Origin of the sequence: Collinsella phocaeensis (genome assembly GCF_900119895.1) — a bacterium.
Lineage (GTDB): Bacteria > Actinomycetota > Coriobacteriia > Coriobacteriales > Coriobacteriaceae > Collinsella > Collinsella phocaeensis.
Map to the genome: position 1 here is coordinate 459,385 of NZ_FQLR01000004.1, position 115,343 is coordinate 574,727.

Genomic DNA, 115,343 nt, shown 5'->3' on the forward strand with positions numbered 1-115,343 from the left:
CCCGGGATGGACACGAGCTTGATTCCCTTGCAGTCCACGAGCTCGGCGAGCTCCGGCGCGATGGCGTCGCCCAGGCGCCGGCGGTAGTCGAACTCCATGGGACGCAGCCGACACGTGCCGCGAACGGCGCGCAAGTCGAGTTTAAGCAGCGGCGTCAGCACGTAGAGCGGCTTGTTCAGATGGCGGCAGAGCACCGCGAGGATGTCTGAGCCGATGGTGTTGAACGTGGTCCCGTCCGCATAGACCGTCTCGGCGCCGATGAACGCGGCGTCGCAGGTCCTCAGTTCGTCGAGCATGCAGGTATCGGGGATGAAGCGGACGTGCCTGCCTTGGGCGGTTGCGCCCTTCAGGAACGGCACCCCGCCGTTGAGGGCGCGGCTCTCGGGGATGCTCACTTCCACTTCGGGCGGCAGCGCCCGTATGAATGCGTCCACGGTCGACGAGTAGTCGAAGCACATGACGCGGGAGAACGTCGCACATGTATTCACGGCGAATCCTACGAGCCGGCGTACCGCCGCGGCGTTGCTTCCCTGGAAGGCGTCGATGTCTTCCAGCAGGATGCGCTCGAATTCTCCGGCGTCGGTCACGTCGTCGGTAAACGCCCGAACCGTCATGAGGCCAAGGGCGTTGTAGATGGCGCGCGAATTCTGCCCGCGCGTTCCTCTGTAGTACTCAACGAGCGCGCCCACGCGTTCACGGAGGACTTCCAGGTCCTCCCGCCCGTCGTGCTCGACGAGGCTCTTCATCATGCGCTGCATGAGGCCGATCTGGGCGTTGGCGCCCAGCACGCGGCTTTGGTCGATATCGTCGAAGAGCTCCGCGGCGTCCTCTGCGAGCAGCGCGCGGATCTCGGTCTTGTCTCTCATAGTCCCAACAGCTCCTTCGCGTTGAGGTGGCGATGGCGCTCCACGAACCCCTCGTCAAGGTCCAGCAGGTCGAATGCGTGCAGCGAGCAGTGCGTGGACTTGTGGGGGTAGTGCGTGCCAAAGAGGATTTTGCGGTGGTCGATGGCCGCGAGCGCGCGCCGGATGATCGGGAACTCGTAGAGGCAGCTCGTCTCCACGTAGATGTTGTCGTGCTCCGGAACCATCTTGATGCAGCCGTACCCGAAGTCCGTGGTGCCCATGTGCAGCATCACGAAAGGCAGTCGCGGGAAGCGCTGCGCGAAGAGGGCCCATTGGGCGGGCATGGAGCGCGGGCCCCAGCCGGTGAAGCAGTTGACGACGAGGCCGTGCTCCTGCGCGAGCTCGAGGATGGGGTCGAGCCAGGGGCGCTGCGTTTCCGGGTAGTAGCTATGCTCCGCGCCGTCGAGTTCGATGGCGCGGAATGCCCCCGAGGCGACGACGCGCTCCATCTCCTCATAGCAGTCTCGCGCACGGGGGTTGATGACCGCCGCGCCGATCAGGCGGTCCGGATGCGCTTCGACCGCGCGCTGGACGGCTTCGTTTTGCTCGCGGATCGAGTAGCCGTCCAGCGCGGAGATCATGCGCACGTCGATGCCGTTGGCGTCCATGTCCTCCAGGCAGTCCCCAACCAGATAGCGGTCCTTCCCCCGGTCCCAGGGGAGGTGCGCATGATAGTCGATGACCATGTTCGCTCCTTATGCGTTAAGCCAGGATACCGGCCATGCTGCCCAGCACGCCCACGATCATGACGGCGAACATGAGTGGCACGGGGTTGACCTTCTTCTTGTCGATGAGCCAGAAGCACAGCAGCGTGAGCGCGAGCGGAAGCATGCTCGGCATCATGCCGTCGAGCGTCTCCTGCAGCGAGACCACGGTCTCGCCGGCGGAGTAGGACAGGGCGAGGTTCATGGCCACGAGGTTGGAGACGAAGCCGCCGATGACCACGCACGCCGCGATGGAAGCGTACTTGGTGAGCTTTTGGAGTAGTCCGCTGCTCTGGATCTTGGCCACGAGACTCACGCCCTGCTTGTAGCCGTACATGATGCCCAGGTAGCGCAGCGCCTGGCCCACGCCGGCCATGACGAGTACGAAGAGGATGGCGCCCATCGGGCTCGTGTAGCCGCTCGCCGTGATGAGCGAGACGGCGAGGCCCGCCATGATCGGGCGAAGGGTGCCGTGGTAGAGCGAGTCGCCGATGCCCGCGAAGGGTCCCATGAGCGCCGACTTGATGGCGCCGATGGAGGCAGGGTCGATGTCGTGCTTCAGGGCGTGCTCCTCTTCCATGGCGGCAGTGATACCGAGGATGAGGTGCGAGAGGCGCGCCTCGGTGAGGAAGAGCTCGGTGTGGCGGCGGTAGGCCTCGACCTTCTCCTCCTCGTTGTCGTAGACCTTCTCGATGACGGGGATCAGGGAGAAGACGGTGCCCGGGGCCTCCTGTTTCTCGTAGTTGAAGCCGGAGACGAAGGCCTGCGAGTAAATGTAGAGCTTCAAAAGGTCGCGCTTGCTCAGCCGATGCAGGGTGTCGGGGGATTGAGCGGCGTTAGCGGTCTCAGACATGGGTATGCCCTTCTTTCGGAGATTCCTTTGGAGTGCGTGCTATGGGTCAGCTCAGGGCCGCCTGCTCCTCGCGATCACGGTCGGCGTAGAAGGCGGCGGCAACGCAGATGACGGCGAGCATGGTGATGCCGATGTTGCCGATACCCAGGTAGCTGGCGAAGAAGAAGCCGATCAGGAAGAAGTACCACATCTTGGAGAAGTTGATCGATTTCATCAGCAAGGAAAGACCCACGGCGCCAATCATGTTACCGCCGACGGCGAGGCCCGTTATAATCGATTGGGGGATCGCGTTGATAATGCCCTGCACCAGATCCGCTCCGAAGTAGACTGCCAAGAACACCGGGAGAGCGAAGAGGACAAGGTTGAACACGTTCGGGAGCACGAGGCAGTTCATCGTGATCCCCTTGAGGTCATGACGTTCGACGGCGGCTTCGAGGCGGTGCCCCGTCCAGACGCATAAAACCATATTGCGGAAGTACATGCCCATCTGGGCGATGACGGCGAGCGGGAGCGCCGTGGCGAGTGCGACCTCGGTGGAGTTCGCGATGCAGGCGAAGGCCGTCGCGATGATGGTGGAGAAGGTCTCCTCGGGAGGCAGCGCGGTGCCCACGAAGACCTGTCCCAGGAACATGAGCTCGACGATGCAGCCCACCTGCAGGCCGATTTCAAAGTTGCCCATGATGAGGCCCACGATCGGGCCGATCACCACGGGGCGGTAGGTGAAGAGCTGGGTGCAGTACTTGTCGAAGAACATAAGCCAGGTGACGAGTGTCAGCACCAGCGACTGAACGAGCAGTCCGGAATCCATGATTTCCCCTTCCTAGAGCGAGTTTTTCTTCAGCAACTCATCGACGTCGATGGGCTTGTCTGCCGGAACGGCGCGGATCTCGAGTTCGATTCCCCCTTCCATCAGCTTTCGCAGATACGACACGTCGTCCGGTTCCACGTAGACGAAGGCCAGCAGGCGCTTGCGTCCTACTTCGGAACGAGAGTTGGAGATGTTGCCCACGTTGATGCTCTTCGGGCAGAAGCCGTGCTGGACGAGCTCGTAGGCTGATTTGGGATTGCGAACGATGAGCAGCGCGTTTTGGTCGCTTTCGTCCGTGGAGAGCAGCTTGGCGGCGTCTGCAATCGTGAGGATATCGAGGGTGATGCCGCCCGGAACGGTGAGCTTGAGCAGCATCTGCTGCGTGGGATCGGCGGCCGCGCGGTCGTCGGCGACGATGATCTTCTTGGCCGCGGAGTCCGCGATCCACTGAGTGACGATCTGGCCGTGAATGAGGCGGTCATCGATGCGGAAGTTGGTGACGTTCATGGGTTTCTCCTTTCCTATGCGGCGGCGCCGTTCCAGATGCGCTCCGCGTTGCTGTGCAGGACATCTTCGAGCTGCCGGTCGGATAGGCCCAGCTCGAAGATCTTGTCCACCTCGATATTGGTGGGCTTGTAGGGCCAGTCGGTGCCGAAGAGCACGCGTTCGCTGCCGAGGGTTCGGACCGCCTCGCGCAGGATGTCCATCTCCTCGTTGGCGCTCGTCTCGACTGAGAAATTGGGGATGTCGCGAATGAGCTCGATGCAGGTGGTGCCGAACTCGCGTCCGCATGCGTGCGTGAATACGAAGTCGGTTTCGGGGTGCTTTCGGGCGAAGCGGGTCCAGATATACGGGGTGCAGAGCGGTGACGCGCCGCCGTGTATCTGTATGTGGACGCCGTAGTGCGCAATCGCGTCGACGACGCTTTCGAGCTGCGGGCAGTTCTCGACGCTGTAGCCGTGCTTCCAGCTCATGAACTTGACGCCCCGCATGCCCAGGTCGCCGAGCGTGCGGTCGATCTCGTCGAATGCGCCGGGGTCTTTGGGGTCGATGTCGGCGTAGCCCACGACGAAATCGGGGAATTCGCGCATGGCCGCTGCGACGACGTCGTTGTTCTCGCGCATGCTGTTCTGCGAGAGCGAAACGATGCCCACGCGTTCGATGCCGTAGGCACCGAGTTGCTCGACCATCTGCGCGGCGCTGTTGTCGTCACCGCTGCGCGTCTTGCCGAGGTGGGAATGGAAGTCGTATTTCTTCACCTATTTACCTCCCGTTACGTTCACGATGTGGACGGAGTACTTGTACTGGTCGCCGCGGTAGGAGTTCTCGGAGAACTCTACGGGCCTCATGCGCGCATCGTAGGTGACGCGCTCTTTGTAGACCACGGCGCACGACTGCTCGTCGATGAAGAGGTAGCGACGCAGCTCGCTTGACGCCAGGCGTGCCTCCACGGTCTCGTCGGCGCTGCCGAGCACGATCCCCTTTTCTTCGAGGAAGGAATAGAGGCTCGTGTCCTCTCCGAAATCTTCCTGCGTCACTTCAAAGCCCAGGTCGGCACGGATATATGATTTGTGCAGGGCAACGATGCGGCCGTTGAGGAGGCGCAAGCGAATGAGGGCGAAGACCTCGTCGCTCGCGAGGATGTCGAGCTTCTCGGCGACGTGCACGCCGGCGAGGACGCGCTCAAGGCCAGGATGATGGAACTCGGGCGGTCGCCGCGCGACAGGGTGTCACCCGAGAAGGAGTTGAATACCGTGAGCGGACGCTCGAGCCGCATGCGGAGCACGAGGCTGCCCTTACCCTTGCGCTTCTCGATATAGCCGTCGTTCTCCAGATCCGCCAGGGCGCGGCGGATGGTGATGCGGGAGACGCCGAACTCCTGGATCATGTCGCTCTCGCTAGGCAGAATGCTGCCCACTGCATAGACGCCATCTATGATGCGCTCCTTGAGGACGCTGTAGAGCTGGTAGTAAAGCGGTGCTTCGGATGCCTTGGTGATGGGGCTGCCCTCCATGCCTGTCCTCCTTGTTCTTCTCGTCTCAGCTTGTTATGACATATTTATAAATCTTACTCCACCTATTATAATATCATTCAGTCGGCGAAAGGATGATATGAGCCAGTCAGCGTTTCTTGTGGCGGTCGTGAGCCTTCAGAACCTCGGGTTCAACCTCGTGCATCCCGTCACCCCCGCATTTATCGCCGCGACGGGTATGCAGGATTGGATTTTCGGCGTCTCGTACGCGGCGATGGCACTCACGAGCTTCCTCTTCTCGAAGGGGGCGGGGGAGCTCTGCATGCGCTTCGAGAGCCGCTACGTCTTTGCCGTGGGGTGTATGGGCTATGCCGCCGCGCAGCTCATGTTCCTTGCTTCCACGAGCGAGGTCCAGGTTATTGCCTGGAGGCTGTTCAGCGGGTTTTTCGTTGCCATGATCAACGTATCTTCGCTGGTTTATCTTGTACGCATGTCTGCCGGCGACAAGCGGGCGCGTAGCCTGATTCATCTTGCGACCGCCACGGCGGTGACCACGGCCCTCGGTTATACGGTTGGCGGCATCGTCGGCAACGAGAGCTATGCGCGCGCGTTTCTCGCTCAGTTCGCAGCGCTCGCCGTGGCGGGCCTGTTGTTGGCTCTGTTGGGGGGAGACTGCGGGACGGAGCGCGTGGGTATACGGAGACTTTTGCGCGACGGCAATCCGCTGCGCTTGGGTTCGGCGGATTTCCGGGTGCGGCGGCGCATTGTCGCGTATCTCGCCGTGGTGCTGATTTCCATGAGCGCGCTGACTGTCTACGAGCAATCGCTTAACTACTACCTCAAGGACATCCTTGATTTCTCGCCGGCGGATATCGGTTGCCTTAAAGGCGCGATCGGCGCGGTGACGCTCGTCTCCAACCAGGTGTTCGCGCTTCGGCTCATGCGCCGAGCTCGGTTGCTTCGCCACATCGGCGTGGTGTTCGCCCTGGCTTCCTTCGTGAACCTGCTGTTCGCGGCAGTCGGGGGCGGCCCTGCGTTCACGGCGCTCAATCTTGTGTTCACCGTGTTCAACGCTATGCATCTGCCCATGGTCCAAGAGCTCGTGACGTCTGCCGATGAGGCTCATCAGGATGAGCTGGTTAGTCTTTATAACGAGATGCGCTCGGTGGGTTGGGTCGTGGGCGGCCTCGTCGCAGGCCTTGCGTACGCAGTGTGGCCGCCGTTGCCCTTTGCGATTACGGTCGTGCTGTTCGCAGGCCTTGCGGGGCTTTGCCTCTATGGGGACCGGCTACAGCGAGTGTACCAATAGGGGGTGGGGCGCACCGTAACCGGAAGCCCGGCCGCCCCGTCCCTTCACCCATCGTCCGCTCCGCTAAGATTGAAGGCATATCGCGCCCGTCGCGGCTGTCGGCCCCCGGCGGCATTTCGGCTTCGGGCGCACGCCGACCGAAAGGACCCCTCATGCCGCGCATCGCACAGAAGGTCCTCGCCACAGCCGTTCTCGTTGCCGCATGTATGCTGGCAGGATGCTCGGGCGGCATGCCCGAGCTCGACCATGCCGCCAAGGTGGGAAGCATGACGGCCATGGTTCCGAGCTCCTATGCGGAGGACGCCATCGAGGACGACGCCACCTACACCGACCCGCACGACCCGGAACGCTATATCTCGATCGTCTTCGACGGCGACTCCGACGAGTCCGTCGAGCAGATCGAGGAGCGCGAGCTGTTCCTGTGGTCCTTCGAGTTTGATGGGGGCGACGGTGAGCTCGAGCCGGACGTGATCGATTTCGGCGAGCTCGACGGCCGCGAGTACGAGGCGGTCCGGGCCACGTGCGACGACGAGCCCGCGGCGATCGGCGACGAGACCCTGCGCTTCGTCTTCATCTCCGCCCCTGAGGGGGTCTACACGGTGACGATCGTGGACGACGACGTGGACATCGCCGATTTCATTGGGGCGCTTTCCTTCGAGTAGATACGTGCACGGGGTCGCTTCGGCGCGCGGGCGAATGCTCTCTCGCCGCCGTGCTCGCTGACGGCGCCTACCGCGTGAGGTAGCGTTCGACCGTCTCGCGCCCGAAGCCGCTGATGCGGTAGGAGGTCTCCAGTTCACCGCGCTCGCCGATGCGGTGTCCCGCCTCATCGAGCAGGCCGTTTTCCCGGGCCGTGGCGAGTGCCTCCTCCATGCCGCGTGGGGCCAGCTGCCTGCGGCCCGCGTACACGTTCGAGAGAGCCGCCGCCACGTCGCGCGCGGCGTGGTCCGCGCCGTCCATGAAGTGCAGCATGATCGCGTAGTACAGGGGGATGCGCCGCGCGCCCGACCGCCCGTCGGGCTCGGGGTGCGCGGGCATCGCGCCCGGGTGCTCGCCGTGCTGTTCTTTCTTGCCGCGCGATGCGTGTCTGCTCAGCGATGGGCCCTTGGCGCGCGTGTATCCTGCGCCGTCCGGCGCTCCGTCGTCCCCGGGTTGCGTACCGGTGTCCGCTTGTTCTGCCGTACGTGCGAATCTCTCGTCTGCGTCCGATTCCGGACGGGCTTTTGCCCCGTCTTCCGCCGCATCGGCCCGCTCGCGGGGCTTCGCGGCGATAACGAAGATCCCGGCGACCATGACGGCGGCTCCCGCCCATTGCGCGGCGGACAGCGGGGGATAGCTCGCGCTCATGCCGCCGATCCCCAGCACTCTCATGATGATCCAGATGAAGATCGGTCCCCAGAAGGCATACGTGCTGTTGCACGCCATGCCGAGTGCCGTGCCGCACATCGAGTTGCCCTTGTACCACAGCGCGTAGGCCGGCATCGCGAACAGGCCGGAGAGCGCGAAGATCCCGAGCACCGGACTGGCGAGCGCCGCCCCGAGCAGCTGCGGCGCCCCCGCGGGGTCCTGCGAGAGCGCCATGAGCGCGGGGAACACCACGGCGAGTCCGAGGGTCCCGGCGGCGACCTGTCGGATGACGATGCCGACGCGGTGGTCGATGAGCGTGGTGCCGAACCCGGCGACGCAGCCCTCGAACCCCCATCCGAAGGCCGCGAGCAGCGCGAACACGCAGGCGGTGAGGGCGTCTGGCCCCATGGAGGCAAAGCTCGCCCCGCCGATGATCGCGCCGGCCGCCAGACACACGGCGATGCCCGCCAGCGCATGGACCTCAAGGCGTTGGCGGAAGAGGATGCGTCCCAGGACTGTCCTGATCGTGCAGTTGAGGGCCGCGATAGGGATGATGACGCCGGGATTTCCGGCGGCCGCCGCGCCGTTGAGCGCGATGACGTAGCAGATGGTGGCAAAGGGGCCGCCGATGACGGCGCAAAGCGCCATCACGAGGCCGGGTCTGCTGCGCAAGGTCGCCCAGAGGTCGCCGAGCTGCCCCTCGCGGGCGCAGACCAGAAGCGCCCAGGCGCCGCTGAGCAGGTCGTTGAGCCCGGCGGCGAGCGCGGGGAGGGCGAACGTGACGGCGAAGGCGCCGAGCGCTGCCCGCCCGTCGCCCTATGGCACCCCGGAGAGCTATGCGCCCCATACCCCCTGCGTCTGCGCGAGGGAGAGCAGCGCGGTGTACAGCCCGTAGCAGGCGCCCGACATCAGGGCGAAGGCGATGCCGCGCGCGGCGAAGCGTCGGCGGCGTCGGGAGATCGATGTTGCGAGGGCGGGATCCATGGCCGGCCTTTCTGATCTGCGCGGAATGCGCCCACTGCCATGCGGGTGCCGCGGGATAACCATACCTCAGGCCGATGCGGGTCGGGACCTGCTGCAAAATACCGGATTTATGGGCCTCGATTTGGTCATCTAAATAACAGACCCCTATTTTGGAGAGACGGTCCTGGGTAAATGGCCGCGAATCGGATCGCAGAATTTCTTGGGCCAAGAAATCCGTCATATTGCAGCAACGGGATGACGGCGAGTGCGTGGAGTGACCGCGGTCGAGCGGGGGATGCCGGCGAGCGCGGCCTGCGCTCACCCAAGCCAGCGCGCGGGGCCGTGCCGCCTCGCTGGGCGCCGGAGCGTGGGCGCAGTCGACGGCAGGCGGGGTGCAATGTGTTTGAGATTCCGCTAAGGTCTGCTGCCTTCCGACTGGCACGGGTCTGCGTCCGTCGTGTGGAGGGTCCGTGCTCCCGGTGTGCGCCCGCGCCGCCATGGGTACCCTGACGACTTACCGAAAGGGGTCAGTATGAAATCAGGAGCCGTCGCGCGCCGCATCGTGTTCGCCGTCGCCGTCTCGGCCGCCGTCGTGGGGGCAGTGGCGATCTTTCGCCTCACCGAGCAGGTCCCCGGCGCCACCTCGCACCTGTCCGCTCGCGCGCAGAGCATCATGACGGACCCGGCCGGCAATCTCGTTCTGGGTGGGACGAAGACGAGCGTCGCGGCGAACCTCGTCCTCGCCCTGCCCGAGGGCCTGCGCGGTCTTGCCGTGCAGGCGCTTGAGTTCGCCTCGATCCGAAAATGGGCGCATACGGTGCAGTTCTTCGCCTTGGGCGGAGTGGTGTGCGCGGCGCTCGCCGCCTGGTGGGGGCGTCCCCGCTCTCTGGCGGCGCGCTCGGCTATCGCGCTCGCCGTGTGCGCCTCCTGCTCGCTGTTCGACCAGACGCATAAGCTGTTCGTTCCCGGGCGCGAGTTCGATGCCGGCGACCTGCTGTTCGATGCCGCGGGCTACCTGACGGCATGGCTGCTGGTGTTCGGCGTCGCGGCCCTGGCGGGGCGCTTTTGCTCGATGTCCGCGGCGCGTCGCGCGGGCTCGGGGCCGATCGGCGCGCACGCGGCGTAGCTTCGGAGGGCAGGCGGATGCCCGGCAGTCGTTCGGGCACCGCGTCGCCGCGCGTGCGCCCTGCCGGCGGTCCCACCGCGTCGCGCGGGGCCGCCTTGCGCCTACAGCACGAAGGCGGCGGCGACCGCGACGATCAGGGCGGGGAGCATGTTGGCGACGCGGAACTTCGTCCCCCAGATGAGGTTGACGCCCACGCAGAAGATCAGGATCGACCCAACGGCGGAGAGGTTGGCGACGGCGCCCGCCGTCATGATGGGCTGAAGCAGGCGCGCGAGCAGGGTGATGGCGCCCTGGAACACGAGGACGGGGATGGCGGAGAAGATGCACCCGCGGCCCATGGAGGCCGTCATCGTGCAGGTGAGCAGCGCGTCGATGGCGCCCTTGAGCGCAAGCGTGCTCCAGTCGCCGGCGATGCCGTCCTGGATCGCGCCCACGATGGACATGGCGCCTATGGCGACGGTGAGCGAGGCGGTCACGAAGGCGTCGACGAACTTGGGGTCTTCGCTGCTGCTCGTGGCGTACTTGAGCCATTCGCCGAAGCGGCCGATCTGGCGGTCCGGGTCGAGGGCCTCACCGATGAGTGACCCGATGGCGAGCGAGAGCACCACGAGGGCCGTGCCGCCGCCGACGAGCTTACCGCCGTCGATGGAGAGCATGCCGCCCATGGCGCCCGAGATGCCCGCGAACAGGATGCCCGCGGCGGTCGCCTTGAGCAGCGAGTCTTGGATGCGCGGGGTGAAGAACCGACCGAACGCGGTGCCGATGAGCCCTCCGGCGAGGATGAGCGCGACGTTGACGACGGTTCCGAGTCCAACCATGGACAGGTCCTCCTCATGCAGAGAACGATACCCCATCCATCGTGGCGCGCTTGCGCAGGCGGCGCAAGGCCGCTCCGGCGGGCGCGGCGCATCTGAACGGGGGACGCCTGCGGGCTGCATCCCGGCCGCGCCTAGTCGAGCGAGCCCAGCAGGCCTTCGCAGCCGGCGACCACGTCGCGGTAGGTGGCGTCGAAGTCCCCGGTGTACCACGGGTCGGCCACGTCGCGCGGGCTGTCGGTGAAGTCGAGCAGGCGGACGCACTTGCCGTCTGGGTCATCGCCCAAGATGCGGCGCAGCCCGCGGGCGTTCTCGGCGTCCATGTAGACGATCAGGTCCCAGGCGCCGTACTCGTCCCGCTCGATCTGGCGCGCGCGGTGCGGCAGCACGGGCACGCCCGCCTCGCGCAGCTTGTTCACGGTGCCTCGGTGCGGCGGGTTGCCGATCTCCTCGCGCGAGGTCGCGGCGGAGTCGATGACGAACTCGTCGGCGCGCCCCGCGCGGTCGACCATGTCCTGGAACACGAACTGGGCCATGGTCGAGCGACAGATGTTGCCGTGGCAGACGAAGAGGACGCGGTGCATGGGCGGCTCCTTTCGGTTGGGGCTCCGCGGGCGCGCGCCGGCGCCGACGCGGGGACGGGTGCTGGCAACAGGATTGCACAAGAAAGCGCCCTGCGCGATAGGGCAGGGCGCTTAGGCGAACGCGTAAACCCGCGTCGAGGACCCGATCTGGCGCAAAGCGGCGGGTCCGACCGCATCCGGTTCGGGCCCGTCCGCTTTCGGCTCGGGGCGGGCGCGGCCCGGGGAGGCGCGCCGGGCTGGGGGAGGCGCGCCGGGACGCGGCCGGGAGCGCCCCCGGTGCGTGCGGTCCCTAGCCCGCGAGGCCCATCGCCACGGAGGCGAGCGCGATGATCACGCCCACGATGGACTCGCCGCCGAGCACGCCGGACGCGACGATGATGCCGCGCTCCTCGTGCGTGGTCTCCGCTTCGGTGCCGTGCGGCGCGTCTGAAGCGGTCGAGCCCAGCTTCTGCGCCTTCGCCGCGCCGACCCGGTCGTACACCGCTTTGGCGAGCGCGCCGAGCGCTGCGGTGAGGGACATGTAGAAGGGCAGGTAGACGCCGAGTCCGAGCATCATGGACGGCAGCCCGGCGCAATGCAGGAGGATGCCGGCGGCGAGGCCCGCCAGGAAGGCGGGGACGCTGGGGATGCCCGAGACCATGGTGGCGACCACGCTGGCCTGCGCGGCCACGAAGGTCTGCCCGGGGCCGAAGGCGCCGGTGCCGTACGCCTGCACGAGCACGAGCATCACCGCGACGGACACGAGGCAGCCGAGCAGCGCGCCCGCGGCCTGCCCGCGCCAGAGCGCGCGCGGGTCGGTGCCGATGATGGCGCCGGTCTTGAAGTCGCTCATCACGTCGCCGGCGAGGCCGCACGCGATGGCGATGACGCATGCCACGAAGAACAGCTTGACCTGGTCGGATTCGCCGAGGGCCGCCACGACGAGCAGCACGATGAGGCCGAAGATCTCCATGGGGTCGATGCCGGTCTGGCCCACGGACTGCGCGCTCATGATGGTCGTCACGAAGGAGAGCGCCACCACGACGGCGCACACGGCGGGGGAGAGTCCGATGCCGAAGCAAGCGAGCAGCGCCGCGGCGGCGGTGAGCAGGCCGAGAGCGCCCGCGTCGACGCGGCCCATGCGCGCGCCGCCCTCGGCCACGCCGCCCTCGCGCCCGGCGCGCGCCCGGCGCAGCATGCCGGCGGCCTTGGGCGGGATGTCGCGCACGATGACGCCCAGCCCCGAGCCCATCATGAGGCCCATGCCCAGGCTCGAGACGATGCCCTGGGCGCCCGCGACGTCCCATAGGCCCGCGGCGGTGCCGCCCACGATGATGCCGAAGTTGCCCAGCACGGCGCCCGCGAACCAGAAGGCCACGGCCGCCCCGCCCACCAGAAAGCCCACGGAGAGCAGCATGGGCGAGTTGTAGACGGCGAAGCTCACGCCCGGGATGGGCAGGGCGGCGAGCATGGTGGGCACGACGCCCAGCACGTCGCGCGCCACGCACCAGGCGCCGGCGAGGCCCATCGAGCCGAACAGCGCGCGGCCGGTCGCCCCGCCCGCGCGGCTCGCCTGCAGCGTCTTGGCCGCGGCGGTGCCGATGGGGTACTCCAGGTCGGACTCCTCCACGAAGCGCCGGCGGATGAGGGCCGTGCACACGAGGCCGAGCAGCGTGCCGGCGAGCGCGGCGGCGAGCAGCTCGGCCGGGCTCACCTCGTCGGCGAGCCCGAGCATCCAGATGCCGGGCACGGTGAACGCGATGCCGCCGGCGACCATGGAGCCCGCAGACATGATGACCTGGGTGATATTTGCTTCGTTGAGGCTCGTGCGGCCGAGCGCGCGCAGCAGCACGAGGGCCGTGATGGAGGTGAAGATGGTGGGCCACGGCAGGGCTCCCATCTTGAGGGCCGTGTACATGGACGAGGCCGTGATGACGACGCAGCCGAGGCAGCCGATGACGATGCCGGCGCAGCTCAGCTGCCCGCGCTCCTCGGCGCGGAAGGGTGCATGCTTCATGCGGTTCTCCTTCGTATATCCGCTCCCCCTCGATGGGGAGTCGGGTTACGACAACAGGACCGGTATAGTATAGGCGCACAAGGCCTTCGGCGGATGCTCGAGGAAAGGAAGAACATGGGCGAAGCAGCAGCGGCGGCGATCACGGCACCGCGCGGCCCCGGGGAGCCCGGGGCGGACGGCGCGGCGCGCACCCCGGACCTTCTGGCGGTCGACCTCGGTAACACCGCGACGCGCCTCGGGGCGTTCGCGGGCGAGGAGCTGCTGGGCACCTGGGACCTCACCACGCCGGACCGCATCACGGCCGACGAGGCGTGCGCCCAGATCTCCGGCGCGCTGGCGATGATGGACGTGGGCACCCCGTCGTCGTCCATCCTCGCCAGCGTGGTGCCCCAGCTCACCGATGCGTGGCGTTCCGCCCTGGCGCGAGCGTGCCCGTCCCGGCCGCTCGTGGTGGGGCCTGGCCTCAAGACCGGCCTGCGCATGCGCTACGACGACCCGGCCGAGGTCGGGGCGGACCGCGTGGCCGATGCGCTTGCTGCCCGCATCTCGTATGGGGCCCCCGTCGTGGTGGTGGACCTGGGCACGACGACCAACATCGAGGTCGTGGACGCGTCGGGCTCCTTCGCCGGCGGCGTGATCGCGCCAGGCGTCGCCCTCGGGGCGCGCTCGCTCGCCCAGGCGGCCGCGCGCCTGCCCGTCATCGAGCTCGCCGCCCCGCCGTGCGTGATCGGGCGCAGCACGCGCGCGGCGATGCAGTCCGGTGTGGTGCTGGGCGAGGTGGCCCGGATCGACGGGCTGCTCGACGCGGTGATGGGGGAGCTCGGGGCGCAGGCACCCATCGTGGTCACGGGCGACGGCGCGTCCGAGATGGCGGCGCTCATCTCCCACGAGGCGGCGGTGGACGAGACGCTCACCCTGCGCGGGCTCATGCGCATCTGGAGGACGAACCGCCGCTAGGGCCCGGGACTGCGGCTGCGGACGGATGCCCGTCGGAACCGCCGCCGGCTGCGGGAGGCCGCCGGGCCGGAGCGCACCCCGCCTCGCGCGCCGACCGCCCCGGCTCCCGCCGTGCGCCGGGCGGACGCGCGCTGTGCTTGCGCTGTCTTTCCGGGCCGCCGGCGCGACGCGCGCCCGTCGGGCTGCGTATACTGGCGGCAACGGATACCCGCGTATCAGGAGGAACCCATGGATGCCCGTCAGATCTCCCGAATCGGCCTCGTCGTCGCCCTGCTCGCCGTCTCGGCGTGGGTGACCGTCCCGTTCGGCCCCGTTCCCTTCACGCTGCAGACGATGGCGCTCGCGCTCGTGCCCGCGGTGCTCGACCGCAAGGGCGCTCTCGCCGCCGTCGCGGCCTACCTGCTGCTCGGCGGCATCGGCCTGCCCGTCTTCTCCGGCTTCGGTGGCGGCGTGGGCGTGCTCGCCGGCCCGACCGGCGGGTTCCTGTGGGGCTTCCTGGCCGGTATGGCGGCGGCCTGCACGCTGCTGCGCGTCCTGCCCGAGACGATGCCGCGCCCCGCGCGCGTGCTCGTCGCCGACGTGGTGATGCTGCTCATCGCGTATGCGTGCGGCACCGTGCAGCTCATGGCCGTCGCGTCTCTCGAGCTCATCCCGGCGCTCGCCATGGCGGTCTTCCCGTTCATCGTCCCCGACGCCGTCAAGCTCGCGGTCGGGTCGCGCGCGGGCTGCGTCGTCGCCCGCGCCGAGGAGCGCCGCGCGGGAGGGGCTGCGGCCTAAGGGGGCGTGCGACGTCTGCCGCGGTCACCGAGGGGAATCGCGCGATATCCCGGCCTGACAGGTGAACGTTATATGCGAACGGGCCCGGCTTCGAGAGGAAGCCGGGCCCGTTCGCATGGTTCTCGATGCTCGCCGTCTGGAGGCATCGCGGCCATGGGGCCGGGGAGCGATCGGCGTGCGTGCGGCCATGGGGGCGGGGACGGCTGCCCGGCCCCGGGGGTCGCGCGGGTCGCGTCGGATGGCCCCGAAGCCTCGCTCTAGAAGCCGTAGCGCGCGGCAAAGCGCTCCGAGGCGTCCGCGACGCCCTCGACCGAGGCGGCCCAGTCCGCGAAGTCCGGCGTGTCGGCCAGGATGCCGTCGGCCTCCCAAACCGCCTGGTGGGTGAGCTCCCAGGCCTCGCGCACCGGCGGGCGCACGGGGAGGTAGGGCTCGAGGAACGTGGGGTTGAGCAGGAAGAACGCGGCGCCCTCGCAGCGGGCGACCAGGTCGCGCAGCGCGCGCCGGGCGTTCTTGCGCCGCCCGAGCTTGTACAGCAGGATGGTGCGTCCGAGCAGGTACCAGGGGGAGTCCTCGAGGGGCGCCGGGCGCCCTTCGGCCGTCTCCGCCGGCCGGTCGTCGCCGGTCGCCCCGCCCGCGTCCGCGTCCGCCGGCGCGGCGCTCCGCCGCTCGTCGTCGTTCGCCAGCTCGAAGAAGCCGCGCTCGTCCTCGAGGCGCGCGAGCGCGAGCAGCAGGATGCCGCGCCCGCGCTCCCAGAAGCCGTCGGCGCGCATGAGGCGCTGGGCGTAGGCGGCCGCGGCGCGGTAGCGCGCGCTCGCCAGGCAGAGCTGCGCGATGGCCTCGACCGTGTGCAGCCAGCCCACGGCGACGGGGTTCGCCCGGATCTTCTCGGCCGCGCTCCCGGCGCCGTCGTCGGGCCAGATGCGCGGCGCGTCGGCGTCGAAGCCGTCGACGGTCGCGGCGAGGTGCTCGCGGGCCTCGCGCTCGAGCGCCATGAGGTCGGCGAGGCAGGCGTCCACGGGCACGTCGGCGAGCAGGATGTCGGTCAGGCGCGCGTCGATGCACATGCGGTCGTGCGCCCCGATGCGGGCCAGCTCCGCGCGCGCGGCGTCGAACAGCTCGTTGCGCTGCCGGTCGAACTCGTCGTCCGGCAGGTCCTGCATGCGCCAGAGCGCGTCGAGCAGCTGGTCGCGCACCTCCCAGTAGGAGAGCAGCGCGCGGGCGTGGTCGTCCGTCGCGTACTTGGCGGGGTCGCGGCGGATCTCCTCGCGCAGCAGCCTGAGGCCGCCGGGCGTGAGCTGCTCGTGCGAGGCGAGGTAGGCGTGCTCGAGGTATGCGGGAACGTAGACGGAGGGCTCCATCAGGCACCACCTTCCTCGCCGCCGGCGATCGGCGGCATCGGGGTCTGGGCGAGCTCGGCGGGCAGCGCGCCGCGTACCAGCTCGTGCGTGGCGACCCATACGGCGAAGCCGGCGTTGTCCGGCGTCCCGAGACCCTCCTGGAGCAACGGGGTGCACTCGCTCACGGCGAGCACGAGCTCGTCGAGGCTGCCGGGCTCCACGCGGGGGCGGCAGAAGAGCGCCTCGGGGAACTCGGCCTGGAAGTGCAGGGCGGCCGCGCCCTCGCGGTAGACGGAGAGCAGCTGGCGGAGCCAGTCGGTGGCGACCTCGTAGTCGCAGGAGCGGTAGGCGCCGCTCATGAGGGCGAGGATGCTCCAGGCGTCGTCGGGGTGCTCGGCGTCGCAGCCGACGGACAGCTTCCGACCCTGCATCCAGGCGGGAAGGAACCGGTAAGCGGCCTCGTGGCGCCGGCGCCAGGCGAAGATCTCGGCGGGGCCGGCCTCGAGCTTGCCGAGCGCCAGCATGCCGCTGTGGCGGACGCCCACGGCGTCGGTGGGCGCGAGGGCGAGGCAGGTCTCGGCGGTCTCGAGGGCGAGGCGGTATCGGCCGGCGATGACGGCCTGGGCGGCGGTGGCGGCGAGCCAGCGCAGGTAGGGGCGCTGCGCGAGGTCGTCGCAGAACTCGCGGTCGTATTCGTCGCGCTCGGCCTCGACGGTCGCGGCGAGCGCGGCCTCGACGCGCGGGGCGTGCTCGAGCAGGTACTCGACGTAGGCGTCGTTGCTCGCGGCCTGCAGCGCGACGAGCATGCGCCGCGCGTCCCAGTTCGCCTCGTCCAGCGATGCCGCCTCGGACAGGAGTCCCTCGGCGCGCGCCTCGAGCTCCTGGATGTGGGCCTCGTCCTGCATGAAGGGGACCTGGTAGTCGAGCAGCTCGGCGGCCTGCGCCGTGAGGTGGAAGGAGCGGTCGCGGTCCGTGCGGACGAGCTGCGAGGCGTCCGTGCGGTACGCCTCGGCGCACGACCGGATGAAGTCGACGTCGCGCACGGGGTCCTTGCCCTCGCGGCGCAGCGCCTCCAGGATCAGGCGCAGACTGTCTTCCTCGACGGGGTCGAAGGCCACGGCGGGTTCCTCTTTTCTGTAGGTGCGGGCGGCGGGGCCGCGCGTGCGCGCGCCATCGCTGCCAGCGGGTCGTTATCGGTAAACCCACAGTGTAGCAGGCGGGGCGCGGGGTCGATGGCTGCCGAGCCGTTTGGAAGGATATGACCACGATTGCCGGAGGCGCGCGCCGGTCGCTCGCCGCGCGCCGCGCGCGCCTGGTCGCGATCGGGCTTCGCCGAGTGCACAGCGCCGGGCGAGGGGCCCGCGCCGAGTCTCGGCTCGCGGCGCCCGGTTGCCGCGTCGTCGCGCCGCCGTGCCGCCTGGTTGCGTCGACGTCCCGCCAACGCGATGCATCGCCGTGCCGCCTGGTTGCCGTGTTGCCGGCGCACCTTGCCGCCGCGCCGCGCCCTGCGCCCGGGCGCGTGCTGCCCCGCTGGTCGCGGCAAAGCGCCCGCGGGGTGCGGTTTCGGCCAGGTGGTCCTCTGGTACATACCACATTCGAGGTGTGCCGGCTTCGACTTTCCGCTCACCGCCCGAAGTCAAACGTCCGCAGGGTAACTGTGACTAAAACGTTTTAGGTGGGTAAAATGATGTCGGTTCGTGCCTAGGCGCGGACAACCGCCGCTGAGAAGACCAGTGACGGCCGCTTCGGTCCAAACGGGGCCGCTCGTGTGCCCCGTGCGTCAGAGCAAGTCAGAGAGAGGCTTGCCGATTGGGAGGCAACATATGGGACGTTTTACCAACCCGCGCGACCTGTACTTCGGTGAGGGTGCCCGTCACGAGGTCAAGAACCTCAAGGGCTCCAAGGCGATGATCGTCACCGGCGGCGGCTCCATGCGCCGCGGCGGCTTCCTGCAGGACGTCGAGGCCGACCTCAAGGAGGCGGGTTTCGAGGTCGAGATCTTCGAGGGCGTCGAGTCCGACCCGTCCGTCGAGACGGTCATGAAGGGCGCCAAGGCCATGGAGGCCTTCCAGCCCGATTGGATCATCGGCATCGGCGGCGGCTCGCCCATCGACGCTGCCAAGGCCATGTGGCTGTTCTACGAGTATCCCGAGGAGACCTTCGAGCAGGCCGTCGTGCCCTTCTCCTTCCCGGAGCTCCGCACCAAGGCCCACTTCTGCGCCATCGCCTCGACCTCCGGCACCGCGACCGAGGTCACCGCGTTCTCCGTCATCACGGATTACGAGAAGGGCATCAAGTACCCGCTGGCCGACTTCAACATCACCCCTGACGTCGCCATCGTCGACCCCGAGCTCACCTACACCATGCCGGCCAAGCTCTGCGCCCACACCGGTATGGACGCGCTGACCCACGCCATCGAGGCCTACGTCTCCACCGCCGGCTCCATGTACACCGACGGCAACGCGCTGCACGCCATCCGCGAGATCGTCGAGTGGCTGCCCAAGTCCTATCAGGGCGACCATGAGGCCCGCGCCCACATGCACGACGCCCAGTGCATCGCCGGCATCGCCTTCTCGAGCGGCCTGCTCGGCATCGTCCACTCCATGGCCCACAAGACCGGTGCCGCCTTCTCCGGCGACCACATCATCCACGGTTGCGCCAACGCCATGTACCTCGGCAAGGTCATCCAGTTCAACGCCAAGGACGAGCGCGCCCGCAGCCGCTACGCCTTCATCGCCAAGGACGTCCTGCACCTCGAGGGCGAGACCGAGGACGAGCTCGTGGCCGCGCTCGTGCAGAAGATCCGCGACCTCAACGACGCGCTCGACATCCCGCAGGGCATCAAGAACTACGGCAAGGGCGGCGTGAAGGCCGACGAGTCCATCATCGACGCCGACGAGTTCCAGGCCAAGAAGGCCGATGTTGCCGCTAACGCCATCCTCGACGCCTGCACGGGCTCCAACCCGCGCCAGCCGTCCCAGGAGGAGATGGAGAAGCTGCTCGACTGCGTCTACAACGACACCCCGGTCACGTTCTAAGATTCGGACAGCATGCGCGCGATCGCCTCGCGCGCCGCACGGCCCGGCAACCCCAGCGGTTGCCGGGCCGTTTTTGTGCGCCATTGCAAGGTCGGTGCCCCTCGGAGCGCTGTTTTCGGATCCGGAGCGGGCCTGCCGGGGCTCTCACCCCCGAAGTGAGTGGAATTTCTCCGACCGCTGATATACACTCCACCTTAGTAAAGTGCTCAACAGGCGATATAGGGTCGAGAACGGGTCATTAGGGGAGAGCTCGGAACGTGGTCGGGAAAAATCCACTCACTTCGGGGGTGAGAGGGTGGAGCAACCCCTCTCCAAGGAACGGCATCCATCCCAGAGGCGGCGCTCCATCCTCATGCCTGCCGTTCGCAGGGAAACCGCTACCGTTCAGCTATATGAAACAAAACAGATAGCAATTAGAGCGGTAGAGTGCCTTGCAGAATAGAGCCCCGCTGCGCCGCGGCGACGGGCGATCGCCTTCGAACAGGGGAGACCTTCATGAGGACCGTCATCATCGGAGCCAACCACGCCGGCATCGCCGTCGCCAACACGCTGCTGGACAACTACACCGACCAGCAGGTCGTCATGATCGACCGCAACAGCAACCTGAGCTACCTCGGTTGCGGCACCGCGCTGTGGGTCGGCCGCCAGATCGATTCGTACGAGAACCTGTTCTACACCTCCGCCGAGGCGTTCGAGGCCAAGGGCGCCGAGGTGCACATGGAGACTTCTGTCGACCGCGTCGACTACGAGGGCAAGCGCGTCTTCTGCACCACGCTTTCGGGCGAGTCTTTCGAGGTTGCCTACGACAAGCTCGTGCTCGCGTGCGGCTCGCTGCCCATCTCGCCCAAGATCCCTGGTGCCGACCTGGACAACATCAGCTTCCTTAAGCTCTTCCAGCAGGGCCAGGACGTCGATCGCATGCTCGGCGACGATTCGTGCCGCCGCGTCGTCGTCGTGGGCGCGGGCTACATCGGCGTCGAGATCGCCGAGGCTGCACGCCGCCGCGGCAAGGAGGTCCTGCTCTTCGACGTCGCGCCCAGCTCGCTGTCGAGCTACTACGACGACTGGTTCTGCGCCGATATGGACGAGCGCCTGCGCGAGGGCGGCATCGAGCTGCACTTCGGCGAGCGCGCCGTCGCGTACCTGGGCGAGGGCAAGGTCGAGGCCATCCAGACCGATGCGGGCGAGTACCCGGTCGACGTCGTGGTCAACGCGATCGGCTTCGTTCCCAACACCGCGCTCGGCGAGGGGCATCTCGAGCTCGGCGCCGGCCGCGCCTTCCGCGTGGACGAGCACCAGCGCACGAGCGATCCGGACGTGTACGCCGTGGGCGACTGCGCGACCATCTACTCCAACGCGCTGCGCGCGGAGACCTACATCGCGCTGGCCACCAACGCCGTGCGCTCCGGTATCGTGGCGGGCCACAACATCGCCGGCGCCGAGCTGGCCGCGATCGGCGTGCAGGGCGCCAACGGCATCTCCGTCTTCGGCCTCAACATGGTGAGCTGCGGCCTTTCGGTGAAGGCGGCGGGGCGCGCCGGCATCGAGGTCGAGTGGACCGACTTCGAGGACCTGCAGCGCCCCGGCTTCATGCGCGAGAACGCCACCGTCAAGATCCGCATCGTCTACGAGCGCGACAGCCGCCGCATCGTGGGCGCCCAGCTCGCCTCCACCGAGGATATCTCCATGGGTATCCACATGTTCTCGCTGGCCGTGCAGGAGGGCGTGACGATCGACAAGCTCAAGCTGCTCGACGTCTTCTTCCTGCCGCACTTCAATCAGCCCTACAACTACATCACCATGGCGGCGCTCGGCGCCAAGTAGTCCGGCGGCGCGCTGCGCGCCGGTTTGAACGCGTGATCGAGGCGGGGTCGGCTGCATGCCGGCCCCGCTTTCATTTGAGCGGACGTGCGGCGCCCTCGCCAAAAGGGACGTACCCTAATGGCACGGCTAAACGTTCAGCGCGCCGTTAGGGCCTGTCCCTTTTGGCACGCCGCGGCATGGGCCGCGTCTGTGTTTCCAATGCATAAATAGACCATCAGATACTGACGAATCCTAATATACGAGTGCTATTGTTCAACCCGTTATGAAAGAACAGGGAGAGAGCATGCATGCCATCGTCGTGCATGCCGGTCGGGAGATGGTCGAATATGGCGTACAGGGTCGGCGTCGTCGGGGCCGCGGGCTATGCGGGCGCGGAGCTGGTGCGCCTGCTTCTCGCGCATCCGGACTTCGAGCTGGTCGCGGTGACCTCCAACGCCGATGCGGGCCAGCCGCTCTCGGCGGTGTACCCGGCGTTCGCCGGCGTGACCGGCCTGGCGTTCACCGCGCACGACGATCCCGCGCTCGCGACCTGCGACGCGGTGTTCCTCGCCGTTCCGCATACCGCCGCGCTCGCCGTCGTGCCCGGCCTGCTCGCCGCGGGCGTCACGGTGATCGACCTGTCCGCCGATTACCGTCTGTCGGACCCCGCGGTCTACGAGGCGTGGTACAACGCGCCGCACACCTCGCCCGAGCTTTTGAGGACCCGCGCATTCGGTCTGCCCGAGCTGTTCTCCGAGGGCATCGCCGCTGCCGCCGCACGCCGTCGTGCCGGCGAGGCGGTCCTGGTGGCGTGCGCCGGCTGCTATCCCACGGCGACCTCCCTCGGTGCCGCCCCCGCCTTGCGGATGGGATGGTGCCGCGACGACGCCCCGATCGTCGTCGACGCGGTCTCCGGCGTCACCGGCGCGGGCAAGGGCGCCAACGCGCGCACGCATTTCTGCTCGGCCGATGAGAACCTGGAGGCCTACGGCGTGTGCCGCCACCGCCATACGCCCGAGATCGAGCAGATCCTCGATGCCGAAGGCCGGGTGGTGTTCACCCCGCACCTCGCCCCGCTCAAGCGCGGCCTGCTCTCGACCGTCACGCTTCAGCTTGCAGACGATGCCCGCTCGCTCTCGGATGCCGAGGCGGTCGAGGCGTATCGTGCCTTCTTCGCGGGCCGCGACTTCGTGCGCGTGCTCGATGCCGGCCAGATGCCCCGCACGGCGTCGGTGGTGGGGACGTGCGCCTGCCAGCTGGGGCTTGCCGTCGACGCGCGCGTCGGCGTGCTGGTGGTGACATCCGCGATCGACAACCTGTGCAAGGGCGCCGCCGGCCAGGCGGTCCAGTGCGCGAACATCGTGTTCGGCCTGGAGGAGCGACGAGGTCTTCCGCTCGTCGCCATGCCGGTCTAGGGTGCGCCCGCCCGAACGTCTGGGCGCTCAATCGGATGGTTGATGGGCCTGCCCCGTCGCTGCGCACGCGGCGGCGGGGCGCCTCATATCGCGGACGCCGCGTATCGCGCGAGCCGAACCAGCTCGCCTGCGCCGGGCGCCGTGCTCAGGCATCCGCCGCATTCCATGCACACACTTTACGCAGAGAGGGAGATTCCCATGGATAGCAACGAGTTCGATTCGAAACTGCGCGCCGTTCCCGACGGAGGCGTCACGAGTGCGGCCGGGTTCATCGCGGCGGGCGTCCATGCGGGTTTCCGCAAGAATCCCGAGCGCGGCGACTTCGCCCTCGTCTTGGCCGAGCGTCCCGTTGCGGCGGCGGGGACCTTCACCACCAACCGGTTCTGTGCCGCGCCGGTGACGGTCTCGCACGCGCACCTCGGCGGCACGGGCTTCGGCCGCGTGCAGGCGGTCGCGATCAACTCGGGCAACGCCAACGCGGCGACGGGGGAGCCGGGACTGGCGGTCGCGCACGAGACCTGCGAGATCGTGTCGCAGGTGCTGGGCTGTACGGCCGAAGAGGTGCTCGTGGCGTCCACGGGCGTCATCGGCGTGCCGCTCGGCATCGAGTGCTTCGAGGCGGGCGTGTCCGCAGCTGTCGAGACGGCCAGTGCCGCCGGCGCCCACGACGCCGCCCGCGCGATCATGACCACCGACACCCGGCCCAAGGAGTGCGCGGTCCGCTACGAGAGCTCCGCCGCCGCATATGCGGGGCGCACGTTCACCGTGGGCGGCATGTGCAAGGGGTCGGGCATGATCATGCCCAACATGGCCACGATGATCGCGGTCGTGACCACCGACGCGCCCGTCGCGCCCGCGGCGCTGCACGCCGCGCTCTCCGACGCGGTCGCGCACACGTTCAACAAGGTCACGGTGGACTCGGACACCTCGACCAACGACACCTGCGTGTTGCTCGCCTCGGGCGACGCCGCGCCCGGCGCCGAACCCATCGAGCAGGGGAGCGCGGCGTTCCACGAGCTTTCCGCCGCGGTGCGCGCGGTGTGCGAGACGCTCGCCCGCGGGATCGCCGCCGACGGCGAGGGGGCCTCGCGCCTGATCACGGTGCGGGTCGCAGGTGCCGCGACGGATGCGGACGCCGACGCCGCCGCTCGCGCCGTGGCGAACTCCCCGCTGGTGAAGACGGCGGTCGCGGGACGTGACTGCAACTGGGGCCGCGTCGCCGCGGCGCTGGGCAAGTGCGGCGTGCCGTTCGACCAGGAGCGCGTGTCCATCGACATCATGGGCATGCCGGTGTGCCGCGACGGCCTCGCCGTCGCCTTCGACGAGGCCGAGGCCCTGCGGCGCTTCGAGGCGCCCGAGATCGCGATCGATGTCGACCTGGGTGCCGGCGAGGCCTCCACGACGGTTTGGACCTGCGATTTCACGCACGACTACATCTCGATCAACGCGGACTACCGCTCGTAGGCACGCCCGCATCCATCTTCCGCATCCGTATACGAAGGAGCCGCTACCCATGAAGTACGCACGCGACTGCAAACCGTCGCTCTCCAACGAGCAGACCGCCCAGCTTCTGTTCGAGGCGCTGCCGTGGATCAAGAACCTCACCGGCAAGACCGTCGTCATCAAGTACGGCGGCGCGGCGATGGTGGACGAGCGCCTGCGCGCCGACGTCATGGGCGATATCGTGCTGCTCAAGATCATGGGCATGAAGCCGGTCATCGTGCACGGCGGCGGCAAGGACATCAACGCCGCGCTCAAGCGGTACGACATCCCCGTGGAATTTCGCCGCGGCCAGCGCGTGACGTCCGAGGACGCGATGGAGGTCGTGCGCCAGGTGCTCGTGGGCAAGGTCAACGAGCAGCTCGTCTCCGCCGTCAACCGTCACGGCAACCTCGCCGTGGGCGTCTCGGGCGCCGATGCGGGCACCATCGTCGCGCGCCAGATGGCGCCCGAGCTCGGCCGCGTGGGCAGCATCGAGCGCATCAACGCCGACTTCCTCATCAGCCTGATCGACAACGACTACATCCCCGTGGTCGCGACGGTGGGCGTGGGCGAGGACGGCGGGTTCTACAACATCAACGCCGACGTGGCCGCCGGGCACATCGCCGCCGCGCTCGGTGCCCACAAGGTGATCTTCCTCACCGACGTCGACGGCCTGTACGAGGACTTCTCCGATAAGGACTCGCTCATCTCCAACCTCACGATGGAGGAGGTGCAGGGCATGCTCGACGGCGGCGCGATCGATTCCGGCATGATCCCCAAGCTGCAGAGCTGCATCACGGCGCTCGCCGGCGGCGTGTTCCGCGCGCACATCATCAACGGCACGACGCCGCACTCGATGCTGCTCGAGCTTTTGACCGATACCGGCGTGGGCACCGTGATCCACTCGTCTCAGACCTCCTACGACCTCGACCGCCATCCCCATCCGCTCGATGCGTTCGCCGCGCGCCTCGCGGAGAACATCTAGCGCCGCAGCCTTACGACCCCTATCGACCGAAAGGACCTCCCATGTCCCTTGACCAGCAGAAGCACCTCGAGTCAACCTACGTCATGCACACCTTCGGGCGCTCGGGCGTCGAGTTCGTCGGCGGGCGCGGCATGACGCTCGCGGGCGACGACGGCCGCGAGTACCTCGACTTCCTTGCAGGCATCGGCGTGTGCTGCCTGGGCCACGGGCACCCGGCGGTCGTGGGCGCGGTGCGCGATCAGGCCGAGCGCCTGATGCACGTGTCCAACTACTTCTACATCGAGCATCGCGGCCAGGTCGCGGCGCTGCTCTCCAAGCTCGCCAACGGCGACATGGCGGGTGCGGCAGCGATCGTGTCGGCGCTGGACGCCGGCGACGCGGACGCGTTGGCGGCGGCCACGGCGCCCGTCGAGGGCGAGCAGGTGTGGGAGACGTTCTTCGCGAATTCCGGCGCCGAGGCGAACGAGGGCTCGATGAAGCTCGCGCGCCTGTACGCCAAGCGCGCCGGCAACGGGGGCAACACCATCGTCTGCCTGCGTGGCGGCTTCCACGGCCGCACGCTCGAGACGATCGCCGCCACCATGCAGGACTGGCTGCAGGACAGCTTCCGGCCCCTGCCCGGCGGCTTCGTCGCCTGCGCGCCCAACGACGTGGACGAGCTGCGCTCGATCTTCGACACCTTGGGAGGCGAGGTCTGCGCCGTGATGCTCGAGCCCATTCAGGGCGAAAGCGGCGTGCATCCGTTGACGCGGGAGTTCATGGAGGCCGCGCGCGACCTCGCGCACGCGCACGGGGCGCTGCTCATCGCCGACGAGGTGCAGACGGGCGTCTTCCGCAGCGGCATGCCGTTCGCGTTCCAGACGTACGGCGTGGAGCCGGACATCATGAGCTTGGCGAAGGGCATCGCGGGCGGCGTGCCGGCGGGCGCCTGCGTGGCGAAGCGGGAGGTCGCCGACGTGTTTCGCCCGGGCGACCACGGCTCGACCTTCGGTGGGAGCTGCCTGGCCGTCGCGGCGGCGGAGGCGGTGCTCGCCGAGCTCGTGCGCGGGCGCTACGACGAGCGCGCGGCGGAGGTCGGCGCGTATCTCTCGGGGCGCCTGGCGGGCATCGGGGCGGTGACGGAGGTGCGCGGAAGCGGACTCATGGTGGGGTGCGACATCGCCGAGGACGCGGGAGACGCGCACGACGTGGTCGCCGCCATGCTCGACGCGGGCTTCGTGATCAACGCGACCGGCGCTCGCACGCTGCGGTTCCTGCCTCCGCTGATCTGCGGCAAGGACGACGTCGACGCGTTGGTCGAGGCCCTGGGGCGCGTGCTCGCGTAGCGCGGCGCGCTCGGCGGCGTGCCGCCCGAGGCGCCCGGGGCGGACGCGGCGTCACGGGAATTTCCTGTAGCGCAGGAGGGCGGTTTTGGGTATCCTAGATACCTACGGGCGATTGGCGCAACGGTTAGCGCAGGTGCTTTACACGCACAAGGCTGGGGGTTCGAATCCCTCATCGCCCACCATAGGTCGCGAACGGCTCCGGGAACGGGGCCGTTTTCGTTGAGGGGCGCGGACGGGGATTCGAACCCGGAAGGGCGCGGAGCCGAGCCGGGCGGCGTGAGCCGCCCGCCGGCGCAGCGCGCGAGGGCCCGGCAGGGCCCGAAGCGGGACGGGGCGGCGCGAGCCGCCCCGCGAATCCCTCATCGCCCACCATAGGTCGCGAACGGCTCCGGGAACGGGGCCGTTTTCGTTGAGGGGCGCGGACGGGGATTCGAACCCGGAAGGGCGCGGAGCCGAGCCGGGCGGCGCGAGCCGCCCCGCGAATCCCTCATCGCCCACCATAGGTCGCGAACGGCTCCGGGAACGGGGCCGTTTTCGTTGAGAGCGCCGGGCCCCAAGGAGCTCGACCCTTTGGGGCACGGCTGATATCACGCCAAGGGATGCGTCGCTTTTGCGGGAGCGGGCGCCGTCCGTCTTTGGTGGCATTCCGACACATCGGTTGTCTTGGACGTGGCACAGGATGACGTCTAGTCGGTATCGATGCGCGCGCACGCGACCATGCATGCGCGCGGAGGGCTCTGTATTTTGCCGAACGGGCGTCGTCTGCGCCGAATAACGTCCGCGAATCGGGCTCATAGGGCTCCGTAAGGCCCTTTTGCGACATAAAACAAACCCACTTAGATGCCGACTCGGCGGCGTTTGGTGTCACCCTCGTGCGTTCGTATAAAATAGAAACACCCTGTTTGAGTGCCGAGGCTGACTGGCGTGCATAGAATCGGCTGTGTTAACCCTTTTTGGAGGTCCTGGCCACCCTGACGGCGACCCTCGCCTCGACGGCGTACTCCTCGCGGAACAGCGCGCGCCGCGTCGTCCGGTACCTGCCGACGGCGAGGATGGAGAGCAGCGCCGACGTCGCCGCGCGGCTGCCGCCGGCCCCGCGGTAGCTCGCCTGCCGGCAGAACCACCACATGTACCTCTGCATGCGCCTCGACGCGACGCCCCGGAACCTCGCGATGAAGTGCTTGAGCGCGGAGTGCACCGCGTTCAGGGCGTTGAGGGCGTGTTCGCCGGAGTAGGAGCGCGCCACCTCGAGACCGAGCGCCCCCGCCGCCGTGCCGAGGCTCGAGGACATCTCGCACGCCACCCTCGTCCCGCGGTGCGCGAGCCGCGCCAGCCGGCCGCGCGCGTCGGCGGCGACGGTCGCGGACGAGGATACCAGCACGTCGGCGCTCCCGTCCGACCCGACCACCGTGAGCAGCGTGTCGCGCTCGCGGGCGCCGCCCCCGCGGCGGCGCGGCGCCCTCCAGGGCTCGAAGCCGGGGTTGCGCGAATGGTTCCCGGAGAAGCTCTCGGGCGGGAACGCCTCGTCGGCCTCGACGGCGTCCTCGGGGCCGGTCGTGAACACGGTGACCTCCCCCCTGAGCGCCTCGCACGCCCTCACGCGCATGAACCACGCGGTCTTGGGGCTGACCCCGCACTCCTCGGCGCACTCGCGCAGCGTGAGGCGGGCGCAGAAGCACCTCGCGAAGGCCGCCCAGGCCTCCGCGGGCAGGTGGGAGCGCGAGAGCACCCCGCCCGTGTCGAGCGTGAAGCTGCGCGCGCAGCCGCGGCGCAGCCAGCGCTGCCTGGCCGCGGCGGGCGATCCGCTCGCACCCGCGGCGCGGGCAGCGCCGGGGGCCGCCGAGGCGCGAGCGCTCGCGCAGGAACGCGCCCTCGGCCTCCCTGACCTCGACTTTGTATAAAAGCTCGGCCCTCTCGGCCGGTTTGAGCGCGAGGACCTCCCCGATCAGCGCGTCGAGCCCGCCCCTCATGGCCGCACCCCCTCCTGTCAAGGACTTCTACCTGCGGGTCCATCCTCGCGCCCCGCGCGGACAGAAGCACCTCCAAAAAGGGTTAACACAGCCATAGAATCGTGGATTCTGGTCTCAAATCTGAATATGGGAGTTGTCTCGCGCTTCGCCTCACCCGACGAGGCGGAAAGTGTGCGCCGGCACGCCGTCGACGGCCTGCGAGTGACGAGGCGCGGTCGTTTTCGATGCCGGCGCGAGGGTGCCGGCATCGCCGATGCATGCCGAAAGGCGCGCGCTCTTTCGACGCGCGTGTCCGCTACCGTGCCGGCGATCCGCCGGCCTTGCGAAAGTGACGTATTCGCCCCGACCTGAGATACTAGAAGGATGGTTGTTCGTACGCGAAGAGGAGCGCGCATGGCGCAGCAAGAGTTCATCGAGGCGTTGCAGGCAGAGGCGGCGCTGGCGAGCACGTTTTCGCGCGCCCGCCAGATCGCCCGCACCGGCGGCGTGCTGTCCTGCGAGGCGGACACGGGCGCGACGGGCGGCGTGGCGTGCGTGAGCGGGCTCGTGAAGGGATCCCAGGGGGCCCGCTACCGTGCGCGCGTCGAGCTCGACCTGGCCGACCCCGAGGTGATCGACTACTCCTGCAGCTGCCCGGCGGCGCAGCGCTACGACGGGATGTGCAAGCACGCCGTCGCGCTCGCGCTGCGCTACCTGGCGGGGGAGGGGCTCGCCGACCCCGATATGCCCGTCGCGGGGCGCGATGCCGATCGCATCGATTCCCGCCCGGGCGCCCCTGGCCCTCGCCGTGCGGCGACCCGGCCCACGAGCGCCCCCGTCGTGCAGCTTCTCGACACCATGAAGCGCAGGCGCGTGAACGGCGTCGCGGCGTCGCGGCGCGTCGCGCTGCCCGGTCGCTCCGCGTCCGTCCCCGTCGGCCCGATCTCGTTCGAGGTTACGGTGGGGCGCCGCCCGGGGTTCGGCTCCTCGGCGCCCGAACCCTGGGGCATCCGGTTGCGCGCTGTGAGCGGGAAGGCGTCCTACCTCGTCCGCGACCTCGGCGCCGTGCTCGAGGCGTGGCGCGTCGGCGCGCCGTTCGGGTACGGGGCCAAGCTCTCGGCCGTGCACGTCCCCGCGTCGTTCGAGCCGCACGCCGCCGCGCTGCTCGAGGTCCTTTCCGCCCTCAAGCGCCCCGCGCCCGGCGCGCCCCGTCAGGCGTCCGCGTCTCCGCACGGACCCGTCGGCACGGTTCCGCTCTCGTCTGCCGAGCTCTGCGCCGTGCTCGACGCCCTCCAGGGCTCGTGCATCCGCTACGAGGCGCTGGGCCCCGGAGCCGGCCGCGTGGAGACGGAACTCGAGGTCGTCGAGGGCGCGCCCGCCCCGACCGCACGCATCTCCGCCGTACAGGACGGTTACGACCTGGAGTTCGGCCCCTTCGACATGGTCTGGGCCGCCTCGACCGCATATGTGCTGGGCGCGCGGCTCGCCGGCCGCATCGATGCCGGGCGTGCCCGGGCGCTCGAGGGCTTCCGCGCGCTGTGGGAGCCGGGCGCCCCGCTGCATATCGCCGCGGCTAGCTCTGCGGATCTCGCCCGCATCCTCGTGCCCGAGCTGCGCGGCGCCTTCGAGCTCGAGGTGCCCGCGGAGCTCGAGCGCGAGGTCCCGAGCGCACGGTTCACCTTCACCGTGGCGGAAGACGACGGGGACGTCGTGTGCCGCGCGCAGGTCGCCTACGGCGAGCACGTCTACGACCTCTTCGCCGACGCCGACGCGCGCCCCCTGCCCGCCACCCCCGCTTGGGCAGCGGCGTTTCCCGCGGGCCGCGCGCCCGCCCCGCGCTCGGTGCTGGCGCCGGAGCGCCAGGAGCGCGACGACGTCGCCGAGTGCCGCGCGGCGCAGGTGGTCGAGGAGTTCTTCCCCGACGGCTACCCGCAGCCGAAGTTCTCCTGGGACGACGACGAGCGCCTCTACCGCCTGCTCACGGAGGGGCTGCGCGAGCTGCGCGCCCTGGGCGAGGTGCTGCTGAGCGAGCGGCTGCGCGGCGCGGTCGCCCGTCCGGCACCGAAGCTTTCCGTCCGCGCGACCGTGCGCAGCGGCCTGCTCGACGTCGAGCTCGGGGCGAGCGGGATGAAGCCGGACGAGCTCGTCGCGTACCTGGCGTCGTATCGCCGCCGCCAGCGCTTCGTCCGGCTCACCGACGGCGAGATCGTGCGCATCGACGACTCCGCGCGCGAGGCGGAGGCCCTGGGCGAGGCGCTCGGCGTGCGCGCCGCCGACCTGGTCGAGGGCGTGCACGGCCTGCCGCTGTCGCGCGCGGTGCTCGTCGACGCCCTCCTCGACCGGATGGAGATGGCCTCCGACCGGCGCGACGAGGGCTTCCGCGACCTCGTCGCCTCGTTCGACGCCCTGTCCGAGGCCGATTTCTCCGCGCCCGCGTCGCTCAGGGCAGACCTGCGCGCCTACCAGCTCGACGGCTTCCGCTGGCTCGGCGCGCTCGAGCGCATGGGGTGCGGCGGCATCCTCGCCGACGACATGGGCCTGGGCAAGACGCTGCAGATGATCGCGCATATCCTCGCGTGCCGCGAGGCGGGGGAGGAGGGGCCCACGCTGGTGGTGTGCCCCGCGTCGCTCGTGTACAACTGGATGGCCGAGCTCGGGCGCTTCGCCCCGTCGCTGCGCGCTGTCGCGCTCACGGGCGCGGCGCCCGCGCGCGCCGCCGCCATAGCGCGCAGCGCGGAGGCCGACGTGCTCGTCACCTCCTACGACCTCATGAAGCGCGACATCGAGGAGCTCTGCCGCCAGGACCTGCGGCGCGTGGTGCTCGACGAGGCGCAGTACATCAAGAACCCCGGTACGCAGGCGGCCCGCGCGGCGAAGCTGCTGCCGGCGCCCGCCCGCTTCGCGCTCACGGGCACGCCCGTGGAGAACCGCCTCTCGGACCTGTGGAGCATCTTCGATTTCCTGATGCCCGGCCTGCTGGGCGGCCGGGACGCCTTCGCCAAGCGCTATCAGGGCCCGGTGGAGGCGGGGGAGGAGGGCGCCGCCGCGCGCCTGCGGCGCATCACGGGGCCGTTCATCCTGCGGCGCCTGAAGGCGGACGTGCTGGCGGACCTGCCCGAGAAGAGCGAGAGCGTCGTCATGGCGCACATGTCCGGCGAGCAGGAGCGGCTGTACCGCGCATGCGAGGAGCGGCTCGCGCTCCAAGTCGCGCACGAGGCGCCCGCGGAGTTCGGGCGCAAGAAACTGCAGGTGCTGGCCGAGCTCACCAAGCTGCGCCAGATCTGCTGCGATCCGCGCCTCGCCTACGAGGACTACGATGGGGGCAGCGCGAAGCTCGAGACGTGCCTCGAGCTCGTGCGCACCGCGCTCGACGGCGGCCACCAGGTCCTCGTGTTCTCCCAGTTCGTGAGCATGCTGCAGATCGTCGGCGACCGGCTGGCCGCGGAGCGCGTCGGATTCGAGCGGCTCGACGGCTCCTGCTCGAAGGAGGCCCGGGCCGCCCTCGTCGAGCGGTTCCAGGCGGGGCGCACGCGCGTGCTGCTCGTGTCGCTCAAGGCCGGCGGCGTGGGCCTCAACCTCACGGCGGCCGACGTGGTGATCCACTACGACCCCTGGTGGAACGTCGCGGCGCAGGACCAGGCGACGGACCGCGCCCACCGTATCGGCCAGACGCGCGCGGTCAACGTGTTCAAGCTCATCGCCCAGGGTACGGTCGAGGAGCGCATCCTGGCGATGCAGGAGGGCAAGCGGGAGCTCGTCGAGAGCGTGATCGGGGGGTCCTCGCCCTCCGGCCTGCTCACCCGCGAGGACTTCCTGGCCCTGTTGGGCGAGGCGCGCGCATAGCGTCCGGGCCTACACGCGGCCGGGCGGCAGGGGAGAGCGCCTCCCGCGCCGCCCCGCGCCGGCGCCGGGCCGTCGCATCGGCGCCGGCGCCCTGACTTGTTCGCTATTCCACGGCGAGCAGGTCCTCGATGAAGCCCACGCGGTAGTTCTTGAACACGGCCTCGGCGCCGTCCTGCGTCGCGTCCAGGTCGAGGTCGGCCATGATGCCGAAGTCGTGGTCGCCGTCCTCGTCCGCGAAGATCTGGTGCACGTGCCACACGTGCGCCGCCTTCTCGTCCGCCATATCGACGGTAAACATCGCCGCGGAGCGCGCGTCGGCGTCGAGCAGGATCTCCTCGTGCGCCTCGAGGTAGGCGTCGAGCGCCCGGCGCCAGCGCATCTCGTTCATGCCCCAATCGCCGTCGAGCTCGCCGAGCGCCTCGGCGTTCTCGGCGGCCGCGAGGCGCACGCGGCGCATGAGGGCGTTGCGCACGAGCAGCGTGAGGCCGCGGCGGTCGGCCACCACGGCGTCGGTCGCGGCGGGCGGCGCCGCGTCGAGCGCGGCCGGATCGCCCGCGGCTGCCCACTCGTCCACGAGGCTGGAGTCGACGGAGCGCACCACGAAGCCGAGCCACGAGATGATCTCGGCCAGCTGCTCGTTGCGCTTGTCCATGGGCACGGTGCGGTCGAGCGAGCGGTACGCCTCGGCGAGGTAGCGCAGCAGGATACCCTCCGAGCGCGCGATGCCCAGGCGCTGGATGTAGCCCTTGAAATCCGATGCGGTCTCGAGCATGTCCCGCAGCACCGACTTCGGGCTCAGCTCGAAGTCCGAGGCCCAGGGGACCTTCTCGCAGTAGGCGGCGAACGCGCCGGCGAGCAGCTCCTCGAGCGGCTTGGGGTAGGTGATCTCCCCGAGGCGCTCCATCCGCTCCTCGTAGTCCACGCCGTCGGCCTTCATCTCGGCGAGCGCGCGGTTGCGCTCGGCGCGCTCCTGGGCGCGCAGCACCTGCTTGGGGTCCTCGAGCGTCGCCTCCACCATGGAGATGAGGTCCCAGGTGTAGGTCTCGCTCTCCGGGTCGAGCAGCTCGAGCGCCGCGAGCAGGAAGGGCGAGAGCGGCTGGTCGAGCGCGAAGTCCTCGGGCAGGTCCACGGTGAGCGCGTACGCGGGCGCGCCGTCCTCGCCGTCCTTGCATACGACGACCCCGGTGTCGATGAGGGTCGCGAAGATCTCGTCGGCACGCGCCGAGAGGGCGAGCTTCTCCTCTGGCGTCTGGAGGCTGCGCTCGATGAGCTCCTCGACATGCCCGCGCGCGTCCCCGCCCTGCTCCACGATGGAGAGCACCATGGAGTGGGTGATGCGCAGACGCGGCCGCAGGGTCTCGGGCGCGGCGGCGATCAGGCGCTCGAAGGTGCCCTCGTTCCAGGTCACGAAGCCCTCGGGCGGCTTTTTCTTCTTGAGCTTGCGCAGCTTCTTGGGGTCGTCGCCCGCCTTGGCGACCAGCTTGGCGTTCTCGATCTCGTACTCGGGCGCCTCGGCGATCACCATGCCCTCGGTGTCGAAGCCCGCGCGCCCGGCGCGCCCGGCGATCTGGTGGAACTCGCGTGCGCGGAGGCGGCGCATCTTGTAGCCGTCGTACTTGGTGAGCGCCGTGAGCACGACGGTGTGGATGGGCACGTTGATCCCGACGCCGAGCGTGTCGGTGCCGCAGATGACGGGCAGGAGGCCCTGCTGGGCGAGGCGCTCGACGAGCAGGCGGTAGCGCGGCAGCATGCCGGCGTGGTGCACGCCGACACCGCAGGCGAGCAGGCGCTTCAAGATCTTGCCGAACGCCGTGGTGAAGCGGGTCCCGCTCGACGCCTCCTTGATTCTCTCGCGTTGCTCCTTGTCGGCGATGCCGAAGTTGGCGAGCGACTGCGCCGTCGCCAGGGCGGCGTCCTGCGAGAAGTGGACGATGTAGAGCGGGGCCTCGCCGCGCCGCAGGGCGAGCTCGACGGTGCCCTCGAGCGAGGTGGTGACGTAGTCGTAGGCCAGGGGCACCGGGCGCGGGGCGTCGGCGACCACGTCGACGGCCGCGCCGGAGCGGGCGGTGAGCGCGTCGGCGATCTGGGTCACGTCTCCGAGCGTCGCGCTCATCAGCATGAACTGGGCATGGGGGAGCGTGAGCAGCGGCACCTGCCACGCCCATCCGCGGTCGGGGTCGGCGAAGTAGTGGAACTCGTCCATCGCCACGCTGCCCACGTCGGAGTCCTCGCCCTCGCGCAGCGCCTGGTTGGCGAGGATCTCGGCGGTGCAGCAGATGACGGGCGCGGCGGTGTTGATATGGGTGTCGCCGGTGATCATCCCGACGTTGTCGCGGCCGAAGACCTCCACGAGGTCGAAGAACTTCTCGGAGACGAGCGCCTTGATGGGCGCGGTGTAGTAGGCGCGCTTCCCCTGGGCCATCGCCATGAACAGCATGCCGAGGGCGACGAGCGACTTGCCCGACCCGGTGGGCGTTCCCAGGATGACGTGATCGCCGGCGGCAAGGTCCATGAGGGCCTCTTCCTGGTGGTCCCACAGCTCGATGCCGCGCGCCTCGCACCAGCCGAGGAAGCGCTCGAACGCCTCGTCGGGCGAGAGCCAGGGCTCGGGCGCCGAGCCGTCCTCCGGTTCCCACCAGCAGGGGGAGAGCGCGCCGAGCGAGCCGAACTCGATGGAGCCCGTGCCCGCGGCAAACGAGCTGGACGATGGGGAGGCGGTCTGCGGTGCGCGTTCGGTCACGGGGCGTCCATTCTGCCGGGGTCTGTGCATACGCCCACCAATGTAGCACGCCCGTGCGGACGCCGCGCGCTCGGGACCGATCCGCCGCGCGCGGCGCGGGGGCTATCCGGTCCGGGGACCTCCCCGGCGGTCGCGGGCGCGGGAGGGGGGTCAGCGCCCGGCGCGCTTCGCGCGCATCTCGGCGTTGCGGGCGCGGTTGCGGAAGTTGCGGATGGCGAAGTCCATGCCGTGCGGGATGTAGGTCCCCTCGTAGAGGTCCTCGGGGATGTAGTCGTACAGGCTGTCGAGCATGCGCTCGCGCCCCGCCTCGACCTGCTCGTCATAGGGCGCGCCCCCGAGCTCCGCACAGATGCCGTGGACGCGCGCGCCCTGCTCGGCGAGGCGCTCCTCGTACTCGCTCCAGGGGATGTCCGGGTGCTCGGCGCGCGTGTCGTTCGAGGTCCAGCGGGCGCGGTAGCCGGCGGCCTCGAACTGAGGGCGCGAGTAGTCGTAGAGCGGCTCGCTGTCGGTGCGCAGCGTGAGCGTACCGTCCGCCGCGAGCAGCGGGCGGAAGGAGAGCAGGTTGTCGACCGTGGTCAGCCGCTCGTGCGCCTCCCGCTTGCGGGGGTGCGGCGTGGGGAAGTTGAGCGTGATGGCGGAAAGCTCGCCCGCGGCGAACATGTGCGCCAGGCGCTCGCCGTTGCCGGGGACCACGAGCGCGTTGCGCACGCCGGACTCTACGATGCGCTGGGCGGCGTAGGCGATGCAGACCGGCTGCACGTCGACGCCGATGAACAGCACGTCGGGCTCGGCGAGCGCCGCCGCGACGAGGAAAGATCCCTTGCCGCATCCGAGGTCGAGGCGGACCTCCCGGAAGCGGTCGCCGCCGTCCGCCCCGAGCGGCCAGCAGGCCTCGGCCCAGCGCCCCGCGAAGGAGGCGGGCAGGTACTCGATGGCGTCGCGGTAGCGCTCGAGGCGCTCGTCGAGCACGAAGTTCTTGGGCGTGCGTGCGCGGGTGGATCCCATGGCGTCCTTCTCATCGGTCGTTCGCGGTCGTGCGGGGACGGCGTCGCATCCGGGGCCTCCGGCGGATTCGTCCGAGAGGGGATTGTAGGCGAAGGCGGCGCCTGCGGGGCGATATGCGCAGGAAGTGCATGGGTGCGCCGCTGGGAACGGAGGGCCGCAACGCCGCGCACCGCGGTCGCGCCGGCGTCACGAGGGGTGCGGGACCGCGCCCGCATCGCGGCGGCGCGTCTTCCGCCCTTGACTCAGCTCGCGTGCCGCCGGAGCACGAGGTAGCGGTTGAGGTCGCCCGCGGGGCCGTCCGCGGACCAGCGCCCCGCCTCCTCGAACCCGAGGCCCGCCGCGAGCGCGGCGAGCCCGTCGACCTCCTCTTCGGTGAAGCTGTGGCAGTAGCGCAGGGGCGAGGGGTCGTCCTGCCAGCCCAAAAAGCCGTCCCCCGCCTCGAGCCGCAGCGCGGCGAGGGCGGGATCTTCCTCCCGCAGCGCCCCGGCCGCCGCGGCGCGCCGCGCGAGCCGCGGGTCGCGGAGGTACTGCCAGAAGGAGAGGGCGACGATGCCGCCGGGCGCTACGCGCCCGCAGAGCGCGGCCACGAGCGCGCGCCTGAGCGCGGATCCGGGGACGTGGTGCATGAAGCCGAAGCAGACGGCGAGGTCGCAGGGCGGGGCGCCTTCGAGCCCGGCTCCGCCTTCCGGGTCGGCGAGCAGCGCGTCCAGGACGTCGACGCAGCAGTAGTCGAGCTCGAGGCTGCCGGCGAGCCCGTCCAGGGCGCCCTGCGCGAGCGCGGGGCAGGAGTCGACGGCGTGCGCCGCGATGCGCTCGCCCGCGAAGGCCTGGGCGAGGAAGGCCTCGAACCGCAGGTTGCCGCAGGCGAGGTCCAGGATGTCGCGATGGGCGCCCGTCGCGTCCGGGCGCCCCGTCGCACGGCCGTCGGCGCTGTCCTCGCCTGCCGCCCCGCCGCGCCCGGCGCCGCCGTCGCCCTTCCTCCATCCCGCGTCCTCGAGCAGGTCGGCGAGGCGGCACCAGCCGTCCCACCTCCGGGTGCGCGTCGCCGAGAACGAGGCGGCGTGCTTCGCGTAGAACCTGTTGTTGAGCTCGATGAGCGCTCGGATGTCGGCTGCGTCCACAAGGCCCCTTTCGTATCTGTCCCGGTATCGATTGTAGGGGCGCACCCCGCCGCGCGCGCCGTGCGATACAATCACGGGCATGGAAGACATCATCTTGCACATACTCGACGAGCTGCGCCGCGGCCGCGCGGTGGACGACCGCGCGCTCGTCCGGATCGTCAATACCCAGGCCAAGCGCGACGGCGCCGAGAAGCGCGCGTACGCGAAACGCCGGCTGCTGCCCTTCTACCAGCGCGTCCGCGCCGAGGAGCCCGAGCGCTGGGCGTCGTGGGGCGTCACGCCCGAGCTCGAGCGCCAGCTGGTCGCGGCGCTGCGCATGAAGCCGCGCCGCAGCGCCTCGGGCGTCGCCACCATCACCGTCATCACCAAGCCCTGGCCGTGCGGCAGCGACTGCCTGTACTGCCCCAACGACGTGCGCATGCCCAAGAGCTACCTGCACGACGAGCCTGCGTGCGCCCGGGCCGAGCAGAACCGCTTCGACCCCTACCTGCAGGTGTCCGCTCGCCTCACCGCGCTCGCGCAGATGGGGCATGCCACGGACAAGATCGAGCTCATCGTGCTGGGCGGCACCTGGAGCGACTACCCGCGCGCCTACCAGGTCTGGTTCGTGTCCGAGCTGTTCCGCGCCCTCAACGACGGGGCGGTCTGCGGGGCGTCCGCGAACCCGCGCCTGTCCGCAGGGCCCGTCTCGGCGCCGGACCTCACGGCTGCCGCCGCGGGCCTGCCCGAGGCCGTCGCGCGCCGTCGGGCGCGCTACGAGGCGTGCGGCATCTTCGCGGACGCCGCCGAGCTCGAGCGCACCGCCGCGCCCGTGCAGGCCGCCGTGGACGCCGGCGAGCTCAGCTACAACCGCGCCCACGCCCGCCTGTACGGCGCGTCGAGCGCATGGCGCGCGGCGTCCGCTTGGCAGGAGGCCGACCTGGCCGAGCTCGAGCGCCTCCAGCGCGAGAACGAACGCGCCCGACACCGCGTCGTGGGCCTCGTGATCGAGACGCGCCCCGACGCCATCGACCCGTCATCCCTCGAGCTCATCCGCCGCCTCGGCTGCACCAAGGTGCAGATGGGCGTCCAGAGTACCGACCAGCGGATCCTCGACACCAACGGCCGCGGCATCGACACGGCCCGCATCGCGCGCGCCTTCGACCTGCTGCGCATCTTCGGCTTCAAGATCCACGCGCACGCGATGGCGAACCTCGTCGGCGCGACGCCCGAGGCGGACCGGCGCGACTACCTCCGCCTCGTCACCGACCGCGCCTATCAGCCGGACGAGGTGAAGCTCTATCCATGCGCCCTCATCGCCAGCGCGCGGCTCGACGCCTACTTCGAGCGCGGGGAGTGGAGGCCCTACACCGAGGAGGAGCTGCTGGGGGTCCTCGTGGACGACGTGCTCGCCACGCCTGCGTTCTGCCGCATCTCGCGCATGATCCGCGACTTCTCCTCCGACGACATCAAGGCCGGCAACAAGAAGCCCAACCTGCGGCAGCTCGTGGAGCGGCGCGCCGCCGCGTGCGGCCGCCCCGTCCGCGAGATCCGCTACCGCGAGATCGGATCGGCCGACGCCGACCCCGCCGAGCTTTCCCTCGAAGAGGTCGCCTACGAGACGAGCAACACTCGGGAGCGCTTCCTGCAGTGGGTGACTCCCTCCGGCAAGATCGCCGGGTTCCTGCGCCTGTCGCTGCCCGACCCCGCATACGTGGAGCGGCATGCCGCCGAGTTTCCGGTCGCTGCGGGCGAGGCGATGATTCGCGAGGTGCACGTGTACGGGACGGCTGCGCGCCTGCACGAGGCGGACGGCTCCGCGCAGCACCTTGGGCTCGGCCGCGCACTCGTGGAGCGCGCCTGCGAGATCGCGTGCGCCGAGGGCTACCGAAAGATCAACGTCATCAGCGCGGTGGGCACGCGGGGCTACTATCGCGCGCTCGGCTTTCACGATAACGGTCTGTACCAGCGAAGGGACCTTTCGTGAGGGCGCGTGTGGCCGGTCTCGCCGCGCTCGGGTCCCTTGCCGCGCTCGGCGCCGCCGCCTGCGTCCGCCTGGTCCGCCGCCCGCGGGTGCGCACGCTTGCCGGCCCCGACGGCGAGGCGGTCCGCGCCCTCGCCGCCGGAGGTGTGTTCCAGTCCGCGACCTATGTGGGGGCGCGGAGGTTCGAGCCGGTGTTCGCCTACATCCGCGCCTTCGACGCCGCCTTCCTGCCCCGCGGCGCGCGGCAGGGCGACGCGGCGGATGCGCCGGTGCGCCTGCTGATGCTCGGCGGCGGCGGGTTCTCCTGGCCCAAGCACGTGCTCACGGCGCGCCCCGCGGCCCGCATGGACGTGGTCGAGATCGACGTCTCCGTCATCGACCTCGCGCGCCGCAGCTTCTACCTGGGAGAGCTCGAGGAGCGTGCCGGTGCGCGCCTCCGTATCTTCACGGAGGACGGCAGGTCGTTCCTGGAGCGCGCCGCGGCGGAAGGCGAGCGCTATGACGCCATCGTGAACGACGCTTTCTCCGGCAGCGAGCCCGTTCGCGCGCTGGCCTCCACGGGCGCCGTCCGCGCGGTCCGGGCGGCGCTGGCGCCGGACGGGGTCTATCTCGTGAACGTCGTGTCTCGCGGTGGGGGTGGCGACCTCTCCTTCCTGCGCGACGAGGCGGCAACGCTCGTGGGCGTCTTCGCGCACGTCGCCGTCGCGCCCTGCTCGGACGATTGGTGGGGCGGGGAGGACAACTACCTGGTCGCGGCATCCGACGTGCCGTTCGACCTCCCCGGTTCCATACCGTTCGACGAGGAGTTCCTGGGCGCCCCGATCGAGGACGGCTCCTAGTCGCCGCCGGCCCCTCCGCCCGCTTCGCATCCGCTCGCTCGCGCCGGCTCGGTCGCCGTTCAGGGTGCCCGCTCCGTGCGGCGCGCTGCGGCGTTGCCGTCGTCCGGAGGTGCCCGCGCTTCGCGATGCGTTGCCGTATCGACCGCGCGGCCAGCGTACGCGTGCCGCCCGCTGGCCGCGCGGGGCGGTGCTGCCGGATGCGACGCCCCGGGGGCATCGGATCCTGGGCTACAATAGGGTGTTGTGTATTGATTGCGCCGCGCCTGCGGCGAAAGACCCGGGAGCCCGAGATGTCTGATCAGCGGATGGACCCCCTTATGCGCGGTGCGCGATCCGTTGCGCTGTCGCGCCGAGTCGCCCTCGCCGCCACCCTCGTCGGCGCGTCGTCCCTGCTCGCAGGCTGCAAGCGGCCGCATCTCGAGACTGGGGGCCCGATGGGCCTCGCCGACCTCGCGACGGTCCTCGACGGCCCCGCCACCGCACCGGTCTCCGCCACCCTCATGATGGTCGGCGACATGCTGATCCATCAGGGCGTCTGGGTGAGCGGGCAGCGCTCCGACGGCACCTACAACTTCGACCACTTCTTCGCGCAGCTCGCCGACGAGTTCTCGCAGGCGGATATCGCCGTCGTCAACCAGGAGACCATCCTGGGCGGTACCGAGCGCGGTCTCGAGTCCTTCCCGTACTTCAACAGCCCGCAGGAGCTCGGCGACGCCGAGGCGAAGGCGGGGGTCGACGTCGCGGTCTCCGCGACCAACCATGCGCTGGACCACGGATTCGACGGCATCTGCTGGACGCTCGACTACTGGCGCTCCAGGCATCCCGAGATGGCGGTTCCGGGCATCGCCGACAGCCAGGAGGTCGCCGACGCCCCGCACGTCATCGAGCGCAACGGCATCAAGTTCGGCCTGCTCAGCTATGCGGAGCACACCAACTCTATCCCCATTCCCGACAACGCGCCGTTCTGCGTCAAGACCCTCAAGCGCTCGGACTTCGGCGCCGACGTCGCCGCGGCGCGCGAGGCGGGCGCCGATATCGTGATCGCCTTCCCGCATTGGGGCACGGAATACGTCTATGCGCCCGATAGCGACCAGCTGCGCTGGGCGCCGATGCTCGCCGAGGCGGGCGTGGACGCCATCATCGGCACCCATCCGCACGTCATCGAGCCGCTCGAGCTCATCGATGGCCTGGAGGGGCGCCGCGTTCCCGTCTTCTGGTCCCTCGGCAACTTCGTCTCCTGGCAGATCGAGAAGCCGCGCATGCTGGGCGGCATGGCCAAGATGCAGTTTGGGACCGTCGACGGAGAGGTCCGCGTGACGTCCTGCTCGCTCGAGCCGGTCGTCACGCACAAAGCGCTCGATCCCTCCATGACGGTGTACCGCCTGGCCGATTACACCGAGGAGCTCGCCGCCGCCAACTACGTTCGGCAGCATGCGGGTTGCGGTGACTTCTCCGCGCAGTACTGCCGCGACCTCGCCGCACGGGTCCTCGGCCCCGATTACGATCCCGACGCCTGCATCGTGTCCTACGAGCTGTAGCGCTCCTCCCATTCCGCGACCCGCGCGCGCATGCCGGCGATGTCGAGCACGCCCCCAGCGAACCCCTTGCGCACAAGCTCGGCGGCGAGCATCTCGTCGTACTTGTCGAAGTAGGGCACCTCGGCGGGATAGACGAGCTCGATGGGGTCGAAGTCCTCGCGGGCGGCATCGCCCACCACGGAGAAGAACGTCTCCGCGTCCGCCTTCATGCGAAACTGCATGAAGTAGGGGCGCGCCGGGTCGAGCCCCTTGAGGCCGAGCTCATCGGCGCACTTGATCTTGAGCAGGCGCTCGAGGGCAAGAAACGCATAGCTGCCGAGCCAGGGGAAGAGTGCCCAGGTGTCTCCGCCCAGGTTGACGAGCGGGCATGCCTCGGCGCCGACGATTCGCGCGGCGCGCGCGGAGCGCCGTGCCTGCGCAAGGCGCGCCCGTGCGTGGCCGAGCAGGTACGGATAGGCCTCCTGCTCGTCGAGTACGCGCCGCATGCGCTCGAGCACGTGCGTGTCGATATCGCCCGCGCAGTCGCCGAAATACGCCGGTACGTGTCCCTTCACCTGCGTGCAGTACACCAGGTGGCGCTTCCAGTCGACTTCCTCGACCACCCAGCAGCATCCGGCGATCGCGATGCGCTCACCGGGCGGCGGCGGGTTCACGATGGTGCCCAGCTCGGCGGACTCGCACCTCACGGTGAACTCCTCGTTTTCCTGAAACACGGCGTAGAACTTGAACGAGTTGGTGACGCGCTCGCCGGCGAGCCCCACGATAAGCCCGCCGCCCTCCGTCAGCTGCACCTGCTCCGTCTCGATGAGATGGCGCAGCAGGCAGCGGAGGTCGTCGGCGCTCACGCGGTGGAAGTAGGAGAGGGTGAGGACCCGTCCCGCCAGCTCGGCGGGGGAGAGCTCGCCGCAGGAGGCGAGGGTGGCCATCACCTGGTGGTAGAGCAAGCTGTAGGGCAGACGGTCCAGGCGCGGGGGCTCCACCCAGCGATCCTCGCGGTAGAGCTGGACGAGCGCGATGCCCTGGAGCAGCTTCCAGGGAACCGTCTCCGGCATGAGCGAACGCGGCTCGGGCTGCTCCTCGCGCATCACGAAGTGCATCTCGGGCGGCTCGCCGCGTCGGCCGGTGCGGCCCATGCGCTGCAGGAAGCTCGAGACGGTGAAGGGTGCGTCGATCTGGAAGGCGCGCTCGAGCCGGCCGATGTCGATCCCGAGCTCGAGCGTGGCGGTGGCGACGGTGGTCTGCGCCAGCTCGTCGTCGCGCATGAGCTCCTCGGCTCCCTGGCGAAGCGACGAGGAGAGGTTGCCGTGATGGATGAGGAAGCGGTCCGGCTCGTGCCGCGCCTCGCAGTAGCCGCGCAGCGTCGAGCAGACGGCTTCCGCCTCCTCGCGCGAGTTGGAGAACACGAGGCACTTCCTGCCGCGCGTGCGCTCGAAGATGTAGCCGATCCCGGGGTCCGCATCGCGCGGGGCGGTGTCGGTCGGCAGCATGAGCTCGGCCTCGCCGACGAAGGGGACCTCGACGCCGTCGTCTTTCGCGCGCCGCTGCTCCCCGCGACCCGGGGCGCGCACGATCCCGGATGCGCCGACATCCCCGTAGGCGCGGTCGAGCAGGTCCTCCAGGGAGCCGGTCGTGCCGTTCGGGCCGTCGCCGACGCGCACGCAGGAGACCACGTCCGCCTCGATGGGCGCGCCGTCCTGCCGCGCGCGCTCGTCCGCCTGGGGGCCCGTCACGTAGAAGTGCTCCATGGAGAGGCGCCAGGTGCGCCGAGGCTCCTCGAAGCGGGGGATGACGCACCCGCGGCCCGTGCCGGACGAGAGGAAGTCCCCGCAGCGCTGCGGCTCGCCGATGGTCGCGGACAACCCGATGCGCCGGGGGTTCGCGCCCGCCATGCGCGCGAGGCGCTCGATGAGGCAGAGCGTCTGGCCGCCGCGGTCGCCGCGCAGCAGCGAATGGACCTCGTCGATCACCACGTAGCGCAGGTCGCAGAACAGGCGCGGCACCGCGGTATGGCGGTGCATGAGCAGCGCCTCGAGGGATTCGGGGGTGATCTGCAGCACGCCCGAGGGATGCGCGAGCATCTTGCGCTTATGGCTCGCCGCCACGTCGCCGTGCCAGTGCCAGACGGGTATGCCCGCCTGGTCGCACAGGTCGTTCAGGCGGATGAACTGGTCGTTGATGAGGGCCTTCAGCGGGGCGACGTAGATGGCGCCGATGCTCGCCGGCGGGTCTTCCCAGAGCTCGGTGAGGATGGGGAAGAAGGCGGCCTCGGTCTTGCCGGACGCGGTGCTCGCGGTAAGCAGGACGTTCTCGTCCGTGTTGAAGATGGCGTCCGCGGCGGCGACCTGGATCGACCGCAGGTCTTCCCAGCCGTTGCTGTAGATGAAGTCCTGCACGAACGGCGCATAGCGCTCGAATGCTCCCATAGCTCACCTCCGGCCCTCGTGGGACCTCGATTGTACCCTGCTTTCCCGATATAAGCAAACACCTGTTCGTATATTTGCATCGAAAGAGGCTCGGCGACCGTGCCGTGCGCAACGACCCGCGTCCCGTCGTCGCATCCTGTCCGGGGCTGCAGCGGGGCCGGTGCCGCACCCCCTCTCTCATCACTGCTTCGATGGCGCCGCGCTGACGGCCGCCTCGAGGGCAAAAGGTTAAATCTCGTGGCGCCTCGCCCCCGTGTCGATGAAGCCTCGCGCCCGTTGCGGGATAATCTCCTGTCACCCCGTGCCGCGCGGCACGGGGCACCGCACGCACGACCCGCCGGCAAGGAGCACGCCATGTCCATGCACTTCAAGCGCCTGTTGCCCATCCCCAAGGAGATCCGCGAGGAGATGCCCCTGCGCGCCGACCTCGTCGAGGCCAAGCGCGCCTTCGATGCCGAGGTCGAAGCCATCTTCCGTGGCGACGACGACCGCCGCGCGCTCGTTATCGGTCCCTGCTCGGCTGATCGCGAGGACTCCGTGCTTGAGTACATGGTCCGCCTCGCCGGCCTTCAGGATCGCGTGCGCGACCGCCTGCTCATCATCCCGCGCGTCTATACCAACAAGCCGCGCACCAAGGGCACCGGCTACAAGGGCCTGCTGCACAACCCCGATCCGGAGGCCGGCGACGACCTCCTCGAGGGCGTCAAGGCCATCCGCCGCATGCACCTGCGCGTCATCGAGGGGACGGGGATGTTCACCGCCGACGAGATGCTCTACCCCAGCAACTACCAGTACCTCGTCGACCTGCTGTCCTACGTCGCGGTGGGCGCGCGCTCCGTGGAGAACCAGGAGCACCGCCTGGTGGCGTCCGGCGTGCCCGTCCCGGTGGGCATGAAGAACCCCACCGCCGGCTCCACGTCCGTGATGCTCAACTCCATCTACGCCGCCCAGGCGGAGCAGGGCTTCATCTTCCGCAACTGGGAGGTGTCCACCGAGGGCAACCCGCTCGCCCACGCCGTGCTGCGCGGCTACATCGGCCTCGACGGGCGCACCTACCCCAACTACCACTACGAACACCTCGAGCGCCTCGCGGAGCGCTACACCGAGGAGGCGGGCTACGCCAACCCCGCCGTCGTGGTGGACTGCAACCACGACAACTCCGGCAAGCGCCCCTTCGAGCAGCTGCGCATCTGCAAGGAGGTGCTCGATTCCTGCCGCCGCAACGCGTCGATCGACCGCCTGGTCCGCGGCTTCATGGTGGAGAGCTACCTGGAGGACGGCAACCAGCCCGTGGACGGCGGCGTCTACGGCAAGTCCATCACCGACCCGTGCATCGGGTGGGAGAAGACCGAGCGCCTCGTGCTGGAGATCGCCGACCGCGCCTAGCCCAGCGGCCCTCAAAAAGGGGACATGCACCAAATTGAGAGGTGCGGCCCTCAAAAAGGGGGCAGGCACGTTTTTGAGGCGTGTGCGGCGGGGGTCTCGCGGCTCCGCGGTCTAGATGGCCCTGGCGATCGATATCGACCCGCGTCGGCGGTCCGGCCTCGGAGGGCCTCAAACCGGCGCCGGTCCCCAGGTGGGGCTCTATGCCCGCGGGGCGCCGCCGCCCCGGTTCCGAAGGGAGGCGAGGCGGCTGCTAGAATGTCGGGAGACAATCGACGCGTGGATGCGAGGCGCCATCATGAACGAATCATGGCCCCAGGAGCGGGGAGCCCTGGCTGAGCCTGGGAAGCGGATCGAGGTCCTGTGCGCGGACGGGGCGTCCGCCGGGCGGGCGGAAGAGCTCGCGCGGCGCCTTTCGGCTCCGCTGTGCCCCTGGGCGCCGGCGCGGCCCGGCGAGGCCGACGGCCTTCCGATCGAGCCGGGCACGCTTTACCTCAAGGTCGCGCGCGACGGCCTCTCGCTGGCCCGCGACGGCCTTGAGCTCAGGCCCGACTTCACCGAGCTGCTGCCGCGCATCAAGCTGGGGGCGCTTCAGCGCGAGCTGCTCGTCAAGGCGGCGCGCGTGAAGGGGGCCGAGCGGCCGCGCGCGGTGGACGCTACGGCGGGCCTGGGCGAGGACTCCCTGCTGCTCGCGGCGGCGGGGTTCGAGGTGACGCTCTGCGAGGCGGACCCGGTGATCGCGGCGCTCCTGGAAGACGCGCTCGCCCGCGCGGCGGCGCACGAGGCGCTGGGTCCCGTCGTCGCGCGCATGCATCTCGCGGCGGGCGACAGCGTCGCCCATCTCGCGGCGCTGCGGGAGTCCCCCGACGTGGTCTACCTCGACCCGATGTTCCCGGGGCGCACCAAAAGCGCCAAGGTGAAGAAGAAATTCCAGCTCATCCACGGCCTTGAATGCCCGACCGACCCCATGGACGAGGAGGCCCTTCTGCAGGCTGCGCTCGCGGCGCGTCCGCGGAAGGTCGTCATCAAGCGCCCCGTCAAGGGCCCGTATCTCGCCGGCGCCAAGCCGAGCCACAGCATCGCCGGCAAGGCCGTGCGCTACGACTGCCTGGTGCCGCCCCGAGCTTAACCGGGCTGTCCGACGGACCGGCCGACGCCGCCCGCGACGCTGCGGCCGGCCCGGGCGCCCTGCGACATCGCCCCGGCGCGCGCCGGCGGCAAGGCGGCCGTGCGCGCCTTTTCCGGATGGCCGCCCCCGGTCGGCCCCGCGCATTCCCAGCGGCCCTACAGCTCCCCGGAGAACCCGTCGGTCGTCTGGCGCAGGGCCTCGTAGAGCACGATCGCGGCGGCGTTGGAGAGGTTGAGCGCGCAGATGCGGTAGTCGTCCGGATCGATGAAGTTGCCGCAGATGTCCTGGCTCGCGATGGGGGAAGGGCTCGCGCCGTCCGTCTCGGGCCGCAGGGCGTCCGCGCTCGCCCTCCAGGCGTCGCGGTTCGCGAGCGCGCGCTCGTCGGTGAGCATGGGGATCCGCTCGCAGCGCTCGGCGTAGGCGGCGAGCAGGGTTTCGTCGAGCCCCGCGCTCTCCTTGCCGAAGACGAGGTAGTCTCCGTCGCGATAGCCGCCCTGGACATAGGTGCGCCGCGCCTTCTTGGTGAGGAAGTGCAGCCGGCGCGCCCCGTCCTCACCGCTCAGGCCGCAGGCCTCGATGAATGCCTCCCAGCTCGGGTGGACGCGCACGTCGAGGTTCTCCCAATAGCCGAGTCCCGCGCGGCGCAGCGAGCGCTCGTCGAGCGAGAAGCCGAGCGGCTCGATCAGATGCAGGCGGGCGCCGGTGAGCACGCAGGTGCGACCGATGTTGCCGGTGTTGGCGGGGATCTCGGGCTCGACGAGCACGATGTTCAGCATGCGATTCCTTTCGCGAGGTTGCGGGTAGAGGCCGATTCCGAGGCTCGCGTCCGCGCGCGAGCGGCGCGCATGGGCGCGTGCGGCGGCCGTACGGGGTGCGGCGGGCGCCCGGCCGGGCGAGCCGGCGGGTCCCGCCGCAGCGTCGGTGCCCGGCATGCCGGCAGCGGCCGGGGCGGCTCCGTGGCCCGCCGCGGCGTGGGTTCAGCGGGGCGCGGCGGTCCCTAGGCGCGATCGCCCAGCGCCTCGACCGGCTGGTCCATGATCCAGTCGAGTTCGGCGTCCAGGGCGGCGTTGCGCTTGACGCGCGGATGGGCGTTCAGCCTGCCGCGCGCCATCACGTGCGTGACGCGCGCGAGTGCCGAAAGACTGTCGAGCGGGTTGTCGCGCGTGACGATGAGGTCGGCGTCGTAGCCCGCCGCGACGGTGCCGGTGACGTCGCCGAGGCCGAGCAGCTCCGCGTTGCGCTGCGTCGCCGTGTGCAGCGCGAAGGCGTTGCCCACGCCGACGTACTTGGCGAAGTACGCCACCTCGCGCCACATGTCGTACTGCGTGACGTACGGGCAGCTGGAGTCGGTGCCCAGACCGACCGGGATCCCGGTGTCGAGCGCCTCGCGGGCGCCCCGGATGATGCCCTCGCATACGATGTCCCCGTTGACCTTCTGGGTCTCGGTGGAGTGGGTCTTCTCGGGATCGAGCAGGGCGAACGGCAGGGCGGGGGAGATGGTGCAGGTGAGGCTCGGCGCGCGGCCGGGCAGCTGCGCGGTGCCCTCGAGGTAGAGCTCGATTATCTCGGGCGTCAGCGGCGCCCCGTGCTCGATGGTGTCCACGCCCGCCTCGAGCGCGACGCGGACGCCCTCGGTGCTCTCGACGTGCGCCATGACCGGAAGCTGGAGCCGATGCGCCTCGCGGCAGGCGGCCTCGGCGATGAGCGGGGGCATGCGCAGCACGCCGGGCTCGCCGACCTCGGTGGCGTCGAACACGCCCCCGGTGACGAACAGCTTGATGACGTCGGCGCCCTGGGCCATGAGCTCGCGGACGAGCAGCGCGGCCTCCTGCGGCGTGTCGACGGCCTGGGCGAACAGGCCGGCGCCGTGTCCGCCCGGCACGGTGACGCCGGTGCCGGGGGCGATGATGCGCGGCCCGTCCGCGCGGCCGGCGTTGACGGCGTCGCGCACGGCGATGTCGGCGAGCAGGGGGTCGCCGGCCCCGCGCAGCGTCGTCACGCCGCTCATGAGCTGCGTCTGGGCGCTCTTGAGCAGCACGCGCCGCACGACGGCGCGCCCGGGGCCGTTGTCGAGGCGGCGCATGAGCGCCCCGGCGTCGCCCGCGGACACGGGCTTGCCCGAGCCGCAGAGGTGGACGTGCATGTTGATGAGGCCCGGCATGAGGTAGGCGCCGTCCAGGTCGACGACGCGTGCACCCGAGGGGACCTGCGCGATCGCCGCGGGCTCGATGCGGGCGATCTTCGTCCCCTCGACGATGACGGCCATGTTGGGCTGCGGGCGCATGTCGGGGCTGCCGTCGAGGACGGTGGCGTTGACGAAGGCGGTGACGGTGTTTCGAGCGGCCATGGCGGGCTCCAATCTCTCACGGATGCACACAGTGTAGTGTGTCTCCCTCAGGGAGGGGCGCGAGAGGGGGCGCGGGCACGGCGCGGGCGGCGCCGTGTGCCGCACGGGGGCGATGGGGTCCCGCTCACCGTGAGACGATATGAGTTGAACATTGGGAGCCCCTCCCCTTGTAGCTCTATCGTGGGTCGGGCGACAATGGTCGTAACGCCAACCGTGGCCGCGCGCCACATGCGACGGAGAGGGGCCCGCCATGTCCAATTATGTCACAGCCATCGGTCTCGACGTCCACGCGAGGAGCATCTCCGCATGCGCCTTCGACCCCATGACCGGCGAGGTGGTCCGGGCCAGGTTCGGCTACGACCCGGCGTCGGTCGCCGAGTGGGTCCTGGGGTTCGAGTCGCCCAAGGCGGTGTACGAGAGCGGCCCGACCGGCTTCCACCTGTGCCGCGCCCTGCGCGCCCTCGGCGTCGACTGCGCCGTGGGCGCCGTCTCCAAGATGCACCGGCCCGCGGCCGACCGGGGCCGCAAGAACGACCGGCGCGACGCCGAGTGGCTGGCCAGGCTCCTCGCCTGCCGCAACGTCGTCGAGGTGTGGGTGCCCGATGACCGCACCGAGGCCGCCCGGGACCTCTCCCGCGCGCTCGAGGACGCCCGCGACGACCTGCAGCGCGCCAGGCAGCGCATGTCCAAGTTCCTGCTCAGGCACGGCCTGGTGTTCGACGAGACGACGCCGGCCGGGCGCCGCAGGTCGAACTGGACCGAGGCGTACTGGAGGTGGGCGAGGTCGATCGAGTTCGGCGAGGCCGACGACGCGGCCGCCTACGAGCACTACATGGACGCCGTGGAGCGCTGCGCCGAGGCCAAGAGGGAGCTCGAGCGCAAGGTGGAGGAGGCCGCCGCGCGCCCCGGGTGGGCGCCTGTCGTCGACGCGCTCTGCCTGGTGAAGGGCATCGACGTCGCGAGTGCCTTCCTGCTCGCCGCCGAGGCCGGCGACTTCTCGAGGTTCCCGACCGCGCCGTCGTTCGCCTCGTGGTGCGGCCTGGCCCCCTCGGAGCGCTCGAGCGGCGAGACGGAGTCGCGCGGCGGGATCACCCGCGCCGGTAACGGCCACGTCCGGCGCGCGCTGGTCGAGGCGTCCTGGCACGTCCCGATGTCGACGAGGCACCCCAAGAAGCCGAGGCCGGGCCACGGGGTCGCGCCGGCCGTGTCGAGGCACGCCGCGAAGTGCAACCGCCGCCTGCAGGACAGGCGGGACGCCATGTCCCAGGCGGGGAAGAGGCCGTGCGTGGCGAACTGCGCGACGGCCCGCGAGATGGCCTGCTGGGTCTGGGCGATAGCGCTCATGGCCCGGTAGCGCCCGCGGCCCCATAGGAGTCCGACCCCGGGGGCTCGCCGCGCTCGAGGCCGTTGGGAGGCCGTTCCAGTCCTTTTTCTGGGCGGCGGGAGACCGCCACGCCCGCCACGAGACTGCGACCGAGCGGAGGCCCCCAGCCGTAGCAACGAGATGCGGTTCCGACCCGCGGATATTAGAGTGCCGAACGTGCGTCGAGCAGACACGCCCTCAAGCGGCGCGGCCACCGGGTGAAGATAGATGGACCCTGCCCTCCGCGGTAGCTCCGCGGAGGGCAGGGCCTTTTTGCCACTTGACAATGTTCAACTCATATTAAAAAGGATGGAGTCCAGAGCAGCAAGAAGGCCTTCGGGCCGGCTTCTCGCCGTGCCGGGGCCATGGCTGCGGGGCGATTCCCTTGCCCGTGCGCGACGCGCCCGTTGGATGATCGGGCGCCTCGCGGGAGGGCGCCCCGTGGCGCATCATGATGATCTGCCGGAAGCGGCCGTGCCCCTGCCGTCCGGCAGCAGCGCGCCGGCACATGATGGTGCGCCGACAGGAGGGCCCCTGTGCCGCCGCGATCCGGGACGGCACGTCGGCACATCATGATTCGCTGTCAGGCGCGCCTTCCGGCAGCGACGTCGACCGGTACCCGGACCCTGCCGACTCCGGGAGGTTCGTTTCCCGTTTCGGCGATTTCGTCCCTTCGCATCTCCGTCGGCCCGCAGCAGAAAGCGGCCCGGACGCAACCTCGATCGGTGCGTCCGGGCCGCTTGTCGTTGCGGGGCGGATGTGGGGTGCCGGGTGCCTTGGGGCTAGGAGTTCTTCTCGACCTTGGTGCCGCATTTGGGGCACGTCACGCGGATCTTGCCCTTGCCGCGCGGGACGGAGAGCATCTGGCCGCAGTTCTTGCACTTGAAGTACAGCGTGGTCTTGCGGTTGTCCCACATCTTCTGGGCCGTGCGCTTCTTGCGGTCGAACGCCGCCTCGGCGTTGGCCGCGGCTCGGCCGGCCGCCCCGGCGCGGGGTCCGCGGGTGGCGAAGGGGATCTTGGAGACGAGCTCGAGGTACATGTCGTTCTCGTGCGCGCGGGCAGGGCTATCCGGTGAGAACGCGCGGAACAGCGCGACCAGCACGACGATGAGCGCGATGATGCCCAGCCACTGGATGGTGAACAGCGATCCGATAAGGGCGAGCAGCAGGGACAGGCCGCCGAGCGCGTAGGTGAGCTCGTCGGCGCCGCGGCGCCCGTTCATGAAGTCGTTCATGGTGCCTCGATTCTCGATTCGTTTTCGAATAGGCTCGATTCTACCCGTTTTTCGCCCTCGATGTGCCGGCATGGCGTCGGAGGCGGCGGTCGTGCCGCGCCGCATCGCCCCTGCGCCCGGGCGCCCTACTTGGCCAGCTTGTCGATCACGCGGGCGATCTCGGCGATCTTCTCGTCCTTCTCCTCGGGTGTCCCCGCGTCGGCGGCGGTGCGGACGCACCCCTCGATGTGGGCCTTGAGGACGTCCGCGTTGATGCGGGCGATGAGTGACTCGGTCGCCATGAGCTGCGTGGATATGTCGATGCAGTAGCGGTCGTCCTCGACCATGCGCAAGATGCCGTCGATCTGTCCGCGGGCGGTCTTGAGCAGGCGGACGGTGCGGTCCCGGTCGGCCATCATGGGCGGGCCTCCTTCTTGAGGGTCGGCGAGCGCCTGCGACCGGCCGCTCCGCCAGGGGCGGGGGCGGGCCGGATGCGCGGGCGCTCGGGGTTCGGACGGGTCGCGGGCGTTACGCCGCCTCGACCGACAGCGCGCGGAACGTCTCGCCCGCGGACGCGACCGCATCGGCGAGCTGCTGCGGGGCGATCGTGTCGTCGCAGCTCACCTCGACGCGCTGCGCCTCGTGGTCGGCGTCGGCGTACGAGACGCCGGGGACGGCGAGCAGCGCGGTCTCGACTTTCGCATCGCAGTGGCCGCACATGAGGCCCGAGGTCTTGATGATGTACTCCATGGTTGGTTCCTCCCTGTAGTTGGGTTTGCGTATCAGAATACCGGTTATCGGCCGCGATGGCCGCCGTTCTCGGCAAGGCGGGCGATCCCGCGTGGATGCCGCGGCGCTATCGCGCGTCGGCGCCTTGTCGACCGGCGCGGCGCCGCTAGGCCTTCGGCTTGAAGCCCCTCAGGCGCAGTGCGTTGGCGACGACGCAGACGCTCGATGCGCTCATGGCGGCGGCGCCGAACATCGGCGAGAGCTGCCAGCCGAGCAGCGGGTAGAAGAGCCCGGCTGCCAGCGGGATGCCGCAGGCGTTGTAGACGAGCGCCCAGAACAGGTCCTGCTTGATGTTGCGGATCGTCGCGCGCGAGAGCTCGACCGCGCGCGCGACGTCCATGAGATCGCTGTGCATGAGCACCACGTCGGCGCCCTCCTTCGCGACATCCGCCCCGGCGCCGATCGCCAGCCCGACGTCGGCGCGGGCGAGGGCGGGGGAGTCGTTGATGCCGTCGCCCACCATGGCGACGCGCCCGCCGCGCTCCTGGAGCTCTCGGACGTGCCGCTCCTTGTCCTCGGGCATGACGTCTGCGATGACGGCGTCCGCCGGCAGGCCGACGCGCCGGGCGACCGCCTCGGCGGTGGCGCGGTTGTCGCCCGTGAGCATGACCGCGCGGATGCCGAGCCGGCCCAGCTCGGCGATGGCCGCCGCGCTCGTCGGCTTCACCTCGTCCGCGACGGCTATGACGCCCGCGAGCTCCCCGTTTTGCGCGAAGAAGAGCGGGGTCTTGCCCTCCCGGGCGAGCGACTCGGCGAGATCTCCGTCGACTGCCACGCCGAGCTCGCCCATGAGCGCGGCGTTGCCGGCGGCGACCTGGTTGCCCCCCTCGCGTGCGGTCACGCCGTGTCCCGGTATGGCGCGGAAGTCCTGCACCTGGCGGGCGACGATGCCCATCTCCTCGGCGCGCTCCATGATGGCGGCGGCCAGCGGGTGCTCGCTGCCGTGCTCGAGGGCGCAGGCGAGCTTCATGAGGGCGCGCTCGGAGAGGACGGGCGAGCCGTCCGCGCGCGCGGCGGGCAGGATGTCGGTCACGGACGGGGCGCCGTACGTGACCGTGCCCGTCTTGTCGAGCACGACCGTGTCGACGGCGTGTAGGTTCTCGAGCGCCTCGGCGTTCTTGAACAGGACCCCCATCTCGGCCCCGCGCCCCGTGCCGACCATGATCGCAACGGGCGTGGCGAGCCCGAGGGCGCACGGGCAGCTGATTACCACGACCGCGACGGCGGCGGTGAGCGCCTGGTTGATGCTGCCTCCCGCGACGATCCACGCGGCGAAGGTGACCGCCGCGATGCCGAGCACGACGGGGACGAACACGCCGGCCACCTTGTCCGCGAGCCGCGCGATCGGCGCCTTGGTGGCGTTCGCCTCCTCGACGAGACGCACGATGCGCGCGAGCGCGGTGTCGGCGCCCACGCGGGTGGCGCGGAAGGTGAACGAGCCGGTTCGGTTGACCGTGGCCGCCGACACCGTGTCTCCGGGCCCCTTTTCGACGGGGATCGACTCGCCCGTCAGGGCGCTTTCGTCCACGGCGGACGCCCCCGAAAGCACGACGCCGTCGACCGGGATGGACTCGCCGGGCCGCACGAGCACGGTCTGCCCGACCGCGATGCGCTCGACGGCGACGGTCGTCTCGCCGCCCTGGTCATCGAGGACGGCCGCCGTCTTGGGGGCGAGGTCGATGAGCGCCTCGATGGCGCTGCCCGTCTTGGACTTGCTGCGGGTTTCCAGGTACTTGCCCACGGTGACGAGCGTGAGGATCGTGCCCGCGCTCTCGAAGTAGAGGTTGTCCATGGCCGTCATGTGCGCGGCGTGGATGTCGCCCGCGGCGAGCTGGTCGGCCATGACGAACATCGCGAACGCCGACCAGCCGGCGCTCGCGCCGGCGCCGATCGCGATCAGGGCGTCCATGGTGGGCGCGCCGTGCGCGAGCGAGGTGAGGCCGCCTTTGAAGTAGGCGCGGTTGACGTAGAGGATGGGGACGGTGAGGACGAGCTCGGTGAGGGCGAGCGTCATGGCGTGCGCTGGGTCGGTGAAGACGGACGGGACGGGCCAGCCGAGCATGTGCCCCATGCCTATATAGAAGAGCGGGATCCAGAACGCGAACGAGGCGGCGAGCCGACCGCGCATCGCGCGCGCGGTCTCTGCCAGCTTCTTGGTGGGTGACTCCATGCGCGCCGGAACGGCGGATGCCTGGTTGCCTGCCGACTGCGCGGCGCCGCCGCCGACGGGTTTCGCGGTGTAGCCCGCGCGGTCGACGGCCTGCGCGATCGCGTCGGCGTCGAGGCGGTTCTCGTCGAAGTCGACGGCCATCGAGCCGGCGAGCAGGTTGACCGAAACGTCGCTCACGCCGTCCAGCTTGGCGACGGCGCGCTCCACATGGGCCTGGCAGGCCGTGCAGGTCATGCCGCCGACGTCGAAGTTCTCGTGTGCCATGGATGCTCCTCCGGTATCGATATCGCCGCTTCTCCCGCGACGCGCTCTTTCGCAAAACTGGGCCGTCTTGGCTATCATACCCCCACACCCCCAGGGGGTATTCGAGAAAGCGATAAAAGTTTGACTTGGGTTACATAGGCGTTCGCATGCGCGTCGGGCCGTATGCCGGCTTTATCGCAGGGAATGGCCTTTATCACCTTTGCCGTCCGGCCGGACAGTGCGGATCCGAGGGGCTTGGGGGTGCGGAGGGCGGGCGTGGGGGACGGTTCGGCGATTTCGCGTGGCGCGCAGGAAGTGCGCCGAGGTAGGCTGGAGCATAGCGCGGGCTTTCGATGCCCGTCTGCGCGCATCGAGGGGTTAAGCAGGACGAAGCCGACGCGAGTCCAGGGCGGTGACGTGCGATCGCGCTCGCGGTGCAGGGCCGAGAAGCCGGCTAAGGGGCGGCGCCCTGGGTTGCCTGCGTGCCCGAAAGGAGACGTATCATGGGGTTCTTTTCCGAATTCGCAAAGGCGGCGAGGGGCGGGGAAGCTGGCGATCGCTATCTCGTGGCGGGTCGCGAGGTCACCTGCCCGCATTGCGGCGGCACGCGGTTCTTCGAGGGCGACGCGCTGCTCGATTCGCGCGGCGCGTCGTTCGTGGGTCTCGACTGGGCGAGCAAAGGCGCGGTGACCCTTACGTGTTGCGCCTGCGGCCACGTCGACTGGTTCGCGGACGGCGGGTTGGTCGAAAAGGCATAAATCGTCCGCGTGGTGCGGTCCGAAGAAGGGTTGCTGGGTGTCGGTATATCCATATTAAACAATAACCCTCTCATTTTTTGGACAAATCCGCCAGATAATGACGATGACAGGGGGTTTTAGATTTCCGGTTTTGCCCGAATTGGCCTTCAGGGGCATCCGGATGCTTCCAAAGCAAGCGTTTTTGAATAAGTCGACCCACTCATTGTGAGTCTGCGTGCGTCACCATCGTCATTATCTGGCGAATTTGTCCAGAAAAGCAGGGGGTTATTAGTTGTTTTAGATTGAAAGACCCCCTAAAGCCGTTTCCGCTGTCTTTGCTCGAGTGAACGCGCGCGTGTCGGCGATGGTTGGCCGTGCGGTGCCCGGAGGTGATGGCGCGTCGCCGAGAATCGCCCCGGAACGGTGGGACGGGCGGGCCGGTGCTTTCGGGTGCCGGCACGGCGCGTGCCCTGCATGCCCCATCGGCGCGGTGCTTACCCTGTATATATACGCCACGCGCACGCGTCGCGGTGCCTGCTGCCGTAGACGCCCCACATGCCCCGTGCGCAGCGCGGGGCATGTGGGGTTCTGCTGTGGAAGGGCGCCGCTGACGGGGGAGGGACGCCCCCAGCGCCTATACTTGCCGGCGGTGGAACCTGCTCCACGCGATTGCGGATGTACCCTCGGCGCGACTTGTTGCCGGCGGCGTACCTGCCGGTGCGATCGCGCTCCACCGCGCGGACCGGCCCGCGCCCTCGTGCAGACATCCTATGCGCGGACGGTGCGACGAGCACGCCCTCGGGGCGTGCCGTGCCTGCTGCCGTGCGGAAACGGACTACTTTGACTTCCACCGATACCCAAGATATGAATCGCCCCGCAGACCTTGATAAAGCCGCCGTGACCTTTGCCGACCTCGGTCTTTCCGAGACGGTGCTCTCTGCCGTGAAGGACATGGGCTACGAGACCCCGACACCCGTCCAGGCCGCCTCGATCCCCGAGGTCCTTGCCGGCCGCGACCTGCTCGCCGCCGCCCAGACCGGCACGGGCAAGACCGCGGCGTTCCTGCTGCCCACCATGAACGACCTCGGCCATGTCGTCCCGCCTGCCAAGAAGGGCGAGCGCGGCCGCCGTCGTGCCAAGGCCGCCCGCGGGCGCGGACCGCTGATGCTCGTCATCACCCCCACGCGCGAGCTTGCCCAGCAGATCGACGGCGTGTGCTCCGCCATCGCGCGCCGGACCGGGCATGTCGCCGTCACCGTGGTGGGCGGCGTGAGCTACGGTCCCCAGAAGCAGAAGCTCGCCGCGGGCTGCGACGTGCTCGTCGCCACCCCCGGCCGCCTCGTCGACCTCATCGAGCAGGGCGCCGCCAACCTCGACGAGGTGGGCGTGCTCGTCCTCGACGAGGCCGACCGCATGCTCGACATGGGCTTTTTGCCTCAGGTGCGCCGCATCGTCGAGCGCTGCCGCGACGAGCGCCAGACCCTCCTGTTCTCGGCGACCCTGGACGAGGAGGCCGTGGGCTCCATCACCGACCTCGTGCGCGACCCCGCCCGCGTCGAGATCGCGCCGGTGACCTCAACCGCCGACACCGTCGACCAGTACGTGCTGCCCGTCTCGGGCGACTGCAAGAACGGCCTGCTCACTCAGGTGCTCAAGCGCGAGGGCGCCGAGCGCGCGATCGTGTTCGTGCGTACCAAGCGCCGCGCCGACACCGTCGCCCGCCGTCTCGAGCGCTCCGGCATCAAGTGCGGCGCCATCCACGGTGACCGCAGCCAGGCCCAGCGCGAGCGCGCGCTGCGCGACTTCCGCGAGGGGAGGGTCCAGGTGCTCGTGGCCACCGACGTCCTCGCCCGCGGCATCGACATCTCCGACGTCCGCTACGTCATCAACTTCGACGTGCCCGAGGAGCCGACCGACTACATCCACCGCATCGGCCGCACGGGCCGCGCCGGCGAGCTGGGCTTCTCCATCACGTTCGTCACGCGCGACGACGCGGACGAGTTCTTCGACATCGAGGCGCTGATGGGCAAGACCGCCGACCTCTACGACGCCGAGGGCCTGGTGCTCGGCGCCAACGCCCCGAAGATCGACCCCGATCGCGTCCCCGCGGAGCACGTGCCCAGCAAGAAGGAGAAGAAGCGCCGCCGCCAGCGCGCCAAGAAGCGCGAGGACAAGCGCGAGAAGGCCGCCCGCGCGCCGCGCCAGCGCGACATCGAGCGCCGTCGTGACCGCGAGCTGCTGGATTCGTTCGGAGGCGCCTCGGGCGACCGCTCGGGCGAGGAGGGCGGCGCGCGGCGCCGTCCGGGCGGCGAGCGCCCCGGCTCGGCGGAGCAGGCCGCCCGCCCGAGCCGCCGCAAGCGCAGCGGCCGCACGCGTGTCCATGCCGAGGAGCCCGTACGCGAGCAGGCCGCGCCGGAGGGCAACCGCGCCGAGCGTCGTGCCGCGAAGTTCGGCGATGCGTCCAAGTACGAGCGCTCCGGCCGCGGCGAGGGCCGTTCCGGCGACCGCTCCGACCGCCGTTCCTCTCGGTCCCGCGACGAGCGTGCGGGAGGTCGTCCCGATCGCGACGGGCGCGGCGGGTCTGAGCGCGCGCCGCGCGGCGGCCGCGACGCCTGGCGCAACTACGACGAGGCAGGAGACGGTCGCCGTCGTGGCGGCAACGGAGGCCGCGGAACCCGTGGCGGCCGCGGCGGTGGGCGCGACAACCGCTCGAGCTACGGTTCCGCTCCGCGCGGCGGCCGCGGCTCGGGCCGCCGACCCGGTGACGGCGGCGGCCGCCGCTAGCCGGTAGCTCGTCGGCGAGCCCGGGGCGTTTCGCTCCGTCCGGCTGCGGGCTCTTTCCATATCCGGTGCCGTTGGCCCCCGACCCGCTCCATCGTAGCGGGTCGGGGGCCATTCCTATGCGCTTTATGGGTATCATGGGTCCATACGAGGTTACGGAGGTGCCCTATGAGCCTGACATGCGAGAACGACGAGCGCGCAGCCGATGGCGCGGCGCCTGCAACCGAGTGCTCGACCCGACTCGCGGCAGGGCCCGCGTCCGCTGCCGCAGCTGAGCCCGCGGTCGAGTCTTCGGATGGGCCTGCGGTGAAGCTCGCGGTCCCGCCCGCGAGCCCCGCCCCGCCCGAATCTCCCGTCCCGGCGGCCCCCGTGCCCAAGCGCCAGCATCGCTGGCTCGCCGCCGCGGCAGGCGTCGCGGCGGCGTTTTCGGCGATCCAAGTCATAAGCATGGTGATCGGCGTGCTGCTGGTCCTCGTCACCCAGGCGGGGGCCGTCGTCGATCAGGCCGTTGCGAGCGGCGCCGCGATCTCCGAGGCGGATGTCGATATGGCCCTCGAACGCGTGCTGGAGGTGCTCGACGATCCGTCCTCCATCCAGATGGCGTTGATAGCCGTCGGGGGCCAGCTGCTCGCGCTTGCGGTCATGTACCCCTGGTGGCGCCACGTTGCACGCCGGTCGCTCATGCCGCGCATCGATGCGGCCCGCATGCCCGTGGGCCCCGTGCGCGCCGGGGCGGGATTGGTCCTGCTCGGGTTCGCGGTCCAGATCGTCCTCGGCGTCGTGCTGACGCTCGTGCTGCCCCTCTTCCCCGAGACCTCGGCCGAGTACGACCAGCTCATGGCGCCGGCGACAGGGGACGCGGTGCTCATCGAGATGGTGTCGGTGGCGATACTCGCTCCGCTGCTGGAGGAGGTCGCGTGTCGCGGCATCATGCTCGAGTACGCGCTGCGCTGGGCGCATCCCGCCTGGCGGGGTGCGAAAGGCGCCTCGTGCGTCGCCGCGCCGCCTCCGGCCGCCACCGCGTCTGCGTGCGGCGAGGGGAGCCTGACGGCCCCCGTTCCTGCCGCGGCGTGCCCCGGCGCCGCGCCGGTTCCTGCCGTTGCGACCGTCTCCGTGCCTGCGCCCGCGGTGGGGATGAGGGCGTTCTGGATCGCCAACGTCGTGCAGGCGCTGCTGTTCGGCCTGATGCACGGCAACATCGTCCAGGGCCTGTACACGTTTGCGACCGGGCTCGTGCTCGGCTTCCTGTACTGGCGCCTTGGGGACCTGAGATACCCTATCCTGCTGCACTTCGGGCTCAACGCGAGCTCGTACCTCGTCGATCCGCTGTCCGAGCTGCTGTACGCATGCGTGCCCGAGTCGCTTCAGTTCGGTGCCTATGCGCTGGTCGGCATCGTCGCGCTGGCCGTCGCGCTGCAGATGCTCGCGCCGGTCTTCCGCCCTGCCGGGCAAGGCGGCGAGGCCGCAGCCTCGGCATGACGCCGTGCGGCGCGCGCCGCGATCGCGCTGCCTTCAGCGTGCGTTCATTCGAGGGCGGTGGCCCATCGGATCCGTCGACGCGCGCCCTCGCCGCATCGCGTGCGGCTCCATATGCTCCCCCGGCGCCGCAGGCATCGTCGCGCTGCTGCGGGCTGGCGCCCTTTGAGCGAGCAACGCTGCCCGAATGCGTCGTTCGGCCCTTGCTTATTATGGCGCTTAACGGTACAAAGGGAAGAGGCTGTTTGGGTCGAGGAGAATCGAGCGCTCAATGGATGATTTGAAGCAGGGGGGGGGTCGTCACGAGCTGACGATCTGACATCCGGCGCTGCCGGTCGCGATTCGGGGCCAGACGGGCCGCGCCGGTCGAGGCGCTTTCTTGCGCTGGTCGCCGCCGTTGCCGCCTGCCTTGCTGCGCTCTTCCTCGTCGTGGCGGTGCTTCCCGGCGTCTTGCGCTGGGGCGCTCCCGTGATACGCCCCAACGTGATCATCTACGATGAGGAATCCTCGCCGTTCACGATTATCGAAAGCAATTCCAGCAACATCATCGTCTCGTCGACGGAGGGGATCGAGGAGGGCTCGATCGTCAACTCCGGTGTGATCGACGCCGCTCCCCAGGGGCTGTTGCGCAAGGTCACCGCGATTCGGGCCATCGAGGATGGGTATCTGCTGGAAACCGACCCTGCGGCGCTCACCGAGGCGATCGAGTGCTGCGATATCCACGCGACCGTCTCCATGGGCGAGGACGGCACTTACATCGTGTCAGAGCAGACCGGTCAAGGTGCCGAAAACTCGCTCGTGCAGCAGGCGTTTGCCGAAGGCGGCGCGCTGGACAACCTGTTTGTGTATCCGGAGCAAGGGACCGATGCCGAGAAGGTGTCCCCGGTGACCGCGACCGCGGGGATGAAGTTGGAGGTATCGCTCAAAATCGACCGCGGCAAGGTTGACATGTCCGTCATCGGGCGCGTCGGCGCGGAGCTTGCCATGAAGGAGCTCTCCGCGAGCTTCGAGCGCAATCTGTTCGACCGGGACCTCTTGCCGTTCACGATTCCCGTCGGGCCCCTGATGATCCCCATCGACACGAATCTCGCCTTCGATATGGCGCTCGATGTATCGAGCCAGGCCCTCGACATGGACGTCGCCGCCTCGCTGGGATGCGAGGTGGGCTTCGAGTACACCACCGACGACGGTTTCAAGGCCATCTGCGAGAACACGTCCAAGAAGCCATCGGTGCGCTTCAATCCCGGTGACGACCTGTTCAGCGTCTCTGCGGAGGGTGGGTTTACCGGAACACTCGGCCTGCGCATCTTTGGCATCGCGGGCCCCGACCTCTCCATAGGGCTCGCGACGGATGCGGGTGCGCGCCTGCAGACGGTGCCCGAGGGGGAGAAGACCAAGGGAGCGATCGAGCTCCCGGGATGCGACGCGAAGCTCCGCGGCATGATCGAGGGCAAGGTGTACGTGCCCCTGTCCGGAACGTTCCGTTGCTCCACGCCCAAGTTCAACCCGTTCGACACCTTGGGGTCGATTGTCGATTTCGAGGGCATCGAGCTGTTCGACACGGGCGACTCCCTCGTCCTGCTCTCCATTGACGAGACCTTCGGCGAGATCGAGGAGGCCTTCCCGAACGCATACACCACCAAGCTCTACACCGAGCTCGACGAGCCCGGCCCGGCTCTGACCTTCGGGTACCCCGATTCGTGGAGAATCGTGGACCGCGAGGTGGACGAGGAGCTTGGACGCGAATACGTGCGCCTAAAAAACGATCGCGATGCGGTCGTGTCGCTTGAGTGGTGGCTGGCCAAGCCGGTGCCCATGCCCTCCATGCGCGCCACGATGATGGGCCGGTCCGGCGATGCCGAGGTGCTGCAGGATGTCTCCTTCACGGGGAGGGCGTATCCGGGTGTCGACGACGATTTGTTCGCCAAATTGGGACGCAATGTCCTGCAGGGAGGCGCCGAGCGGCTGCTGCCCTGGCCCGAATCTATGGACGAGTCGGCGAAGTCCGTAGAGCTTTCTCTGGTTCGGCAGGACTACCGGAACGCGATGTCCAGCGTGCCCGGTATGGCTGAGGATGGCTACGCCCTGTGGAGGGTCGTCCCGGCTGTCTCTTCGCCCCAGGAAGCAGCCGCCCTGCTCGATAACGAGTACCTGAGCGACCCCGATGCCGGCTACCCCGCCCCGTTCTTCTACGGGTGGATTGATTTCCACGGTACGAGCGGATTCGAAGGTGAGTCCTCTTCCGAGGATGCCGCCGAGATCGTCGCGATCCTCGCGAGCCTGAGGCAAATCCCCGCGTCCGATTGACGGGACGCTCCCATGCTTAGATAGGGATTCCGTGCGCGGAATCGAGAAAAAGGAGGCGTACGCCATGTTGTGTCCCCAGTGCGGTGCGGAAAGCGCATCCGGAACCGCGTTCTGCAGGCAGTGCGGAACGAAGTTGAATCAAGATCAGGCAACGGCCGAGACGGTGCCGCCCGCGCCGTCGGAGCCGACGGTGGAGCCCGCCGTCGAGCACGATGTCGAGTCGTCTGGCGGGGCTGCCGCCGAAGTCGAGCCCGCCGTCGCGTTCGAGCCCGCGGCCGAATCCAAGTCCGAGCCCGCCTCGCAGCCGGTCCCGCAGTCCGGATTCAAGAAGCCTGTTTTCAACAAGCCCGTTCCCAAAAAGGCTGTGATCGCGGCCATCGCCATCGCGGCCGTCACGCTCATCGCGTTCACGGCATGGAGTCTCCTCGGCAGCTCACCGAAGATCTCGGCCGAGCAGGTCGAGAGCGACCTCATTAAGGAATGCGGTCTCACAACCGGTTTCCTCTCATCCTCGTATGTCGAGGACACCCCGTATGAGGTCACCTCGTTCGAGGTGGTGAGCACGGAGAAGCTTCCCAAGGGTGGTGACCTCACGAACATGGAGACGTACGACGTCGAGGTGAAGGGCACCGTGGCGAACGAGAGCTTTGAGTCGACCTTCGCCGGCTCCGTGCAGTACATCTGGTATCCCGAAGAGCTCCGAGTCGATGACGAGGAGTTTGTCTTGATGACCGATCTCGAGGTCGCGGACGTTTCGACCAAGCCGCTCAAGGGCATCGACTACGTGAGCGATACGGATGAGGACTGCGAATACGAGAACGAGGAGATCTCGTTCGACGAGAAAGACGGGACGTACACCTCGGTCCTGACGCGTACGGAGGTCATGGGGACCTGGTTCGTGAAGGAGAGCGTCGACCAGAAGTACGTTTTCGAGTTCGATGAGGAGCACGGTTGGCAGGCTGAAGGCGAGCCGGAGCTCAGCAATCAGAAGACGGAGTGGCTGATCGCCGGGAAGACCTTCGAGCTGACGGAGTATCCGCAGTCCGGAAACTATGACGGCAGCGTGGTGAGCTCCATCTCGCTCGGCCCGATTGACGAGAACGGTGCCCAGGTGAGCGCGACGTACACCTACGATTACACGACCACGCAGGTCTCCGCCATCAGCTCCAGCTGGACCTATCAGAACGTGAACCTGTCCGGCGACCTCACGGGTACCGTGAGCAGGGAGCCCGGGAGCGGCTATGCCGAACTTATGCTCAAGGACGAGGCAAACGGGGTCTCCTTTACGTTCAGGCTCTCGGATGACGAGGAGGACGCGAAGGCGAAGTGCATGCGCGGGTCCATCGAAACCGAGTCGGTCGTCCTCGTGCGCGACGCAACCTCGACGAACGATATGTACGATGCTTCGGATCTGGTCTACACGATGAAGGATGCGTCGGAGTAGACGGTCCTAAGCTCTATAGCTGCTGAGGCATGCCGTGTGCGCAGATAGGGCGCGGCGGCTCCGGATAGTGCGAACGGGATGTCGCGTGAGGCGGCATCCCGTTTTCGCTTCACGTCCTATCGGGGTTCTTGTTGCTGCGGCGTCGGCGCGCGCTGCGTCCGGAAAGGTCGCACCGCGTCCGCGGGCGCCCTCAGTGCCGGTTGGCTCCTTGGCGTCCCTGGGCGGCGCGGTTGCGCGCGTGCGGGTTGGTGCCCGCGGCGCCCTTGCCCGTGCGCCCGAAGGCGCCGCCGCGACCGCCGTTGCCCTTGCCGCCGTTCCCGCCGAAGCCCGATGCGCCGCTGCCCCCGCGCTTGCCGCCGCTCCGCTTCTTGCTCGAGCCGCCCTTGGCGCCCGATCCCGCCGGCGGGACGGGCCCGATGAGGCACTTGGGCCCGTAGCCGATGAGGTCCTCGCGGCCGGCGCGCAGCAGCGCCTCGCGGACGAGCCTGTAGTTCTCGGGCTTGCGGTACTGGATGAGCGCGCGCTGCATGGCCTTCTCGTGCGGGTCGCGCGGGATGTAGACCGGCTCCATGGTGCGCGGGTCCACGCCGGTGTAGAACATGCAGGTGCTCATGGTCGAGGGCGTAGGGTAGAAGTCCTGCACCTGCTCGGGCATGTAGCCCATGTCGCGCACGGCCTCTGCCAGCTCGACGGCCTCCTTCATGGTGGAGCCCGGATGGCTCGAGATGAGGTAGGGAACCACGTACTGCTTGAGGCCGTACTCGGCCGAGAGGCGCTCGAAGCGCTCGACGAAGGCGTCGTAGACCTCGCGGCGCGGCTTGCCCATGACGGACAGGACGGCGTCGCTCACGTGCTCGGGCGCCAGGCGCAGCTGGCCGCTCACGTGGTGCTGGAGCAGCTCGACCAGGAACTTGTCGCTCGCGTCGGCCATGGTGTAGTCGAAACGGATGCCGCTGCGCACGAAGACCTTCTTGACGCCGGGGAGCTGCCTCAGGTCGCGCAGCAGGTCGGCGTAGGCGTCCTCGTTGGTGTCCATGTTGCGGCAGACGCTCGGCCATAGGCAGCGGCGGTTCTTGCACACGCCGTGCGTGAACTGCTTTGTGCACGCGGGCTTGAAGAAGTTCGCTGTGGGGCCGCCCACGTCGTTGATGTAGCCCTTGAACTCGGGGTCGCGCGTGAGGGCTTCCGCCTCGCGGATGATGCTCTCGCGGCTGCGGACCTGCAGCATGCGGCCCTGGTGGAAGGTGAGCGCGCAAAACGAGCACTCGCCGAAGCAGCCACGGTTGCTGGAGATGGAGAAGCGGATCTCGTCGAAGGCGGGGATGCCGCCGGCCTCGTCGTAGTCGGGGTGCCAGTGGCGCGCGTAGGGCAGCTCGGCGACCTCGTCCATCTCGGCGGTGGTGAGGGGCGCCGACGGCGGGTTCTGCACCACGTAGACGCCGTTGGGGTAGGGCTCGACCAGGCGCCCGCCGGTGATGGGGTCCATGTTCTGCTGCTGGATGTTGAAACCGCGCGCGTAGGCGAGGCGGTCGGCTTCGAGCTCGTCCCAGGAGGGGAGCAGATCGTAGTCGTAGACCTCGTCGAGCGCGCCCGCGCCGCTCGTGCGGTAGACGGTGCCGTTCACGTAGGTGATCTGGTCGACGGACAGCCCGCCCGCCAGCGCGTCGGCGATCTCGACGATTGCGTGCTCACCCATGCCGTAGATCAGCAGGTCGGCGCTGGAGTCGAGCAGCACGGAGCGCTTGAGCTTGTCCTGCCAGTAGTCGTAGTGCGCCAGGCGGCGCAGGCTCGCCTCGATGCCGCCGATGATGATGGGCTTGTCCTTGTACGTGCGGCGGATGAGGTTGCCGTAGACCGTGACGGCGCGGTTGGGGCGGCGCCCCGCCTTGCCGCCGGGGGTGTAGGCGTCCTCGTGGCGCGGCTTCTTGTTGACGGTGTAGCGGTTGACCATCGAGTCCATGTTGCCGGCGGACACGAGGAAGCCCAGGCGCGGCTCGCCCAGCGCGGCGATGCTTTCGGGGTCGGTCCAATCGGGCTGGCAGATGATGCCGACGCGGTAGCCCGCGTGCTCGAGTACGCGGGTGATGATCGCCATGCCGAAGCTCGGGTGGTCGACGTAGGCGTCGCCGCAGACGTAGACGAAGTCGCAGGCGTCCCAGCCGCGGGCGTCCATGTCGGCGCGGGAGACGGGCAGGAAGGCCTCGCGGGAGGGACGGCCCTTGGGGTGGACGGCACGGACGGTGGAGTGCTTGGCTGCATGTTCGCCGGCGGGTTTGGATGGTGCGCCGCCGTCGGCCTTGCCGTGTGCGGCGGCCTTGCGGTTCTTGGCGGGGCGGGTGCCGCTCGCGGCGGGCTTGCGGTTGGTCGGGGATTTTTCCGCTCTCGCCGGCTTGTCCTCTCCAGGTTCCCGGCTGGTTTTCCTCTTGGCGGCCTCGGGTCGAGAGGGCGAGGGCTCACGGTGTCCCCCACGGGCAGGGGCAGGGTTCTTGGCGGGACGTTTGGACATGTTGCTCGCTTTCGTCGGATTCGATCGCGTTCCAGCATACGACAAGCGTGCAGCCCATCGCCGAGGCATCAGATGGGTAATCCATAAAACAGAAGCTCGCGCCGCGGCGAGCGGCTCGAAGCCGTCGGTGCATCCCCGCGCGGCGGTCCGTGTCCGGGTGCAGATGCGGGGCGCCCGCGCTGTTGCGGTGCTAGATGTCCGCGGATCCCATACGCTCGAGGGTCGCGGGCAGCTCGTGGAGCGTGGGCAGGATCTCGTGGCACAGGGCGCGGATCTCGGGCGTGGGCTCGTTGTAATCGGGGACCATGATCACGCGCATGCCCGCCGCGGCGCCGGAGCGCACGCCGTTGAAGGAGTCCTCCACCGCGACGCACCGCGCGGGCTCGACGCCGAGGCGCCCGGCGGCGACGAGGTAGACGTCCGGCGCGGGCTTGTGGTGCTGGATGTCTTCGTCGAAAACGGCGGCATCGAAGAGCGCCATGAGGCCGAAGCGCTCCATGCTGGCGACGGCGCGCTCGCGGACGCTCGAGGTTGCGAGCGCCACGGCCGCTCCGGTTGCGCGGGCGGCCGCGACGGCCTCCGCTGCGCCCGGCTTGAGCTCGAGCTCGTCCTCCCAGGTGGCGTCGAAGATCTCGTGGCGGCGATCGAAGAGGCGGGCCGTGAAATCGGGGTCGCCGAACTCCGCGTCGATCATCTTCATGGCGTCGGGGATGCTGCAGCCCACGAAGGCGTGCAGGATGTTCTCGGGGATCGCGATGCCGAAGTCGCGCCCCGCCGCGCGCCATGCCGCCTGGCTCACGCGCTCGGTGTCGACGAGGGTCCCGTCCATATCGAAGATGACTGCCTGCATGCCGGCTCCTTGGTCGCAATGGTCCACAGCATGGTAGCAGTTCGGCGGCGTGCGCACGACGGCGCCCTGCGGCATGCCGGCGGCCGCGTTGCGGTGCGCCGCGCGCTGCGAGCGGGAATCTGGGCCGCGCGAGGCGATCGGAAGTGGGTCTGCGTGCGCATGGGGTACGTTTTTCGTACTCGTTTTGGTTTTCGCCAAGTAGACCGCTGCATCCTGCGATAAAACCCCAGCTCGCTGAAGAGCGAATTCGGGGTGTACTTGGCCATGCGCTCAATCGGTACGAAAAACGTGCCCGATATGACGATCGTCGGTGCAGGCCGCACGGAAACCGTGCCGCATCGGCCTCGGATCACGGGCCAAGCGCTCCGGTTCTCGCGCGCAGGGCGACCGGGTTCGCCTGATCGCCGTTGCCGGGCGCCCCGCGCGTCCGCGGCCGCCGCGCTAGAGCAGGCTGCCGTGCCGGTGCACGTACGCTGCCTTGACGGCCCCGCAGAGCAGCAGGTAGAGGGTCATGCATGCGAGGAGCAGCGCAAAAAACGGCAGCGGGAGCGGGTGCAGCCCGAGTGCCGGCCCCACGACGGGCAGATAGGGCAGCGCCGTCACCGCGGCGACCCCGCCCACCGTGAGGACGGTGAGGGAGGCAGCCGGCCTGCTTCCCGCGAAGGGCAGGTGCTCGGTGCGCAGCATGTGCAGCACGAAGGTCTGCGTCCACATCGACTCGACGAACCAGCCGGTCTGGAACACGGCGGCGAACAGGGCGGCCTGCGCGGGGCTCGTGAGCCCGGAGAACGGGGCGCCCACCACGAGCGGGCAGACGAAGAAGAACATCCCGAGGTAGGTGAGGATGTCGAACACGGAGCTCGTCGGCCCGAGCCACAGCATGAACGACACGATGGACTGGGCGTCCCAGGTCTTGGGCTCGCGCAGGAACTCGTCGTCCACGTTGTCCCAGGGAATCGCCGCGCAGCTCACGGTGTACGCCACGCCCAGCAGCAGGAGCTGCAGCGCCGTCATGGGCAAAAACGGCAGGAACGCGCTGGCCACGAGCACCGAGAACACGTTGCCGAAGTTGGAGCTCGCGGTGGTCTTGATGTACTTGATGGTGTTGCCGTAGGTGCGGCGGCCCTCCATGATGCCGCGCCCGAGCACCATCAGGTCCTTCTTGAGCAGGATGATGTCGGCGCTCTCCTTGGCGATGTCGACGGCGGTGTCCACCGAGATGCCGCAGTCGCTCGCGCGCATGGCGGCGGCATCGTTGATGCCGTCGCCCATGAAGCCCACGGTGCGGCCGCCGCGCTCGCGCAGGACGCTCACCACGCGCTGCTTCTGCAGCGGCGAGAGCTTGGCGAAGAGCTGGCACTCATCGGCGCGGCGCGCGAGCTCGGCGTCGTCGAGTGCGTCGACCTCGCTGCCCAGCAGCATGCCGGAGGGGTCGATGCCCACCTTGCGGCACACGGCCGCGGCGACGCCCTCGTTGTCACCGGTGAGCACCTTCACGCCCACGCCGTACTCGGCGAGCTTGGCCACGGCGGCAGCGGCGCTCTCCTTCGGCGGATCGAGGAAGGCCAGGTACCCTATGAGCACCATGTCGGACTCGTCGGCGCGGGAGAAGGCACCCGCGGGGCGCGGGTCGGTCTTCTGGGCAACCGCGACCACGCGCATGCCCTCGTCGTTGAACCCGCGCACGCGATCCAGCACGCGCTCGCGCAATCCGTCGGTGAGCGGCTGGACGCGGCCGTCGTATTCCACGCACGTGCACGCGCCGAGCACCTCTTCCACCGCGCCCTTGGTGATGAGCTGGGTCTTGCCGCCGGCGTCCTCCACGACCACGCTCATGAGGCGGCGCTCGAAGTCGAAGGGGATCTCGTCCACCTTGGTGTAGCGGCTCTCGAGCTCGCGCACGGCGGCGTCGGTCTCCGCGAGCTCGCGCGTCTTCTCGATCACCGCGACATCGATGAGGTTCTTGAGCCCGGTCTGGAAATAGCTGTTGAGGAAGGCGTGGCGCAGGACGCGGTCGTCGTCGCGGCCCATCACGTCCATATGGCGCTCGAGCACGACCTTGTCCTGGGTGAGCGTCCCGGTCTTGTCGCAGCACAGCACGTCCATTGCGCCGAGGTTCTGGATGGCGCTGATGTTCTTCACGATGACGTCGTGGCGGGACATCTCGGTGGCGCCGCGCGCCAGGCAGGTGGTCACGATGACGGGCAGCATCTGCGGGGTGATGCCCACGGCGATGGAGATCGAGAACAGCAGCGCGTCGAGCCAGTCGCCCTTGGTGAGGCCGTTCACGACGAACACGATCGGGCACATCACGAGCATGAACGCCACCAGCACGCGGGAGACCGCGGCGACGCCGACGTCGAAGCTCGTGCGCACGGGCTTGGCCTCCAGGGCACGGGCGACCCTGCCCAGGTAGGTGCTCCGTCCGGTGCAGAGCACGACCGCGGTGGCCGAGCCGCTCTGCACGGTGGTTCCGGCGAAGGCGATGTTCGTGCAATCGGAGATGGACAGCGCGCGGGGCGCATCCTGATCCCCAAAGACCGCATCGGAGCACTTCTCGACCGGCTCGCTCTCGCCGGTGAGCGCCGACTGGGTGACGAACAGGTCCTTGGCGGTGACGATGCGCACGTCCGCGGGGACCATGTCTCCGACGGAGAGGCGGACGATGTCCCCGGGGACGATCTCGTCCATGGGGATCTCGGTGCCCGCGCCGTCGCGACCCGTCGCCCCGTCGCGCCCGGCCTCGCCCTCGCGCACGACGCAGCAGGTGGTCGTTACCATGTCCTTCAGCGCGGCGGCGGCGCTCTCGCTCTTGGACTCCTGGGAGAGGCGCAGCGTTCCGGAGGTGAGCACCATGATGCCGATGATGACGGCGGTCGAAGGGTCGGCCTCGCCCGGGGCGGCGAGGATCACGTTGGTGTAGACCGAGATGGCCGCGAGCGCGGCGAGGATGAGGATGAAGGGGCTGACGAAGGCGGCCGCGAGGCGGCGGAGGGGAGAGTCGCGCCGCTCCTCCTCGACGACGTTTTTGCCGTAGGTCTCGATGAGCTCGCGGACGGAGGCCTCGTCGAGGCCGTGCGCGTCGCTGCCGAGCTCGTCGAGCACCGCGGAGGCGTCGTGGGTCGCGGCATAGGTCACCAGGCGATCGAGTTCGCTGGTCTGAACGGTCCGCTTCTGGGAGCGGAAGCGGTGGAGCTGCTGAATCGTGCACGTCATCTTGGACATATCGCACCTCCTGATCCTTGCTGTACGGGGCGCCGAATGCGGCGCCGACTCTGGGGAAGGGCACAGGATCGCCGTGGATGGCCAGGGGAGCTCCGCTCCCGACGCGGCGGTGCCGCACGGGAGGGGCGCTCGCTGGAGGCGGGCGGTGCATGCTGGTATCGATTGTGGTGGGGTGGCGGGCCGTTCGGGATGCGCGGCCGGGGCGCTCGGCTTCTAGCGGAGCGTGCGAGTGGTGCGGAGGGCCTGCCACGGACGCAATCGAACGTGCGCCGCATTGGGCGATCCGCTGCCGGGGACACCGTCCATGGCTGCACCTCCTTGCGGTCTGGCCGAGGCCTCGTATAAACCTAGCGAAAGTATAGGTAATGGAAGACGCCTGTCAACGGGGTTCGAGGGCATATTCCAAAACCTTACGCGGAGCTTGCGGAAGACCGGCTCCGAAAACGGCGCTAACGATACACCTGTTGTAAATCAATCATATGTACACCATATGGCGATTGCCTGAAGAAACGGGACGCGGTGTGCGGGAGGGCGGCGCCTCGTCAAGGGCATGCCCCGATGGCGCGACGGGGCGCGCTTCGGCCTTAGCCCCGGCATCGATCGAGGGGCCTCGGATGGGGGACGGGCACGTTTCTGAGGCTTGGGCGCGCCGATGCGAGCAGCCGGCCCCGTCTTGCGCGGAGGTCGTCCCCCTGCGTCGAGGATCCCCCTGCGCCGAGGACCTCAATGTGGTCCGCAGTCCCGACCTCAAGTTAGGGACTGTCCCTGATCTGAGGTCGGTCGCCTGTTCCCGGGCACCCGCCCCCGCCTCGCCTCTCCCGGCGTCGACCTCGATCGAGGGGCCTCGCTCACGCTCGCGACCTCAATTTTGGGGCCGCCCCTGATCTGAGGTGCCGTCGAGCGCCGGCCTCCCGACGCCTGCCCTGGCGTCCGCCCCTCCCTGGCGCTCGCCGCGACGCCCGGGCCCTGCGCCTGGGATGGGGCTGGGGACCTCATATGAGGGGCTGCTCCTGATCCGAGGCGGGTGCGGAAGCCGAGGGCGCTGGGCGCTATGTTGCGGTTTTCGGTCGTATTCGCGTTGGCGGGAAACGCGGCGCGCGCGGTGTCGTACCCTAGAGGCGGAAGGCCCCGCCGTGCCGGTGGGGATGTGGGAAGGAGGGCGCATGGAGCGCGCGAAGCAGGTCTCGGAGTCGATCGAGCTCGGCATCATCCTCGCCCTCGTGGGCGGCTTCATGGACGTCTACTCCTACATGGGTCGCGACGGCGTGTTCGCCAACGCGCAGACGGGCAACATCCTGCTCGTGGGGGTGCACCTTTCCGAGGGCGACCTGCAGCTCGCGCTTCGCTACTTCCTTCCGGTTCTCTGCTTCGCCGTCGGCATCATGGCGAGCGACCTTGTCCATGAGCGCATGTCGAGCGCGATGCACTGGCGGCAGGTGACGGTGCTCGTCGAGGCCGCCATCCTCGTCGCGGTCGGCCTGCTCTCCGCCGACTGCAACATACTCGCCAACTGCCTCACCTCGCTCGCCTGCGGCATGCAGGTCGAGAGCTTCCGCAAGATCCACGGGCGCGGCATCGCCACCACCATGTGCATCGGCAACCTGCGCAGCGCCCTGCAGAGCGTGGATGACTACATCATCACGCACAACCGCGGGTTCCTTGCGAACGGCGCGCTCTATTTCGGCGTCATCGCCGTTTTCGTGCTCGGTGCGGTGCTGGGCAACTGGTGCCTCGAGCGCTTCGGGCTCTCGTCGATCGCCCTTTGCTCGCTGCTGCTGTTCGCGGCGTTCCTGCTCATGTTCTCCGACCGCGAGGCCCGCGCGGACCAGGGCGCCCGCGAGGTCTCGGACGAGTTGGAGTAGCCGGTCGCGTCGGTCGCCCGCCGCCTTGCTAGCGGAGCGCCCGCACCACGGTGCCGCCGCCGAGCACGACGTCCCCGGCGTATGCCACGACTGCCTGACCGGGCGCGATCCCGCGCTCGTCCTCGTCGAACGCGAGCTCTACGGAGCCGTCTGCGCCGCGGCGCATACGGCATGCGCGCGTGGGGTGGTGGTAGCGGATCTTCGCGCCCGCGGGCACCCCGGCCGCGCCCGCTTCGTCGAGGAGCTCCTCCATGGCGTCCGCCGGGGCGCTCCAGACCCAGTCGTCGGCGATGAGCCCTGAGGCCAGCAGGTCGTCGGCCTCACCGAGCGTCACGGTGTTCGCGGCGGCATCGATGGCCGTCACGTACACGGGGTGCGCGCAGGCGACGCCCAGCCCCTTGCGCTGGCCTATGGTGTAGCGGATCGCGCCGCGATGGCGGCCCAGCACGTTCCCCGCGGCGTCGACGATGTCGCCCTCGGGAAGGGCCCGTCCGCGCCGCCGCTCGATGTAGCTCGCGAAATCGTCGTCCGGAACGAAGCAGATGCCCTGGCTGTCGCGCTTGCCGGCGTTCTCGAAGCCCTGCTCGCGCGCGATGCGGCGCACGTCGGCCTCCTTGCGCAGCTCGCCCAAGGGCAGCAGGACGCGGGCGAGACGCTCCTGGGTGAGGGAGTAGAGCACGTAGCTCTGGTCCTTCGTCGGGTCGATGCCCGTGCGCAGCGCATGCACGCGCTCGGGTCCGCCGCAGCGCGCGCCGATCTCGTCGAGCAGGCCGGCCGCGGGGCCGTCGGGGGCCGGCATGTCGGCGAGCAGCCCGGTGCGGCCGTAATGCCCGGTCGCGATGAAGTCGCAGCCTTCCGCGCGTGCGTGGTCGAGCAGCGCGCCGAACTTGAGGTGCCGGTTGCAGTCGATGCAGGGGTTCGGGGTGCGCCCCGCCTCGTAGGTTCGCACGAACTTGTCGACGACGGCGTCCGCGAAGGTCGCGCGCATGTCGAGGGCGCTCCAGGGCATGCCGAGGCGTCGGCAGACCGCCGCCGCGTCGTCGGCCTCCGAGGCCGCGCCGCACGACGACGGCCCCGCGCAGCCGCCCGAGAGCAGCATCGTGGCGCCGATGCAGTCGTATCCCGCCGCCTTGAGCAGGTACGCGGTCACGCTGGAATCGACGCCGCCGCTCATGGCCACGAGCACGCGCTGCATGGGGGTCCGCCTTTCGCTCGGATGATGCGCGGCACGGAAGCCCGGGTGGGCCCGCGGCGCCGCGCGGACAGGTCTAGGTAGTGTAGGGGATGCGCCCGGAGGCGTTCAAGAAGTCCGTGCGCCGAGGCGCGTGCCAAAGGGGACGTACCCTAACGGCACGCCGAACGTTCAGCCGTGCCGTTAGGGTACGTCCCTCTTGGCGAGGGCCTGTCCCCTTTGGCACGCGGCGGCGCTGCCGCGCTATTCGGCGAACAGGGGGCCGGAGAGGTAGCGCTCGCCGGTGTCGGGGCAGAGGGCGACGATCGTCTTGCCCTCCCACTCGGGGCGCCGCGCGAGCTCGATGGCGGCCCAGAGCGCGGCGCCGGAGGAGACGCCCACGAGCACGCCTTCGCGGCTTGCCATCAGGCGCGCCCCGGCGAAGGCGTCCTCGTCGCGCACGGGCGCGATCTCGTCGTATACGGAGCGGTCGAGCACCGCGGGCACGAAGCCCGCGCCGATGCCCTGGATCTTGTGGGGTCCCGCTGCGCCACCGGAGAGCACGGGGGAGCCCGCGGGCTCGACGGCGACCACGCGCACGTCCGGATTGCGCTCCTTGAGGTAGCCGCCCACGCCCGTCACCGTGCCGCCGGTGCCGGCGCCGGCCACGAAGACGTCGATCTTCCCGTCCGTGTCCTCCCAGATCTCCGGACCGGTGCCGGCGACGTGCGCCGCGGGGTTGGCGGGGTTGGAGAACTGGCCGGCGATCCAGCTCTTGGGGGTCTCGCGGGCGAGCTCCTCGGCGCGCGCGATGGCGCCCTTCATGCCCTCGGCGCCCGGGGTGAGGACGAGCTCGGCGCCGTAGGCGCTCATGAGCAGGCGGCGCTCGACGCTCATGGTGTCGGGCATCACGATGACGGCGCGGTACCCGCGCGCGGCGGCGAGCGCGGAAAGGCCGACGCCGGTGTTGCCGCTCGTGGGCTCGATGATGGTGTATCCGTCGCGGGGACGGATCTCTCCGGCCGCCTCGGCGGCGTCGAGCATGCTTTTCGCCACGCGGTCCTTCACCGAGCCGGCGGGGTTGAAGTACTCGAGCTTGGCGAGCACGTGCGCCCGTAGGCCCTCGGTGCGCTCGATGCTTGCGAGCTCAAGCAACGGGGTGCGTCCGATGAGCTCGTCGACGGAACGGTAGATCTTCTTCATGCTTCCTCCTTGGATGCTCGGCTTCCGGTGGGTCGTATTCAACGTCTAAAAACCTATCGAGTCAATAGGAATATCAAAACGGAAATAAACACGCGCACGCACTGCCCCGCGCGTGCGCACCGCTGGGAGCGGGCGGCCGAACGGCCCCGGCGGCGCGCGGTTCCCAGCTGCTTTAATAATGCCCTCTTCACTAAAGGAGAATCATATCGTTTCGGGCGATAGAGGCGTAAGAGCGCTGCCGTCTGTTCGGCGAATGTTCATGCGGAATCAACACCTGCGTTCTGTGGTATGTTTGTCTCGTATGTATGAACGGGAGGAAACATGCTGGTTTCGACTAAGGGACGGTATGCGCTGCGCGTCATGGTGGACCTCGCTCGCCACCAGGGTGCGGGCCGCGTTCCGCTGAAGGAGATCGCCGAGCGTCAGTGCGTCTCCGGTAAATATCTCGAGAACATCCTGTCCGTGCTCGTGCGCAACGACATGCTGTCCGGCGCGCGCGGCAAAGGCGGCGGCTACCGTCTGACGCGCAAGCCCGAGAGCTATACGATCGGCGAGATCCTGCGCCTTACGGAGGGCTCCCTCGCGCCGGTGGCCTGCATCGATCGCGGGCGCGACGGCTGCGAGCACGCGGAGACGTGCCCCACGATCGGCGTGTGGCGCGTTCTGGACCGCCGGATCTCGGAGACGCTCGACAGCGTGACCCTCGCCGACCTGGTCGAGGGGACGCCGCTCGAGGGGGACATGGGGCCCTGCGCGCGCTAGCGCGGCATGGCGGCGCGCCGCATCGGCACAACGGGGCGGCGACTATGGGGGCTGCGGCCCCCATAGTCATATCGAGGATGCGTCTCGGCGCGCGCGGTGCCGGGCGCGGCCGGTCGGTGGGGTGGCGAGGTCCGTCCGACCCGCCCGCCCCGAGGCCCTGCGCGCCGCCGCGCAGGGCGGCCCATCCTAGTCTTTGAGGACGCCGAGGATCGAGCCGACGATGCTCACGATGATCGCGCCCACGAAGGCCGACCAGAACCCGGCGATGGAGATGCCCGCGCCGAACAGGTTGACGGACAGCCAGCTGGCGAGCTCGAGCATGAAGCCGTTCACCACGAGCTGGAAGATGCCGAGCGAGACGATGGTGACCGGCAGCGAGATGACGGTCACGAACGGCTTCACGAGCGAGTCGACCACGGAGAGGGCGAGCCCGACGAGCAGGAAGCAGATCCAGGGGTCGGCTCCGCCGAAGGGCGCGATGCCGGGCACGATGGCGGCCGAGACGGCGACCGCGACCGAGGTGAGCAGCCAGTTGAGGATAAAGCGCATGGGAGCCCCGCTTTCTGTCGTATGCTGGTCGCGCGGTGCCGGCGGGCGCCGCGCATATCGTTGATTGTTCCCAAAGGAGGCGCGGCGTTGCAGCAGGGGCCGAGTCATGTTGAGCCGAGCGCGGCGCGCCCCCCTTCGGACGGGAGCGGGCACCGCGAGATCGCCTTCGAGGTCTTCGACACGCGGGTGCGCCTCGCGATTCACGCGGACGACGGGGTCGATGCGGACGACGCCTGGGCGGCGCGCGCGGACGCGGCCCTGCTCGAGGCGCGGGACCGCTGCACCTTCTTCGAGCGCGCCCTTTCGCGCATGCTCCCCGATTCCGACATCTCCCGCGCGCTCGCCGCCGCGCCGGCGCCCGTGCCCGTCGAACCGGAGACCGCGGAGCTCGTCGAGGCGGCGCACGCCTACTGCGAGGCGAGCGGCGGCCGGTTCGACATCACGATGGGCTCCGTGACGCGCCTGTGGGACTTCAGGCGGGGCGCGGTGCCCGCGCGCCTCGCGCTGTCCCGGGCGCTGGCGCACGTGGACCACCGCGCGGTGAGCGCATGGACCGGTGCGGACGGCGCGTCCATGCTCGCCCTGGAGGACCCCCAGGCTGCCCTCGACCTCGGGGGCATCGCGAAGGGGTATGTGGCCGACGACCTCGCCGCCCGCATCGAGGCGGCGGGCTTTGACCGCTATGCGCTCAACTTGGGCGGCAACGTGCTCGTGCACGGGGGCCGCGCGACGGGGGAGCCCTGGCGCATCGGCATCGTCGACCCCTGTGCGCCCGACCGATGCATCGCGACGGTCGCGGTCGTGGACGGGTCGGTCGTGACGAGCGGGGCCCATGAGCGGCGCTTCGCCCGCGGCGGCCGCGTGTATCACCATATCCTCGACCCGTCGACCGGCATGCCCGCCGAGACGGACCTGGCGTGCGCCACGGTGGTCTCGCCGCGCTCGATCGACGGGGACGGCTACTCGACGACCCTGTTCATGATGGGCTCGCGCGAGGCGCCGGCGTTCGTGGAGGGCGTCGCGGGCATCGAGGCGGTCTTCGTGGACGTGCGGGGCGGTGTCCGCTGGACGAGCGGGCTGTCCGGCTTGGTCGAGGTGGCATGAGGGCACGGTTTCGTGTCGAGCCCGTGGAGCCGACGCCGCTCGCGGGTCGTGCGCGCTTTAGCCAAGTGGTGTGATACACTGCATCAGGCCGACGTGGACGCTTGGGCTCCGCGCGCCGTCACGCAACGCAACGTGCCCCGTCCGCGGCGGGGCGATGGGATACGGTGATGTGCTATGAATATTGAGCAGATGTTTGAGCGGGCAGATGTCGAGCAGCTCGTTCGCGCAGTCCTCTTGCTCGAGGGAGAGGAGGAGGCCCGCGCGTTCCTCACCGACCTCTGCACCCCGCGCGAGATCTGCGATTTCGCCCAGCGCCTGCAGGTCGCGCGCTATCTGGACGAAGGCGAGCCCTATGTCGAGGTGCAGGCCCGCACCGGCGCCTCCTCGACCACGGTGAGCCGTGTCTCCAAGGCCCTCAACGGCGAGCACGGCGGCTACCGCCGCATCCTCATCAAGCTGGAGGACGGGGAGTAGCGCCTTCCCGTGCACGCCAGGACATCGAGCGCACCGCCGCCCCCGCCGCGCGACCTGCGGCGGGGGCGGTCTTGTTTGCCCCCGTGTCCGCGCGGGCGTGTAGGATAGGGTCGGACACAAGACTACCGAGGATGGGACGCATGGCGCTGACGGTCTATTCAACTCAATCCGGCTCGCGGCTCTCCGCCGCCGAGGTCGCGCTGCTCGCGGCGGGCGCGCGCGAGCACGGTCGCGCGACGCTTCTGGTGCCGACGTTTGCCGAGCGCGACCTCTGCCGGCGCGCGCTCGCCGATGCCGGTGCCGGCGCGGCGATCGATGTCGCGACGCCCGCGTCGTGGGTCGAGGGGCTCTGGGAGCTGTTCGGCGACGGGCGCCGCACCATCGGGCCGCTCGAGCGCCGCATGCTCGTCGCCTCCCTGATGGCGGATTGCGACCCCTGCGCGCTCGCGCCGCTGCGCGACAACCCCGGCACGGTCCGCCTCGTCGCGCGGATCGCGGAGGCGCTGCTGCCCGCCATCGTCGCGCCGGCGCCCGCCGCGGATCCGGCTGAGCCCGAGGGCGATGCCGAGCGGGTCGTCTTCTCGCTGGTCGCGGACTATGCCGAGATGCTTCGCGCGCGCGGCCGCATCGAGGCGTCCGAGGCGGCCTGCATCCTGGCGCGTCTCGTCGCGGCGGAAGCCCCGGCCTGCGCGCGCTTCGTCGCCGTGCGCGACGTCGGCCGCATGTCCGGCTCCCTCATGCGGCTGCTGCGCGCCGTCGCCGAGGCGGGCCAGGTCGCCTGGCTGCTCAATCCCGACCAGCGCTCGCTCGCCGCCGAGCTGGGCGCGCCCGCGCGCGCCCTCGATCCCGGCGCGCCCGCCGCGTCCATATCGGCCCCCTCCAGCGCCCCCGAGTTCCTCGAGGCGGCGGGGCCGCATGCCCGTGCCGCCGCCTATGCCGACGCGATCTTGGAGCTCGTGGGCGACGGGCGCGAGGTCGTCGTCGCCGCCGCGCATCCCGTTGAGGTCTTCGACGAGGTCGCGCCTCGCCTTGCCGCCCGCGGCGTCTGCTCGGAATGCGACGTCGTCGCGCGTTTCGGCGACACCTCGGTCGGGCGCCAGTTCGTCGCGCTGTCCGATTTGGTCGCGCGCATGAAGGAGGCGGGCGACGACCCCGGCCGCGCGGCGACGTGGTGGCCTGCGCCGGAGCTTGCCGATTGGCTGTACTCGCCGCTGTCCGGCATGGATTCCAACTCGGCGCGCAAGCTTGACAAGAAGATCCGCTCCGACCGCTCCATCACGCCCGAGGCGATCCTTCGCACGCTCCAGAGCTACCAGACCCAGACCGAGACCGTGCGCCGGCGCTCCGATCGGTCGAAGCGCTACGCGCGCGTCCCCGCGGTCTGCGGCGGCGTCGTGTCCTGCCTGTGGCAAGGCCGGCCGGTCTCGGCGCTCAAGGCCATGTGCGCGGTCGCGACGGCGCTGCCGTCGAGCGCTTTCGGCTGGAGGGACGGCGCGGTGCGCGGCGCCATCGAGACCTCCATGGCGACGAAGGCCATCGAGGCCCTGGTGGACACCGCGCGCGAGCTCGACGTCCGGCAGTCCGTGGCGGCTTCGGTGCTCGACGGCCTGGCCGTCTCCGCGCGCCGCCGCGCCGAGCCGGGCGATTCCGCCCACGACGGCCCGGACGGCGGCGCGAAGCCGCCCTGCGTGCGCTTCATGACCGTCGCCGAGGCCGCGCTGCTGCCCGTGGGTTCCGCCGACGCGGTCTTCGTCGCGGACGTCGATGTCGACAGCTTCCCGCTCTCGCACGAGGAGGGGGCGCTCGCGACGCTCGCCGCGAAGCTCGGCCTCGCGCCCGTCGAGCTCGAGCCCGCCGCGCGCCTGCGCGACCTCTTCCACCGTGCGCTCGCCTCCGCCCGCTCGGGCGCGGTGCTCGCGCGCGTGGCGCACGACGGGCAGGCGAAGGACCGCTATCCGGCGGCGATGTGGACGGAGCTCGCGGCTGCCGCCCGCGCCGCCGGACGACGCCCGCGCACCGTCTCGGTGGGCGAGGGCGACATCGTGGGGAACCTCGATACCGCCGGCGGGACGGGCCTGTCCCGCAGGCAGGTCGCATGCCTGCCCCCGCAGGGGCTCGGCGGCGACGCCGTCCGGCACCTGGTCCTGTACCAGCGCGACGCGAACGACCCCGGCCGCCTGGTGCCGCGTCAGCTCTCGGCATCGCAGATCGAGAGCTACGCCACCTGCCCCCTGTGCTGGTTCATGTCCTCGCGCATCCGCACGCAGTCGCTCGATGCGGGCTTCGGCAACATGGAGAAGGGCAACTTCGTACACGACGTCATGTACCGCCTGCACGCCGCGCTCATCGAGGAGGGCGTCGCCCGCGTCACGCCGGAAAACCTCGTTCGCTGCCTGGAGCGCCTGAAAGACGCGTTCGACGAGGTCCGCGCCGAGCACGCCCGCAACAAGACCTCGAGCTCAGCCGCTCTGGTGGCGCACTCGGCCCTCGAGCGCGCGCAGGTGGACGAGATCCTGCCGCAGCTCGAGGCGGTCGTCCGCTACGAGGCCGAGGCGCTTTCGCCCTTCGCGCCGAAGTACCTCGAGTACTCCTTCAACGGGCTCGGCGTCGAATACGCCGGCAGGCCCCTCGGCGGGCGCATCGACCGCGTGGACGTGGACGCCGAGGGCCGCGCGGTGGTCATCGACTACAAGCACCGGTCGGACGTCGACGCCTTCAAGCTGACCGACCCTACGGTGGCGAAGGACGACGGCACCGTCCCGGCGGACGATCCGGATTGGCTGCCCAAGCATGCGCAGGCGCTCGTCTACGCCCAGGCCCTGCGCCACTCCGAGCTCGCCCTCGATACCCGCGGCGCCCTCTACTTCTCGACCAAGGGCGGCGCCCCCGCCCTGCGCGGTGCCGTCTCCGAGGAGCTCGCCGAGGTCGAGCGCGGCGACGGGCGCGTGCCGGGCCTGCGCGCGGGCTTCCCGGACGTCGACCACGGCGGCTCCATGGGCTTCGACGAGCTGCTCGACCGCGTCGAGCGGGCCGTCGCGCGCAAGCTGGATGCCCTCGAGGCGGGCTGCGTCGCGGCGCCCGGGAAGCCGGGCCCGCGGTGCGCATTCAACCACGACCTCGGATTCAAGCGGAGGAACGCATAACGATGGACCTCTCCACCCTCATGCCGCAGCAGCGCGATATCGTGACGACCCTCGACCGGCCGCTCTTCGTCTCGGCGGGCGCCGGCTCCGGCAAGACCTTCACCCTCACGCGCAGGATCCTGTGGGCGCTCTCGCCCGAGTCCGGGCCCTTCATCCAGAGCCTCGACCAGGTCCTCGCCATCACGTTCACCAAGGACGCCGCCGCCGAGATCCGCGAGCGCGTCCGCGGCGCCCTCATCGAGGCGGGCATGGACGACGCGGCGCTGCAGGTCGACGACGCCTGGATCTCGACCATCCACGGGATGTGCTCGCGCATCCTGCGCGCCCATGCGTTGGAGCTCGGGCTCGACCCCGAGTTCACGGTGATCGAGGAGTCGGTCTCCGGCCCGCTCATGGACCGCGCGGTCGACATCGTGGTCTCCCGCGAGCAGGGCGGCTTGCGCGAGCTGCAGCAGTGGTACCCGCTTTCCGGCGAGAAGGACCCCAAGGGCTTCGAGGCCGGCACGAGCGTCAAGCGCCTGGTGCGCGTCCTGCTCGAGCGCGCGAGCTCCTCTGCCCGCGGCTTCGACGACATCCGTCTCGCCCGCGGCGCCGTCGACTTCTCGGGGCTCATGGACGCCTACCGCCCGTGCCTCGGGGCGAGCCCCAAGGCGACCGAGATCGCCCACACCGCCCTCGATGCCCTGGAGGCCTTCCTCGAGGGCCCTCAAACGCGCGGCGACCTCGCCGCGTGCATGCTCGCCTGCGGGGTGCCGCGCGCGAGCAAGGCCTTTCCCAAGGAGCAGGTGGCGTGGCTCAAGGCGGAGGCGGCCGACGCCTTCGTCAACGCCTATCTGGCCCTCGGCGGGCCCGCCCTCGACGAGCTGCTCGCGCTCGCCCGCGCCGTCGGGCGCGAGTACGACGCGCTCAAGGCGGAGCGCTCGGCGCTCGACAACAACGACCTACTCCGCCTCACCTACGAGGCGCTGCGCGACCATCCCGGCGTCCGGGACGCGTATGCCGGCAAGTTCGCCATGGTCATGATCGACGAGTTCCAGGACACCGACCAGCAGCAGGTCGATCTCATCAACTTCCTGACGGGCGCGGGCGGGCGCGCCCTGTGCACCGTGGGCGACGCGCAGCAGTCGATCTACCGGTTCCGCGGCGCCGAGGTCGAGGTGTTCCGTCGCGCCCAGCGGCGCATCGAGGCGGGGGCGGCTGCGGGCGCCGAGGGATCGGTGGTCAAGCTCGTCGAGAACTTCCGCAGCCATGCCGAGGTGCTCGAGTACGTCGCCCGCATCTTCGACGACGAGCAGGGCGGCATCATGCCGGGCTTCCTCAACCTGCTCGCCCACGAGGGGCGCAAGGACGGCTTGATCGCCGAGGGCGCCTCGCGCAGGCAGGCGCTGCTCGTCGCAGGCGGGGGCACCGACGAGCGGACGGCGGCGAAGGCCGCCGCGATCGCCCGCAGGTTCCGCGAGCTCGCCGACGCTGGGCAGCCCGTGGGCGGCATGGTGCTGCTGCTGGGCGGCATGCCCCGGGCGGGCGTGTACGCGGAGGCCATCCGCGCGGAGGGCCTCGATTGCGTGATCAGCGGCGGCTCGGTGTTCGCGGGTACGGAGGAGGCCAAGACCGTCCGTGCGCTCGTGCACATGCTCGGCAATCTCGCCGACACCGCGCAGGGGCTGGCACCCGTGCTCGCTTCGCCGCTGTTCGCCCTGGGCGTCCAGGAGTTCCTGGCGCTGGCGACGGCGCTGGACGCGCAGACCGGGGAGACGCGCCGCCGCAACATCGAGCTCGGCATCCTGCTCGACGACGACGCGCCGGGCTTCGGTGAGCTCCCGCTGCTCGAGCGGGCGCGCGCCGTGCTGCGCCGCGCGCTGTCCCGGCTGGGGAAGGACCCGGTCGCCTCGATCGTGCGCGACGTGGTCAACGACTCCGGTTGGATGGTCCGCCTCGCCGCGCGCGGGGCGGAGGGCCGCGCGCAGGCCGCCAACGTCCTGAAGGCCATCGACGCCGTCGCGGAGGCCGAGGCCGAGGTGGGGTGCGCGCCGCGCCAGATAGCACTCGCGTACGACCGCTTCCTCGCCGGCAAGCAGGCCCCCGGCGCGCTCAACGAGGAGGGCGGCAACGCGGTGCGCATCATGACGGTGCACGCGTCCAAGGGGCTCGAGTTCCCCGTGGTGGCGGTGTCCGAGTGCTTCTCGATCCGGTCCAACTCCGAGCGCATGCAGTCCGCGCGCCGCGACGACGGCTCGCTCGACGTCGTCGCCCTGCCGGCGCGCTTCCCGAGCTGCCGCGACTCCTTTGGTGCCTACGTGGACGGCTCCGAGGTGGAGAAGCTCTTCAAGAAGTTCCTGAGCGGCGCGGGCGCCTCCGGTTCCTGGCTCGATTCCAGCCTGGTCGACGACGTGTGCGCGACCGGCTCCGCTGCCGAGGCGTGGCTCTCCATGCGCGACGAGGAGGACCGCCTCGCGCTCGAGGAGCGCGCCCGCCTGCTGTACGTCGCGATGACGCGCGCCCGCGAGGTGTGCCTGCTCGCGATGGACGCCCCGGTCGGCCGAGGCAAGGGAGCGGAGCTCTCCCTCAAGCCCGAGCTCGACCTCACGCCCGCGGTGCTGGAGCGCATCCTGCCCGACCACGGCGCCTCGCTCGCATGCGACCGCCTCGCCTTCGACAACGCCCGGGCGGGCGATTTCGAGCTGATCGCCCTTTCGGACTTCACGTACGGCGGGGTCGCGTACGAGGCGAACGTCCAGGTCGATTGCGATGACGTCGCCTCCACCCGTGAGGATGCGGTCGAGGGCCTGGACTCGTTCACGCTCGTGGAGCCCCAACGCGTCAACATGCGTGTCGTGCCTGCCGCTCCGCCGGCGCGCGATTCGTACAGCTACTCCTCGATTTCGGCGGAGCTCCACGAGGAGGGGGAGGACCGCTCCGTTCGCCATCCGGCATCGGCCGGGGAGGACCGGGAGGACGACGCGCTCTCCCCGGACGAGGTGCACGCTCTGCGCGAGGGGCGCGCCACCCGCGCGTCCCAGCCGAGTGCGGGCGACCCCACCGCGCTCGGCAGCGCCTTCCATGCGGCATGCCAGTGGCTGGTCGAGCTCGACCGCGACGAGCTGCCCGCCGAGCGCGCCGACACGCTCTGCCGCTACTGGGGCTGCACGCCCGCCCAGAGGGAGCGCTTCGATGCGGCGATGGCGCGCTGGCTCTCCTCCGGGGTGCGCGCCGAGGCGCTCGCGTGGCCCTGCCGCCGCGCCGAGGTCCCGTTCTACACGCTGGGCATGGACGGGCTCGCCGAGCGCTTCGGCGCCTACGCGGAGGGCGCGATCGACCTGCTGTGCACCGATCCCGCGCACCCGACGCGCGCGCTGCTGATCGACTACAAGACCGGCGGCAGCGCGGACGAGGCGCCCGAGCGGCTGACGCAGAAGCACCGCCTTCAGGCCGAGGTGTACGCCGACGTCCTCCACAAGGCCGGCTACGAGCAGGTGACGCTCAAGTTCGTGCGCGTCGAGGTCCCCGACCCGTTCGACCCCGCCCAGCCGCAGGTGGTGGAGTACCGGCTGTAGTCCTGCAGCGTTCCTTTGCGCTCAAAAAGGGGACAGGCACTAAATTGAGCGCAAGCACCGCCCCGCGGGCTTGTCTGCGTGGGACAATCCGACCGCGCGGTCGCCGTGTGCCCTAGAGCGCGGCCTGCGGGCCGAGGCCCATGCCGCAAGGCTCTTCGCGGCATGGGCCTCAATTCGGTGCCTGTCCCCAATTTGAGGTCCTGGAGCGCCGCGGGTTCCTGAAAAACCGAACAAGCCGTGTTGCTTCGGCGTTCGAACGCGTGTACGCAATCCGTGTCCGCACGGTGCTATAGAATCTATGGTCCGCAAAGGAACCGGCGGATCGGCAAGTCATCTCAGCACATCAGATTGGAACCCACACATGGCATTCGTTCACCTGCACAACCACTCCGAGTACTCGATGCTCGACGGCGCGACCCGTATCTCGGATATGGTCAAGCGCGCGGTCGACCTCGGCATGCCTGCGGTCGCCCTCACCGACCACGGCTACATGTACGGCATTCCGGAGCTCGGCCTCGCCTGCGACGCCATCAACCATGGCACGCCCGAGTACAAGACCTGGAGCCACGACAAGTCCTTCCTCGAGAAGGGCCGCCGCGGCGAGCTCGAGCAGCCCGACCCCGAGGCCGATTCGCGCGCCTACGCCCAGTTCCAGAAGGACATGGCCGCCTGGGACGCCGAGGGCAGCCTCGACTCCACCAAGCCGCCCCTGGTCATCAAGCCCATCTTCGGCTGCGAGGTCTACTTCACGCCGGACGACACGCTCGCCCGCGACCGCAAGCCCGAGCTCTACCATATGGTGCTCTTCGCCCGCAACGAGCGCGGCTACGTCAACCTGATGCAGACGGTCTCGGAGGCCGCCGTCGACGGCTTCTATTACAAGCCGCGCGTCACCCTGGACAACCTGCGCCGCCACCGCGAGGGCCTCATCGCCAGCTCGGCGTGTATCGCCGGCATCATCCCCAAGTGCATCGACCGCGGGGAGGAGGCCAAGGCCGTCGAGTGGGCGGAGACCTTCCGCGACCTCTTCGAGCCCGGCAGCTTCTACATCGAGATCCAGGAGCACGGCATCACGACGGATTCCGGGCTCACCGACGAGGAGCTCGACCGCAAGCTCATCGAGATCGCGAAGCAGATCGGCGTCAAGGTCATCGCCACCAACGACTTCCACTACCTCACGCGCGACGACGCCCCCATCCAGGACGTCATGATGTGCATCGGCATGAACTCCAAGGTGGACGATCCCAACCGCATGCGCATGCAGGGCTCCGAGTTCTACATGAAGACCGAGGACGAGATGCGCGCGCTGTTCCCGTACTGCCCCGAGGCGTGCGACAACACGGTCGAGCTGGCCGAGAAGTGCGACGTCGAGCTCGATTGGGACAGCATCATCCTGCCCAACTACCCGCTGCTCGACGAGGGGGAGACGCACGAGAGCCAGTTCCGCCGCGAGTGCGAGGCGGGCCTCGCCCTGCGCTACGGTGACGACTGGGACGGCAAGTCCGTGGGCGGCGTCGACATCCGCGAGCGCTTCGAGTTCGAATACAAGGTCATCTGCGACAAGGGCTTCGCGGCCTACTTCCTCATCGTCGCCGAGTACGTGCGCTGGGCGAAGCAGAACGGCATCGGCGTCGGTCCGGGCCGCGGATCGGCCGCGGGCGCGCTCGTCGCCTACGCCATGGACATCACCACCTTCGACCCGCTCTCGAACGGCCTCATGTTCGAGAGGTTCCTCTCTCCCGAGCGTACCGAGATGCCCGATATCGATATGGACTTCGACGATGAGCGGCGCCTCGAGGTCATCGAGCATGTTCGACAGCTCTACGGCCCCGAGAAGGTCACCCACGTCATCACCTACTCCACCATCAAGGCCAAGCAGGCCATCAACGACGCCGCGCGCGTGCTGGACTACCCCGTCTACATGGGTCAGCGCCTGTCCAAGATGGTCTCGGCCGACCCCGGCGTGAAGCTCCGCCAGGTGCTCGATAAGCAGCCGGGCAAGGAGGACCTCTACAACCCGGACTTCGCCGACGCCTACCGGAAGGACGACGACGCGCGGCGCATCATCGACACCGCGCTCTCCATCGAGGGCCTGACGCGCGGCGAGGGCGTGCACGCGTGCGCCGTCCTCATCTGCCGCGACGCGGTGAACGAGCACGTGCCCACCAAGCTCGACACCAAGGGCGGCGTCGAGATCACCCAGTACGAAGGCCATACGGTCGCGGACATGGGCCTGCTCAAGATGGACTTCCTGGGCCTGCGCACCCTCACGGTCATCTCCAAGGCCAAGGCCAACATCAAGAAGAACTTCGGCATCGACATCGACCCGGACAAGATCCCCTTCGACGACCCCAAGATCTTCGAGCTCATGAGCGCGGGCCGCACCGCCGGCGTCTTCCAGGTCGAGTCCGCGGGCATGACGGCCACCATCAAGAACATGAAGCCCACCGAGTACAAGCACGTGGTCGCTCTGATCGCCCTGTACCGCCCCGGCCCCTTGGGCGCCGGCATGGTCACGAGCTACATTAACCGCATGAACGGCAAGGAGCCCGCGGTCTCCTACGACCCGCGCCTCGACGGCATCCTGGGCGAGACCTACGGCACCATGGTCTACCAGGAGCAGGTCATGCTCATCTCGGTCGAGATGTGCGGCTTCTCCAAGGGCGAGTCGGACTCGCGCATCCGCAAGCCCGTCGCCAAGAAGAAGATCAAGATGCTCACCGACCAGGTGTTCAAGTGGTCCGACGGCGAGGACGAGACCATCTACGACCACTGGATGAACGGCGCGGAGCGCAACGACTACAAGCGCGAGACCGCCCAGCGCATCTGGGACGACGTCCTCGAGTTCGCGTCCTACGCGTTCAACAAGTCGCACTCCGCCGGCTACGCCATCCTCGTTATGCAGACCGCCTGGCTGAAGGCCCATTACCCCAACGAGTACATGGCGGCCGTGCTCACCTCCTACACGGGCAAGACCGACAAGATCGTGCACTACGTCTCGGCGTGCCGCCACGACGGCATCGCGGTCCTGCCGCCGGACGTCAACGAGTCCGGCAAGGAGTTCACCGCGACGTCCGAGGGCGTGCGCTTCGGCCTCGCGGGTATCCGCGGCGTGGGCGAGGGCGTCGCCCAGGCGATCATCGACGAGCGCGAGGCGAACGGCCCCTACAAGAACTTGCACGACTTCGTCGAGCGCGTCGACCCGAGCCAGGCCAACCGCCGCGTCATCGAGGCCCTCATCAAGGCGGGCGCGTTCGACGCCACGGGCTACCCGCGCCGCCAGCTCATGCACTTCGTTGACAAGGCGAACCCGGAGAATATCATCGATGCCGCGGTGAAGCGCCAGAAGGACCGCGCCGCCGGCCAGACCTCGCTGTTCGACGTGTTCGGCGACGTCGAGGGTTCCGGCTTCGAGGTCGTCATCCCCGAGCCCGACGGCCAGGAGTGGGACCGCCACATGAAGCTCTCCGCCGAGCGCGACGTTCTGGGCATCTACGTCTCCGACCACCCGCTGCGCCCGTTCGAGTACGCGCTGGCCAAGGCGCGCGAGTACTCGCTGTCCCAGATCGACACCGGGTTCGAGATCGCCTCGCCCACCGGCGAGGGCACCATCAACCAGGAGATCCCCGAGGGCAAGCCGTACTGGTTCGCCGGCATGGTGTCCGAGGTGTCCAAGCGCGTCACCAAGAACGGCGACCCCATGGCCATCGTCACGCTCGAGGACATGGAGGGCGAGGCCACGGTCGTGGTGTTCCCCAAGACGTACAAGGAGGCCGAGGGCTACCTGTACGGCGAGGTCGACCCCGAGACGGGCGCCGTGCTGTCCGACGCGTTCATCCGCGTGCGCGGCAAGCTCGAGCGCAGCGACCGCGGCGACCAGATCATCGCGCAGGAGATCTTGCCGCTGGAGCTGAGCGAGGAGGCGAACCGCCCCAAGGTGTTCGAGATCATGGTCCCGAGCGCCCGCTTCTCCCAGCCCAACATGTCGCGTCTCGCGACGGTGCTCGCAACCAATCCCGGCGGCGACCGTGTGGAGCTGTTTGTCGAGCAGGCAGACGGCCAGACCATGCGCGCCGAGATCCCGACGCGGGTGAATGCGCGCTCGATTCCGCTGATCGCCGAGGTGAAGGGGATTGTCGGCTCCCACGGCCGCGTCACGGTGATCTAGCCATCAGGCGGCCACGGGGTCGCCCCGGCATCTTGCCCCTCAGCCGGCGGGGCGCCGCACGCTAGGCGTGCGCTCCGCCGCCTTCAGGGCAACCTGCTCCGAATGAGGGCCTAGATGGCGGACGCGGGGCCAGTTTGCCCCTCAAGCCAGGGATGCGCCGCCCTAAGGCGTGCGTACCCTGTCTTTCGGGGCAACCTGGTCGAAATCGTCCCAGGATGTATACTTAAAAAGATTGACTGTTTGATGCATTAAGGAGGAGCCGTGGCTCTATCCATCGGTATCGTCGGCCTGCCCAACGTGGGCAAGTCGACGCTGTTCACCGCCCTCACCAAGAAGGGCGGCCTGGCCGCCAACTACCCGTTCGCCACGATCGACCCCAACGTGGGTATCGTCGACGTGCCCGACGCGCGCCTGCAGGCGCTGGCCGATATCGTGCACCCGGGCCGCATCATGCCCGCCACGGTCGAGTTCGTCGACATCGCGGGCCTGGTGAAGGGTGCTGCCGCCGAGGGCGCCGGCCTGGGCAACCAGTTCCTGGCGAACATCCGCGAGTGCGACGCCATCTGCGAGGTCGTCCGCTACTTCAAGGATCCCGACGTCATGCGCGAGGCCAACCATACCGGCGAGTTCGTGGACCCGGCGAGCGACGCCGAGACCATCATGACCGAGCTCATCCTGGCCGATATCCAGACGCTCGAGAAGCAGCTGCCCAAGCTCGAGAAGGAGTCCAAGCGCGACAAGGCGCTCGCTCCCAAGTTCGAGATCGCCAAGCGCCTGCTCGAGTGGCTGAACGACGGCAAGCGCGCGGCCAACATGGAGATGACCGACGACGAGCGCGCTGCCGCCAAGGGCCTGTTCCTGCTCACCATGAAGCCGATGCTCTACGTGGCGAACGTCGACGAGGACGAGCTCACCGTCGAGCTCGACGCCATCGACGGCGTGGCGCCCATCCCCATCTGCGCCAAGGTGGAGGCCGAGCTGTCCGAGCTCGAGCCCGATGAGGCCGCCGAGTACCTAGCTGACCTGGGCCTGGAGCATTCAGGTCTCGAGACGCTCGCGCAGGCGGCGTATAAGCTGCTCGGCCTGCAGAGCTACTTCACGGCGGGCGAGATGGAGGTCCGCGCGTGGACGGTGCGCCAGGGCGCGACGGCCCCCCAGGCGGCCGGCGTGATCCACACGGACTTCGAGCGCGGCTTCATCAAGGCCGAGGTCGTGGCCTTCGACGACTACGTCGAGCTGGGCGGCGAGGCCGGTGCCAAGGCGGCCGGCAAGCTGCGCATCGAGGGTAAGGACTACGTCATGGCCGACGGCGACGTGGTGCACTTCCGCTTCAACGTGTAGGTCTTTCGGCGCGCTGTCCGGTTGCGGCGGCGCGCCGTTTTCTTCGGTCCGCACGTGACCGATCCCGCTCTCGAGAACGACGAAAGGTGTCTGATGTTCGAATACGGCAAGAAGAACGGTTGGATGGGCATCGCTTTGATCTGCCTGTCCGTTCTTCCCTTCATCATCGCGGTGCTGGTCATCCCCAACCTGGCCGACTCGCTTCCCATGCGTTGGGATTCCGCCGGCGAGGTGACGCGCTGGGGCAGCCGCTACGAGCTGTTCATCGCTCCGGTGTTCGCCCTGTTCATGGGCCTGGGCACGTATGTGTCCGCTTCGCGCAAGGGCCGCGACCTCACCAAGTCCGATTCCAACGCCGCCGCGATCCTCACGGTGACGCGCTTTTTGCGCAGCGGCATCCTGGTCTCCATCGTGCTCAACATCGCGAATATCTACCTGCTGTACACCTCGGGCACGAACACGCCCCTCATCCTGTAGGGGATTCCGGGCGACGGCGCGCTGGCCGGCTTCTGTTTGCGCGGTCCTGGCCCACCGGGCGGTTAGGGCCGGAGCAATGCGGGGTGGGGTCATTGCGGCTCCAGCGTCACGAGCCGAGAGGGCATCCAACTTCATAGTCGAGACCGGGAGGGGGCGGAAGCTGTGCGGCTTCCGTCCCCTCCCGTGCGTTAACGGAGATGGGCGCTGAAGCGGAGGCTATGCGAGGGGCAGCCGATCGAAGTTGACGGGGCAGTCGAACAGCTTCTTGACGACGCTGGGGTCCGCGCTCTGCCCGCGCGCCCACATGGTCTTCGCGACGAGGGCCTCGGTGGTCATGTCGTCGCCCTTGAGGATGCCCGGGTGGTCGGCGTAGGCGCGGCCGACCTCGTAGACACCCAGGTCCAGGCCTTCTTCGGGCACCTGCGTGGTGATGACGGCGGTGCGCCCGGAGTCGACCCAATCGAAGATCGCCTCCTGGAACGACCGACCCGACCCTTCGGTCGCCCGTTCGTCGGGGATGCCGCCGATGCCGAAGGTCTCGATGATCACCGCATCGTAGCTCGCCTTGAGTGCCTCGAAGATGGCGGGATCGATGCCGGGGACGAGCTTGAGGACGAAGACGCGTTGATCGAGTGCGTGATAGATGTGTGGGCGGGAGGTTTTGGCTCCGTTCACCCATGCGTCTCCGCCCGCGATGTCGGCGAGCTTGCCGCTGCGCACGATCCGGTCGTTGCGGATATAGGCGATCGAGGGGTAGTTTACGCTCTTGAATGCGTTGAAGCTCATCGTGCGCTGCTTGCGGGCGCGCGTGCCGGCGATGACCGCGCCGCCGAAGACGACGGTGACGTCGCGCGCGTGGTTGTCGGCGGCGTAGAGGACGCTCTGATACAGGTTGAGGCGCGCGTCGGTGAAGGAATCGCCCATGGGCTTCTGCGAGCCGGTGAGCACGATGGGCTTGGGGCTGTCCTGGATCAGGTAGGAGAGGGCGGCGGCCGTGTAGGCCATCGTGTCCGTGCCGTGCAGGACGACGAACCCGTCGTAGTCGTCGTACGCCGCGGCGATGGCCTCGCCTATCTCGAGCCAGTTGGATGGCTGCATGTTGGTGCTATCAATGTTCATGAGCTGCATGACCTCGATATGGGCGAGGTCGGATGCCTCGGGGACGCAGCGTGCCAGCTCCTCTCCCGTAAGCGTGGGGGAGAGGCCGCGGCCGTCTTCTGCCGATGCGATGGTGCCGCCGGTGGCGATAAGCAGGATGTTCTTCATGGTCGTCCCTTCTGCGTGTCCGCCGTCCATTGTATGCCAGCACGGGCTGCTGCCAGCGGTCCGGGTGGTATCCGGTATGCGTCGGCTCGCATGGAGGACGGATGCAGCGCCTGGCAGTGCGGCGGATGCGGGACGCTTGCGCCGCGGTGTGCACGTCAGGTTGATACCGCTGCTCCGGACGGGTCATGTCCTGTAGTGTTGCCGCTGACGATAAGCGGGACAGCGCCGGATGCAGGTAATGAAGCGGTAAAAGGGGGTCATGATACCGGTATTAAACAACAATCCCCTGAAAAAATGGACAAATCTGTCAGATAATGACGATGTCCGGAGGAACGACCGCGTTGCCCGGGTCCCTTAAAATAAAGAATAAAGCATCAAGTGTTGTTTAAAGGCAGGACAAACCTCCATTCGTACGCTCTTCCGTTGGCGCAGTATATAGATAGATGCCCTTCAGCCGTCATTATTTGGCAGATTTGCCCAAAAAAGCAGGGGGTTATAGAAAATCGCTAAATATAACCCACGTATGGGGTTGCTGCCATGTCGTCCTCGACATTTGATGCGTCGCCGCACTTCGATGAGCGGTCGCCTCTGCTGCCCCGCGCGCACCGGTCGTTGAGGCACAGCGCGCCGTTTCGAGGCGGAGCTTCTCGGAACGATGAGGCGTGTCACGAAGTGGGAATGTGGAAGTACGCAGCTGGAACATCATGCGATGCATACGGTGGGCGCGATGCATGTATTATGTTCGGTTATCGCGTGCCGTTATCGGCGCGAACCTGCTATGAATGCGAGAGGAGACCCATGACGCAACCTGCCTCCAACCATGATGCGCAGAAGGTCTTGGTATTTGATTTCGGCGCCCAGTATGCCCAGCTTATCGCTCGCCGCGTGCGCGACCTGCATGTCTACTCGGAGATCGTTCCCTGCGACATCTCCGCCGACGAGGTGCGCGCGATGGCGCCCTCCGCGCTGATCCTTTCGGGCGGCCCGGCGTCAGTGTACGCGGAAGACGCTCCCACCGTGGATCCCGCCATCTATGATCTTGGCTTTCCCATCCTGGGCTTCTGCTACGGCCATCAGGTGACGGCCGTCACGCTCGGCGGCGAGGTGGGCCACTCGGAGATCGGCGAGTACGGTCCCGCAACCATCGAGCGCGATCGCGAAAGCGCCCTGTTCAACGCCACGCCGCTCGAGCAGACCGTGTGGATGAGCCACCGCGACGCTGTCTCCCGCGTGCCCGAGGGCTTCACGGTGACGGCGAGCACCTCCGTGTGCCCGGTCGCCGCGATGGAGGACGCCGAGCGCCGGATCTACACCACGCAGTTCCACCCCGAGGTCAAGCACACCGAGCACGGCCAGCAGCTGCTGCGGAACTTCCTGTTCGACATCTGCGGCCTTAAGGCCACGTGGACCATGGATAACTTGGTCGAGAGCATGACCGAAGAGTTCCGTGCGGCCGTGGGCGAGGACCGCGTGATCCTGGCGCTGTCCGGCGGCGTGGACTCCTCCGTGGTGGCGGCGCTTGGAGCCCGTGCCGTGGGACGTCAGATGACCTGCGTGTTCATCAACCATGGTCTTCTGCGCAAGGGCGAGCCCGAGCAGGTGGAGGAGGTCTTCACCAAGCAGTTCGATGTCGACTTCGTGCACGTGCACGCCGAGGAGCGCTATGCCGCGCTGCTGGACGGCGTGACCGACCCGGAGGAGAAGCGCCGCATCATCGGCACGCAGTTCTGGAACGAGTTCTTCGCCGTGGCGACCGAGCTCGAGCAGGATGGCCGCCCGGTGAAGTACCTGGCTCAGGGCACCATCTATCCCGACATCATCGAGAGCGGCGCGCGCAAGACCGGTGGCAAGACGGCCACCATTAAGAGCCACCACAACCTCATCCCGTTCCCCGAGGGCGTGCACTTCGACCTCATCGAGCCGCTTGATCACTTCTTCAAGGACGAGGTTCGCGAGCTCGGCCTGGCGCTGGGCCTGCCCGAGCACATCGTGTACCGCCAGCCGTTCCCGGGCCCGGGCCTGGCTATCCGCATCATCGGCGCGGTGAGCCCCGAGAAGCTCGAGATCTTGAAGAACGCTGACGCCATCGTGCGTGAGGAGCTGGATGCCTATAACGCGCGCCTGTTCGAGCAGACCGGCGAGCGCAACAGCGAGCACGCCTGCTGGCAGTACTTCTGCGTGCTGCCCGACATCAAGTCCGTGGGCGTGATGGGCGACGAGCGTACCTACGCGCGTCCCGTGATCCTGCGCGCTGTGGAGTCCAGCGACGCCATGACCGCCGACTGGGCCAAGCTGCCCTACGAGGTGCTCGCGCGCATCTCTGGCCGCATCGTGGCCGAGGTCCCCGGCGTGAACCGCGTGGCCTACGACATCACGAGCAAGCCGCCCGCGACGATCGAGTGGGAGTAGCGAACGTATGTTCGTATCAGCAATATAATAGCAGGCAGATGGGGCTGCAGCATTTCTGCAGCCCCATTTTGCTCTTGGAGGGATTGATGTCGAAAAGCGCTCTATCCAATGCGTTCAGGATGCCGACTCCGGTAAAGATAACCGGTCGAACGTCGAGCATCACGAACTCATTCGTGAACGGGGTCATTCCCGCAATCATGCCGAGCAACGAGGAGATCGCCCTCGCGCTCGAGGTTCTCGGCATGGACGCCTCGGGCGTGCGCTGCGCCTACTGCGGCGACCCCGCGACGGAGTGGGACCATCTCAACGCTATCGTGCGACGTAAGCGTCCAACGGGCTACATCTCGGAGATTCACAACCTCGTTCCTGCGTGTGGGAAGTGCAACCAGTCGAAGGGCAACAAGCCCTGGAGGGAGTGGATGTTCGGTCCGTCGCCGCTGTCGCCCGCGTCGCGGGGTGTGGGGGATATCGAGGATAGGGCTGAAAGGCTAGCCGACTACGAGCGGAGATTTCCTCCGGTGAGAATCGACTTAGAGGCATCGGTCGATGAGGATCTGTGGAGTGCGTACTGGGGTGCGCACAGGCGCCTTGTCGAGGAGATGAGGCGCTGTGAGGAGCTTGCGACCGTTGTTCGGGAGGAGATTTCCTCTCGGGTCGAGTTGCTGCGGGACGGGCGGATCGATTCTGGACATTAATCTGGACAACAGTGAGAACATGACCAGAAAAATGTCCTGAATAGGCCAGGGTTTATCCTCTGCTATTGAGAAAAAATGCCGTATACGGCGAAATTGCTCAATAGAAATCGCGGGAGGTTCAAGGTAAGGAATGCATGGGGGCTTTGGGGGGCGAAGGCGAAGCCGCTGGTTCTTCGGCAGGGAGGCGCCGCCGACCGGTTGTTTCGGGCGAGCTTCGCCGGCACCGCTCTGAGCGGGGGCGGCCGAGCCCGAAAGAAGCCGGAAAAGCATCGCGGCCCTTGCGGGGAAAGCGGGGCCCGTGACAGGCTGCGCGCACGAGGAATAACCGGCATCCGCCGGCCTCGGCTCGTTGCTATTGGGTTGTCTCTGGATTTTGTCTGATCGGATAGGCACCCGGCCGAGGGGAAGTCGGGCCCTGCTCTGACCACTCGGACTTACTCTTACCCGAGTTGGCCGCTTCATGTGGCGGCATGTCATGCGTCTGAGCTGCTGTTTTCATGCAGCGGGTAGCCGGGTTGCTGCTGGGCTACTCGGAACTACTCGGACTTACTCGAACCCAGTAAAACGGCTTGTCGAAATGACTGTCGAGGTGTTTACCTGTGCTTTTATCAGATTACGGCGCAAGATGGGCCAATCGCCACCCTTACCTACTCGGAACTACTCGGACTTACTCTTACCCGCTCGGCCCCGCAGGCCCGGGAATCTCGCCGGGCCTGCGGGGCCGTCTTATCAGTCTTAACGGGAGCGGGGGAAGGAGTAGTACTGGGACGGGTCCTTGGGGCCGGAGCCGTGCCATGAGAGGATGCCTTTGCCGACGAGGCCCCTCAGGGTCGACCTGGCGAACTTGGCGCTTCTTCCGAGGTGCTCGGACAGCTGCTTGACGGTGACCTTGCCCCTTGCATACACGATCTGAACCGCTGACAGCTCGGGCTCGGTGAGGGCCCTGTACGCGTCCTCGCCGACGATGCCGGAGACGGTGTCGCTCTGCCTGAGGACGCGCGACGTTATGCTGTTCTCGAGCGTGAGCAGCACCGAGGAGTCGTTCGGCTCCGAGAAGACGGGGTCGTTGAGGAAGAAGCTGGCCATCTCGTCGTAGATCCTCTGCACCCCCTCGTTGAGCTCCCTCACCCAGCCGAACTCGACGAGGGTGCGGGCGATGATGGGGTTGCGCGACCAGCGGGTGTGGCGCATGTTCTCGAGGGTGACGATGTTGGGAAGCTTTCCGGGGCTGAGGATCTCGAGGTGGTCGTCGTACATCATGACGCGGATGTAGTCGCCAGAGTAGGCGTAGTTCCTGTGCGTGACCGCGTTGACGAGGCCCTCGAACCACGCGAACTCCGGGTACTCGGGGATGATCTTGAACTTCCCGTCGTCCCCCAGGAACTGGAACTCCCGGAGCTGGCTGGAAATCATCTGCTTGGCACCCTCGATCACCTTGGGGAGGGGCCCGTCGAAGGTCCTGTCCTTCACGATGTTCAGGCGCCGCCCGGTCTCCATCCTGCTGCCGTCGAAGCGCATGACCCTCACGCGGGCGCACGGGATGAACTGTGTGGGGTTCCTTGCGAACAGGAGAACCCCCGCGTTGGTGAGGTGCCCGTCGACGAGCATCCCCCTGCTCCTGAGTATCTGCTCGTAGGGGGCGTCGGTCCCGAGCTCCTCCCGGTAGCGGTCCATCACCTCGCGGTCGATGTCGTCGATGCCGGACCTGTCTGCCAGCTCGTCCTCGAAGCGCCTCTGGTTCTTGTCGTACTCGAGGGCGCGAACCTGCTCGCGGTCCAGCCGGACGCTCTCGTCCTTCTGCCTGAGGAAGACCTCGCCGTCGCGCTTTCTCGCGATGACCCGATCTGTTGAGGCCTGGACGTCGAGGACGAGGATGCGATCGCTCTCCCCGCTCGAGTTGGTGACGTTGATCTCCTCGGCCCTGACGGCGGGGACGGGGTCGCAACACGTGATGGGGGCCTGGAGGAAGTCCTCGATGTCGTGGGCGCCCCTGCGCCTGAAGCCGGTGATCTCGCCGTCGTCCTCGATGCCGATGACGAGCTTGCCGCCGGATGCGTTCGCAAAGGCGCTGATGTGCCTGGAGATGTCGTTAGCGTCCTTCCGGGCGCTCTTGCGGTCGAAGTACTGGTTCTCCTTTTCCGAGGAGAACCGTTTCGGATCGTTTTGTTCGATGGGGTGCTGCATCGGGCCCTCCTGTCCTTGGGCGATATTTTATCGTACGGTTGCGGCAGGCTGACCGATGAGGTTCGCCCCTCACCTCCGCGACATGCCGAAGATGAGGGCGTCCTCCCGCTCGACGTCCGAGGGCTCCGCCTCGCCGCGCATGGCGGAGAACTCCCGCGCGAGGAAGTCGACCGTCCAGGCGAGCCCCTCGTCGACCTCTCCGGCGGACCGTATGCGCCTGAGCTCCCGGTACACGCGCGCCATCTCGTCGCGGAGCATCTTGTAGACGCGCACGTCGGGCCTGACGACGACCTCCTCCCCGAGGGCCCGCTTGTAGAGGTAGTCCTGCTTGGTCATGCCCGACGTGCGCGCCATGAGGTCGATGCGCCTGGCCTGCTCGGGCGTGACGCGGAAGCCGATGGTGACGCTCCTCTCGCGGGCGGAGTTGGGGCAGGGCATGTCAGTTCTCCCTTCTCGCCCCGTCCAGGGCGCGGGCCATGTCGACCTGGACGCTGGGGAACAGGTGGGCGTAGCGGTAGGTGATGTCGGCCGCCTCGTGGCCCATGCGGTCCGCGATGGCGAGCGCGGTGAAGCCCATGTCGATGAGCAGCGACACGTGGCTGTGCCTGAGGTCGTGGACGCGGATCGGTTCGAGGCCCGCCGCCTTGCTGCCGCGCGCCATCTCGTGGCTGAGGAAGTACTTGGTCACGGGGAAGATCCGCTCGTCGGGGTCGAGGTCGAGGAGGGAGAGGAACGCCTCCATCTCCTCGGCGTAGAAGCCGGGCATGGCGATGACGCGCTTCGACTTCGGGGTCTTCGGGTCGGTTAGGACGTCCTGCCCGTCGATGCGCTGGTAGGACTCCGCGATGGTGAGGGTCCCCCGCTCGAAGTCGAACCTGCGCGGCTTCAGGGCGAGCAGCTCGCCCCCGCGCACCCCGCACCAGTAGAGCCACATCAGAACGTTATCTTGTCGCCCTTGGGGCCGCGCAGGGCCTCCAGCTGCTCGGAGGTGAAGTCGGCGTACTCGAAGGGGTCACCCTTGTCGCCCCTCTCGCCGTCGTCGCCCTTGTCTCCCTTGGGGCCGTGAGTCAGCGTCGCCGTGGTGGTGCCCGTCGCGTCGGTGACCGTCACCACCGCGCCCGCCTCGATCGCCCGCCCCGCCGTGGCCACCGCGCCCCGGGCCGTCGTGACGGCATCCTGCGCCTTGGCCACGGCGTCGGCGATGACGCCGTCCGCGTCCTCGAACTTCTTGAGCGCGTCGAGGAACATCGAGTAGCCGTCGGAGTCGCCGCCCTCGCCGCCGGCGAGCGCGGGCCCCACGAGCACCGCGAAGGAGAGCGACGAGAGCGCCCGCTCGTCTCAGGAGACCATGACCTGCGCGTCGACGGTGCCCTCGGCGCGCGCCATCGCGGCGGGCCAGTAGACCCTGAACTTGCCGGCCTCGGCGTCGACCGCCTCGAGGGGCTCGCAGCCGCGCACGCGCAGCTCCCGGTGGCGCCACAGCAGGTAGAGCGAGGCCCCGTCAGGTCCGCCGCCTCGCCGCCGCGCGTCACCGAGAGCGCGATCCCGCGCCCCTCCGCGTCCGCGGGTGAGGCGACGAACGGCCCCGCGAAGGGGGCGTCGCACTCGTCCCAGACGACCTCGCGCAGCCCGTCGCCGTCCAGCGGGAACGTGCTCTCGTCAGCCATGTCAGAACTCCCTCTCGCCCAGGTCCTCGTAGGACGCCACCGTGTCGGACGCCGTCGCCGCCGTCTCCTCGACCGCCGTCACGCGCGCGGCCACGTCGGCCGAGGCCGCCCACGTCGTGCGCTCGACCGTGCCTAGCGTGAGACGCACAACGGGCCTGTCCTCGCCGAGCTCGCGCACGCGCCGCACGCAGCGGGCGCGCAGGTGCCACTCGGGCGAGCGCGACGAGTCGATCACCGCCACGTCGTCGCCCAGCCGCACGCCCGCGCCGCCGTCCACGGCCGCGACGTCCACCTCGTAGAAGACGCGCGGCTCGCACGCCGCCGCGAGCGCCGCTGTCGTCAGCGCCTTGAGCTCGGAAGCGTCCTCGCAGTCCGGGAACACCGCGTGCCCGAAGCGGTGCGCCTTCCCGCCCGCGCCGTCGGGGCGCCCCCACACCAGGCGCGCGGCCTCGTCGCCCACCCAGTTCGCGCCGCCGTTCACGGAGCCGAACGTGAGCCGCCGCGTGAAGCCGCCCGTGGGCGCGCCCGTCTCGTCGTATATGGGCAGGCCCTTGCCGTAGCCGTAGAGCGCCGTGAAGACCTCGTCCTCGAGCACCGTGCGCGTGCACGCCGCGAGCGACTTGCCGTAGCTGAAGCGCGCCCCGCACCACGTGCCCCGCCGCGCCGGGAGGCTCACCGTCCGTGAGGCAACGCGCCCGTCGGCCACGGAGATCACGGCCTCGGCCTCGCCGCCCCAGACCTCCTCGACGCGGCGCAGCGCCGCGAGCGCGTTCACGTGGTAGAGCAGGCACCCCCGCTCCGTCGCGCCCGCGTCAACGTCGCCGACCGCCCAGCGCGTGTGCGCGAGGACCGCCGCCAGCGCCTCGGAGGCCGTCTTGGCCACCAGCTGCTCCTCCTCGACGAAGTCGCCCAGCAGCTCGCAGAGCGAGGACTCCGCGTAGACGTGCGCGGGCCCGCCCAGAGGCTCGTCGGTGCGCACCACCACGTGCTCGCGCCACACGCCGTCCGTCGGGTCGCGCCACAGCAGCCGCTCGCCCTTCTCGGGGGCGGCCAGGCAGTCGAACTCGATCGTGTCCTCGCCGCCGACCTCCTCGACGTGCGCGATCCCGCCCACCGTAGGCAGGATCCCCAGCCGCTCGTCGAAGCGGTCGAAGAGGTAGAGCGTCGGCACCATCAGAGCCACCTCTCCGTCCACGCCACCGTGTGCGCCGAGCACCCGGAGAAGGCCAGGGAATGAGACCCCGGGGAAAGCGGGAAGAACGTGCTCTCAACCGCCACGTCGGCTGACGCGTCAGTCCCGTCCACCGTCACGGCCTCGGCGGCGAAGTCCATCACCACCACGTCCCCGGCGGCGAAGTCGCGCTCCACGAGCACGTAGCGCCCCAGCTCGTCGGTCACCTTCATCGACGAACCCGCGAGTGCCGTCAGCGTCGCCACGGGCCACGTCGCCCACGTTCCGCCCACCGTCAGCGTGCTCGCCGCGCTCGACTTCCCATCGCCGTACGCCACCGGGTCGAAGCACGTGAACTCGACCTCGCAGGAGCCGCCCTCGAAGAGCGAGTCCCAGTCGGACACCCCGGTCACCACCGCGTCGCGCCACGTCAGAGCGGGCTCGCCGGTGAGCGCGAGCTCCGCGCCCATGGGCGCGACCAGCCACCCGTACATCTCGTGCCGGATCGCGCTGCGCTCCTCCGCCGTGAGCGTCGCGCCCGCGTCCAGGAAGAGGCGCACCTTCAGCGCCCTCGGCGGCAGCTCGCACCCCAGCAGCGCCGCGCCCGGCCGCCCCGGCACCGCGAGCGCGCGCGGCGAGAGCGCGTGACCGGCGGGCTCCACCAGTTCCGCCGTCACGTGCTCAGAGAAGTCGTGCCCGTTGTAGGTGAGCGCGCTCACAGCCGCCCCCGCGCCCGCCCGTAGGCGGTAGCGCGCCGCTGCTGCTCGCGCCCCATGCGGTCGGTCTCCGCAGAGCCCGCGCGCGCCATCGTGGCGTCACGTGCCGCCTGCTGCAGCGGGCTGCTCTTGCGCACCACGTCGCGGTCGTCCATGCCGCGTCCCGCGCGCACCTTGTCACTCATCGAAATCCCTCGCAATCGTCAGGTGTGCGGCAAGGCTCCAGAGCCAGCGCCCGGAACCGTTGCGCCCGAGCGGGCGCGGCGCCGCCGTGTCCACCGCGACGACGTTCACATGCCACCCGGTGTCCTCGCCCGTCCAGTCCGCGAGGCGCAGGTCGCGCTCCACCGCGTGCGCCGTCGCCTCGGCGTCGCGCGGGTCGTCGCAGCACACCGTCACGCCCACCGGAAGCGTGCCGCGCTCCGTGCCGTCCACCTGCCGCGTGTCACGGACGAACTCGCCCGCCGCCAGCACGATCGGCTCGGCGCAGAGGCTCGCCGCAGGCGGCGCGGTGAACACGTTGGCGTAGCCCAGAGAGCGCAGAAGCGCGGCCGCCACATCCGCCGCGCCGCCGCCCGCCGCGTCCCGGGCAGCCCTGTCCGCGCTGCCGGAGACGCCGAACTCGAACCTCGTCATCAGCCCACCTCCAGTTCCCAGTGGTGAACGACCCCGCGAATGACGCAGCAGCGCTTGCACGACCGCACGAACACGCTCGGCCCCGCGCCCACGAGCACGCGCGAACCCGCAGGGATCTCGAAGGCTCCCTCCGAGTTCACCGCGTCCACGATCACGAGGCCCGCGCCGCCGTCGGCGCTGCGATGCGCGTCGGCCACGGCGCTCTCGCGCCGCTCGAAGCGCACGTGGCGCACCAGCACGGCCTCGCCGAACGACCCGTCGCCGGTAGCCGGCCACACCATCATGTCGTCGGGAAGGAGGCGTCTCGGTATCGGCCTCAGGTAGCGCACCTATCTCACCCCCGCGAAGCAGAGGCCCGTCCCCGCGAGCTCCGCGAGCGCGGCCTCCCGCGCCACCTCCGAGCCGGTCGTGCCCTCGTCGCGGTAGTTCGTCACCGAGAAGGACCCGATGGAGAAGCCGCCCACGCGCCCCTCGCCGTACTCGGCGAAGGCGTCGGCAGCCGCGCACACGGCGCGCCGCCAGGCGTCCGCGTCGCCCTCGTCCCACTCATCGCGCACGTCGCGCACCCCCGTGAGCGCGCCCACGCACCTCAGCGCCGCCGGCAGCGCCTCCGCGAAGGCGTCCGCCGCCAGCGCGCCGCCGTACCCGTCCTGGTAGAACCCGTAGGAGACGGGCGCGGGGCCGCAGCCGGCCGCGCCCGTCGCCACGTCCATCAGGCCAGCGGCGTGCAGGAGACGTGCACGCCGTCCAGCTTGTTGTCCAGGAGCTCCACGATGCCGTACTTGCGGTACTTCATCATGTAGCTGTCCAGGTTCTCCAGCTCGTCGGGCGAGAAGACCCTCGAGGCCACGTGCTTGTCGAACTTGATGACCGCCGAGCGCTCCACCACCATGAAGTTGATCGGAGCGCCCGCGCCCACCAGCTCGTAGTAGCTGGAGAGGCTGCCCGCCGCAGGCGAGGACACCTTGGTGTAGGTGCCGGAGCTCTCCGTGTAGTACGTCTTGCCGGGCGTGACGCTCGTGTCCTCGGTCTTCACGTAGCTGCCCTTGGCGCGCGAGTACCCGAACTGGTCCCCGTCGCCGGAGTTGAGCGCGATCGCGCTGTAGAAGCGCGTCTGCGGCACTTCCACGATGCGGGAGAAGCGCTCGAGCACGCGGTTGCTGCGCGCCGGGTTCGCGAGCGAGAAGTCGTCCAGCACGCCCTTGAGCGTCGGCGTGATGAAGAGGATGCGGCTCCCGGTCGTCACCTCCGCCTCGTCCATCGCGTTCGTCGCGGCGCGCAGGCTCGCCAGCACGTCCTCGGCCTCCGCGTCGGCGAAGTCCTCCGTCTCGGGCGTCACGCCCTCGTGCCCCGCGATCTCGGAGAAGGTGAAGGCGTCCGCCTCCGGCGCCACCTGCGTGCGCTGCAGCTCGGAGCCCGCCGCCACGAAGCAGTCGAGGACGCCCGCCTCCTCCACGTCCATGACGTCGGCGAGCAGCCTGATGCCGCGGTCATAGTTGAACGTCTTGGTCTCGAACTCGTAGGTGATCGAGCCGGTTTTGTACCCCACGTTGCGGGTGTAGTCGCCGAGGCCCGTCACCTCGATCTTGGGGACCATGATCTCCTTCGCGTTGCGCCCCGCGCGCGCCATGCGGCGGGGGCTGTTCAGGCACGTCGAGCACGCGGCCCTCTTGTAGACCTCGTCCAGGACGGCGGTGTAGTTCTTGGTGTACGCGACGCTGTTTGCCATCAGTTACTCCTCGCTCTCGGGAAGGCCGGCGATCCTGCGCCAGCGGCTCATCTGCGCGGACTCGTCGGCCCCGGCGGCGCCGGCGCTCGGGAGTCCCGTCGCGCCGGCCGGCGCGGGGGCGGCGGGTGCCGAGAAGAGCCAGGGCTCGGCGGCCTTGAGCTTCTCGATGTCGCCGTCGTGGTCTGCGAGGAGGGCGCGGGCGGCCTTGACGTTGCGCGCCCCGGCGAGCTGCAGCTCGAAGCCGACGCGCTCCTCGTCGCCCTTCCGGCGCAGCTCGTCCATCTCGGCGCGCAGCTTCTCCGCGCCCTCGGCGGTCTTCGCCGCCTCGGCGATCTCGCCCTCGAGCTCCGCGATCCGCGCGTCGCGCTCGGCGAGCGCCGCCTCATAGTCCTTGTGCGCATGGGCAACCGCGGCTCCGCCTTCGCCAGCGGAGACTACCTGCGCCTGCGCCGCCTCGCCCTGGTCGTCGCGCTGCGTCGTCTGCTGCGTCGATCCCTCGTCGCCGAGCTTCGTTTCGTCCTGCAAGCCATCCATCTGCCCGTCCTTTCCATAAGGCGGGCAAAGAAAAAGCCCGCACCCAAACGATGGGTACAGGCTATGGGCGTGTCACAAGATGAGCTCCATATCGTCGGTATCCGTTGCGGGTAATTCATGCTCATGCGAAAATAGACGAAACAAAATGTTGCATTATGGTGCAGAAGGTTGTGATCGAAACGGCAGATAGGCTAAGCAAAGGAACATTCAAGAAATGCGACATGCATCTTCATTCGAGCTCCTGCTACAGCAGGAACTACAGCAAGTCGGATTTCTTTAGCGCCCTATCGAGCGGCGACCTTGATGTGGTAGCCGTAACGGATCACAACAGCGTGGATGTTCAGCTCCTGTCAGAACTGCAGGCAGTGTTGACAGAAGAAGGCAAAACGCTGATAGGCGGAGTCGAGCTGAACGTCAAGCTTCAGCCTGAGACAATAAAACGTCACCACCTAAAGTTGGGCAAAGGCTCGAAAGGCGAGTACTTTCACGCCATAGTGTGGTTCTCGATGGATGACGCTGCAACGATGGCGGAGGTGGTCACTCGTCTGTTTAAGAAGTGCCTGCTTTCTGAAATAGGCGCATCCATTGGAAGCGAATCGGCAATCCAATCGCAATCTCCAAAGTCTTTCTCCAAGATGACCGAAGGAAAAGCAATCTTCCTTGAGGAATTTCAGAAAGAAGCCACTGCGATACCGCACTTCTTCATTCCGCACGAGAACAAGGATCGAAGTCTGTCTGCCTATCTACCGAACAATTGCCCGGAGAACCTGGCGTATAAAGATCGTCTCTTCTACTACAGCCATGCCATGGCGGTTGAAGGAGGGTCCAAAAGCAGAAAAAGTATATCGGCGGGTATGGCTAAGGAACTTCGCACAACAGTGGCTGCTTTGTTCTTCAGTGATGCAGAGTCAGAAGAAGAGATAGGATCCCGCTTTACATGGATTGATTTCGATGGTGACTTGGATTCGTTGCTGCTCGCTATCAGCGATCCTGAAAGCCGCATCAAGACATCTGACGAATACTTTGAACCTCCCCAGACAAACACTAACTCATTTCTAGAATCGGTAACATTTAATACTTGCGTCGAAGGAGATCCGACAGCAGGGAAGACTGTGGAACTTCGATTTTCGCCAGGGTACAACGGCATCGTTGGCTCGAGAGGAAGCGGGAAAACCATGCTCGCATGCCTTCTCGCGGATAGGGGGCTCGACACCTACTCTAACTTCGTAGAAACAGGCAGCGTGAGATACAAATTGCGCGATGGCGTTCCTACAGGCAACCGACCTCAGTGTCTCTACCTTGGACAGGGCGAGCTAGAAGAGATTTACAGGGGAGGTAAGTACGAGGAAATACATTTCTTGGGCGAGCGAGTCTCCCCATTGAAAGAGAAGGCGCAAAAAGAATCGGAACGAGCGTCCAAGAGGCTAGGCGAACTACTCGACCTTTCCAAAAGCCTAGTCATGGCGTTTTGTTCAAAGTACAGCGCTGTGCTCCGCATAGACCATCTCGACATTGCAACACCATCGGGAATCACTGTGGAGAAACCCTTCCTGCCACAAGCGGACATGCCGCAAGTTGAAAAGGCAAAGGATTCTCTCGAGGGGGTTGCCGACGCGCTATCCACAGCATCACAAGTATCCTCCACAGTCTCTTTCAAGGCATCATATCCTGAGAACGAGATACTGTTTGAAGCGCTTGAGATGGAAGCACGCGCTATCCAGCGTGACGTTCTTGCTATTGCGGATCGCGCTAACAGGTTCTCGAAACTTCTGGGGGAAATTGAACCATCTTGGTTCGCAAGTCGCGATGAGCTCGTCTCTCTATGCTCGGAGATACTGAAGAAGCACAATAGAACTGACGGCTCTGCGACACTCGCCCAGTATGAAGAGCAGACAGAGCGCGCCGCTGAGTTCCTAGACGATTTGCTTGCGCTTCGAATTTTTCTCAAGCACATAGATTGTGAGGCTCGAGAAGAGTACGGAAAAATACACAAGCCAATCAGCCCAATGAAACTGTGGAACGGCGAAGAAACCATCGAAGTCGCGCTCTTTTATGAAGACGACTCCTCATATGATGACCTGATTGAAGGTCTCATCGGGTCATCATCCAACAACGATTCCCAGGTACTTGTCGAAGCATTTCTCAGTCAATCCGATGGCAAACGAATGCATAAATGTTTCGATGGGAGGAAATTCAGATCCTGCTCAACATCAAGTCTTATTGAGCACTACCAGAAATTCTATGAATTAGCCAAGTCTTCGATAGCCAACGCCGGCGCTTTGAAAACATTGGTTGCAATTGACGGAGAGCCTATAGATGAAATGTCTCCAGGAATGAAGGCTCAGGCGCTTCTGAAGCTCTTTCTCAACGACGGCATCACTTCAGGGAGATGGACATATATCGTCCTCGACCAGCCGGAAGACAATCTCGATGTTGCAACCATTAAGGAATTCCTTATCGATCGACTAAAGAGCCTAAAGCTTAACGTTCAATTCTTCGTAGTTAGCCATTCTGCGCCCGTCATTGTAAACGGAGACGCGCGAACTGTTGTAGTGTGCCACAACGATAATAAGAGGATTGACTATGCCTATGGTCCGATGAACGACGGGGATATCAAGCAGTCCATAGCAGACGTTCTCGATGGTGGGGAGCGGTATCTGAAAATGCGTTTAAATAAGTACAACTTTCAGGTGGGAGATAGCTGATGATCACATGTGGGGCCAACGGAAACGTCGTCGTTCAAAATGGTGCGGAGTCCTTCGACTTGTCTTCTTCTGACGATTATTCCAATCTTGTTCTGAAACTAACATCTCCTGATGAAAGGGAGCACTTTCCTGCGGAGTTGTTCGAAGTTGATAAGGGTTTGACTGGTGACGAAAGAGCTAAGGCCGAGAGGTATTCTGAGTTCTTTTCCGATTTTATAAATAGAAGGGCAGCCAAACTAGAAGAGATTGACGTCCCGACGTTTGAGCAGCGTGAAGCTTCAATAAGGGCATTTATTGAACGCCTAAGGCGGGAGAACGATAGGTAGAAGTTCTACAATTGCTGTCTTCTGTAATTATTGCCGACTTATTGTCTCTAGAATATCGCCCGCACCACAGCTAGTCCAATGTCAGGGGTCGAGGAGAAAACTCGCTCCTGCAACTCTCGAAATAACTGGTGCTTTTTAATAGAGCCGCATGGTCTTTTCGAATTTCCCCTCGAAAAGACCATGCGGCATAAGCCATCTATTCAAAGAGGTTGAACCTATATTCTGGTGTCGCCCGTTCAAGAATTCTGGCGTTTATCACTTCAAGCTCATGATTGCTGTTAACATCCGCCCCCATGATTCGCTCAACACCAGCCAAATCAGCACCGAGTTGACGCGCAAGGGTGAGCTCCATTTTAGTTTCAGAACTTAGATAATCATACGCATGTAGGTTAAACACGTCAGTTGACCTTTGCTGGTGCACCTCAGAAAAGTCAAAGTTCTCCTGCATATAGTCAAGCAGGGGTGTTTGGCATATCAGCACAAGCTTGCGGTTCATACCTGCAAACATCTGCGTCTTTTGAATCATTTGGGCAAGAATCGTCTTGGCGGTCATTTTCCAATTCACGCCGGCCTTACGGCCGCGTGATACAACATGGTCAGCGAGCTCATAGTCGGCCAGCATGTTTTGTCGTTCATCCCATATCGTTCCTACGGTGTCCATCGTTTGCAATTCGATGGCAACAAAGTCTTGAACTTTGTCGCCATTGACAACAGCAAGAACATAATCGATGGATCCAACAGCTGTCTTGACCTCTGGGATAAGATAGAGCTCCCCGCCGGTAACATGAACATACTGAAGACAGTCGAGAAAAATCTTCTTACCCTCTGTTAGCCGATCGGGGCAAATGAGCAAAGGCTGTTCGCAAGTATTGAATACAAGTGAGCAGGTGCCAATTTTCGTATCAGGGTCACTCTTTCTCATTTTCGTACATATCCCAGAGCGATTGAAGGGACAGACTTGAGTAGATAAAACAATACTCAAGTCAGGAAAGACCGGGCCATTGGTGTAATATCCGAACATTTCGTTCACTGCGTACATAGCCGCTCCTCAGCAGTCTCCAAGTATTCACGACCCAAATCAATTCCGATAGATCTTCTTCCCATGTCACGAGCAACTTTGCATGTAGTTCCCGTTCCGACAAATGGGTCTAGCACTATTCCCCCTTGGGGGCAGGTAAGAGCAATTGGGTTCTTTACAAGATCCTCTGGATATGGGGCATAATGACTTTTGCGGTTTTGAGTGTCTTCGGGAATGATGTCCCAAACGTCAGAGATATTAGCGCCCTTATTGCTGTACTTAAGAAAGTAAAATCCCTTTTCAGCAAGCTCCTTGGCGCGGCCACTTAATTTTGTGGAGTCCCCGTGGGTAGTACGCGAAGCGCCTCTGATTACCATTCGGAAATCCGGAACTTCACCCTTCTCGACCTGTAACAACATATCTTCAAGCGCCCTCATCGCGCAAGATTTTTCCTCATCGGTGAGTTCCGTTGAAAGTTCGATTTTGCGACGATACCTCACACCGGATACGCCTGTTGCAGAGACAACCGCACCATGCTTCGTGCTCTTCGCTTTACGTGGCGGTTTACGAGCTGCATCTATATCATAAAAGTATCCATTGGGTGATTTTGTCAAAAAGAAGACGCTTTCCCAGAGGGTACGCATCTTATCCTTAGCATTGTCAGGAGCGCCTTTAAGTTTGTTCCAGACAACATGATTCCTGAGCGTAAAGCCAACGTCATCTGTAAGCCGTATGGCGACACGTTCAGGAACCATTATGAGAGATTTATCCTGATAAGAATCCCCGATATTTAGCCAAAAAGATCCTGCAGGCTTAAGAACTCGATAGACCTCAGCGCAGATCGCGACAAGGTTATTAACGTACTCCTGCCAGGTATCTTCAAGCCCGATTCCACCACCGGAATACTCTCGCTTCATGTAATACGGTGGGGAAGTAATGGCGCAATCGATGCATTCGTCAGGCAAAGATTTCAAAATATCAAGCGAATCCCCTTCGACTAAGAGGGGGTCAAGAGCCGTATCAGAAATGTATTGGGCTAACACGCCCGTATCCCGTGTAATCAAAGAAGGGTTCCCTTCGTCTAGCAATGATTCCGACTTTTTATTATCCCATTAGTGGAAGCTTCACACGATCGGATGGGATTGGATGACGACAAATTACAAACAACAGGTAGATTGGCCACACCCCACCACCACCCGCTACTCATCGAGGGCCGTCCGCAGCCCACCCGCCTCCGCTCCGTTGCGCGCACGGCTCGGAAACCGCCCCGCCCTGCGCATGAAAGCGATACTCACGGCCATGCCCGCCGCTCCGGCTGTGTATTGCTCCGCGGCTCGGGCCAGCCAGCTTCGCCTACGTGTTGCTCCCGGCTCAGGTCAGCCGGCTGCGCCGTCTGCCCTTCGCGGCGGTCGCACACTCCGGCTACGCTGTCTGTCCCTCGCGGCGCTGCGCATACACAGCCTACGCTCTGGGCATGGCCTGTTGGGAGTTTGACGTGCGCAGGTCGGGTCGGTTCCTCGCAGCGGCGCGCACTCCGCTACGGCAGATGGGCTGCTGCCCTTTCGCTCTTGTTCGCGGGTGGTGGTGGGGTGTGGCTGTCCTCGCAGCCCTCGCCGAGGGGCAGCGAGCGCGACCCTGCGGCGACGTCGCCCCGGGCTTCCGCACGGCCGTCACGCGCTCAAGAGAGGCGCCCCGGATCCCCGAGGGAGCCGGGGCACGCGACGACGTCCCGCAGCCGCCTGCGGCGGCATCGGGGCTCACCTGACCTGATGCGACCCGCCCGCGACCCCTCGGCGCTTCGCGGTCGCCTCGTCCTCGCCGCGCCACTTGGCGCGGTACTCCCACGGCTCCATGAGACCGGCAGCGACCTCGTCCATGTCCTGCCGCTTCTCGGCCGTCGTGTCCGTGATGATGCTGTCGTCGAACGTCACGCGCACGAGCCCCTCGTCGGGCAGCTCGACGCCCAGGCGCCGCTCCGCCGCCAGCAGCGCCCGGCAGATGCCCGCAATCGCGCCCTCGAGCGCGCGCTCGTGTCTCCGGATGTTGCGCATCAGCGCCGAGTTGTCCGCCGACACCTCCGTGGCCGTCTTCACGTAGCCGACGTTCTCGAGGTCGAAGTAGTTGATGCCGAACCCGCAGAGGTCGCCGAGCGTCTGCAGCGCGACCCTGAACGCCCGCGCCCGCGCCTCGGTCCTCAGCGTAGGCGCGAACTCATGGATCGTGTCCTCCGTGCTCATGACCTTCCTGAACACCGTGCAGTCCTGCCGCCCGAAGGGGATGGAGACGCGCCCGCCCCTGCCGTCGCGCTCCGTATCGAACATCACGTCCGAGAGGAAAACGCGCATCTTGCCGTTGTCGATCTCCGACATCATCGCGTCGTAGCACAGGTCGACCGCCTGAATGGCGTCAACCGCGTCCGCGAACACCGACTGCCCGTAGGGCGACATGTCCACCCGCGTGTTGTCGATGGCCGGCCTCACAAGCGAGAACGTCGGCCACGGCGAGCCCGTGTCGTACACCGGGCACACGCCCTCCGGCTTGACGCGGTTCCCGTCCCGGTCGAAGCACGCCGTGACGATCCGATACGTGCCCTCGCCCTCACCATCCGTTAGGCGAGAAGGACCCGCGCCCGCACTCTCTCCAAGAGATTCGCTTGGCGAGAAGAACGTGCCGTCAGCACCCTTCAAGTGCAGCTGCACCTGGTCGACCGCGCGCCCGCGCCAGAACGCCCGCGTGACGAACGCGCACTCGGTCACGCCCTCCTCGTCCCACGTGAGCGGCACCACCATCCGCGCGTCGTAGCGCCGCGCGCGCACCTCGCCCGCACCCGCGTCAACCCAGAGCGCCCACGCGCCCGTCCCCAGGCCGAACGCCCGCACCACGCACTCCTGCGCCGAGGCGAGAAACCCGGTCCGCGCCATCCACGCCGCGAGCCAGTCCGTGCACGCCTGCTCCTCGCACGCCACCTGCGTCCGGTCGTTCAGCAGCAGCGACCCCCACTCGCGGCACACCCGCATGGCGGGGTGGATCGAGCGCCTGTGAACCTCGTACACCCGCCCGACCCCGTCCGTGTCCCGGTAGTCGTAGAAGTCCCCGAGCGCCCGCATCCACCGGTCCCAGGCGCGAATATGAGGCTCCATGTCCTCCAGCGGCAGCGAGAACCCGAGCCCCCGCAGCCAGGCCCGAACATGCTCCGGCACCCAGTACTCGTCATCCAGCCCCTGCACAGCGCACCTCCCGCCTCGTCCGAACACGCCCATTGAACCCGCCCGTCACAAAGGGCAAAGAACAAAGAGCGCCAGGCGAGAAGAACGCCCGAGATTCAGCACCCAACTGAATTGCGCTTTGGGCGAGAAGAACGAGCGCGCACGCACCTACACCAGCGCCTTTCCACATTCTCGCGAGAGGCTGTCGATAACCTCCCGGCGCTCCGCGCGTTCCGTTGCCCAGCGTTCCAAAGCGTCTCATGCCGAGAAGAACGTGCCGTGGGCCCGATGTGGAAAACTCCCGCATGCCGCCCGTATAATGGGGCGTACGGGACGAGAAGAGCCGTGCGCCCATGCGTCGGCCCAGGCTCGCGGGAGCCTCCAACGGCGCGGCCGGGCAATGTCCCCGTCGAAAGGATCAAGATGGTCACTCATACGCTCGGCACGGGCACGCGGACGGCGGTGCTCCTGCACGGGGGCGGCCTCTCGTGGTGGAACTACCGGGCAGTCGCCGACCTGCTCGCCGCCAACGGGTACCGCGTCGTGCTCCCCGTGCTCGACGGGCACGCCGGCTCGGACCGCCCGTTCACCTCGATCGAGGACAACGCCTCCGAGCTCGTGGCCCTCATCGACCGCGCGCTCGGCGGGCGCGTCGACGCGCTCGGCGGCGTCTCCCTCGGGGCGCAGGTCGCTCTCGAGGCCCTTGCGCAGCGGCCGCAGATCGCGGGGCGCGCCGTCATCGAGAGCGCGCTCGTGCTCCCCATGCGCGCTGCCCGCGCCCTCGTCGCGCCCGCCGTCGCCCTGAGCCACCCGCTCGTGCGGCGCCCCTGGTTCTCGCGGGCGCAGTTCGCAAGCCTTCACCTCCCCGAGGAGCTCTACGAGCCCTACTACCGTGACAGCTGTGCCATATCGAAGCGGGACATGATCGCCTTCATGCGGGAGAACAGCTCCTACCGGCTGAAGCCCGAGCTCGCGGGCTGCGGGGCGCGGGCCACCATCCTCGTCGGCGGGAAGGAGCCCCGCATCATGGTGCGCTCGGCGCGCGCCCTGGCTGAGGCCATGCCGGGCAGCACGCTCGTCGAGCACCCTGGCTGGCGGCACGGCGAGGCGAGCTTGTGGTATCCCGAGGTCTATCTCGAGGCGTTCGAGGGTCGCCCATAAGCAAGTTTTCCTGGATAAGAAAAAAAGGAGGCTTCGTGATCCCTACCCACACGAACTCACGAAGCCTCTTAGTTATGGGTATAAATCGTTTAGATGATAATGAATACCTCAATAAACCTCTAATTTGATATACCGGCCTTTCACTCTGATTAAGGACAACTATCCCAAGTGCCTGTTGACACGAAGCGACCCCATTCAGCAAAGGGATGGCATCATTCATGCCAACATCCCCGAGTTCATGCGGGAAGAGAGGACATTCTAGGAGGGCAATGCCTCCTTTCGATACCCGCCTGCGTGCGGCTGATCTTGAATGGGCGCCTTTGGCCTTCATTTGCTTTTATGCGCCTGCTGCATCGATTCAACGCATATTGACCTGGCGATGACAGGATTGATAGCAAGCGGACAATCTGATCGTCGAGGCCCCGCCGCCCGGAAAGTGTGCAACGCGCGAGAAAGGGCCCAGCGACGATTTCTTCGGGATGTCTCGGTGCTAATCCTAGGCCGCGATTGGGAGGCGCAACCGCTTCCGGGCGCACGCGCGCGCCGGCGCGGCGAGGGACCGCAGGTGCGATGCGCGGGCGACGAAGACAATCAAAGGCAGTTTGATGAAAAAGATATATACTATTTTCATCAAAAAGGAGGAGCGCTATGACAGAAGCAGAGGCCATCGCTAAGCGCATAGAGAGCTTCGGCGCCGGCAGGGCCTTCACAGCCGCCGACTTCTCCGACGTCGCAGGCCGACGCAACACTGCCAACGCGCTCGGGCGCTTGCATGCAAAGGGAGGAATCGCCCGCGCCATCCGCGGCGTCTACTACGTGCCGGAGCGCAGCGCGCTCATGGGCACCGAGGTGCCGGCCAGCGCCGACGAGGTCGTGCGCGCCATCGCCCGTGCCAACAAGTGGATCGTCGCACCGTCCGGCGACGCGGCGCTCAATGCGCTGGGCCTCGACACGCAGGTGCCCGCAAAGCTCGTCTATGTTAGCAGCGGTCCGTACAAGCGCTACGAGTACGGGCCGTACGATATCGAGCTCCGGCACCGCGCCAACCGCGACCTGCTCGACTGCTCGCAGATCACCTGCACCATCGTGCAAGCCCTCAAGGCGCTCGGACGCGAAAATGTGGGCGACGAGGAAATCAGAACGCTCGCGCGCAACCTCACGGAAGGGCAGGCCGGCGCGTTCCTGGAAGAGTCGGCGGGGCTCACCTCCTGGGTTGCCGACGCTGCGAAGAAGATATGGGAGGCGAAGCATGGACAGGATCGCTAGGGCCTCGACTGGCGAGCGCAGGCTGGTCTTCGAGGCCGCCGCGCAGAGGATGGCGCTTGCGCCGGCCGTCGTCGAGAAGGACTTCTGGGTGTGCTACACCTTGGACCACCTTTTCCACAGAAGCGGCTTCGCCGAGTCCATGGTGTTCAAGGGCGGTACGAGTCTGTCGAAGGCTTTCGGGCTCATCGAGCGCTTCTCGGAGGACATCGACCTCATACTCGATTGGCGACTCCTGGGCTACGGCGAGGACGAACCGTGGGAGCCGCGCAGCAACTCGGCGCAGGAGCGGTTCAAGGCCGACAGCATCGAGCGCACGAACGCCTTCCTGGCCGACGCCTTCGTCCCGAAGCTCAGGGCTACGCTCTCCGAGTCCCTCGGCACCGAAGCGTCCGTTAGGTGCGGGGTCGAGGAGGAGACCGTGTACTTCGACTACCCGCGCTCCTACGAGTCTGCGGGCACGCTCGACACCATCAAGCTGGAGATAGGACCCATGGCGGCATGGTCGCCCTCCGAGGAGGCGGCGATAACCCCGTACGCGGCGGACGTGGTTCCGTTCGGGCCCGAGCTGTCGACCACGGTGCGCACCGCGAGTCCTGTGCGCACGTTTTGGGAGAAGGCCACCATCCTGCACCAGGAGGCCAACAGGCCCGAGGGCAAGGCTATGCCCAGGCGCTACTCCCGCCATTACTACGACATGTACCGCCTTGGCCACTCGTTCGTGCTCGGCCGCGCTGTCGCGCAGCCTGGCCTCCTCGAACAGGTCGTCAGGTTCAAAGAGAAGTTCTACCGCACGCCGTGGGCCAAGCTGGCCGACGCGAGGCCCGGCACGCTCAGGCTCGCCCCTCCAAAGGGCAGGCTCGACGAGTTGGCGGTCGATTACGCCTCGATGAGGCCGATGCTGTTCGGCAGCTACCCGAGCATCGATGAGATAGTCGCCTATATGGCGGAGCTCGAGGAGACCATCAACGGGCTAAGCTGATCAAGGGCGCCCCAATTCCGGGCGCCTGCCGGAATCGAAGAGGCGGAACGGGCAACGCGAGGTGCGAGGGCTTCTTCGGGAGGCTGAAGATAGAGTTCTTCCACGGCTGCGACTGGACCGGGGTTACACTCGAGGAGTTCATGGGGATGCTCGACGCCTACCTCAGATGGTACAGGGATGTCAGGATAAAGGGCGACCTGGATTACAGGAGCCCCATGCAGTACCGCAGGGACTTGGGTCTGCTAGCAGCGTAGGATGGATTTGGTCCAGGATCACCACCGCAGTCCCGATTGGTGAAAAATGCATTGACGGTATCAATCCGCACCTCTCCGAAGGAGAGGGCGTGCGAGCGCGGCCGGCGCTCACGGCGTAGATGGGCCGCGACCTTGGCGCGCAGCTCCGCGGCCCCGAAGGGCTTGCGGACGTAGTCGTCGGCGCCCAGGCCGTAGCCGGCCACGGCATCCTCCTCGGCCACGCGAGCGGTCAGGAAGATGATGGGCCCGTCGAAGTCCGGGCGGATCTGCCGCACGAGCTCGAAGCCGTCGAGCCCCGGCATCATGACGTCGCAGAGCACGAGGTCGAAGCGCGAGAGGTCCATCCCCGGGACCGCCGTCGGGTCCGCCGCCCTGACGACCTCATGGCCGTCGCGGCCGAGGACGCGCGCGAGCGCGTCGAGGATCGCCCGTTCATCATCCACTGCCAGTATCCTCGCCATGTTAGACCTCCTGAAATTCCCGTCGGAATTGTACTAGTGCCGCGCTCAGCGGTCCAGAGCCCTGCGCGCAGCCGCGGGCGTCTCGGCCGCGTCGCACGCGCGGTAGCGCACGCCCGAGCCGCCGCGCGCCTCGATCTCGAGCCAGCCCTCGCCGTCCGACTCTCGCCCGAAGAAGATGAGCTGGAGCTCTCGGACATTGCCCCTGTCGTCCGCCGCGTCCACTAGGTAGACGTAGTTTGCCCCCGCTCCGGTGGCGTCGGCGTAGGAGCTCGCGTGGCTGCCGGGCTCGGGCGCGGGCGCCCACATGGCGATCTCAGGGTTGGGCAGCACGCGGTCGGCGATCGAGCGCAGCGCCGATCCCCAGCCGGCGTCGAGCAGGGCATTCCCGCCCAGGACGAGCGCTGCGGAGAGGAGGGCGAGCACGGCGGCGAGCGGCTTCCTACGCATCTGCTCTCCCGTCCTCGAAGCGGCAGAACCAGGCGATAAGGACGGGGGCGGCTGCCAAGGTGAGCACGAGGCCAGCGAGCGCAGTCGCGAGGAGAGGGCCCGCCGCGCGTGCGGCGTCGATGAAGGCCTCCACTCCGAGCGACCCCAGGCGCGCGGGCCAGACGAGCGGCACCCAGCTCAGGGGCGTCGCCAGGGCACCGGTGAGCTCGCCGGTCATGAGGCCGTGTGCAAGTCCGCCCACTGAGAAGAACGCGAGGAGCATCCCCGCCGCGCCGGCGCCGATGGCGGCGTTGCGGCCGAGGCACAGGGCCGCGCCGAGCCCCAGCGCGTAGAGGGGCAGGCTGCCCAGCACGATGCCCGCCCAGGCGGCCGCAAGCGGAGCGGGCCCGAGCGGCAGGCGCCCGGCAACGGCGAGCACAGCCCCGAACACGCCGAGCGCCACGGCCAGCGCGGCGGCGCCGAGCGCCGCAAGGGCGAGCAGCTTCGCCGCGACGGCGCGCCCGCGCGAGGGAACCGCCGTGAGGTTGGCGAGGCGCCCGGCAGCGCGCTCCTCGTCCACGGCGAGCCCGCAGACGATGGCGGACATGAGCGGCATGAGGGCGCCGAGGAACTGGACGTAGGCGTCCGCGCCCAGCGCCGGGTCCCATCGGGCTACGGAGAAGTACTCGCCGCAGGCAAGACCGGCTGCCAGGCCGCAGACGAGGTGCACCGCCGCGAGCGGGGAGCGCGCCAGGCGCAGGGCCTCGGAGAGCAGGGCCCGCGGGAGAGTCATGCGCGGCGTCGGGTCGGAGAGTCGTGCCATGGTCATCACCTCTCCTC

The 115,343-nt window shown here is 68.1% G+C and carries 91 protein-coding genes, 1 tRNA gene and 1 pseudogene (2 of these 93 only partly in view); 41 read left to right on the plus strand and 52 right to left on the minus strand.

Annotated features, from left to right (window positions below; genetic code table 11):
- The 8 genes in view from BQ7355_RS04105 to BQ7355_RS09225 are tightly spaced (at most 46 nt apart) and all read right to left on the minus strand, a layout consistent with a single transcriptional unit that may run on beyond the window.
- Window positions 1-866: the 5' portion of an IF-2B domain-containing protein gene (locus BQ7355_RS04105; RefSeq protein WP_072415052.1), read on the minus strand. It extends 103 nt beyond the left edge of the window; 866 of the gene's 969 nt are visible here — the first part of the coding sequence; it begins with the start codon at window positions 864-866; its stop codon lies off the left edge, out of view.
- Window positions 863-1,591 (minus strand): amidohydrolase family protein, encoded by a 729-nt coding sequence (locus BQ7355_RS04110; protein WP_072415053.1) that lies wholly within the window; start codon window positions 1,589-1,591, stop codon window positions 863-865. The genes BQ7355_RS04105 and BQ7355_RS04110 overlap by 4 nt, the downstream gene beginning before the upstream one ends.
- Window positions 1,592-1,607: 16 nt before the next feature.
- Window positions 1,608-2,462, minus strand: a complete 855-nt coding sequence (locus BQ7355_RS04115) for a PTS system mannose/fructose/sorbose family transporter subunit IID (RefSeq protein WP_072415054.1) — start codon at window positions 2,460-2,462, stop codon at window positions 1,608-1,610.
- Between the two features lie 46 nt (window positions 2,463-2,508).
- Complete coding sequence (locus BQ7355_RS04120; RefSeq protein WP_072415055.1) at window positions 2,509-3,270, minus strand: PTS mannose/fructose/sorbose/N-acetylgalactosamine transporter subunit IIC; 762 nt, start codon at window positions 3,268-3,270, stop codon at window positions 2,509-2,511.
- 12 nt (window positions 3,271-3,282) lie between these two features.
- Window positions 3,283-3,777, minus strand: coding sequence for a PTS sugar transporter subunit IIB (locus BQ7355_RS04125; RefSeq protein WP_072415056.1), 495 nt, complete (start codon window positions 3,775-3,777; stop codon window positions 3,283-3,285).
- 14 nt (window positions 3,778-3,791) lie between these two features.
- Window positions 3,792-4,529 (minus strand): amidohydrolase family protein, encoded by a 738-nt coding sequence (locus BQ7355_RS04130; RefSeq protein WP_072415057.1) that lies wholly within the window; start codon window positions 4,527-4,529, stop codon window positions 3,792-3,794.
- On the minus strand, window positions 4,530-4,913 hold the full coding sequence (locus BQ7355_RS09220; RefSeq protein ID WP_240307374.1) for a UTRA domain-containing protein: 384 nt from the start codon (window positions 4,911-4,913) through the stop codon (window positions 4,530-4,532).
- Complete coding sequence (locus BQ7355_RS09225; protein ID WP_205407561.1) at window positions 4,805-5,284, minus strand: GntR family transcriptional regulator; 480 nt, start codon at window positions 5,282-5,284, stop codon at window positions 4,805-4,807. Before BQ7355_RS09225 ends, BQ7355_RS09220 begins: the two co-directional genes overlap by 109 nt.
- A gap of 97 nt (window positions 5,285-5,381) precedes the next feature.
- Here BQ7355_RS09225 and BQ7355_RS04140 point away from each other — a divergent pair, with 97 nt between their 5' ends.
- Together BQ7355_RS04140 and BQ7355_RS04145 are read left to right on the plus strand one after the other, a co-directional pair.
- A complete protein-coding gene (locus BQ7355_RS04140; RefSeq protein WP_072415058.1) occupies window positions 5,382-6,551 on the plus strand; it encodes an MFS transporter in 1,170 nt (389 codons plus the stop codon).
- A gap of 152 nt (window positions 6,552-6,703) precedes the next feature.
- Window positions 6,704-7,213 carry a hypothetical protein gene (locus tag BQ7355_RS04145; RefSeq protein ID WP_072415059.1) on the plus strand — a complete coding sequence of 170 codons (510 nt, stop codon included), beginning with the start codon at window positions 6,704-6,706 and terminating at the stop codon, window positions 7,211-7,213.
- Window positions 7,214-7,280: 67 nt separating this feature from the next.
- Here the strand turns inward: BQ7355_RS04145 and BQ7355_RS09230 are convergent, their stop codons facing one another.
- Window positions 7,281-8,546 (minus strand): DMT family transporter, encoded by a 1,266-nt coding sequence (locus tag BQ7355_RS09230; RefSeq protein WP_072415060.1) that lies wholly within the window; start codon window positions 8,544-8,546, stop codon window positions 7,281-7,283.
- A gap of 186 nt (window positions 8,547-8,732) precedes the next feature.
- Entirely contained in the window at window positions 8,733-8,882 is a 150-nt protein-coding gene (locus BQ7355_RS09235) for a hypothetical protein (protein WP_205407562.1), read from the minus strand.
- Window positions 8,883-9,393: 511 nt separating this feature from the next.
- Between BQ7355_RS09235 and BQ7355_RS04155 the strand changes: the two genes are divergently transcribed.
- A complete protein-coding gene (locus tag BQ7355_RS04155; RefSeq protein WP_072415061.1) occupies window positions 9,394-9,987 on the plus strand; it encodes a VanZ family protein in 594 nt (197 codons plus the stop codon).
- A gap of 101 nt (window positions 9,988-10,088) precedes the next feature.
- On the opposite strand, the gene BQ7355_RS04160 is transcribed toward BQ7355_RS04155, so the two are convergent.
- The 3 genes from BQ7355_RS04160 to BQ7355_RS04170 all read right to left on the minus strand — a co-directional run bounded on the left by BQ7355_RS04160 (window position 10,089) and on the right by BQ7355_RS04170 (window position 13,382).
- The gene (locus BQ7355_RS04160) at window positions 10,089-10,805 is read right to left on the minus strand and encodes a DUF554 domain-containing protein (RefSeq protein ID WP_072415062.1); all 717 of its coding nucleotides are present in this window, start codon (window positions 10,803-10,805) and stop codon (window positions 10,089-10,091) included.
- Between the two features lie 131 nt (window positions 10,806-10,936).
- On the minus strand, window positions 10,937-11,386 hold the full coding sequence (locus tag BQ7355_RS04165; protein ID WP_072415063.1) for a low molecular weight protein-tyrosine-phosphatase: 450 nt from the start codon (window positions 11,384-11,386) through the stop codon (window positions 10,937-10,939).
- 289 nt (window positions 11,387-11,675) lie between these two features.
- On the minus strand, window positions 11,676-13,382 hold the full coding sequence (locus BQ7355_RS04170; protein ID WP_072415064.1) for an OPT/YSL family transporter: 1,707 nt from the start codon (window positions 13,380-13,382) through the stop codon (window positions 11,676-11,678).
- A gap of 114 nt (window positions 13,383-13,496) precedes the next feature.
- On the opposite strand from BQ7355_RS04170, the gene BQ7355_RS04175 reads away from it, so the two are divergent.
- Together BQ7355_RS04175 and BQ7355_RS04180 are read left to right on the plus strand one after the other, a co-directional pair.
- Window positions 13,497-14,339 (plus strand): type III pantothenate kinase, encoded by an 843-nt coding sequence (locus BQ7355_RS04175; protein WP_083581544.1) that lies wholly within the window; start codon window positions 13,497-13,499, stop codon window positions 14,337-14,339.
- Window positions 14,340-14,567: 228 nt separating this feature from the next.
- Window positions 14,568-15,116: a biotin transporter BioY gene (locus BQ7355_RS04180; RefSeq protein WP_072415065.1), complete on the plus strand. Its 549-nt coding sequence runs from the start codon at window positions 14,568-14,570 to the stop codon at window positions 15,114-15,116.
- Window positions 15,117-15,373: 257 nt separating this feature from the next.
- On the opposite strand, the gene BQ7355_RS04185 is transcribed toward BQ7355_RS04180, so the two are convergent.
- Window positions 15,374-16,474 carry a hypothetical protein gene (locus BQ7355_RS04185; RefSeq protein ID WP_072415066.1) on the minus strand — a complete coding sequence of 367 codons (1,101 nt, stop codon included), beginning with the start codon at window positions 16,472-16,474 and terminating at the stop codon, window positions 15,374-15,376.
- Window positions 16,474-17,571 carry a hypothetical protein gene (locus tag BQ7355_RS04190; protein ID WP_072415067.1) on the minus strand — a complete coding sequence of 366 codons (1,098 nt, stop codon included), beginning with the start codon at window positions 17,569-17,571 and terminating at the stop codon, window positions 16,474-16,476. The genes BQ7355_RS04185 and BQ7355_RS04190 overlap by 1 nt, the downstream gene beginning before the upstream one ends.
- Window positions 17,572-18,276: 705 nt before the next feature.
- On the opposite strand from BQ7355_RS04190, the gene BQ7355_RS04195 reads away from it, so the two are divergent.
- The 7 genes from BQ7355_RS04195 (at window position 18,277) to BQ7355_RS04225 (ending at window position 26,683) form a co-directional block, all read left to right on the plus strand.
- Window positions 18,277-19,491, plus strand: coding sequence for an iron-containing alcohol dehydrogenase (locus tag BQ7355_RS04195; protein WP_072415068.1), 1,215 nt, complete (start codon window positions 18,277-18,279; stop codon window positions 19,489-19,491).
- Window positions 19,492-19,986: 495 nt separating this feature from the next.
- A complete protein-coding gene (nox, locus tag BQ7355_RS04200) occupies window positions 19,987-21,315 on the plus strand; it encodes a H2O-forming NADH oxidase (RefSeq protein WP_072415069.1) in 1,329 nt (442 codons plus the stop codon).
- A 326-nt stretch (window positions 21,316-21,641) separates the two neighbouring features.
- A complete protein-coding gene (argC, locus tag BQ7355_RS04205) occupies window positions 21,642-22,709 on the plus strand; it encodes an N-acetyl-gamma-glutamyl-phosphate reductase (protein ID WP_072415070.1) in 1,068 nt (355 codons plus the stop codon).
- Window positions 22,710-22,907: 198 nt separating this feature from the next.
- A complete protein-coding gene (gene argJ, locus BQ7355_RS04210; RefSeq protein ID WP_072415071.1) occupies window positions 22,908-24,173 on the plus strand; it encodes a bifunctional glutamate N-acetyltransferase/amino-acid acetyltransferase ArgJ in 1,266 nt (421 codons plus the stop codon).
- A gap of 49 nt (window positions 24,174-24,222) precedes the next feature.
- Window positions 24,223-25,176, plus strand: coding sequence for an acetylglutamate kinase (gene argB / locus BQ7355_RS04215; RefSeq protein ID WP_072415072.1), 954 nt, complete (start codon window positions 24,223-24,225; stop codon window positions 25,174-25,176).
- Between the two features lie 41 nt (window positions 25,177-25,217).
- Entirely contained in the window at window positions 25,218-26,501 is a 1,284-nt protein-coding gene (locus tag BQ7355_RS04220; protein ID WP_072415073.1) for an aminotransferase class III-fold pyridoxal phosphate-dependent enzyme, read from the plus strand.
- A gap of 106 nt (window positions 26,502-26,607) precedes the next feature.
- Window positions 26,608-26,683 (plus strand) — tRNA-Val (locus BQ7355_RS04225).
- Window positions 26,684-27,444: 761 nt separating this feature from the next.
- On the opposite strand, the gene BQ7355_RS04230 is transcribed toward BQ7355_RS04225, so the two are convergent.
- Window positions 27,445-28,230, minus strand: coding sequence for an IS1595 family transposase (locus BQ7355_RS04230; RefSeq protein ID WP_072415009.1), 786 nt, complete (start codon window positions 28,228-28,230; stop codon window positions 27,445-27,447).
- Between the two features lie 634 nt (window positions 28,231-28,864).
- Here BQ7355_RS04230 and BQ7355_RS04235 point away from each other — a divergent pair.
- Window positions 28,865-32,293 (plus strand): DEAD/DEAH box helicase, encoded by a 3,429-nt coding sequence (locus tag BQ7355_RS04235; protein ID WP_072415074.1) that lies wholly within the window; start codon window positions 28,865-28,867, stop codon window positions 32,291-32,293.
- Window positions 32,294-32,396: 103 nt separating this feature from the next.
- Here BQ7355_RS04235 and BQ7355_RS04240 read toward each other — a convergent pair whose 3' ends face one another.
- The 3 genes from BQ7355_RS04240 to BQ7355_RS04250 form a co-directional block, all read right to left on the minus strand.
- Entirely contained in the window at window positions 32,397-35,063 is a 2,667-nt protein-coding gene (locus tag BQ7355_RS04240; RefSeq protein WP_072415075.1) for a DEAD/DEAH box helicase, read from the minus strand.
- 120 nt (window positions 35,064-35,183) lie between these two features.
- Complete coding sequence (gene trmB / locus BQ7355_RS04245) at window positions 35,184-36,038, minus strand: tRNA (guanine(46)-N(7))-methyltransferase TrmB (protein WP_072415076.1); 855 nt, start codon at window positions 36,036-36,038, stop codon at window positions 35,184-35,186.
- Window positions 36,039-36,280: 242 nt separating this feature from the next.
- The gene (locus BQ7355_RS04250) at window positions 36,281-37,159 is read right to left on the minus strand and encodes a class I SAM-dependent methyltransferase (protein WP_072415077.1); all 879 of its coding nucleotides are present in this window, start codon (window positions 37,157-37,159) and stop codon (window positions 36,281-36,283) included.
- 79 nt (window positions 37,160-37,238) lie between these two features.
- Here BQ7355_RS04250 and BQ7355_RS04255 point away from each other — a divergent pair, with 79 nt between their 5' ends.
- The 3 genes from BQ7355_RS04255 (at window position 37,239) to BQ7355_RS04265 (ending at window position 41,499) form a co-directional block, all read left to right on the plus strand.
- Window positions 37,239-39,125, plus strand: a complete 1,887-nt coding sequence (locus BQ7355_RS04255; RefSeq protein WP_072415078.1) for an elongator complex protein 3 — start codon at window positions 37,239-37,241, stop codon at window positions 39,123-39,125.
- Window positions 39,122-39,961 carry a spermidine synthase gene (locus BQ7355_RS04260; RefSeq protein ID WP_072415079.1) on the plus strand — a complete coding sequence of 280 codons (840 nt, stop codon included), beginning with the start codon at window positions 39,122-39,124 and terminating at the stop codon, window positions 39,959-39,961. The genes BQ7355_RS04255 and BQ7355_RS04260 overlap by 4 nt, the downstream gene beginning before the upstream one ends.
- A gap of 290 nt (window positions 39,962-40,251) precedes the next feature.
- Entirely contained in the window at window positions 40,252-41,499 is a 1,248-nt protein-coding gene (locus tag BQ7355_RS04265; protein ID WP_159430439.1) for a CapA family protein, read from the plus strand.
- Here BQ7355_RS04265 and BQ7355_RS04270 read toward each other — a convergent pair.
- Window positions 41,487-43,922: a DEAD/DEAH box helicase gene (locus BQ7355_RS04270; protein WP_072415081.1), complete on the minus strand. Its 2,436-nt coding sequence runs from the start codon at window positions 43,920-43,922 to the stop codon at window positions 41,487-41,489. The genes BQ7355_RS04265 and BQ7355_RS04270 overlap by 13 nt on opposite strands.
- A 354-nt stretch (window positions 43,923-44,276) precedes the next feature.
- Here BQ7355_RS04270 and BQ7355_RS04275 point away from each other — a divergent pair, with 354 nt between their 5' ends.
- Both BQ7355_RS04275 and BQ7355_RS04280 read left to right on the plus strand, forming a co-directional pair.
- Window positions 44,277-45,308, plus strand: coding sequence for a 3-deoxy-7-phosphoheptulonate synthase (locus tag BQ7355_RS04275; protein WP_072415082.1), 1,032 nt, complete (start codon window positions 44,277-44,279; stop codon window positions 45,306-45,308).
- Between the two features lie 295 nt (window positions 45,309-45,603).
- On the plus strand, window positions 45,604-46,434 hold the full coding sequence (locus tag BQ7355_RS04280; RefSeq protein ID WP_083581689.1) for a class I SAM-dependent methyltransferase: 831 nt from the start codon (window positions 45,604-45,606) through the stop codon (window positions 46,432-46,434).
- A gap of 155 nt (window positions 46,435-46,589) precedes the next feature.
- Here the strand turns inward: BQ7355_RS04280 and BQ7355_RS04285 are convergent, their stop codons facing one another.
- Together BQ7355_RS04285 and BQ7355_RS04290 are read right to left on the minus strand one after the other, a co-directional pair.
- Complete coding sequence (locus BQ7355_RS04285; protein ID WP_072415083.1) at window positions 46,590-47,210, minus strand: tRNA (cytidine(34)-2'-O)-methyltransferase; 621 nt, start codon at window positions 47,208-47,210, stop codon at window positions 46,590-46,592.
- Between the two features lie 221 nt (window positions 47,211-47,431).
- Window positions 47,432-48,781: an amidohydrolase family protein gene (locus BQ7355_RS04290; protein WP_072415084.1), complete on the minus strand. Its 1,350-nt coding sequence runs from the start codon at window positions 48,779-48,781 to the stop codon at window positions 47,432-47,434.
- 250 nt (window positions 48,782-49,031) lie between these two features.
- Here BQ7355_RS04290 and BQ7355_RS04295 point away from each other — a divergent pair, with 250 nt between their 5' ends.
- Window positions 49,032-50,135, plus strand: coding sequence for an IS110 family RNA-guided transposase (locus BQ7355_RS04295; protein ID WP_072414706.1), 1,104 nt, complete (start codon window positions 49,032-49,034; stop codon window positions 50,133-50,135).
- Between the two features lie 791 nt (window positions 50,136-50,926).
- Here the strand turns inward: BQ7355_RS04295 and BQ7355_RS04300 are convergent.
- From BQ7355_RS04300 to BQ7355_RS04315, 4 genes are all read right to left on the minus strand, one after another.
- Window positions 50,927-51,379 (minus strand): TFIIB-type zinc ribbon-containing protein, encoded by a 453-nt coding sequence (locus tag BQ7355_RS04300; protein ID WP_072415085.1) that lies wholly within the window; start codon window positions 51,377-51,379, stop codon window positions 50,927-50,929.
- A 125-nt stretch (window positions 51,380-51,504) separates the two neighbouring features.
- Window positions 51,505-51,777 (minus strand): metal-sensing transcriptional repressor, encoded by a 273-nt coding sequence (locus tag BQ7355_RS04305; protein WP_072415086.1) that lies wholly within the window; start codon window positions 51,775-51,777, stop codon window positions 51,505-51,507.
- A 109-nt stretch (window positions 51,778-51,886) separates the two neighbouring features.
- The gene (locus BQ7355_RS04310) at window positions 51,887-52,108 is read right to left on the minus strand and encodes a heavy-metal-associated domain-containing protein (protein WP_072415087.1); all 222 of its coding nucleotides are present in this window, start codon (window positions 52,106-52,108) and stop codon (window positions 51,887-51,889) included.
- Between the two features lie 145 nt (window positions 52,109-52,253).
- Window positions 52,254-54,581, minus strand: a complete 2,328-nt coding sequence (locus BQ7355_RS04315) for a heavy metal translocating P-type ATPase (protein ID WP_072415088.1) — start codon at window positions 54,579-54,581, stop codon at window positions 52,254-52,256.
- A 482-nt stretch (window positions 54,582-55,063) separates the two neighbouring features.
- On the opposite strand from BQ7355_RS04315, the gene BQ7355_RS04320 reads away from it, so the two are divergent.
- The 5 genes from BQ7355_RS04320 to BQ7355_RS04340 all read left to right on the plus strand — a co-directional run bounded on the left by BQ7355_RS04320 (window position 55,064) and on the right by BQ7355_RS04340 (window position 63,305).
- Window positions 55,064-55,318 carry a DNA-binding protein gene (locus BQ7355_RS04320; RefSeq protein ID WP_072415089.1) on the plus strand — a complete coding sequence of 85 codons (255 nt, stop codon included), beginning with the start codon at window positions 55,064-55,066 and terminating at the stop codon, window positions 55,316-55,318.
- Between the two features lie 843 nt (window positions 55,319-56,161).
- Window positions 56,162-58,081, plus strand: a complete 1,920-nt coding sequence (locus BQ7355_RS04325; RefSeq protein WP_072415090.1) for a DEAD/DEAH box helicase — start codon at window positions 56,162-56,164, stop codon at window positions 58,079-58,081.
- A 165-nt stretch (window positions 58,082-58,246) separates the two neighbouring features.
- The gene (locus BQ7355_RS04330; RefSeq protein WP_072415091.1) at window positions 58,247-59,557 is read left to right on the plus strand and encodes a CPBP family intramembrane glutamic endopeptidase; all 1,311 of its coding nucleotides are present in this window, start codon (window positions 58,247-58,249) and stop codon (window positions 59,555-59,557) included.
- A 465-nt stretch (window positions 59,558-60,022) separates the two neighbouring features.
- Window positions 60,023-61,861 carry a hypothetical protein gene (locus tag BQ7355_RS04335; RefSeq protein ID WP_072415092.1) on the plus strand — a complete coding sequence of 613 codons (1,839 nt, stop codon included), beginning with the start codon at window positions 60,023-60,025 and terminating at the stop codon, window positions 61,859-61,861.
- Window positions 61,862-61,994: 133 nt separating this feature from the next.
- On the plus strand, window positions 61,995-63,305 hold the full coding sequence (locus tag BQ7355_RS04340; RefSeq protein WP_143761723.1) for a hypothetical protein: 1,311 nt from the start codon (window positions 61,995-61,997) through the stop codon (window positions 63,303-63,305).
- 190 nt (window positions 63,306-63,495) lie between these two features.
- On the opposite strand, the gene BQ7355_RS04345 is transcribed toward BQ7355_RS04340, so the two are convergent.
- The 3 genes from BQ7355_RS04345 to mgtA form a co-directional block, all read right to left on the minus strand.
- Window positions 63,496-65,811, minus strand: a complete 2,316-nt coding sequence (locus tag BQ7355_RS04345) for a YgiQ family radical SAM protein (protein ID WP_240307314.1) — start codon at window positions 65,809-65,811, stop codon at window positions 63,496-63,498.
- A 190-nt stretch (window positions 65,812-66,001) separates the two neighbouring features.
- The gene (locus BQ7355_RS04350) at window positions 66,002-66,661 is read right to left on the minus strand and encodes an HAD family hydrolase (protein WP_072415094.1); all 660 of its coding nucleotides are present in this window, start codon (window positions 66,659-66,661) and stop codon (window positions 66,002-66,004) included.
- Between the two features lie 441 nt (window positions 66,662-67,102).
- Window positions 67,103-69,886: a magnesium-translocating P-type ATPase gene (gene mgtA / locus BQ7355_RS04355; RefSeq protein WP_083581550.1), complete on the minus strand. Its 2,784-nt coding sequence runs from the start codon at window positions 69,884-69,886 to the stop codon at window positions 67,103-67,105.
- Window positions 69,887-71,049: 1,163 nt separating this feature from the next.
- Between mgtA and BQ7355_RS04360 the strand changes: the two genes are divergently transcribed.
- Window positions 71,050-71,748, plus strand: a complete 699-nt coding sequence (locus BQ7355_RS04360) for a YoaK family protein (protein WP_072415095.1) — start codon at window positions 71,050-71,052, stop codon at window positions 71,746-71,748.
- 28 nt (window positions 71,749-71,776) lie between these two features.
- On the opposite strand, the gene mnmA is transcribed toward BQ7355_RS04360, so the two are convergent.
- A complete protein-coding gene (gene mnmA / locus BQ7355_RS04365; RefSeq protein WP_205407563.1) occupies window positions 71,777-72,943 on the minus strand; it encodes a tRNA 2-thiouridine(34) synthase MnmA in 1,167 nt (388 codons plus the stop codon).
- 240 nt (window positions 72,944-73,183) lie between these two features.
- Window positions 73,184-74,122, minus strand: a complete 939-nt coding sequence (cysK, locus tag BQ7355_RS04370) for a cysteine synthase A (RefSeq protein WP_072415096.1) — start codon at window positions 74,120-74,122, stop codon at window positions 73,184-73,186.
- A 321-nt stretch (window positions 74,123-74,443) separates the two neighbouring features.
- On the opposite strand from cysK, the gene BQ7355_RS04375 reads away from it, so the two are divergent.
- On the plus strand, window positions 74,444-74,884 hold the full coding sequence (locus BQ7355_RS04375; protein WP_072415097.1) for an RrF2 family transcriptional regulator: 441 nt from the start codon (window positions 74,444-74,446) through the stop codon (window positions 74,882-74,884).
- 186 nt (window positions 74,885-75,070) lie between these two features.
- Here BQ7355_RS04375 and BQ7355_RS04380 read toward each other — a convergent pair whose 3' ends face one another.
- Window positions 75,071-75,433: a phage holin family protein gene (locus BQ7355_RS04380; RefSeq protein WP_072415098.1), complete on the minus strand. Its 363-nt coding sequence runs from the start codon at window positions 75,431-75,433 to the stop codon at window positions 75,071-75,073.
- A gap of 87 nt (window positions 75,434-75,520) precedes the next feature.
- Between BQ7355_RS04380 and BQ7355_RS04385 the strand changes: the two genes are divergently transcribed.
- The 7 genes from BQ7355_RS04385 to BQ7355_RS04415 all read left to right on the plus strand — a co-directional run bounded on the left by BQ7355_RS04385 (window position 75,521) and on the right by BQ7355_RS04415 (window position 89,694).
- Entirely contained in the window at window positions 75,521-76,537 is a 1,017-nt protein-coding gene (locus BQ7355_RS04385; RefSeq protein WP_072415099.1) for an FAD:protein FMN transferase, read from the plus strand.
- 174 nt (window positions 76,538-76,711) lie between these two features.
- Window positions 76,712-77,011 (plus strand): YerC/YecD family TrpR-related protein, encoded by a 300-nt coding sequence (locus tag BQ7355_RS04390; RefSeq protein ID WP_072415100.1) that lies wholly within the window; start codon window positions 76,712-76,714, stop codon window positions 77,009-77,011.
- Window positions 77,012-77,151: 140 nt separating this feature from the next.
- The gene (locus tag BQ7355_RS04395) at window positions 77,152-80,154 is read left to right on the plus strand and encodes a PD-(D/E)XK nuclease family protein (RefSeq protein WP_240307315.1); all 3,003 of its coding nucleotides are present in this window, start codon (window positions 77,152-77,154) and stop codon (window positions 80,152-80,154) included.
- Window positions 80,155-80,156: 2 nt separating this feature from the next.
- The gene (locus BQ7355_RS04400; protein ID WP_072415102.1) at window positions 80,157-83,708 is read left to right on the plus strand and encodes a UvrD-helicase domain-containing protein; all 3,552 of its coding nucleotides are present in this window, start codon (window positions 80,157-80,159) and stop codon (window positions 83,706-83,708) included.
- 361 nt (window positions 83,709-84,069) lie between these two features.
- Window positions 84,070-87,876 (plus strand): DNA polymerase III subunit alpha, encoded by a 3,807-nt coding sequence (dnaE, locus tag BQ7355_RS04405; protein ID WP_072415103.1) that lies wholly within the window; start codon window positions 84,070-84,072, stop codon window positions 87,874-87,876.
- Between the two features lie 261 nt (window positions 87,877-88,137).
- Window positions 88,138-89,217, plus strand: coding sequence for a redox-regulated ATPase YchF (gene ychF, locus BQ7355_RS04410; protein ID WP_072415104.1), 1,080 nt, complete (start codon window positions 88,138-88,140; stop codon window positions 89,215-89,217).
- Between the two features lie 93 nt (window positions 89,218-89,310).
- The gene (locus tag BQ7355_RS04415) at window positions 89,311-89,694 is read left to right on the plus strand and encodes a DUF1648 domain-containing protein (protein ID WP_072415105.1); all 384 of its coding nucleotides are present in this window, start codon (window positions 89,311-89,313) and stop codon (window positions 89,692-89,694) included.
- A gap of 216 nt (window positions 89,695-89,910) precedes the next feature.
- On the opposite strand, the gene BQ7355_RS04420 is transcribed toward BQ7355_RS04415, so the two are convergent.
- On the minus strand, window positions 89,911-90,960 hold the full coding sequence (locus BQ7355_RS04420) for an asparaginase (RefSeq protein WP_072415106.1): 1,050 nt from the start codon (window positions 90,958-90,960) through the stop codon (window positions 89,911-89,913).
- 798 nt (window positions 90,961-91,758) lie between these two features.
- Between BQ7355_RS04420 and guaA the strand changes: the two genes are divergently transcribed.
- Complete coding sequence (guaA, locus tag BQ7355_RS04425) at window positions 91,759-93,369, plus strand: glutamine-hydrolyzing GMP synthase (protein ID WP_072415107.1); 1,611 nt, start codon at window positions 91,759-91,761, stop codon at window positions 93,367-93,369.
- Window positions 93,370-93,455: 86 nt separating this feature from the next.
- Window positions 93,456-94,064, plus strand: a complete 609-nt coding sequence (locus BQ7355_RS04430) for an HNH endonuclease signature motif containing protein (RefSeq protein WP_072415897.1) — start codon at window positions 93,456-93,458, stop codon at window positions 94,062-94,064.
- 735 nt (window positions 94,065-94,799) lie between these two features.
- Here BQ7355_RS04430 and BQ7355_RS04435 read toward each other — a convergent pair.
- The 12 genes from BQ7355_RS04435 to BQ7355_RS04490 all read right to left on the minus strand — a co-directional run bounded on the left by BQ7355_RS04435 (window position 94,800) and on the right by BQ7355_RS04490 (window position 102,701).
- Window positions 94,800-96,248 (minus strand): ATP-binding protein, encoded by a 1,449-nt coding sequence (locus tag BQ7355_RS04435; protein WP_072415108.1) that lies wholly within the window; start codon window positions 96,246-96,248, stop codon window positions 94,800-94,802.
- Window positions 96,249-96,317: 69 nt separating this feature from the next.
- Entirely contained in the window at window positions 96,318-96,686 is a 369-nt protein-coding gene (locus BQ7355_RS04440; RefSeq protein WP_072415109.1) for a plasmid mobilization protein, read from the minus strand.
- Between the two features lies 1 nt (window position 96,687).
- Entirely contained in the window at window positions 96,688-97,182 is a 495-nt protein-coding gene (locus BQ7355_RS04445; protein ID WP_476695866.1) for a site-specific integrase, read from the minus strand.
- Window positions 97,182-97,547, minus strand: a complete 366-nt coding sequence (locus BQ7355_RS09165) for a hypothetical protein (RefSeq protein ID WP_159430440.1) — start codon at window positions 97,545-97,547, stop codon at window positions 97,182-97,184. Before BQ7355_RS09165 ends, BQ7355_RS04445 begins: the two co-directional genes overlap by 1 nt.
- 369 nt (window positions 97,548-97,916) lie before the next feature.
- Window positions 97,917-99,089 carry a phage tail spike protein gene (locus BQ7355_RS04455; protein WP_072415111.1) on the minus strand — a complete coding sequence of 391 codons (1,173 nt, stop codon included), beginning with the start codon at window positions 99,087-99,089 and terminating at the stop codon, window positions 97,917-97,919.
- Window positions 99,089-99,805 carry a distal tail protein Dit gene (locus tag BQ7355_RS04460; protein ID WP_072415112.1) on the minus strand — a complete coding sequence of 239 codons (717 nt, stop codon included), beginning with the start codon at window positions 99,803-99,805 and terminating at the stop codon, window positions 99,089-99,091. Before BQ7355_RS04460 ends, BQ7355_RS04455 begins: the two co-directional genes overlap by 1 nt.
- Entirely contained in the window at window positions 99,802-99,987 is a 186-nt protein-coding gene (locus BQ7355_RS04465; RefSeq protein ID WP_072415113.1) for a hypothetical protein, read from the minus strand. Before BQ7355_RS04465 ends, BQ7355_RS04460 begins: the two co-directional genes overlap by 4 nt.
- Window positions 99,980-100,438, minus strand: a complete 459-nt coding sequence (locus tag BQ7355_RS04470) for a minor capsid protein (RefSeq protein ID WP_072415114.1) — start codon at window positions 100,436-100,438, stop codon at window positions 99,980-99,982. Before BQ7355_RS04470 ends, BQ7355_RS04465 begins: the two co-directional genes overlap by 8 nt.
- On the minus strand, window positions 100,438-100,767 hold the full coding sequence (locus tag BQ7355_RS04475) for a minor capsid protein (RefSeq protein ID WP_072415115.1): 330 nt from the start codon (window positions 100,765-100,767) through the stop codon (window positions 100,438-100,440). The genes BQ7355_RS04470 and BQ7355_RS04475 overlap by 1 nt, the downstream gene beginning before the upstream one ends.
- Window positions 100,768-101,151, minus strand: coding sequence for a hypothetical protein (locus BQ7355_RS04480; protein ID WP_072415116.1), 384 nt, complete (start codon window positions 101,149-101,151; stop codon window positions 100,768-100,770).
- Window positions 101,151-102,167: a hypothetical protein gene (locus BQ7355_RS04485; RefSeq protein WP_072415117.1), complete on the minus strand. Its 1,017-nt coding sequence runs from the start codon at window positions 102,165-102,167 to the stop codon at window positions 101,151-101,153. Before BQ7355_RS04485 ends, BQ7355_RS04480 begins: the two co-directional genes overlap by 1 nt.
- Window positions 102,168-102,170: 3 nt before the next feature.
- A complete protein-coding gene (locus tag BQ7355_RS04490) occupies window positions 102,171-102,701 on the minus strand; it encodes a nucleotide exchange factor GrpE (protein ID WP_072415118.1) in 531 nt (176 codons plus the stop codon).
- 155 nt (window positions 102,702-102,856) lie between these two features.
- Here BQ7355_RS04490 and BQ7355_RS04495 point away from each other — a divergent pair, with 155 nt between their 5' ends.
- Together BQ7355_RS04495 and BQ7355_RS09060 are read left to right on the plus strand one after the other, a co-directional pair.
- Window positions 102,857-105,406 carry an AAA family ATPase gene (locus tag BQ7355_RS04495; protein ID WP_072415119.1) on the plus strand — a complete coding sequence of 850 codons (2,550 nt, stop codon included), beginning with the start codon at window positions 102,857-102,859 and terminating at the stop codon, window positions 105,404-105,406.
- The gene (locus tag BQ7355_RS09060; protein ID WP_143761725.1) at window positions 105,406-105,732 is read left to right on the plus strand and encodes a hypothetical protein; all 327 of its coding nucleotides are present in this window, start codon (window positions 105,406-105,408) and stop codon (window positions 105,730-105,732) included. Before BQ7355_RS04495 ends, BQ7355_RS09060 begins: the two co-directional genes overlap by 1 nt.
- 196 nt (window positions 105,733-105,928) lie before the next feature.
- Here BQ7355_RS09060 and BQ7355_RS04500 read toward each other — a convergent pair whose 3' ends face one another.
- The 3 genes from BQ7355_RS04500 to BQ7355_RS04510 all read right to left on the minus strand — a co-directional run bounded on the left by BQ7355_RS04500 (window position 105,929) and on the right by BQ7355_RS04510 (window position 109,977).
- The gene (locus BQ7355_RS04500) at window positions 105,929-106,771 is read right to left on the minus strand and encodes a NotI family restriction endonuclease (RefSeq protein ID WP_072415120.1); all 843 of its coding nucleotides are present in this window, start codon (window positions 106,769-106,771) and stop codon (window positions 105,929-105,931) included.
- On the minus strand, window positions 106,759-107,814 hold the full coding sequence (locus BQ7355_RS04505; RefSeq protein WP_205407564.1) for a DNA-methyltransferase: 1,056 nt from the start codon (window positions 107,812-107,814) through the stop codon (window positions 106,759-106,761). Before BQ7355_RS04505 ends, BQ7355_RS04500 begins: the two co-directional genes overlap by 13 nt.
- Window positions 107,815-108,507: 693 nt before the next feature.
- The gene (locus BQ7355_RS04510; protein WP_240307316.1) at window positions 108,508-109,977 is read right to left on the minus strand and encodes a hypothetical protein; all 1,470 of its coding nucleotides are present in this window, start codon (window positions 109,975-109,977) and stop codon (window positions 108,508-108,510) included.
- A 402-nt stretch (window positions 109,978-110,379) separates the two neighbouring features.
- Here BQ7355_RS04510 and BQ7355_RS04515 point away from each other — a divergent pair, with 402 nt between their 5' ends.
- The 4 genes and pseudogenes from BQ7355_RS04515 to BQ7355_RS04530 form a co-directional block, all read left to right on the plus strand.
- Window positions 110,380-111,117 carry an alpha/beta fold hydrolase gene (locus tag BQ7355_RS04515; protein ID WP_072415123.1) on the plus strand — a complete coding sequence of 246 codons (738 nt, stop codon included), beginning with the start codon at window positions 110,380-110,382 and terminating at the stop codon, window positions 111,115-111,117.
- Window positions 111,118-111,765: 648 nt separating this feature from the next.
- Entirely contained in the window at window positions 111,766-112,383 is a 618-nt protein-coding gene (locus tag BQ7355_RS04520; RefSeq protein ID WP_072415124.1) for a DUF6088 family protein, read from the plus strand.
- Window positions 112,367-113,362: a nucleotidyl transferase AbiEii/AbiGii toxin family protein gene (locus tag BQ7355_RS04525; RefSeq protein WP_072415125.1), complete on the plus strand. Its 996-nt coding sequence runs from the start codon at window positions 112,367-112,369 to the stop codon at window positions 113,360-113,362. Before BQ7355_RS04520 ends, BQ7355_RS04525 begins: the two co-directional genes overlap by 17 nt.
- A 53-nt stretch (window positions 113,363-113,415) precedes the next feature.
- Window positions 113,416-113,616, plus strand: a pseudogene (locus BQ7355_RS04530) (IS3 family transposase); the annotation flags it as partial.
- On the opposite strand, the gene BQ7355_RS04535 reads toward BQ7355_RS04530, so the two are convergent.
- The 4 genes in view from BQ7355_RS04535 to BQ7355_RS04550 are tightly spaced (at most 45 nt apart) and all read right to left on the minus strand, a layout consistent with a single transcriptional unit that may run on beyond the window.
- Window positions 113,565-114,077 carry a response regulator transcription factor gene (locus tag BQ7355_RS04535; RefSeq protein WP_240307317.1) on the minus strand — a complete coding sequence of 171 codons (513 nt, stop codon included), beginning with the start codon at window positions 114,075-114,077 and terminating at the stop codon, window positions 113,565-113,567. The pseudogene BQ7355_RS04530 and the gene BQ7355_RS04535 sit on opposite strands and share 52 nt — an antisense overlap.
- A gap of 45 nt (window positions 114,078-114,122) precedes the next feature.
- Entirely contained in the window at window positions 114,123-114,524 is a 402-nt protein-coding gene (locus BQ7355_RS04540) for a hypothetical protein (protein ID WP_072415126.1), read from the minus strand.
- Window positions 114,517-115,332 carry an ABC-2 family transporter permease gene (locus tag BQ7355_RS04545; RefSeq protein WP_083581556.1) on the minus strand — a complete coding sequence of 272 codons (816 nt, stop codon included), beginning with the start codon at window positions 115,330-115,332 and terminating at the stop codon, window positions 114,517-114,519. The genes BQ7355_RS04540 and BQ7355_RS04545 overlap by 8 nt, the downstream gene beginning before the upstream one ends.
- Window positions 115,332-115,343: the end of an ABC-2 family transporter permease gene (locus tag BQ7355_RS04550; RefSeq protein WP_072415127.1), read on the minus strand. 759 nt of this gene lie beyond the right edge of the window; the window shows 12 of its 771 coding nt (coding positions 760-771); the start codon falls outside the window, past its right edge; the stop codon is at window positions 115,332-115,334. Before BQ7355_RS04550 ends, BQ7355_RS04545 begins: the two co-directional genes overlap by 1 nt.

Bases quoted from the DNA above. Each gene is read 5' to 3' on its own strand.
- BQ7355_RS04110 (WP_072415053.1), bottom strand. From the start codon at position 1,591: ATGGTCATCGACTATCATGCGCACCTCCCCTGGGACCGGGGGAAGGAC.
- BQ7355_RS04115 (WP_072415054.1), bottom strand. From the start codon at position 2,462: ATGTCTGAGACCGCTAACGCCGCTCAATCCCCCGACACCCTGCATCGG.
- BQ7355_RS04120 (WP_072415055.1), bottom strand. From the start codon at position 3,270: ATGGATTCCGGACTGCTCGTTCAGTCGCTGGTGCTGACACTCGTCACC.
- BQ7355_RS04125 (WP_072415056.1), bottom strand. From the start codon at position 3,777: ATGAACGTCACCAACTTCCGCATCGATGACCGCCTCATTCACGGCCAG.
- BQ7355_RS09225 (WP_205407561.1), bottom strand. From the start codon at position 5,284: ATGGAGGGCAGCCCCATCACCAAGGCATCCGAAGCACCGCTTTACTAC.
- BQ7355_RS04140 (WP_072415058.1), top strand. From the start codon at position 5,382: ATGAGCCAGTCAGCGTTTCTTGTGGCGGTCGTGAGCCTTCAGAACCTC.
- BQ7355_RS04145 (WP_072415059.1), top strand. From the start codon at position 6,704: ATGCCGCGCATCGCACAGAAGGTCCTCGCCACAGCCGTTCTCGTTGCC.
- BQ7355_RS09230 (WP_072415060.1), bottom strand. From the start codon at position 8,546: ATGGCGCTTTGCGCCGTCATCGGCGGCCCCTTTGCCACCATCTGCTAC.
- BQ7355_RS09235 (WP_205407562.1), bottom strand. From the start codon at position 8,882: ATGGATCCCGCCCTCGCAACATCGATCTCCCGACGCCGCCGACGCTTC.
- BQ7355_RS04155 (WP_072415061.1), top strand. From the start codon at position 9,394: ATGAAATCAGGAGCCGTCGCGCGCCGCATCGTGTTCGCCGTCGCCGTC.
- BQ7355_RS04160 (WP_072415062.1), bottom strand. From the start codon at position 10,805: ATGGTTGGACTCGGAACCGTCGTCAACGTCGCGCTCATCCTCGCCGGA.
- BQ7355_RS04165 (WP_072415063.1), bottom strand. From the start codon at position 11,386: ATGCACCGCGTCCTCTTCGTCTGCCACGGCAACATCTGTCGCTCGACC.
- BQ7355_RS04170 (WP_072415064.1), bottom strand. From the start codon at position 13,382: ATGAAGCATGCACCCTTCCGCGCCGAGGAGCGCGGGCAGCTGAGCTGC.
- BQ7355_RS04175 (WP_083581544.1), top strand. From the start codon at position 13,497: ATGGGCGAAGCAGCAGCGGCGGCGATCACGGCACCGCGCGGCCCCGGG.
- BQ7355_RS04180 (WP_072415065.1), top strand. From the start codon at position 14,568: ATGGATGCCCGTCAGATCTCCCGAATCGGCCTCGTCGTCGCCCTGCTC.
- BQ7355_RS04185 (WP_072415066.1), bottom strand. From the start codon at position 16,474: ATGGAGCCCTCCGTCTACGTTCCCGCATACCTCGAGCACGCCTACCTC.
- BQ7355_RS04195 (WP_072415068.1), top strand. From the start codon at position 18,277: ATGGGACGTTTTACCAACCCGCGCGACCTGTACTTCGGTGAGGGTGCC.
- nox (WP_072415069.1), top strand. From the start codon at position 19,987: ATGAGGACCGTCATCATCGGAGCCAACCACGCCGGCATCGCCGTCGCC.
- argC (WP_072415070.1), top strand. From the start codon at position 21,642: ATGGCGTACAGGGTCGGCGTCGTCGGGGCCGCGGGCTATGCGGGCGCG.
- argJ (WP_072415071.1), top strand. From the start codon at position 22,908: ATGGATAGCAACGAGTTCGATTCGAAACTGCGCGCCGTTCCCGACGGA.
- argB (WP_072415072.1), top strand. From the start codon at position 24,223: ATGAAGTACGCACGCGACTGCAAACCGTCGCTCTCCAACGAGCAGACC.
- BQ7355_RS04220 (WP_072415073.1), top strand. From the start codon at position 25,218: ATGTCCCTTGACCAGCAGAAGCACCTCGAGTCAACCTACGTCATGCAC.
- BQ7355_RS04235 (WP_072415074.1), top strand. From the start codon at position 28,865: ATGGCGCAGCAAGAGTTCATCGAGGCGTTGCAGGCAGAGGCGGCGCTG.
- BQ7355_RS04240 (WP_072415075.1), bottom strand. From the start codon at position 35,063: ATGCACAGACCCCGGCAGAATGGACGCCCCGTGACCGAACGCGCACCG.
- trmB (WP_072415076.1), bottom strand. From the start codon at position 36,038: ATGGGATCCACCCGCGCACGCACGCCCAAGAACTTCGTGCTCGACGAG.
- BQ7355_RS04255 (WP_072415078.1), top strand. From the start codon at position 37,239: ATGGAAGACATCATCTTGCACATACTCGACGAGCTGCGCCGCGGCCGC.
- BQ7355_RS04265 (WP_159430439.1), top strand. From the start codon at position 40,252: ATGTCTGATCAGCGGATGGACCCCCTTATGCGCGGTGCGCGATCCGTT.
- BQ7355_RS04270 (WP_072415081.1), bottom strand. From the start codon at position 43,922: ATGGGAGCATTCGAGCGCTATGCGCCGTTCGTGCAGGACTTCATCTAC.
- BQ7355_RS04275 (WP_072415082.1), top strand. From the start codon at position 44,277: ATGTCCATGCACTTCAAGCGCCTGTTGCCCATCCCCAAGGAGATCCGC.
- BQ7355_RS04280 (WP_083581689.1), top strand. From the start codon at position 45,604: ATGAACGAATCATGGCCCCAGGAGCGGGGAGCCCTGGCTGAGCCTGGG.
- BQ7355_RS04285 (WP_072415083.1), bottom strand. From the start codon at position 47,210: ATGCTGAACATCGTGCTCGTCGAGCCCGAGATCCCCGCCAACACCGGC.
- BQ7355_RS04290 (WP_072415084.1), bottom strand. From the start codon at position 48,781: ATGGCCGCTCGAAACACCGTCACCGCCTTCGTCAACGCCACCGTCCTC.
- BQ7355_RS04295 (WP_072414706.1), top strand. From the start codon at position 49,032: ATGTCCAATTATGTCACAGCCATCGGTCTCGACGTCCACGCGAGGAGC.
- BQ7355_RS04300 (WP_072415085.1), bottom strand. From the start codon at position 51,379: ATGAACGACTTCATGAACGGGCGCCGCGGCGCCGACGAGCTCACCTAC.
- BQ7355_RS04305 (WP_072415086.1), bottom strand. From the start codon at position 51,777: ATGATGGCCGACCGGGACCGCACCGTCCGCCTGCTCAAGACCGCCCGC.
- BQ7355_RS04310 (WP_072415087.1), bottom strand. From the start codon at position 52,108: ATGGAGTACATCATCAAGACCTCGGGCCTCATGTGCGGCCACTGCGAT.
- BQ7355_RS04315 (WP_072415088.1), bottom strand. From the start codon at position 54,581: ATGGCACACGAGAACTTCGACGTCGGCGGCATGACCTGCACGGCCTGC.
- BQ7355_RS04320 (WP_072415089.1), top strand. From the start codon at position 55,064: ATGGGGTTCTTTTCCGAATTCGCAAAGGCGGCGAGGGGCGGGGAAGCT.
- BQ7355_RS04325 (WP_072415090.1), top strand. From the start codon at position 56,162: ATGAATCGCCCCGCAGACCTTGATAAAGCCGCCGTGACCTTTGCCGAC.
- BQ7355_RS04330 (WP_072415091.1), top strand. From the start codon at position 58,247: ATGAGCCTGACATGCGAGAACGACGAGCGCGCAGCCGATGGCGCGGCG.
- BQ7355_RS04345 (WP_240307314.1), bottom strand. From the start codon at position 65,811: ATGTCCAAACGTCCCGCCAAGAACCCTGCCCCTGCCCGTGGGGGACAC.
- BQ7355_RS04350 (WP_072415094.1), bottom strand. From the start codon at position 66,661: ATGCAGGCAGTCATCTTCGATATGGACGGGACCCTCGTCGACACCGAG.
- mgtA (WP_083581550.1), bottom strand. From the start codon at position 69,886: ATGTCCAAGATGACGTGCACGATTCAGCAGCTCCACCGCTTCCGCTCC.
- BQ7355_RS04360 (WP_072415095.1), top strand. From the start codon at position 71,050: ATGGAGCGCGCGAAGCAGGTCTCGGAGTCGATCGAGCTCGGCATCATC.
- mnmA (WP_205407563.1), bottom strand. From the start codon at position 72,943: ATGCAGCGCGTGCTCGTGGCCATGAGCGGCGGCGTCGATTCCAGCGTG.
- cysK (WP_072415096.1), bottom strand. From the start codon at position 74,122: ATGAAGAAGATCTACCGTTCCGTCGACGAGCTCATCGGACGCACCCCG.
- BQ7355_RS04375 (WP_072415097.1), top strand. From the start codon at position 74,444: ATGCTGGTTTCGACTAAGGGACGGTATGCGCTGCGCGTCATGGTGGAC.
- BQ7355_RS04380 (WP_072415098.1), bottom strand. From the start codon at position 75,433: ATGCGCTTTATCCTCAACTGGCTGCTCACCTCGGTCGCGGTCGCCGTC.
- BQ7355_RS04390 (WP_072415100.1), top strand. From the start codon at position 76,712: ATGAATATTGAGCAGATGTTTGAGCGGGCAGATGTCGAGCAGCTCGTT.
- BQ7355_RS04395 (WP_240307315.1), top strand. From the start codon at position 77,152: ATGGCGCTGACGGTCTATTCAACTCAATCCGGCTCGCGGCTCTCCGCC.
- BQ7355_RS04400 (WP_072415102.1), top strand. From the start codon at position 80,157: ATGGACCTCTCCACCCTCATGCCGCAGCAGCGCGATATCGTGACGACC.
- dnaE (WP_072415103.1), top strand. From the start codon at position 84,070: ATGGCATTCGTTCACCTGCACAACCACTCCGAGTACTCGATGCTCGAC.
- BQ7355_RS04415 (WP_072415105.1), top strand. From the start codon at position 89,311: ATGTTCGAATACGGCAAGAAGAACGGTTGGATGGGCATCGCTTTGATC.
- BQ7355_RS04420 (WP_072415106.1), bottom strand. From the start codon at position 90,960: ATGAAGAACATCCTGCTTATCGCCACCGGCGGCACCATCGCATCGGCA.
- guaA (WP_072415107.1), top strand. From the start codon at position 91,759: ATGACGCAACCTGCCTCCAACCATGATGCGCAGAAGGTCTTGGTATTT.
- BQ7355_RS04430 (WP_072415897.1), top strand. From the start codon at position 93,456: ATGTCGAAAAGCGCTCTATCCAATGCGTTCAGGATGCCGACTCCGGTA.
- BQ7355_RS04435 (WP_072415108.1), bottom strand. From the start codon at position 96,248: ATGCAGCACCCCATCGAACAAAACGATCCGAAACGGTTCTCCTCGGAA.
- BQ7355_RS04440 (WP_072415109.1), bottom strand. From the start codon at position 96,686: ATGCCCTGCCCCAACTCCGCCCGCGAGAGGAGCGTCACCATCGGCTTC.
- BQ7355_RS04445 (WP_476695866.1), bottom strand. From the start codon at position 97,182: ATGTGGCTCTACTGGTGCGGGGTGCGCGGGGGCGAGCTGCTCGCCCTG.
- BQ7355_RS04455 (WP_072415111.1), bottom strand. From the start codon at position 99,089: ATGGTGCCGACGCTCTACCTCTTCGACCGCTTCGACGAGCGGCTGGGG.
- BQ7355_RS04465 (WP_072415113.1), bottom strand. From the start codon at position 99,987: ATGAGTGACAAGGTGCGCGCGGGACGCGGCATGGACGACCGCGACGTG.
- BQ7355_RS04470 (WP_072415114.1), bottom strand. From the start codon at position 100,438: ATGACGAGGTTCGAGTTCGGCGTCTCCGGCAGCGCGGACAGGGCTGCC.
- BQ7355_RS04480 (WP_072415116.1), bottom strand. From the start codon at position 101,151: ATGGACGTGGCGACGGGCGCGGCCGGCTGCGGCCCCGCGCCCGTCTCC.
- BQ7355_RS04485 (WP_072415117.1), bottom strand. From the start codon at position 102,167: ATGGCAAACAGCGTCGCGTACACCAAGAACTACACCGCCGTCCTGGAC.
- BQ7355_RS04490 (WP_072415118.1), bottom strand. From the start codon at position 102,701: ATGGATGGCTTGCAGGACGAAACGAAGCTCGGCGACGAGGGATCGACG.
- BQ7355_RS04495 (WP_072415119.1), top strand. From the start codon at position 102,857: ATGGTGCAGAAGGTTGTGATCGAAACGGCAGATAGGCTAAGCAAAGGA.
- BQ7355_RS09060 (WP_143761725.1), top strand. From the start codon at position 105,406: ATGATCACATGTGGGGCCAACGGAAACGTCGTCGTTCAAAATGGTGCG.
- BQ7355_RS04500 (WP_072415120.1), bottom strand. From the start codon at position 106,771: ATGTACGCAGTGAACGAAATGTTCGGATATTACACCAATGGCCCGGTC.
- BQ7355_RS04515 (WP_072415123.1), top strand. From the start codon at position 110,380: ATGGTCACTCATACGCTCGGCACGGGCACGCGGACGGCGGTGCTCCTG.
- BQ7355_RS04520 (WP_072415124.1), top strand. From the start codon at position 111,766: ATGACAGAAGCAGAGGCCATCGCTAAGCGCATAGAGAGCTTCGGCGCC.
- BQ7355_RS04525 (WP_072415125.1), top strand. From the start codon at position 112,367: ATGGACAGGATCGCTAGGGCCTCGACTGGCGAGCGCAGGCTGGTCTTC.
- BQ7355_RS04535 (WP_240307317.1), bottom strand. From the start codon at position 114,077: ATGGCGAGGATACTGGCAGTGGATGATGAACGGGCGATCCTCGACGCG.
- BQ7355_RS04540 (WP_072415126.1), bottom strand. From the start codon at position 114,524: ATGCGTAGGAAGCCGCTCGCCGCCGTGCTCGCCCTCCTCTCCGCAGCG.
- BQ7355_RS04545 (WP_083581556.1), bottom strand. From the start codon at position 115,332: ATGACCATGGCACGACTCTCCGACCCGACGCCGCGCATGACTCTCCCG.